Source organism: Novosphingobium sp. SG707, assembly GCF_012275515.1.
Lineage (GTDB): Bacteria > Pseudomonadota > Alphaproteobacteria > Sphingomonadales > Sphingomonadaceae > Novosphingobium.
The window spans coordinates 170,860-255,769 of record NZ_JAAZQL010000007.1; the positions used below are offsets into that span (position 1 = coordinate 170,860).

The window sequence follows — 84,910 nt, forward strand, 5'->3', positions numbered from 1 at the left end:
GAAACCGGAATGCCGCGCACGCCGATGTTGGCATTGCCGCCCGGACCGGCAGTATCCTGCACGTTCAGACCGGGAATGGAGCGCAGCACTTCGGCCTGCGAACGCGGGGTGAAATTGGTGATGGCTTCCTGGCTGAGTTGCGAGACCGAGATCGAGCTGTTCTGCGCAGTCTTGCCAGCGCTGGAAGCGGTAACCACGATGGCCTGCGAGTCATCCGGCTTGTCGCCCGATGCGGCGTCCGCCGCCATGGCAGGGGCCGAAAGGCTGGCCAGACTCAACGCGGCAAACGATACGCACGACTTGAAAACTGATTTCATGATCTGATCCTCCCCCAAGAGGTATGGAACGCCCCCGGGTTCTTCCGGGCAGCTCATAAAAAATCCCTCTAAACCCCAAAACAATCGGTTGCAATAGGTTTTGCAATCGAGTGCATTTGTGGTTCTGACTTTTCCTTTCCTGTGGCAAATCGGCTACACCAACCCCGGCCCTCATCATCCGGGATCGATTTGAAACATGGTTTTACACCCTCACGCGCGCGCGTTAAAGTTACGACAAGGCAAGCTGCGGGTTAGACGCTAATATCTCCGGACAGGATCAGATCGCCCAGTCCGACAGAGCTCTGGCTCCACCCCACCGACACATAAAACAGCCCGCGAATCGGAAAGTGCGGCAAATCTATGCAAACGATTGTTGCACTTCCCCGTGACACAGGCTAAGCCAATGGAGCAAGAACGAGTCAGCCCCATGAAGAGGGCGTCAGGAAAGGATGCCCATGGCCCACGCCGCCCCCGCCGATCTGGTTGCTCACCCGACCCGCACAGACGCCCGAAAGCCCCATCTGTCGCTGCTGCGCATTGTTGAAATGAACCTTGGTTTTCTCGGGCTGCAATTCAGCTTTGGCCTGCAGCAGGGCAATATGGTGCCGATCTATTCGTGGCTGGGCGCCGATGAGGCCAGCCTGCCGATCCTGCAGTTGGCAGGGCCGATGACGGGGCTGCTGATCCAGCCTTTGGTAGGCGCGATGAGCGACCGGACCGACTCGCGTTTTGGCCGCCGCACGCCCTATTTCCTGATCGGCGCGATCCTGTGCAGCCTTGGCCTGTTCCTGATGCCGCATTCCTCCAGCCTGCTGATGGCGGCCAGCCTGCTGTGGCTGCTGGATGCGGGAAATAACACCACAATGGAGCCATATCGCGCCTATGTCTCCGACCGGCTGAACGCCGATCAGCATGAGCTCGGCTTTCTCAGCCAGAGCGCCTTTACCGGCCTTGCGCAATGCATGGCCTTTCTCAGCCCTTCGATCCTGGTCTATTGGTTCGGGGTGGATCGCAATGCGGTGGATGCGCATAATATCCCCACGATCACGCATATTTCCTTCCTGATCGGCGCGGTCCTGTCGATCTGCACGATCCTGTGGTCGGTGCTGCGCGTGCCCGAATTGCCCACCACGCCCGATGAACGCGAACGCATCGCGGCCAGTGAAAAGACCGCCGGGGCCGCCCTGCGCGAGATCGTTCAGGCCATCGTCGAAATGCCCCGCGCGATGCGGCAAATGGCGTGGATGAGCCTGTTTCAATGGTATGGCTTTTCGATCTATTGGTCCTATGCCGCGCTTTCCATCGGCCGCTCGGCCTTTGGCACCGCGGACAAGACCAGCGCCCTGTTCCGCGATGCGGTGCTGACCACCCAGCAACTGGGGGCCTTCTATAATCTGATCGGCTTTGCCGCAGCCTTTGCCATGGTGCCTCTGGCGCGGCGGTTTGGCGCATCGCGGATGCATATGGTGGCGCTGATGCTTTGCGCGCTGTCCTTGCTGATGCTGCCCGGCGTCGGCCCGGGATCGGCCCATGCCCCGGCCATTTTCACCACGCTGGCCATGCCCGAATTGGGCAGCCACCTTGCGCTGATGATCCCGGCGCTGGGCCTCGGCCTTGGCTGGGCCAGCATCATGGGCAACCCCTATGTCATTCTGGCCCGCGCCATCCCGGCCGAAAGGACCGGGGTTTACATGGGCATTTTCAATATGATGATCGTATTGCCCATGCTCATCAACGGGCTGACCTTCGGCTGGATCTATCGCCATGTGCTGAACGCCGATCCGCGCCATGCGATCAGCTTTGCCGCCCTTCTCCTATTCTGCGCGGGCCTGACCATGATCCGCGTCCGTGACATTCCCGAGGGCAATCGCCGTGCCGCCTGAATTCGTCACGCTCCATTCGCCCGCCTGCACGGCCATCTGGGAAGTGCGGCCCGATGAGGCGCCACTCTGGCGCTATTGGGGCCCGCGCCTACCCGATGGCGTGGTGCCGCCCGCCCCCCTGCGCGATACGCGGCCCGAGCCCAGCTTCTCGCTGCATTTCGACCAGCCGCTGTCGATCTTTCCCACCATGGGCATGGGCTGGTTCGGGCAAAGCGCCCTGGTGGCCAGCCGCGCCGGACAGGATTGGGCACAGGCGATCACCGCAATGCGCGTGGAAAAGATCGCCGATGGCGTGATCTTCCACATGGCGGACAATGTGGCGCGGATCGCCGTGGCCATCACCGCCCGCCTCGATCCGGCGACGGACACGCTCACGCTCTCCACCACGCTGACCAATGCGGGCGATGACGTGCTGGAGGTCGGATTTCTGGCCTCGGGCAATCTGCCCCTGCCCGTCGATGCGGACCGCGTGCGATCCTATGGAGGACGGCATAACAGCGAATTTGTCGCCATCGACGATGCGCTGACCCGCAGCCAGTGGCGGCGCGAGAACCGGCGTGGCCTGACCAGCCATGATTGCTTCCCCGGCGCGATCGTTTCCTGCGCGGATGGCGCGGCCTATGGCGCACAACTGGCGTGGAGCGGCAACCACATCCAATCCATCGAGTGGCTGGACGACGGCCGCCATCAATGGACCATGGGCGAGGCGCTGGCGCCGGGCGAAATGCGCCTCGCGCCCGGGCAAAGCGTGACCACGCCAGAGCTTCTGGCGACATGCAGCGCGGATGGTGCCAATGGCGTGTCATGGGCCTTTCACCGCGCGATCCGAACGCGGATGACATGGCCCGATGGTGTGATGAAGCCCCGTCCGGTCCATCTCAACACATGGGAAGGCTTTTATTTCGACCATGATCTCGATGCGCTGAAAGAACTGGCGGATGCCGCCGCGCGCGTGGGGATCGAGCGCTATGTGCTGGACGACGGCTGGTTTAAGGGGCGCGATGATGACACCTCTTCGCTGGGCGACTGGGTGGTCGATGCACGCAAATATCCCGATGGGCTGATGCCTCTGGCGCGCCATGTGGTCGATCTGGGCATGGAATTCGGCCTCTGGGTCGAACCCGAAATGATCAACCCCGACAGCGATCTTTACCGTGCCTATCCCGATTGGGCGCTGCATATCGCGGGCCGCCCCTTGCTGGGCGCGCGCAACCAACTCGTGCTGGATATGAGCCTGCCGCAGGTGCGCGACTATCTGTTTGATGCGGTGGCGCAGCATTTGCGCGAGCTTCCGATTTCCTATCTGAAATGGGATCACAACCGCGACCTGACCCATGCCGGAAACAGAGCGAAGTTCCGCGCCCAAGTGCTTGGAACTTATGAGCTGATGGCGCGCCTGCGCGCGGCCTTCCCCGATGTCGAGATCGAAAGCTGCGCGGGCGGCGGCGGGCGGATCGATACGGGCGTGATCGCCCATACGCATCGTTTCTGGACAAGCGACTGTATCGACGCAATCAGCCGCGTCTCGATCCAGCGCGGCTTTCTGCAATTCATGCCGCCCGAGGTGATGGGCAGCCATGTCGGCGCCTGCCCTGCCCATTCAACGGGGCGGATGCAGTCGATGCCCTTCCGCGCGGGCGTCGCCCTGCCCGGCCATTTCGGGGTCGAGCTTGACCTGCGCAAACTGACCCAGACCGAAACGGACGATCTGGCCGCCACCATCGCCCGCTACAAAGCCCTGCGCGACCGCCTGCACCATGGCCGCGTGTGGCAGGGCGAAGCGGGCGACAGCGTGGTCTGGCAGGCACATGGCGATGAGGACCAGCTGCTGCTGATCGTCACCCGCACCGCGCCGACCACCATGCGCCATCAACCGCATCTGCGCCTCGACATGGTCGATCCTGCACGGCGCTATCGGTTGACGCGCGATGGCACGGCGGCGGTCGACATGGACGGTGCGTGGCTGGCCCGGATGGGTCTGCCTCTGCCCCCGATGAAGGGCGAGGAAGTGCTGGTCTATGAATTGAGCGCGCGCTGATCCAAGCCGCGTGCATAAGAATGCAAACGATTGCTTATTCAGCAATCATCACCTACAAGCCCGAAATGGCCAGATATACCGGGAGAGAATGACCGTGACGCAGCCCAGCGTTCCCCCCTCGATTTCCACGTGGCGCGCGCAGCATGTCAGCGCGATTGTTACGTCCGCGCAAAATACCATTCCGCTGATCGATCCGGCCGATGTTCACCCCATCCTGCCCGGCATTGACCTGTGGGATCTCTGGCCGCTGCAGAATGCCGATGGCAGCACGACCCTGTTTGACGGGGCCAGCCTGTGGTTCGTGCTGTGCGCCCCCGCCCTGCCCGATCCGGAGGCGCGCCATGACATCGTGCGCATCCGCCTGATGACCCATGCCGCCGATGGCACGTGGCGCGACCATGGCCATGCTTTGCCCGACGGGTTCAACCCCGGCAGCCGCGAATGGGCAGGCAGCGCGCTGTGGCATCCGGAAAGCGCAGAAGTCACGCTGTTCTACACGGTCGCGGGCTATCCGGGCGAGGAAACCCGCTCCTTTGCCCAGCGCCTGTTTCAGACCAAAGGAAAGCTCAACACCGATGATTTCACCATCACCGGATGGAGCCCCCCGCATGAGAATATCATTGCCGACAATGTGAACTACGTGCTGGTCAACCAGCGCGAGGGCGCGCCGGGCTTCATCAAGGGTTTCCGCGATCCGGCCCATTTCCGCGATCCCAGGGATGGGGCGACCTATATCGTTTTTACCGGCTCGCTCAAAGCCTCGACCCATGCCTTCAACGGCTGCATCGGCATTGCGCGGGCCACCAATGAGGCGCTGACCGAGTGGGAAATCCTGCCCCCGATCCTGAGCGCCGATGGGCTGAACAATGAGCAGGAGCGCCCGCTCCTCGTCCACCGCGGCGGGCATTATTACCTGTTCTGGTCCACCCAGCGTAAGGTCTTTGCCCCCGATGGCCCCTCCGGCCCCAATGGCGTCTATGGCGCGGTGGCCGATGATGTACTGGGGCCTTGGCGTCCGCTCAACGGCACCGGGCTTGTCGCGGCCAATCCCGATGAAGCGCCGTTCCAGACCTATAGCTGGTGGGTGGATGCCGATCTCGATGTCTGGGGCTTCATCGACTATCCGGCCTGCACCGCGCAAACGAAAGTGGACGATCCGGCATGGCGGCGCGCTCATTTTGGCGGTACGCCTGCACCCACATTCCGCATCGCGCTGGATGGCGATCGGGCATGGATAGATCAGGCTGGGGTAAAGGGGGCATAAGATGGCGCAATATGGCCTGATCGAGGCGGGCGGCACCAAATTCGTGGCGGGCATCGCCGATGAAGAGGGCACGATCTATGCCCGCCACCGCATCCCCACCACCACGCCCGAGGAAACGCTGGGCGCCACCATCGGCTGGTTTCGCGAGCAAGGCCTCAAGCCCGAGGCCATCGGCATCGCCAGCTTTGGCCCGCTCGACCTCAACCGCGCCTCGCCCACATGGGGCCATGTCACCCGCACCCCCAAGCCGCACTGGAGCGGGGCGGACCTGACCGGGCCGTTTGCGCGCGCGTTTGGCTGCCGTGTGGGGCTGGAAACGGACGTCAACGGCGCGGCTCTGGCCGAGGCGCGCTGGGGCGCGGGCAAGGCGGCCGGTTCGCTGCTTTATCTGACCATCGGCACGGGCGTTGGCGGCGGCTTTGTTTCCGACGGGCGGCTGCTGCATGGCCTGTCGCACCCGGAAATGGGGCATATCCGTATGCCCCGCCATCCTCAGGATGTGGATTTTGCCGGGCATTGCCCGTTCCATGGCGATTGCCTCGAAGGTCTGGCCTGCGGCCCGGCGATCATCGCGCGCTGGGGCGTCTCGCTCTCCGAATTGCCCGAGGGCCATCCGGGCGCGGACATCATCGCATGGTATCTGGCGCAGGCCGCCGTCACGTTTCAGGCGATCATGGATCCGGCCCGCATCGTCATGGGCGGCGGGGTCACGGCCACGCCCGGCCTGCTGGACAAAGTCCGCACCATGGCCGCGCAAAGCGGCGCGGGCTATTTCGTGGGCAATCCGGCCGAGGTGATCGTCGCCCCCGCGCTGGGTGACAATTCGGGCCTCTTGGGCGCTTTGGCGGTGGCGCTGGGTATTTAACTCACGCCGAGGCGCGCAGGACCAGTTCCGGCTCCATCACCACGCTTTGCGTGTCCTCGCCCGCGATGCGGCGCACGAGCATGTCCACCAGATGCTCTGCGCCGCGCACCAGATCCTGACAGATCGTAGAAAGCTGCGGCACGGTGTGCTCGCCGATGGTCAGCCCGTCATAGCCCATCACACGCACATCATTCGGCGCCGACAGGCCCATCACCGCCATCGCCCGCAAGGTCTTGAGCGCGATCACATCCGAGGCGGCCACGATGCCGATCGGCCCATCGGCGGCCTGCCCCAGAAAACCGGCGATTTCCGGCCCGAATTCATCATCGGTCAGATGCGCGGGCTCAATATGCGGCTCGCCCATGCCTGCGCGGGCCAGAGCATCGCGCACGCCCTGCAGACGCTGCTCGATCTCGCGCGTTTTGGGATCGCCGAAAAAGGCGATCTTGCGGCAACCCTGCGCGATCAGATGGCTGGCCGCCAGATCGCCGCCCTTGCGGTTGTCGCTGCCCACGCTGCAATGCACCTGATCGGCATCATAGCCGCCCCAGACCACCAGCGGACGGTAATCCTTGGCCACCGCGTCAATCGTGGCGGCCTGATCCGATTGCCCGATCACGATCAAGCCATCGACCCGCCCCGATGTGGCGATCCGGTCCAGCCAAGCGCTGTCGGTAGGGATCACGCGGCTGAGCAGCAGGTCATAGCCGCGCTCGGTCAGCTTGTCGGCCAGCAGGCCCAGCATGGTGATGAAGAAGGGATCGGTCAGATGCTGCGCCGTTTCATGGCCCAGCGGGATCAGCACGCCGATGGTGTTGGTACGCTGAATCCGCAAATTGCGCGCCAGCAGATTGGGCCGAAATCCATGCTCCTTGGCCAGCGCCTGAATCCGTTCGCGCGTCTTGAGGCTGATCAGGGTCGAGCCTGCCAGCGCGCGCGAAACCGTACCTGTCGACACTCCGGCCAGATCGGCCAGTTCCTTGATATTGCGAATTCTGCTCATGCCTGAGGGGCGCTTTCTGGCGAAGGATCGGGCCTTCTCGGGCCACAGGCAAACAATTGCAAGACTAATCTAACAGCCGCGCTTGTCCATATAATCCGATGGTCGGGCATGATCCGCCCTTGGCAGGTCTTGGCCGCGCGCACCTCTGTCTCTACTCTGCTATGCAGACCCCGCCGGAACGGGGCGCAAGAGGATGAGACGGTGATGATGGATCTGAATGCGCAATATCGCGCCCGCCTGACCACCCCGGCCATGGCCGCCGCGAGGATCCCCGACGGGGCGCGGGTTGCGCTGTCCTTGGGCGCAGGGGCGCCGCCGCTATTGCTGCATGCTCTGGCCGATCGAGCGCGGGCGTGCGCGGCGCGCGACATACGCTTTTACTATATGCTCTGCACCGCGATTGCCGGGCGCACCATCTTTGACCCGCAACTGACCGACCGCCTGATCCCGATGAGCTATTTCCACAGCGGCGTCGAACGCATGCTGGATAAAGGGCGCGGGGGCGATGAGTTCCTTGTCGATTACATCCCATCCCATTTCAGCCAGATCCCGCGCTCCATGGTCGAACATGTCGGCGTCGATACGCTGATCGCCACCGTCTCGCCGATGGATGACGAGGGGTTCTTCAGCCTTGGCACCAACACCGATTATGCGCTGGCCGTGGCGCGCAAGCCGGGAGCGAGGATCGTCTTTGAGGTGAACCGCCATATGCCGCGCGTGCGGGGCGATTGCCGCGTGCCTTTGTCGGATGTGGCCGCGCTGCTGGAAAATGACGCGCCGCTGGTCGAAGTGCCGCCCGCGCCTTTGTCTCCGGTCGACATTCGCATTGGCGAAATCATTGCGGGGCTGGTCGATGACGGCGCGTGTTTGCAGATGGGGATCGGCGCGCTGCCCGATGCGGTCTGTGCGGGGCTGCACCACCATCGCCGCCTTGGCATCCATACCGAGCTGATAACCCCCGGCCTTGCCGAACTGGTGCGCCGGGGCGTGGCCGACAATTCGGCCAAGCAGACCCATACCGGCGCCTCCATCTTCACCTTCGCGCTGGGCGACCGGGCGCTTTATGATTTCATTGACGACAATCCCGCCGCGCAGGCCTTTCCGGTCGAATATGTCAACAACCCCGCCGTGATCGCCCGCAATGATCGCGTCGTCTCGGTCAATGCCACCACGCAGGTCGATTTCCACGGCGCATGCAACTCCGAATTCGTGGCCGGGCGGCAATTTTCCGGCACCGGGGGCCAGGTCGATTTCGTGCGCGGCGCCTATATGTCGGCGGGGGGCAAATCGATAATCGCATGCCATTCCACAGCAGCGGGCGGCACGATCTCGCGCATCACGCCGCGCCTGTCCGGGCCGGTGACCACGGGGCGCAATGACACGCATCTGGTGATCACCGAATATGGCGTGGCCGATATGAAGGGCAAGACGCTGGCCGAGCGTGCGCAGGCTCTCATCGCCATCGCCCATCCCGATTTCCGCGAGGACCTGTATCGCGAGGCCCATGCGATGCGATTGACAGGGAATGGCTGATGCAGCGGGCATAAGGGCTTGGCAGACATGGCGCGCGCCGTCTAATCTGGGCAAATGACCAGCCAAGACCTGCGCCGTATCGCGCCTGCCGCCGCGCGCAATCGCGATCCGATCCTCAACGTGCTGCGCGATGCGCTGCCGCCATCGGGCGTGGTGCTGGAACTGGCCAGCGGGTCGGGCGAGCATATCGTGCATTTTGCCCGCGCCCTGCCCGATTTGCATTGGCAGCCCTCTGATCCCTCGCCCGATGCCTGCGCCTCGATTGCGGCATGGACGGCGGCGGAGGGGCTGGACAATGTTGCGCCGCCGCTGGCGCTGGATGCGGCGGGGGAATGGCCGGTGACGCGCGCCGATGCGATCCTATGCATCAACATGATCCATATCAGCCCATGGGCCGCCACGCAGGGGTTGATGCGCGGCGCGGGGGCGATATTGCCTTCGGGCGGATTGCTGTATCTCTATGGTCCCTATCGCCGCGCGGGGGTGGCGCTGGAGCCCAGCAATGCGGCGTTTGATGCGGATCTGCGGGCGCGCAATCCGGAATGGGGCCTGCGCGACCTGGAGGATGTCAGCGCTTGCGCGGCCCGGCACGGGCTGCGGGTCGAGGCGGTTCTGCCCATGCCCGCCAACAATCTCTCGGTCCTGCTGCGCCGCGTTTAGAGGAAGCGCAGCGGCACCGACAGCGCGCCGATTTCGGGCCAGCGGCTCATCGCGATCTCGCCCGCCAGTTCGAAACCGTTGGGAGTGGCGGCAAGGATTTCCTCCAGCGCAACCTTCAATTCCATCCGTCCCAGATGCAGCCCCGGACAATTGTGCGGCCCGCGGCCAAAGGCGAGATGCTCGGCAATGTTGGGGCGGTTGAGGATGAACCGGTCGCCATCGGGGAACACCTCCTCATCGCGGTTGGCCGAGCCGTAGAGCAGGGCCACTGCCTCGCCCGCGCAGATCTTTTCGCCGCGAATTTCAATGTCCTGCACCGCCGTCCGGGCAAAGCCGCGATAGGGCGTATAAAGGCGCAGGAACTCCTCGACCGCCGCCGGGATCTGGTCGGGGTTCGCGCGCAACTGGTCCTGCAACGCGCGGTCGCGGCACAGATGCACCGCCATATTGCCCACCATCACCAGCGGCGCGACAATGCCCACCAACAGAATTTGCCGCACCGACCCCACGATCAGTTCATCGGGCAATCCCTGCCCCTCATGCCGCGCCTCCAGCAGGGCAGTGGTGGGATCGAGCGCCGGATCTTCGGGATGTTCGCGGCGGATGGCAATCAGCGCGCGCGCCATGTCATAAAGGCGCAGGCTGGTTTCCTTCATCTTGTCGGGATCGTTCAAATGCACCGCCAGCACGAATTCGCGCCCCTGCCGGTGGAGCGTTTCGAGCCATTCGCCTGGCATCCGCATCCATTCGCCAAAGATCTGCACCGGCAGATGCGAGGAAAACTCGATGCAGATATCGCCCCCGCCCCGCGCCACCAGGGGGGCCAGCGCGGCGCGGGTCAATTCGCGTGCGCGCGGCTCAAGCGCATCGGACCTTTCGCGCGAAAGCAAGGGGTTAAGCGCCTTGCGATAGGGCGTATGTTCGGGCGGGTCGAGATGCAGCGGAGGCCGCCGCCCGGTAAAGGCCACCTTGGGCACCACATTCTGCACCGTCGTGGTGAAGGCGGCATAATCAGACGCCGCCCGCTTTACATCCTCATATTTGGTCAGCGCCCAAAAACCGCCCAGTTCCGTGGCATGGGCCACCGGGCATTGCGCGCGCAGGCGGGCGTATTCGGCATGCGCGCTGTCAAAATCTTCGGGGGCGGCAGGATCAAAATCGGCGCGAGTCTGTTTCATGGCGTCCATCGATATGGCGCACAGCCCATCTATGCAAGCGCTATCATTACCCCTTGCATAAAGGATTGCATAAACGCATCGATGGTTCGGCTTACTCCTCGCCCGATGGCCGCACGATCATCATGCCGCGCGCGGCGCGCACGTCGCCCGCCTCGATCTGGATCTTCAATCGCTCGCGGTCATTGGCGCGGTACATTTCCTCGGCGCGGTTGATTGCCTCGATGCTTACCCCGCTGTCCTCCAGCGCAAGGCGCGCCATCTTGACCGCTGATTCCATCACCTCGCGCACGATCCGCGAGGCGGGCGATTTCTTCAGCCGGATCACCGCGCGCCGGTCATAGGCGCGCACATAGAGACTGGCCTCGGGGAAAGCGTGATGGACGGCCTCGACCGCATCGGCCGAGAGTTGATCGCCATCCATGCAGAACAGGATCATGCTGGCATCCTCGGCCCCGGCCAGACGCAGGAGGTCGAGCCGCGTGCCGTCGCCAAAATAGACCTTGGCGCCAAAGCTGCTGGCGATGTCGATCATTTCGATATCGGTGTCGATCATGGTCACCGATATGTCGCTGGCGTTCAGCATCTGGGCCACACTTTGCCCAAAGCGGCCATAGCCCACGACGATGGCGGCGGCGCGGTCCGCATTTTCCGGCCCGGCGCGCTCGCCCTGCGCCATGGCGGGCTCTTCGCGCATCCGCTTGGTGGCCTTCATCAGGAAAGGCGTGGTGGCCATCGAGACGGTGACAATCGCGCCGAACAGGCTGGCTGCCTCTGGCGCGATCAACAGCGCATGTTGGGCCTGCGTAAACAGCACGAAGCCGAATTCGCCGCCCTGGCTGAGCAACAGGCCCAGCGCCAGAGCGCCGCGCCACTTCATGCCGAACATCTTGCCGATGGCAAAGATCGCCAGCGTCTTGATGGCCACCAGCCCCAGCGCCATACCGATGACGAAAAACGGCCTTTCGGCAATGGTGTGCAGGTCGAGCATCATGCCCACCGCCAGGAAGAACAGGCCGAGCAGGATCGAGCGGAAAGGCTCGACATCGGCCTCCAGTTCATGCCGATAGGGCGAATCCGCCAGCATCACGCCCGCGATAAACGCCCCCAGCGCCGTGGAAAGCCCCAGCAGTTCCATCACCGCCGCGCTGGCCATCACCGTGAAGAGCGCGGCCACGATGAACATTTCCCGCTCACCCAGATTGCCGATCAGGCGGAACAGCGGACGGATGAGATAGCGCCCGGCAAGGATCAGCCCCGCAATCGCCAGCACCGTATACAGCCCCAATTGCCAGCCCGGAGGCCCATTGGCATCGGCCGGATTGCGGCTCATCGTGGCGATGATGGTGATCATCGGGATAATCGAGAGGTCCTGAAACAGCAGGATGGCAAAGGTGCGCTCGCCAAAGGGGGTGCGCAGACGCCCCGCCGCCTGAAGCATCGGCAGGACCTGCGCGGTGGACGACAGCGCCAACGGCATCCCCAGCGCCAGCGCCGCCGTGGGCGAAAGCATCGTGGCCACATAAATAAAGCCCGCCAGCGCCGCCCCGCAGGCCACCACCTGTATCGCGCCCAGCCCCAGAATATCGCGCCGCATCTTCCACAGGCGCGCCGGGTTCAATTCCAGCCCGACCAGAAACAGCAGCAACGTGATGCCCAGTTCGGCAAAGCCCATCTTCTGCTCGGCCTCGCCCACAAGGCCCAGCACATGCGGCCCCACCACCGCGCCGGCCAGCAGATAGCCCAGCGTGGCCCCCAGCCCCAGCCGCCGGAACACCAGCACAAATACCATGGCAAAACCCAGCAGCAGAAAACCATCGTGCAGCAAGGACGAGCTATTTTCCATGAATTAACCGGGCTTTCTGACTAGAGTATGCCCCCTTGTGGCACATCCGCCCGGCGCCTGCCACCCCGACGGGGATGACAAGCGGTAACGCTTGGGCTAGGCCGATCATGGTTCAGGCATGGGATCGCTCTGACCCGCGGGAGTTGCAGGCAAGGTGACGCAAGACAGCACGGCTCAATCGGAAAACACGGGTCTTTCCAAGCGCCAGTTGACCGCGCTGCGCACGCGCGAGGACATTCTCGAAGTTGCGGGCCATGAATTTTCCGAAAAAGGGCTGGCGGGCGCGCGGATCGACGAGATCGCGGAAAAGACGCAGACCTCCAAGCGGATGATCTATTATCATTTCGGCAGCAAGGACGGGCTGTATCAGGCGGTTTTGCAGCGCGCCTATGAAACGATCCGTAATCAGGAACAGGCGGCGCGGTTTGAGGATCTCTCGCCCGAACAGGCTTTGCGCGCGATCATCGGGCACAATTTCGACTATCACTTCGAACATCCCGATTTCGTGCGTTTGGTCATGAACGAAAACGTCCACAAGGGCGAACATATCGCCCAGATCCCCGGCATGCGCGAACGCAACCGCACGGTGATCGCCGCGCTCGGCGCGATTTTGAAAAAGGGCGTAGATCAGGGCGTGTTTCGCGATGGGATCGATCCGGTCGATCTGCATATGACGATTTCGGCGCTGTCTTTCTACAACGTATCCAACCGGTACACTTTCCGCCAAAACTTCGGCGTCGACTTTGCTGAATCGGCGCAAAAAGCGCGGCGCCGGGTGCAGATCATCGATTGCGTCCTGCGCTGGGTGAAGGCCGGATAAGCAGGGTTTTCCACGCCTGATACAATTTGCGCCACGCGCCCCGTTGCGCCCTTGCGACTGATGTGTACTATCTGGTTCACATAACACAGTCTGAGAGGGCCTCATGAGCAAATATCTTCTTACCCTGGCGCTGGCCATGGCGCTGCCCGGTGCGGTGCATGCCGGGGCTGCCAAGCCCACGCCGCGCGTCTTCCCCGTGGCGGCCCAGCCGGTGCTGGAGGATCACTATCCGGTGCATGTCACCCAGTGGCCGGGCGGCGTGACCAGCCTTGCCGATGTCACCTATTCCACCATCCCCGGCTATCGCCCGATGATCGTCGATATCTATATGCCGCCCAAGAGCGTCGGGCCCAAGCCGCTGGTGCTGTATATCCATGGCGGCGGCTGGGTGGCTGGGCATACGCGCCATTCCGGGGCGCTGGCCGATTTTCCCGCCGCGCTGGCGCGTCTGGCGGGCGAAGGCTTTGTGGTGGCCAGCCTCGAATATCGCCTCGCCGCCGAAGCGCCCTTCCCCGCGCAGGTGCAGGACGCCCGCGCGGCGCTGCGCTTCCTGAAAGGCAATGCGACCCGTTTTGGCATCGACCCCACCCGCACCGGCATCTGGGGCGGATCGGCGGGCGGCCACCTCTCGGCGCTGACGGCGCTGAGCTGCGGCGATACCTCGCTTGACGCCCCCGGCACCAAAGCCGCGCCGGGCAGCGAATGCGTGCAGGCCGCCGCGATCTGGTACGGCGTGTTCGATTTCGCCGCCCTTTCCGCTGGCCGCCCCGGCGGACAGGATGGCGCGGCGGGCAAACTGCTGGGCTGCGATGGCCCCTGCACGGCGGAAAAATTCGCCGCCGCCAGCCCCAACACCTATATCGACGCCAAAGACCCGCCCTTCCTGCTGATCCACGGCGTCGAGGACATGACCGTCCCCGTCGCCCAATCGCATCTGGCCGAGGAGAAGCTGAAAGCTGCGGGCGTGCCGGTGGAAAGCATCTATATCGATGGCGTCGACCACAGCTTCATCGGCAAGACCCCCGAGCAGACTCGCGAGGCAACCCTGCGCGCGATGAACGCCACCTTCGACTTCCTCCACGCCCGCCTCGACAAGAAGAGTCCGGCGAAATGAAGCCTGTATGGATCGCGCTGCCGATTATGGCCGCGCTGCTGGCAGGCGGGCTGAGGGCGCAGGATACCGCGCCCTCCTTCCCCGCAGGCGAAGGTCAGGCCACCGTGCAGACCGCCTGCGCCGCATGCCACCCACCCGCCATCGTCGCCGGCAAACGCTATGATGCCGACAAATGGGCGGAAGTGGTCGATCAGATGATCGGTAAGGGCGCCAAGGTGTCGGACGCCGATTATGATGTGATCGTGGCCTATCTGGCGCGGAATTATGGGGTGGGGAAGTAAGGGTTAAATGCGAGGGTCTAGACCCTCGCGCTCCCATGACTGTCTATGTTGCGCCACGGGTGCGACCTCAAGTGTCGGAAGCACTCTCGCATTTTGAAAGCCTGCGGCGCCGTCAAACAGCGCCGCAGGCTTTTATTCATGGCACATGAGCGCACCGCCGGGAACCCAACGCCACCCCACTAACGGGATTGCAAAGGGCCCCCGCCCTTTGCCCGCCGGAGGCATAAATCCCCCCGCTCACTTCATCCCATGCGGCACCGGCTTCTCCTCCCCATTCACCGCCCACTTCACCGCCTCCAACACCATCGTGCGGATGCGCGGATCGTCCCAACTGGCGTCCGTATGCCCGAGGCCGGAATAGAACACGCGGCCCTGCCCATAGGATTTGATCCACGCCACGGGGAAATCGCCATCTTTGCGGTGAACCATGGGCGCGGCCATGTTGACGCTGGACGTGTCGATGCGGGCCAGCACATCCACCTTGTCGCGCGAATAGGGGTTGGGCAGCATCTGGTAATGCTCGTCCTTCAGCACCATGCCGGTTTTCAACGCCTTCATCGCGGGAAATCCGGGCCGCTCAACGATGATCTTGGCGTCGGCAATCATCCATGGGTGATTGTCAAAAACCCCGCCCAGCATCTCGCCATATTCGGGCCAGTTGGTGGCCGTCGCCGTGGCGGTGTGGATGCCGATAAAGCCCTTTCCGTCCTTGGCCACGTAATCGAGCAGGTCCTGCTTCTGCTGGGGCGAGAGGGTGGTGTCGCCGTTGGTGTAGAACAGCACGGCGTCGAAATAGTCGAGGTTCTTGCCCCTCGCCTGTTTCGGCCCGCCCTTGGCATAGTCGAACTTGCCCCAGGTCTCGCCCTTGGTGATCCAGTCCATGTCGGTGCGGATGAAGGTGACATAGGCCCCGCTCTCGCGCCCGATCTGTTCGATGACCGAGACGGCATGGCTGACGGCCATATGCGCGCTCTGGTTGCCGGTCGAAAGATCGGCAATCACCAGCAGGCGCTTCTTGCCCGCATAGACATCCTGATAGCCGGGCGGCGGCGTGCGCGGCGGGCCATTGGGCGCGGCAGGCGGCGGAGTTTGGCCGGAAAGCATCAGCGCCAAACCGGCGCAGGCAGCAATACGAAGCGCGATTTTCATTGTCCGGCATCCTTGGATTTCAGCGCAAAGGCAGTGATCGTGTCCGATGTCAGCGGGCTGTCGAGGAAGGTGCCCCCCGTGGCCGCGATGGCCACATATTGCCGCCCGTCCCGCCCCGCATAGGTCATGGGCGTGGCATGGGCGGCGGCGTCCAGCTTCACCTCCCACACCATCTTGCCCGTCGCCGTGGCAAAGGCGCGGAAGCGGTTGTCATCGGTGGCGCCCACAAAGGTCAGCCCGCCCGCCGTGGTGATCGCCCCGCCCATATTGGGCCGCCCGGTCAGTTTCTTGCCCTCGGGCGCCTCGTCCGAAACGCCCAGAGGCACCTGCCAGCGGACCTTGCCCGTGGTCATGTCCACGCCCCACAGGCGCCCCCACGGCCCCTTCTGACACAGCAGGCGGGAATTGTCGGGACGAAACCGACCCGAAGGCTGGCCCCGCTCAAACGGCAGAGGCCCCTTGGACGGCACCAGTTTCGTCACCTGCCCCAGATCATGCGTGTTGACCACCAGCAGGCGCTGCGCCGGATCATAGGTCGCCCCGCCCCAATTGCCCCCGCCCAGCAGACCGGGGAAGCTGATCGTCACCTTGTCCAGATGGACCGGTGTATAGATCGGCCCCTCGACCATCTGATTGTCGGCAATCCATTTGGCACATGTATCGTGCAATTCCGGCGTCAGGTCGGTGATGTCATTCTTGATCGAAAAGCTGGTGCGCCCCAGCGCCGGGGTAACCAGCGGGAATGGCTGAGTGGGCGATGGTTTTTCGCCCGGCACATCGCTGCCCGGAACCTTGCGCTCGGCGATGGGAAAGATCGGCTTGCCCGTCTCGCGGTTCAGCACGAAAAGCAGCGCGGATTTCGAGATCACCGCCACGGCGGGCACCGTTTTGCCTTTGACCGTAGCGTCGAACAGCAGGGGTGCGGCTTCTAAGTCACCATCCCAGATGTCATGATGAACCACCTGAAAATGCCAGAGATATTTGCCCGTTTTGGCGTCCGCCGCCACCAAGGATGTGCCGAACAGATTGTCCCCGGCCCGGTCGCCGCCATAGCGGTCGAAGGTGGGCGCGCCAAAGGGCATGTACACAATGCCGCGCTTCTCATCGAGGCTGAGGAAGCCCCATGCATTGACCCCGCTGCGCCCTTCCGCGCTGCCCGGCGCCCATGTGTCATAACCCTTCTCGCCCTTGCGCGGCACGGAATGGAAGGTCCAGACCAGATGGCCATCGCGCGCGTCCCATGCGCGCACATCACCCGCTGCGCCCTTGGCCGGGAATTCCTGCACCGCGCTGCCGGTGATGATCAGGTTGCCATAGACGATGGGCGGACTGGTCATGCCGTAGAAGCGGGCGTCATTGCCGCCCAGGATCTCGGGCGTTTTCATCTCGACCACGCCGGACACGCCAAACCCTTCCGCAAAGGCCCCGGTCGCCGCGTCCAGCGCGATCAAGCGGCCATCGCGCGTGCCGAACACAATGCGCGCGGGCGTTTGCGCATCGCCCGCCCAATATTCGACGCCGCGCAAGCTCGGTTGGCCGGGGCCGGGAATGGTGGTGGCCCAGATTTCCGCGCCCGTATCGGGATTGAGCGCCACCACGCGGCCATAGGGTGTGGACACGAACATCCGCCCGTTCACCACCAGCGGCGTGACCTCGGACCCGGCAAAACGGCTGCGGCGGGCGCGGGGGCCAGCGGGAGCGCCGCCTGCGGTCATATCAGGAAGCCCCTCCGCGCGGCGCTGGGCATCCGCATTGGCGTCCGTGGTGGTCGCGAGCGTGGCCGGGCGCATGTGATAGGTCCATGCCGGAGCCAGATTGCCCGCATTGGCCGGGGTAATCTCCTTTAGCGGCGAGTGGCGCTGCCCGCCCTTGTCATGGCCATAGGTGGCCCAGTCGCCCGGCGCTTGGGCAAAGGCGACACCTGACAAGAGCGCAGTCGCGATTCCGGCGAATCCCCATCGCATCACATTCTCCCACTTTTGATTTATGAACTGGTTCGTACATAATTCTTCCCAAGGCAAGCGCTTTCGATTATGCCGAGGGCAAACAAGGGAGAGACATGCCATGGGTGGCACGATTCTGGTCCTCAACGGGCCCAACCTCAATTTGCTGGGCGAGCGCGAGCCGCATATCTATGGCCATGAAACGCTGGCCGATGTGCAGGAAATGTGTGAGGCCGAAGTGGCCGGAACCGACTATCGAATCGACTTTCGACAAACCAATGCGGAACATGAAGCGGTTGATTGGATCCAGGCCGCGCGCAAGGGCCATGCGGGCATCGTCTTCAACCCCGCCGCCTTCACCTATGCCGCCTATCCGATCCTTGACGCGCTCAAAATGGTCGATTGCCCGGTGGTCGAAGTCCACATCAGCAACATCCACCGCCGCGAGGCCGAATGGCGCAGCCACTCGATCATGACGCAGGTTGTGACGGGCATCATCTCGGGCCTTGGCGTCAATGGCTACCCCCTTGGCGTGCGCCATGTGATGTGGGCGCGGGAGCGCGCGAAATGAAGCCGACGACCAAGCGCCTTACCGTCCTTGCGCTGATCTCCACGGCGACGCTGATCAACTATCTCGACCGTTCGGTAATGGGCGTGGCCAAACCGGAACTGGTCAAGGAACTGCATATCACGCCCGAGGTGATGGGCCTGATTTTCTCTGCTTTCTCATGGACCTATGCGCTGGCGCAGATTCCGGGCGGCTATGTGCTGGACCGCCTCGGCACGCGGCTGACCTATGCGCTCTCGCTGGGCCTGTGGTCGGCGATGACGGCGCTGCACGGGCTGGCGACGGGCGTGGCGGGCCTTGTTTCCGCCCGCCTCGCGCTGGGCCTGGCCGAGGCGCCCTGCTTCCCCGCCAACAGCCGCGTCCTCTCGACATGGTTTCCCCAGAATGAGCGCGCCAAGGCGACCGGGGTTTATACCGTGGGCGAATATATCGGGCTTGGCCTGCTGATCCCGGTGCTGGGCTGGATGTTGGCCCATTATGGCTGGCGCTCGCTGTTTTTCGTGGTGGGCGCGCTGGGCATCGCCTTTGCCATCCTGTTCCACCGCCTCTATCGCGAGCCGCAGGACAGCAATGCCAATCAGGCCGAAATCGACCTGATCGCCGCTGGCGGCGGCTTTTCCGGCGGTACCGCTCCCATCGCTTTCAGCTGGGCCAATGTCCGCCGCCTGGTCACCACGCGCCAGATCGCGGGCGCCTCGATCGGCCAGTTCTGCTCCAATTCCACCCTCGTTTTCTTCCTGACATGGTTCCCGTCCTATCTGGCCGAGGAACGCGGCATGACCTTTATCAAGTCGGGCTGGCTGGTCTCGCTGCCCTATATCGCGGCGGCGGCGGGGGTGATGCTGGGCGGGGTGTTTTCCGACTGGCTGATTCGCGCCACTGGCTCGCCCACGATTGGCCGCAAGGTGCCGATCATCGCGGGCCTGCTGCTGTGCGCCAGCATGGTTTCGGCCAATTATATGGACAGCAACAATGCCGTGATCGCCGTCATGAGTCTGGCCTTTTTCGGTCAGGGCCTGGCCGGGCTTGGCTGGACGCTGCTGTCCGATGTAGCGCCCAAGGAGATGATGGGGCTGACGGCGGGCCTGTTCAACTTTTTCACCAATCTGGCTGGCATCATCACCCCGCTGGTGGTCGGCTTTGCCGTGGGCGCCACGGGCAGCTTTTATGGCGCGCTGGCCTATATCGGCGCGCTGGGGATCATCGGCACGCTGGCCTATCTGATCGTGCTTGGCCCGGTGGAGCGGGTGAAAATCGACTGAGGTCGAAAGGGCGGGTGCGCAGACCTATTGACGCCCGCCTTTCATGTATGTACCAGTTAGTTCACAAACAAGTGACAACGCCCTTGGGAGGGGACAATCATGCAATTCAAGATGCGTTTCATCGCGCAAAGCTCGGTGCTTGCCGTGGCTCTGGCCTGTGCCCATTCGGCCTATGCCCAGGAAGCCAAGCCCGACGCCGAAATCATCGTTACCGGATCGAGTATCAAGGGCGTGGCCCCGGTCGGCTCGAACCTTGTCACCGTGACCCGCACCGATCTGGAGGCGACGGGCGCCCAGACCGTGCAGCAGGTGCTGAAAACCGTCCCCTCGGTCGTCGGTCTGCAGAGCGCCGGGCAGGGCGCCTTCGGTTCGGCTGACGGTTCGGGCACCAATGCGCCCACCATCCACGGCCTTGGCGCTTCGGCCTCGAACTCGACGCTGGTGTTGATCAACGGCCACCGCCTGCCCACCAGCGGCATCAACCACGTGCTGGCCGACCCCAACATTCTGGCCCCGATGGCGCTGGAGCGGGTCGAGGTGCTGGCCGACGGCGCATCCTCGGTTTACGGTTCGGACGCGGTGGCGGGTGTCATCAACTTCATCACCCGCAAGAAGGTCAACGGCTTTGAAGCCAATGTGCAGAAGGGCTTTGCCAGCGGCTACAATTCGCTGACCGCCGGCCTGCTCTGGGGTCAGACCTATGACACGGGCAGCGTGCTGGTTTCGTACAATTATTCCGACCGTTCGAATCTTGCCGCCTCCTCGCGCGGCTATGCCAGCAGCGCTGATCTGCGCAGCCGCGGCGGCACCAATTTCACGCCCACCCGCTGCAATGACGTGACCACGGCCACGGGCTGCGATCCGGTGAAAGCCTGGGATCTGCTGCCTTCGGAAAAGCGCCATAACGTCTATGCCCAGATCACCAAGGATGTGGGCGAGAAGCTGCATCTTTATGCCGACTTCATCTATTCGAACCGCCGCAATCTCCAGAACGTGACGCGCGGCAGCGCCAGCGGCACCGTCTATGGCACCGCCTTCACCGGCACGCTGCCCGCAGGTCGCTCGATCAATCCGTTCTACAGCGGCTCGACCATGACGGCGAACTGGAACGCGGACGGCATGTTCGGCCCCGGCGCAACGATCACCGGCACGGCGGAGGACATCTCGATCCGCGCCGATGCCATCTATGACCTCTCCCCCAAGTGGCAGATCAATCTGGGCGGCGTCTATGGCTCGGACAGCTCGACGCAGGTGAACGTTGGCCAGCTTAACGCCTCGGTCTTCAACCTCGCGCTCAACGGCTTCACTTCGGCCGCGATCAACGGCGTGTCGCAATCGGTGTCGCAGGCGCTGACAACGGCCAATGCCATCGACCTGTGGGCCAATGGCACGTCGGCGGCCACCAAGGCTGCGCTGATCGACAACCGCCAGTTCCAATATGCGCGCCAGCTCATGCGCAATGCCTATCTGAAAGTCTCCGGCGATCTGTTCGACCTGCCCGCAGGCCCGGCCAAGATCGCTGTCGGCGGCGAGCTGATGGGCTATGAGATGGATCAGTACAACATCCGCGCCAACAATCTGGGCATTGCCAGCCAGGCTTCGCAGGCGTTCAACACCCATTACAACCGCAATGTCCAATCGGCCTATGGCGAGTTGTATGTGCCGATCATCAAGGACAGCTTCATCAAGCTGCTCGATCTGAACATCTCGGGCCGTTATGACCATTACAGCGATTTTGGCAGCACGACCAACCCCAAGCTGGCGATGAATTTCGAACCGGTTCGCGGCATCAAGTTCCGCGCCAACTGGGCCAAGAGCTTTGTGGCCCCGGCGCTGACCTCGATCGGGTCGAACGGCACGGGTCTGACGGGCGAATCGGGCTATTCGGGCATCGTGCCCAGCGGCATTCCGGGCGGTTCGCCCACGATCTCCATCGCCAGCTTCCCCTCGATCACTTCGGTTCCGGGCGTGACCTGCTCGGCCACGGCCTGCACCCTCGGCAGCAGCACCAATGGCGTGCTGGTGACGGGCGGCAATGGCAAGCTCCAGCCGCAAAAGGGCACCGCATGGAGCGTGGGCGTTGACCTTACCCCGGTTCAGGTGCCGGGTCTGCGCATCAGCGTGACCTATTGGAAGAACCAGCTTCGCGGCGGCATCACCGCGCCTCAGGCCCCGCTGGCGCTGGGTTCGGCGGATCTGTCCTATCTGCTGCAACTCTATCCCACCGGCGCCACCACGGCCCAGATCGCGGCGCTGGGCGCTGGCCTGCCCCAGACTGGCGTCATCACCAACCCGGTCTATTACAGCTATAATTTCCAGCAGCAGAACGCGCTGAACCTGAACGTGGCGGGTCTGGACGTTTCGGCCAATTACCGCTTCGACACGCCGGTCGGCCGCTTCAACATCGGCGCCGCCTTTACCCGCAAGCTGCAGTTCGAGCAGTATTTCGGCACCAACGGCACCAAGTTCAGCGTGCTGGGCACCTCGGGCTTCAACACCACCTTCCCCAGCGTGAAGATGGAAGGCCGCGCCAATATCGGCTATGACAAGGGCCCGCTCAGCGCCGATGTCTTTGTCAATTATCTGGGCAGCTACACCTATTGGGGCTCCTCGGTGGTCAACCCGATTGTGCGTACCAATGGCGTGCCCACCGGCGGCGGGGACTATGTGAAGCCCTTCACCACGGTCGATCTGCACCTTGCCTATACGTTCAAGAACCTGAGCGTGGTCAAGGAAGCGCAGTTCTATCTGGACGTTAACAACCTGCTCGATCAGGCGCCGCCTTTTGTGAACACCTACACCACCAATGGCGCGGTCGGCTATGATGGCCTCAACGCCAACCCGCTGGGCCGCGTTATCAATATCGGTCTGCGGACCAAATTCTGATCCTCCCCTGCCCCGCCCCGGATCCTTTCCGGGGCGGGTCTTTTTGATAGGAAATACAATGACACAGCCTGCCCCTTCCCTGCATTCTTCCCCGGTCGTGGGCATTGGCAAGGGACGGGTGCTGGCCGGGCTTCTGGGGCGTGGCATTCTGGAAAGCCGCACGCCCTGGATGCAGGAATGCGAAGCGCAGGCGCAGGGCCTGCATATGGTCTATTCCCTGCTGGATTTTTCCGACCGCGGATGGGCCGATGATGAACTGGGCGCCGCGCTCGATGCGGTGCAGCGGGTCGGCTTTGCCGGGGTCAATGTGACCTTCCCCTTCAAACAGGCCGTGGTGCCGTTGCTCGATGAACTTTCGCCGCAAGCCGCCGCGATCGGCGCGGTCAACACGGTGGCGTTTCGCGATGGGCGGCGGATTGGCTATAATACCGATGTCACCGGCTTTGCCCATGCCTTTGGCGACAGGATGGGCGGTGAAAAACTCGACCGCGTGCTGCAACTGGGCTGCGGCGGGGCGGGGTCGGCCACGGCTCATGCGCTGCTCTCCCTCAATGGCGTGGCGCATCTGGTGCTGACCGATACCGATCCAGCGCGGGCCGAGGCCCTGCGCGCTCAATTGACCGCCGCCTATGGCGAGGGACGCGCCAGCGTGGCTCCCGATGCGGCGCAGGCCGCCGCCGGCGTGGATGGGATCGTGAATGCCACCCCCATCGGCATGGCCAAGTTCCCCGGCATGCCCATCGCGGCGGAGGCTCTGCAGCCCCACCACTGGGTTTCCGAAATCATCTATTTCCCGCTCGAGACACAATTGCTGAAAACGGCAAAGGCCCTCGGGTGTCGCACCATGACCGGGCGGGGCATGGCGGTGGGTCAGGCGGTGGATGCTTTCCGCATCTTCACCGGCCTGACCCCCGACCGGCAAAGGATGTGGGACAGTTTCTCCAAATTTGAGCAAGACGCGAATTGAGGGAGGCAAGGCGATGACATTCAAGACTTCTATCGCCACTGTCTCGATCAGCGGGGCTCTCTCCGACAAGCTGCGCGCGATTGCCGAGGCGGGCTATGGCGGGGCGGAGATTTTCGAGAACGATCTGCTCTCGGCTCCCGAAAGCGCGCGGGAAATCGGCGCGTTGATGCGCGAACTGGGGGTGGAATGCACGATGTTCCAGCCCTTCCGCGATCTGGAGGGCCTGCCCGACGATATGCGCGCCCGCGCGTTCGAGCGGATGAAGCGCAAGTTTGAAGTGATGGAGCAATTGGGCACCGATCTGGTGCTGCTCTGTTCCAATTGTTCGCCCCACGCGATGGATGACCGCCAGCGGATGCTCGACGATCTCCACGAACTGGGCGAGATGGCCGCCGCCCATGGCAAGCGCGTGGGTTATGAGGCGCTGGCGTGGGGGCGCCATGTGGCTGATCACCGCGACAGTTGGGCGCTGGTTCGCGATGTGGATCACCCGGCCATCGGTCTTGTGCTGGACGGGTTCCATTCGCTGGCCCGGCGCATCCCTTCGGCCAGCATTGGCGACATCCGGCCCGAAAAGCTGTTCATTGTGCAGGTGGCCGATGCGCCCATGCTGGACATGGATTACCTCAATTGGTCGCGCCATTTCCGCTGTATGCCGGGGCAAGGCGACTTTCCGCTGGCCGAATGGGCCGCCGCGATTGCGCGCACCGGCTATGACGGCTGGTGGAGCCTTGAGATCTTCAACGACCGTTTCCGGGCCGGGTCCGCGCATCAGGTGGCGCGCGACGGGCATCGCTCGCTGCGCCTGCTGGAGGATCAGGCGACCCGTTTGCTCAAACGCCCCTCGCCCATGCCGCCGCGCATTGCGCCCAAGGGCGTGGAATTCATCGAATTTGCGGCCAGCCATGAGGAAGCCGAGGATTTCGCCCGCGTGTTCCGCGCACTGGGCTTTGCGCCCGTGGGCCAGCATCGCAACAAGGACGTGACCCGCTGGGCGCAAGGGCAGATCAACCTTGTCGTCAATTCCGAGCCGGAAGGTCTGGCGCATAGTTTCGATATGGTCCACGGCGGCTCGGTCTGCGCGATCGGTCTGACGGTGCCGGATCAGCAAGCAGCGCTTGACCGCGCGCAGGCCCTGGACATTCCCCGCTTTGCCCAGCCTGTGGGGCCGGAGGAATGGGAAATCCCCTCCCTGCGCGGCGTGGGGGGCAGCCTGCTCTATCTGGTGGATGCCGATACGCGCGAGGCCATGTGGGCCGATGAATTCCCCCGCGCGGTGGAACCGGCCTCCGCCGCGCCCCTGCTGTCCCGCGTCGATCATATTGCCCAGACGATGCAATATGAGGAAATGCTGAGCTGGCTGCTCTACTATCACGCGCTGCTGGACGTGAAGAAAACGCCCCAGCTTGAGATCGCGGACCCGATGGGGCTGGTCTATTCGCAGGCGGTCGAAACCGCCGATGGGGCTTTGCGCTTTACGCTCAATGGCTCGATGGCGGTGCAATCCCTCTCCTCGCGCTTCATTCAAGCCTATTTCGGCGCGGGCGTGCAACATATCGCCTTTGCCAGCGAGGACGTTTTTGCCGCAGCCCAGGCGGCGGCGGACGCGGGCCTGCCGATGCTGGATATCGGTCCCAATTATTACGAGGATCTGGAGGCGAAATACGCCCTCGATCCCGAACTTCTGGCACGAATGGAGCGATTGAACATCCTCTATGACCGCGACGGAGAGGCCGAATATTTCCAGTTCTACACCCGCGCCGTGGCCAAGCGCGTGTTTTTTGAGGTGGTCGAGCGGCGCGGTTATGACGGCTATGGCGCTGTCAACGCCTCGATCCGCCTCAATGCACAGGCCAAATACCGCGACCCGCTCGTCTGAAGCGGGCGCGGCCTTCCCCAATGAGGAGAGAATGTGATGAAGGGCATTGCTTTTGCCGCAAGCATGATAGCGATTGCATCAGGCGCCGCCTTGCAGGCCGCCGACAGGTCGATGCAGCCCATCGCCTCGGACCCGGTGGAAACCAGCAGCGGCCGCGTGGCGGGCACCGCGCTGGCCTCGGGCGTGCACGCTTATCTGGGCGTGCCCTTTGCGCAGGCGCCCACCGGCGATCTGCGCTGGGCGCCGCCCAAGCCTTCGCACTGGACCGGCATTTTCAACGCCGACCGCAAAGGCCCCGCCTGCATTCAGGTGCTGCGCCCGCATGACATCAACCATTATTTCGGCGAGGAAGCGACCGGCGAGGACTGCCTGACGCTCAACCTGTGGACCAATGCCAAGGCGGGCGAAAAACGCCCCGTGGTCGTCTTCATCTATGGCGGCGGCTTTACCATCGGCTCGTCCGGCATGGCCAATTATGATGGCGAGGCCATGGCCAAGGCGGGCGCAGTCTTCGTCAATTTCAACTATCGCGTGGGCGCATTGGGCTTTCTGGCCCACCCCGAACTGACCAAGGAACAGGGCGGCGCATCGGGCAATTATGGCCTGATGGATCAGACGCTTGCCCTGCAATGGGTGCGCGACAATATCGCCAAATTCGGCGGCGACCCGGACAAGGTGGTCATCATGGGTCAGTCGGCGGGCGCAGGATCGGTGGCGGCGCAGGTGCTGGCGCCCGCAGCGCGGGGGCTGTTCCGGGCGGCGGTCATGTCGTCTGGCTGCAACCTGCGCGGGGCGAAACCCACGTTGGCGGATGCGGAAAAGATCGGTCTGGCGTTTCAGGAAAAGCTGGGCGCGAAAAGCTTGAGCGAGATGCGCGCCATGGCGGCGGATCGCATTCTGGCCACGCAATCGGAATCGCAACTGGGCCTGTCGGTGTCGGGCGTGCGGATCAATGGGCCGATCGTCGATGGCCGCGTCCTGCCCCAACAGGCCGCCGATGCTGTGGCCGGCGGCAATTTCGCCAAGGTGCCGATGATCGCCTCGTTCAACGAGGATGACATGGCCTTTGGTTTTGACGCGATCACGGGCGCCAAAACCGTGGCCGACTATCAGGCGGGCGCGCAAAAGCTGTTTGGCGCCGATGCCCCGGCTTTCCTGAAACTCTATCCGGCCAAGACCGACGCCGATGTGCGCAGCGCCGCCCGCCGCGCCGCGCAGGATGCCAATCTGGCCGCCTCGGCCCGCGCCTGCGCGGTCGATACAGCGGCTCAGGGCGTCAATGTCTTTATCGACGAATATGCCCGCCGCCATCCCTATATTCCGGGCGTCAAACTGGCCGATCAGGACACGGCAACCGTGGGCGCCTATCACACCGCCGACATCCCCTATTGGTTCGGCACGCAGGACGCCTATAACTGGCAACGCCCCACCCGCCAGTGGACCGAATGGGACCGCACCCTGTCGAAACAGATGATGGAGGCGCTGCTGGCGCTGGCCAATACCGGATCGCCCGATACGCCCGCCATGCCGTGGAAACCGTGGAGCGCGAAGAATGACACGCTGGTCTGGTTTGGCGACAAGGTGGAGACGGTGAAGCTCAATGTGGCTGGACAGACCTGGCTGGCCGCGCATAAGCCTGCCGCCTCGGCCCAGCCTCCCCGCCTGTCGCGGCCGCGCGACTAAGACGGCGATTAAAGTATAAGGACATGATGGCGATGCGGATTTTGAAAATCGACCATATCAACATCCGCACGCCTCTGTTCGAGGAAACTCTGCGTTTTTACGAGGATTGCCTTGGCATGAAGCGCGGCCCGGCAGGTTCGGTCCATGGGCGGCCGCAAAACCTGTGGCTCTATGCCGATGGCGTGCCTATGATCCATGTGAACGGGCCGACCGGGGATGAGGTGGTGGCCGATATTGGCGTCAAAGGTCGCCTCGATCATTTCGCGCTTTCCTGCACCGGACTGGCGCAATGGCGCGCGCATTTGACCGCGCAGGGCGTGGAATTTCGCGAGGCGCGCCTTCAGGGACGCGAGGTGACGCAGCTCAATCTGCTCGACCCCAATGGGGTGAAGATCGAGCTGCAATTCGCGGAAATTTAGGCGCTTTCCCGCTCGATCAGGCGGAAGCCGACATCGATGCTGCGCGCCAGCGGAGGCGCACCGGTGGCATGGTGGCGGATGGCGGCAATCGCCTCGCGGGCAATGCGCGATCCGTCAATGTCCACCGTGGTGATCGTGGGCCGCATCGCCCCCGCCAGCGCCGAATTGCCAAAGCCCATCACCGCCAATTGATCAGGCACGCGCAGCCCCGCCGCCTGCGCCTCGACAATCAGGCCCTGCGCCAGATAGTCCGAGCCGCAGACCACCACATCGGGCAATTCCGCCATCCGCCGCATATCGGCAAAGATCCGCCGCGCATGGCCAAAGCGCGAGGGAATATCGACCTGTGCCTGCGCCACTTCGCCGCCGCCAAGCGCCTGCCATTCCTCGATAAAACCGTCCGAACGGATACGCGCGCGCGTCCCCTCCGCCGTCACCAGCAAGGGGCGGCGATAGCCCCGCGACTGCAGAAACCGCGCCACATCGCGGCCCACATCGCGGTGTGAGAAACCCACCGCGATCCCCGGCGGATTTTCCGGCAATTCCCAGATCTGGATGAACAGGCCGGGAAAACGCTCGACCAACTCGCGCGTCTGCGGCCCCAGCGGCGCGGTGGAAATGATCGCATCGACCCGCCGCCCCATCGCCGCCAAAATCATCTCATCGGTGCGTTCGGGCGCCACCCCGGTCAGCCCCATCATCACCGTTGTCCCCGCGCCGGCCAGTTCCTCGGCCATGGTCTGGATCGTGTCGTTGAATATCGAATCCGTCAGATGCGGGATCAGCACCGAAACCATCTTGGATTTCGACGAAGCCAGTCCGCCCGCCAGCATATTGGGAATATAGCCGGTCTGGGCAATCGCCTCGCGGATGCGTTCGGCGGTCGCGGCGGCCACCACCTTGGGATTGTTGAGATAGCGGCTGACCGTGGCGGTGGAAACCGATGCCAGCGCGGCAACATCGTCCAGCGTGGGATTGCGGGTGGAAGGCTCGTTCATGCGCTTACACTTAGCCGCGCGCACCGCCTCTCACAAGCAGGCATGATGGGTGCAAAGAGGCTCGACGCGGCACCATGCAAGCGCTATCACATAGAACAAAGCATCTGGGAGAGCACATGAAACAATCCACCAACAGCACGCTGGAACAGACCATCAGCGCCAAGGCCATCGCGCGGCTGGTGGTGCCATGCGCGCTCTATATCCTGATCGGGGCGATCGACCGCACCAATGTCGCCTTTGCCGCGCTGACCATGAACCATGATCTGGGCCTGTCGCCCGCGCAATACGGGTTTGGCGCGGGGGTTTTGTTCATCGGCTATATGCTGGCCAAATATCCCAGCGTGCTGCTTTACGAAGCCATCGGGATGCACCGCTGGCTGGCTGCGATCACGGCGATCTGGGGGATCTGTTCGGCCTCGATGGCGCTGGTCCACACCAATGGCCAGCTTTACGCGCTGCGCATCGCCATCGGTTTTGCCGAAGGGGGCCTGTCCTCCGGCCTAATGCTGTATCTCAGCCTCTGGGCCAGCGAGCGGCATCGCGCGGCCATTCTGGCGATCCCGATCATGTCGATCAATGTGGCGCAGGTGATCGGCGCGCCGGTCTCGGGCCTGCTGCTTGATTGGGCCAATCCATGGGGCATCGCGCCATGGCGGATGATGTTCATCGCCGAGGCAATCCCCGCGCTGGCGCTGGCGGTGTTTGCCTATGTCTGGTTCCCCGACACACCAGATCGCGCGCGCTGGCTGGACAGCGAGCAGCGCGCATGGATCGGCGCCAATGTGCGCGGCGCGCAAAAGGCACCCTCGGGCGGCGAGCGCTGGGCGGTGCTGCGCAGCAAGGTGGGCTGGACTTGCGCCGCCATCTGGTTCTGCATTCTGGCCAGCAATTACGGCATCATGTTCTGGCTGCCCCAGGTGGTCAAAGGCATGGGCGATCTGACCTCGACCGAGACGGGAATCATCGTCGCCCTACCCAATGCGGCCAGCGCGATTGGCCTGATCCTGAACGCCCGCCATTCCGACCGTACGGGGGAGAGGTTCCTGCATGTTGCCATCCCGGCCTTGCTGGGCGGGGTGCTGCTGGTCTGCGCATGGTGGCTGGGCGCGGGGGCGGCGGGGCTTGTGTGCCTGATCCTTGGCGGGGCCTGCACGGGATGCACGGTGGCGGCTTTCTGGGCGATCCCCACGCGGATGCTGGCGCCGCAGAGTCTGGCCATGGGCATTGTCGTCATCAACATGGCGGGCAGTCTGGCGGGCGCGACGGTGCCGCCACTGATGGGCGTTTTGAAGCAGGCGACCGGCTCGTTCCTGCCGCCGACCTTGCTGTTGCTGGGGCTGGCGATTATGTGCGCGGGGCTGGTGATGCTGGCGCGGCGACAGATGGCGCGCGCGGCATGAACGGTACTATGCTGGCGCTGGCCATGGTGGCGGCGCTGGGCTCGATGGCGATCCATATGCTGGTCCCCGCCCTGCCCCAACTGGCCAGTGATTTCGCCACCAATGCCCATGGGGCGCAACTGGCGATCAGCATCTACATGATCGGCCTTGGCGCGGCGCAACTGGTGGCCGGGCCTGCGGTGGACAGGCTGGGACGCAGGCCGATTCTGCTCTGCGGTCTGGCGCTTTATGGGCTGGGGGCGCTGGGCTGCGCGCTGGCGGGGTCCTTGCCGATGCTGCTGGCCGCGCGCGCGGTGCAGGCGGCGGGCGGCGCGGCGGGCGTGGTCACGGCGCGCGTGATGGTGGGCGATCTGTTCGGGCGGGACGAGGCCGCCGCGCGGCAGGCCACGCTGATGACCATCGTGCTGATTTCGCCTGCGCTCGCGCCGGTACTGGGCGGGTTTCTGACCGCGGTGGGCGGATGGAGGACGATACCTATGGTGCTGGCGTTGGTGGCGCTGGGGGTGCTGGCGCTGGTGGGGCCGCGATTGCCGCATGGCGCGCGTGCGGTTTCCGCCGCCAAGGCCGCGCCCGATATGCGGCGTTTGCTGGGCAATGCGCGCTTTACACTCTCCACGCTGGCCATGGCCTCGGCCAGCAGCACTTTGTATATGTTCCTTGCCTCGGCACCTTTTCTGCTGCGCGATGAAGGGCTTGATCCGCGCCAAATCGGGATCGCGCTGCTGGTCGTGGCTGCGGCCTCGATTGGCGGTACGCGGATGGTGCGGCATGTATCGCGCGGGGGCTATGGGCTGGCGATCGGGACGGGGCTGATCTTTGTCGGGGCCTGCGGGGCGGGCCTGCTGGCGGGAATGGGGCTGCATTCGCCCGCCGCGCTGTTCGGGCCGATTGTGCTGGTGGGGCTGGGCGCGGGGGTGGCGGGGCCATCGGCCATGGCCATCATCGTCTTTGCCGAGGAAAGCATGGCGGGCACCGCCACCAGCATCGCGGGCGCCACGCAAATGCTGGCCAGCGCCGGGGCCACGCTGGCGCTGGGGCTGATTGCGCCGATGTCGTCATGGCGTCTGGCGCTGGCGATGCTGACCACGGCGGCAGTCTGCGCGGGGGCGGGCTGGTGCGGATCGCGGGCGGCGAAAGCGTATGAGACAGAACAATCTTGACAGAATGCAAGCCCTTTCATAAATGTCCGGCAAAGAGATAAAGGGAGGATGCCATGATCCAGTTTCGCCGCCGCCACGCGCCCGTGTTTGCGCTTTTGCTGGCCAGCACCGCCACGCCTGTTTTGGCGCAAACCGCGCCCAAGGACACCGGATTGGCCGATATTGTGGTCACCGCCGAAAGGCGTGAGCAAAGCCTGCAACAGGTTCCCATCTCGGCCACGGTGCTGAATGCCGAGGATCTGCAACGCAAGGGCGTGGGCAATCTGGCCGATATTCAGCAGGTTGCGCCCTCGATTGCGATCAACACGGTCAACCGCTCGACCTTCGTCAACATTCGCGGCGTGGGCATTGCACAAAGCGCGCCCACCTCGAACCCCGGCGTGGCCTATTACATCGACGGCCAGTTGATCCCGCATGAGCAATTCATCGGCATGAGCTTCTATGATATCGCTTCCATCGAGGTTCTGCGCGGGCCGCAGGGCACGCTGACCGGCCAGAATTCGACCGGCGGCGCCATCTATGTCCGCACGCCCAAGCCGCAATTTGACTCGCTCTCAGCCATGGCCAATCTGACGGCGGGCAATTACGGCCGCTATCGCGCGGAAACGGCGGCCAATATCGGCGGCGAAAATGTCGCACTGCGTCTGGCCTATGTGCATGAAGAGCGCGACAGCTATACCAAAAACATCGCCGCCAATGCGCAGAGCCAGCCCGGCAATCTGAAGATGGACGCGGTGCGCGGCAATCTGCGCGTGCGCGGGATGGACGGCACGCTGGACCTCAACCTGCGCGCCGAATATTTCAATTCGCGCAGCGACAATATTGCCGTGAAAAACCGCAATGATGCGGTCACCAGCAACCCGTTCCAGATCGAGGAGGACGCACGCTCCTACCTCAACCAGCACGGCTATCGCCTGGCGATGGACGCCCGCGTCGATCTTACCGACAAGGTGCAGTTCCGCACGCTGACCTCTTGGCAGGATGGCAAGACGCTGGACCAGACCGATGGCGACCGCACCGCGACGGCCGCACCGCGCCCGCCCGCCGCCAATGTCGGCCGCGTCAGCCAGTCGAGCACCCAGTTCCAGACCTTCATTCAGGAATTCAACCTGCTCTCGACCGACAAGGGCCCGCTGCAATGGGTGTTGGGCGCGTTCTTCATGGATGAAAAGGTGCCGGTCACGCTGCTGCGCGACAACAATAACGTGCGGGATTTCGTCAGCAGCACCAGCACGATCATCACCACCGCCAAGAACACCACCTATTCCGGCTTTGGCCAGATCAACTATCATTTCAATGACAAGCTCGAACTGGTGGTCGGCGGGCGCTATAGCTGGGACAGCCAGGTCTATACCCGCTTTGCCGTGCCGGGGGCCGGTTTCACCCTGCCCTTCACCTCCTCGATCTCGACCAATCAGCTTACCGGCAAGGTGGGGGTGAATTATCATCTGGGCCGCGACGGACTGCTCTATGTCTCGGCTTCGAAGGGCTACAAGGCGGGTGGCGTCAACCTGACGCCCAACACGCCCAACTTCATGCCGGAGCGCAATTTCGTCTATGAGGCGGGCTTCAAGACCCAGTTCCTCGACCGCCATCTGCGGGTCAATGGCGATGTGTTCTATTCGGTTTACAAGGACATTCAGCTCTCCAGCCTCGTGGGCGGATTGCCCGTCACGCAAAACGCGCTGGGCGGCCATGCCAAGGGGGCCGAACTGGAAGTGACCGGCCAGTTTGGCGCTCTGGGGCTGAATATGGGTGCGGGCATTCTGGACGCGCAATTCAGCAATGCGGCCTGTATTTCCGACACCAACGCGGCCGGAACCGATGCCGGATGCCCCACCAATCTGCGCTTTGTGCCGCAGGGACGCACCCTGCCCTTCTCGCCCAAGCTGACGCTCAATGGCGGCATTCAATATGCCATCCCGCTGGGCGGCGACATCACCGCCACCCCGCGCCTGCAATGGAGCCATGTATCGAGCCAGAACGCCACGCCCTTCCCCAGCATCAACACGCTGGTGCCGGGGCGCGACCTGCTCGATGCGCGCGTGACCTTTGATTTCCACCATGGCTGGCAGGTGGAGGGTTTTGTCCAGAACCTGACGAACAAGCTCTACATCGCCTCACAGATCCAGAATTCGTCCAGCGCGGATGGCGGGATCATCTATGGCGCGCCGCGCACCTGGGGCGTGCGCCTGAAGGCCGTGTTCGGCAAATAAGCAAGAGGAAGCGGGGATCATGCGCAAGATCAGCCTGATGGTGGCCGGTGTCGCGGGGGCGGCGATCTTTGGCCAGTTGGGCGCCGCCGCGCCGGAGCGCCTTCCGGAACGCTGGTGGTCGCCGGGCGAAGGACGCGTGTTCCCCGCCAGCCTCGATTATCCCAACGATCATGGCACCCTGCGCGTGCTGGTCGATGGCGGGCCGGTGGCGACGAAGGGCCATCCTTTCTTCGAGCCGCTGGGCGCCAATGGCCGCGCCTGCGTCACCTGTCATCAGCCTGCCGATGCGATGAGCATTTCGGCGGCCACGGCGGCGGAGCGCTGGAGCAAGACAGGCGGCAAAGACCCGCTTTTCGCCGCCATCGACGGCGCCAATTGCCCCAGCCTGCCGCAGGACAAGCGCGAATCCCATTCGCTGCTGATCGAGCGCGGCCTGTTCCGCATTCAACTGCCCTGGCCGGTGCGGCAATGGAACGGGCGGCCTGTCACGCCCGACTTCACCATTGAGGTGATGCGCGACCCCAATGGTTGCAATTCGGGGCCGAATTATGGGCCGGGGGCGGGCAATATCTCAGTCTATCGGCGGGCGCGGCCGGTGGCGAATATGAAATATCTGCTCGCCGTCGGCTTTCCCTTCGATCCTAAGCAGGGTTTCGCCCTGCCTCGCGATCCTGACGATGGCTCGATGATGTCGGGCAATATCATGGCCGACAATCGCGCGGGCAATCTGCGGATGCAGATGGAGGATGCCGCGCATGGCCATCTGCAATTTGCGCGCGGGCTGAACGCCAAGCAGATCGCCCAGATCCGCGACTTTGAAATGCGCGTCTATACCGCGCAGCAGGTCAGCAAACAGGCAGGCGCTCTCGACAGTATGGGCGCCGAGGGCGGGCCGATGAAGCTGAAGAACTCGCAGCCCGGCGCGCTGGGCAGCATCGGCATCCCGGTGTGGAGCGAGTTCGCCAAATGGGAGAAGATCAGCCCCGAGGACGCCAAGGCGCTGACGCCGGAGCAACTGGCCTTCCGCCAATCAATGGCGCGCGGCGCGCGGGTGTTCCGCGACAAAATGTTCCTCATCACCGATACGGCGGGCATCAATTCGCGCATCGGCTTTGGCAATCCGGTCCGCAATTCCTGCGTTTTCTGCCACAATATGAGCCAGATGGGCAATGACGTGGCCCCCGGGCAAGTCGATCTGGGCACCACCACCATGCCCTTTGCCGACCCGTGGCGCGATCTGCCGCTGTTCCGCATAACCTGCCTCAAGGCCCCGCATCCCCATTATGGCCGCGTGATTTACACGATGGACCCCGGCTTTGCGATGACCACGGGCCGCTGCGCCGATGTGGGCAAAATCACCCTGCAATCCATGCGGGGGCTAGCCGCCCGCGCGCCCTATTTCTCCAATGGGCTGGCCAAGGATCTGCGCGGCATCGTCGATTATTACGACCGCCGCTACAACATCGGCTATACCGAGCAGGAAAAGCAGGATCTCACCAATATGATGAGTGCATTGTGATGTTTCGCTTTTTCCTCACCGCCGCCGCGCTGGTTGCTCCCTTGTCGGCGGCGGCCGCCGAAACGGTCCGCTTCATCGCCTGCCCGATCTATCGCGATGCCGACAGCGGCAAGAAATCGGGCTGCTGGCTCTCCGACGATCCGGCAACGGGCGTGCGCTATGACGTCTCGCTCAGCCCGCACAAGCCGGACTGGAACTATGCGGTGATGGTGGAGGGGATCGTAACCGCCGCCCCGACCACGCCCTGCGGCGGTGTGGTTCTGGACGCGGTGCGCACCAGTCGCTTGTATGACACGCCCTGCACGCGCCATATGCTGCCCGCAGAGGGTTTTCCGGGCCGCCGCTTCGTGCTGCCCAAGCGCAATATCACGCCCTCATCGGTGGCACGCCCGGTCCCGCCCGGTCCCTATGCAGAGCGCGTGTTTCCCGTCTATTTCGAATTCGGCAATGACTTTCTGATCTATCAATACGGCGACTATCTGATTGAACAGGCCGGCAACTGGATCAATGCCGCGCATCCCAAAAAGCTGATCGTCACCGGTTTTGCCGCCATGCAGCCCGAGGTGATTTCCGGGCGCGCCATGGCCGAACCGGCGGAATTGGCCGCCCAGCGCGCCGAGACGATTGCCGAAACGCTGCGCCGCATGATGCCGGGCATGCCGATCGAAACCGCCGCCGACACCAGCGGCAGCGCGACACAGGACAAGGACGCCGACGGCCTTTCCGACCAGTCGCGCCGCCGCGTGGAAATCAGGGCGCTGTTCTAAAACAACGCCCCAACGTCCGCGCATCCCTCCAGCGAAAGAATCGCCCGCGCGAGCCCTTGCGGATCGGCGGGCGGCACTTTCGCCCGCGCCGCGCCGTCGATGAATTTGGCCACCAGCGCCTGCTCTCCCAAGGGCCGCGCAGGACAGCCAAGGGCATCCTCCTGACGCGCGCTGATGCTGCGCCCGTCGTGCAGATGCAGCGTCAGATGTCCGCCAGCGCCATGCCAGTTTGCCTCCTCCAGAACGCGCGGCGACACTTTTGCCGCCATGGCCAGCACCGCCGGATCGGCCAGCGATGCCGCATCGAAATCATCCAGCCCCACATCCCCGCGCACCAAAGCCAGCGCCAGCGTAAAAGGAATGGAGAATTTCGCATCAATCGCCGTGGCGGCGGCCTGTTTGCGCGCCAAGGGCTCGCACAGCATGGCCTGGATCGTATCCACGCCCACCTCGATGCGCGCGATATCGCCGGGCGCGACCTGCATCGCCCGCGCCATCTCGATCATCGCATGGGTGCCCCGGCATGAAGGCCAGCGCTTGAAAGTCAGCGCCTCGATCCAGAACCTCTGCCCTAACCCGCCGAGCAGATCGCCCGCATCATACCGCCCCCCGGCATAGAGCGCATAAAAGCCCCCCTTGCCCTCCAAAGGCTGCTCAAACCCGGCGACACCCTCCCGCGCCAGCAAGGCGGACAGCACTGCCGCCTGCGCCGGAAAACCTTCGCGCACGGCGCGGATCACGGTGCCCTGCGAATGTTTGATCTCACCGGGCATCACGTTCTGACACAGCATCAACGAGAGAGCATCGCGCACTTGGGCCGCCGAAAGGCCCAGCAGGGAAGCCGCCCCCGCCACCGCGCCAAACCCGGCCAGAATCGGCGGTGGATACCAACCGCCCACCTCCATCCTTTGGCGCAACGCCATCGCCATCCGGCACCCGACATCGCAACCCACCGCCAGCGCGGTCAGGAAACGCCGCCCATCGACGCCCCCCTCGGCCTGCGCCAAGGCCAGCAACGCGGGAACAAGGCTGGCATTGGGATGGATCGGCGCGCCGTCCAGCGCATCCTCGTAATCGAGCGCGTGAGCCATCGCTCCATTGGCCAATGCAGCCATCGGCGCGGCAGCAGTCATCCCCGAGCCAAGGATGCGGCAAGGGCCATCCCCCGCCGCCACGCGGACGAAAGGCTCCACCTCGCCCGCCATGCCGCTGGCCCCCAGCATGACGCCCAAAGCATCCAGCAGCACCCAGCGCGCGGAACGCACCGTTGCAGGCGGCAAATCGTCAAACCGGCAATCCGCGACAAAGGCGGAAAGCCGGTCCGACAATGCTTTATCGCACGACATAAAAGTCGATAATCACGGAATCAGGCGTGCGAATGCCCCGCGCGACAAAGGCCGAGCGCGCCAGCCATTCCTGCGGCCCCGCCTTCACATCAAAGCGCGGCGTGGTGCGGAAATAATAGGCGGAAGGGTCCACCTTCTCGCCCTTGGCCAGTTTCTCGGTCACTTCCGGGCTGGCCACGCGCACGCCGGGGTTGGTGATCTCGATCACCGTGCCGTCCGCGCTTTTCATAAAATAGCGCGCCTCGACCTTGGTCAGGCCACCGGGCATGATTGTCTGCCAATCGCCGCCGCCGGGCATGATCGTGCCCTTCAACATCGGCCCATCGACCGTGCCGCCGGTGATGGCGATAAAGCGCTTGCGGCCACCAGCTACCTCGCCCTGTTCAACCGGAGCGGCAAGGGTGATGCGCGCGGTAAACGCATAATCGAGCGTTGGCGCGGGCGCGGCGGGCGCCTGAGCCAGCGCGGGCGAAGCGGCGAGCGCAAGGCCCGCCGCAATCAGACCCTTGCCCATCAGATGGGGAAATGCCCGTCCTGGGTTTCGACGGTGATCCAGCGCGTTTCGGTGAAGCTGTCGATGCCCTGACGTCCGCCGAAGCGGCCATAGCCCGAGGCGCCGACGCCGCCGAAGGGCATCTGCGCCTCGTCATGGACGGTCGCGCCGTTGACGTGGCAGATGCCGCTCTTGATCTGCTTGGCAAGGCGCAGGCCCTTGGCGATGTCCTTGGTGAAGACCGCAGCCGACAGGCCATATTCGGTGTCATTGGCCAGCTCGATCGCATGCGCCTCATCACGCGCGCGGATGAGGCCGACGACGGGACCAAAGCTCTCGTCGCGGAACAGCTTCATGTCCGGCGTCACCTTGTCCACCAGATGCGCGGGCATGACGACGTTGAGCGTGGTTTCCCCGCCGGTCAGCAAGGCTGCGCCCTTGGCCACGGCATCGTCCACCAGCGAAAGGCAATGCGCCACCGTCTTGGCATCAACCACCCCGCCCAGCGGCGTGTTGCCCAGACGCGGATCACCGGCAGTCAAAGTCTTGACCTTGGCGGCGAATTTCTCGGCAAAGGCATCCGCCACGGCATCCACCACGATGATCCGCTCGGTGCTCATGCAGATCTGGCCCTGGTTCATATAGGCCCCGAAAGCGGCCGCCTTGACCGCCTCGTCAAGGTCCGCGTCCGCGCAGATCACCAAAGGCGCCTTGCCGCCCAGTTCGAGCAGGCAGGGCTTGAGATGCTCGGCCGCGCGCTTGGCGATGATGCGGCCAACGGCGGTGCTGCCGGTAAAATTGATACGCTTGACCTCGGGCGCGTCGATCAGCGCGCCCACGACATCGGCGGCGTCCGCAGGCGCATTGGTCACAACATTGACCACGCCTTCGGGGAAACCGGCCTCGGCAAAGGCCTCGATAATCAGCGCATGGGTGCGCGGGCATTGCTCGCTGGCCTTCAGGATCACCGCATTGCCGCAGGCCAAGGGCGTGGCAATCGCGCGCACGCCAAGGATGATCGGCGCATTCCACGGCGCAATGCCCAGGATCACGCCCACCGGTTCGCGCAGCGCCATGGCAAGGCAGCCGGGCTTGTCGGAGGGGATCACTTCGCCCGAAATCTGGGTGGTCAGGCTGGCCGCTTCGCGCACCATGCTGACGGCAAGGCCAAGGTTGAACATCGCCCAACCGGCGGTTGCGCCGATCTCGCCCATCATCGCGGCGACGAACTCATCCTTCTTGGCCGCCAGGGCATCGGCCGCCTTTTGCAGCACCGCGCGGCGGGCATTCGGGCCCATGGCGCCCCAAGCAGGCTGGGCCGCAGCAGCACGCGCCGCGATTCCCGCCATCTCGCCCGCCTGCATCGCCACCGCCGACGAGGCAACTTCGCCCGTCACTGGGTTCAATCTCGTGAATTCCATGCGCTCAGCCTTTCAAAAGCATCCTGACATTCTGCTATTATTGATAGCAATATTATATCTATCCGCGCGGTGCAAGCACCCAGCCGCCATCCAACACGGAAAAAAGTGATTTTGCCATGCAAACCTGGCAATGCAAGCGTTGTCATTGTTTGAAAAATCGGCAAACATCGTCCCGCTATAAAGGAGACAAGGATGCCCTCTTACCGCCTGCCCCTCGCGGCCGCCCTGCTGAGCCTTGCCGGCACCGCCATCGCACAGACACCGCCGCCGTCCCGCGCCCCGGCCCTGACACCCGAGCAGGAAGCCGAACGCATCGCCGCGCGCAATCTGCCCAATGTTCCCGGCTCCGGCCCCTATCCGGCGATCATGGAGGTCAGCCCCAGCCTGCCCAATCACGTGATCTATCGCCCCGCCGCCATGCCTGCCGCAAAACTGGGCGTGCTGGTCTGGGGCAATGGCGGATGTCAGGAAGATGGCGCCAGCGCGCGGCAACACCTGCTGGAAATCGCCAGCCATGGTTATGTGGTGATCGCGCCCGGGCGCATCATGTCCGGCCCCACCGCCACCGAAAAATTGCCCGAACCCGCCCCCGGCGCCCCGCGTCGTCTGGATTCGCCCACGAAAAGCGCCGATGTGCTGGCGGGCCTCGATTGGGCGCTGAAGGAAAATGCGCGGGCGGGCAGCCCGCTCAAGGGCCATATCGATCCGAAGCAAACCGCCGTTGCGGGCCATAGCTGCGGCGGACTGCAGGCGCTCGAAGTGGCCCGCGATCCGCGCATTCATGCCGTGCTGATCCATAACAGCGGCGTCTTTGCCGATGGCAGCAATCCGATTGCCGGGATCAATGTGACCAAGGCGCTGCTGAAGGATATTCACACCCCGATCATCTATATTCTGGGCGGGCCGGGCGATATTGCCTATCCCAACGGCACCGACGATTACGCGCGGATCGAGCATGTTCCCGCCGTGCTGGTCAATCTGCCGGTGGGCCATGGCGGCACTTTCTATAAACCCTATGGCGGCGCGGTGGCGCAGGTTTCGGTCGATTGGCTGGAATGGCAATTGCGCGGGGATAAAAGCGCAGGCCGGACCTTTACCGGCCCGGCCTGTCGCCTTTGCGTTGCGCCCGGATGGAGCATCGAGCGCAAACATATGGATTAATTCACCGACAGCTGCGGCCCCGGATACAGGGCCGCAGCATCGGCGCGGGCGTATGGGCGACAAATCCGGTCGCCGGATTATCCCATACGCCGCTGTCCAGACGCTTTTCCATCTGGCGCAGCGATGCCACCAGCACCTCGCCCGAAAAACCGCAATGGCCCGCCTGCGCCAGCCACATGGCGCTGAACATGCCCGGATTGGTCGCCTCGCCATAGGCGCGCAGCAGCGAGGGCGAGGTTGCCCCGTCCCCCATCGCCTGAACCGAGAGCAGCGGGGCAAAGGGCCGCGCCGTGGGCGTATAATGGGCCATCATGTAATTGACCGCCGTGGGTCTGGCGGCCCCCCGCACGCCCGCATTCAGCCGCGCCAGATCCGCCTTCAGATCCAGCCCCGCCTTGGCATAGGCCGCCTCGACAAAGGCGCGACGGCCCGATTGCGCCAATTGCGCGGTGTAATCCACGCCGGTGTTCCATGAAAACACTCCGCCCGCGCGCTTTTCCTGATCCGCGCGTGGCAGGAAGATGCCCATGGTGAAAGCCGCGCCGATTTCATCGACCTGCGCCTCCATATCGCCATCGGCGGGGCGGGGATGATCGCGGCGGGTCCAGCCCGGAATGCCGCCCAGCACGCCCGCCAGCGCCAGACGCGCCCTGCCCTGCGGCGTGGTCAGCGCGACCTGCACCGCACCTTCCGCCTTTTGGCCATTGGCCATATCATCGGCAATGCCGGTCAATTGCAGGCCCGCATCCCCCGCCGCCAGAGTGCGAAACGCATAGGCCCCGTCCAGCGCCATATTCATCATCCCCACCGCGCCGCCGATCGAGGGACAGAACGCAATCGCGCCATCCACCGCAGACTTGGCCGCCTCGGCCAGAGCGGTGGTGACAAGAGCGCCCATCGAATTGCCCCAGGCGATGGTGCGCTTGGGCCGCCCGTAGGTCTGGGCAAAAGCGGCGATGGCCTGCGTCTGCGCGGGCACCGCCTCGGCCAATGACCAGCCCGCCGCGCCATAATCACTGGCCAGCAAGGCATAGCCCTTTTCCAGCAGCAGCGCCTTGGCATTGGCAGGCGTCAGCTCAGGCGCGCCCAACCGCGCCGAATAGCCCCGGCCCCAAACCAGCAGCGTACCGTTCCAGTTGACCGGAACCTGCGCCGCCCATTTCGCGCCCGATTTCAACGTGCCCTCGGCGGTTTCCGGCTTTGCGCCCCGCCCCGGCCCAAAAGCCTGATCGGCAAAGCGGCGCGCCTCGCGCTTTTCCGCCGCCGCATCGGGGGCCAGCAGCCAATGGCCCGCCACCAAAGCATCCACCCGCGCATCGAACTTGGCCAGATAGTCGGCCCGCCCGCCCGGATAGGTCTGGGCAATCAACGCCGGATCGACGGGCAGGCGCTTCAGATTGCGCCGGGGAATCTTGCCGCCGCAGAATGAAGCAGGCGGCTCGCCATAGCGGACCAGCGGCACATCCAATTGCGCCACGCGCACCCCGCCGATGGGATTGCCAAAGGCGTCGCGGGCGTAATCCTTTCCCGCCACCTGCATCCGTTCGGCATGGGGCGCGGGCGTGCCGGTGGAAACCCAGCGGTCGATATTGACCAGCGCAGCCTGCGCCACATCGCGCATCGGGCTGTCGCTGTCCTCAACCGAGCAGACCGGCACCGGCTCGACCCCGGCATGGCGGCGCGCCAGCAATTGCCATGTCGAGGGGCGCACCTGCCCCGTAACGCCGCTGTCACCATGGCTGACCCCGCCCAGTTCATAGATGCGATAGCCGCCCTTGGCCGCGTCCGTCTGTTCGCGCAGGGGATGGATATTGGTGATCGCCTCCATCTCGCTGGTCAGTTCGATGACGGGGGCGTCGATCATGCGCAACTTCTGCTGATGACGGTCCTTCACCGGATCGGTCGAATTCAGCGGCACATGGCCCGCATCCACCGCGCCCGCCGAAATGCCGATCAGATAGCCGTCGATCACCGGCGAACCATCGGCCCGGCGATAGCGGTCGTGAAAGCCGAAATTGATCCAGCTGCGCCACTGGCTGCCCAGAAAGGACCAGCCTGAGCCATAGACGCGGCGCACCTTCCACCCGGCCAGCGGGCTGCCCTTGGCCGGATCGCGCAGCGCGGCGGCGACTTGGCCGATGATGTCCCAGCGGATGCCGTCATCCTTGGGGATGTCGAAACCGGCGTAACGCTGGGCATCAAACCACTGCGGCAAGTCGGTGGTGGCGATGGGCGTGGCGGGGGTGGATGCCTTGCGGCTGGGCGCGTCGCTGCCGTTGATGGCCATGGCATAGACCGCGCCGGAACGCAGCACGAGGCTGTCGATGCGGCCCCATTGCGTGCCCGCCAGATTGGGATGCTGAAACGCCAGATGGACGATGCCGTTGAAACGCTTGGAATCGCGCGGGCGGATCAGGATGATGCGCGTGGCATAGGGCACATCGCCCTGACGCACCGCCAGAGAGCCGTCCTCCTTTTCGGTATAGATCGCGCCCTTGCCGTTGATGAAATATTCCTCCTGCACATAACCGGCGCGGGCCAGCGCCTCGGCCTCTTTCGTCCCCTTCAGCACAAGCGGCGCGAAGATTTGCGATGTGGAGGTTTCGGGCACCCGCGCGCTCCAGTGCAAAGGGTGGGCGGCGGCGGGCGCGGCCATCACGGCCATGGCGAACAAGGCGTGGCGAAGATGCATGCGGTCTGTTTCCTGACACAAAACGGGGCCGGTTGCCCCGGCCCCGCCGCGACCCGATCAGGGTTTCACGATAGGCAGACTGACGCTGGAAGGATGTCCGGCGTCGCTGATAAGAGTGATCCGCGCGGGTTGCGAATTGGCGCTGCGGGCCCTTTCGCGGTAATCCGATCCGGCAAAGGTGAACTGGATGCGATGCCCCTTAGCCCAGACATGGGAGGTGGGCATAAGGTCGAACTGCATCCGCACCGGCTCGCCCGGTTTCAGCATCTGCGCGTCCTCGGCATAGGCGCGATGCCACGGCAGGCCGGGCAAAGCCCATGGCGCCTTGTCGGTCTTGCGCAGCGACGCCTTGAGGCGGCCTTCGGTCACAACCTTGACGCTGCCATCGGGCGCGACATCCTCAAGCAGGAGGAAGAGGTTGGCATCGGGCGTGTCGGCCGCGATCCAGACATCGGCCAGTCCATGGCCCGTAACCTCGACCGGCGCCGTCAGCGCCTTGCCCGCCACGGAGAAGCCCGCACCCTTGGGATGGCACGGCTGCATCTTGGGGCCGCCGCCCTCACCCACGCAGGGCGTGGCGTAATCGACGGCAAAACTGGTGGAGAGCGGCGCCGGTTTGATGGCATCGGTTTCCAGCCCCTTCGCGGTGATGGCAAAGCTGGTCTGCGGCGCCTGCGGCAGCGGCCATTGCGCGGCGCTGCGCCATTCATCGGCGCCGACGGTGTAATAATGGATCGGCGGATCGCGGTCGATGCCGGTGTCGATGCCCTTCAGGTGGCGGTCAAAGAACCGATGCGCCTCCTCGACAAGGCCAAAGCCGTCATTCTGACAATGCAGCCAGTCCCCGATCAGGATGCGCGTGCCGGGGATGTTGAGGAAGGCGATCAGCCCCTGATCGCGCAATTCATCGCGCCATCCGCCCACGACATACAGCGCCGTTCCCGACCGTCGCATCTGATTGGCATAAGAGGACGCGCTACCCTCGGACCAGAAGGTGCTTTGCACGCTGGGCGCCCAACTGTCGCGATAGAGCAGCGATTTCCAGAGTTCGAACAGAGGTGTGGCGCGCTGATGCTCTTCGGCCGCCTTGCGCAGCAGGACCTTGTTCTCATCGCCATCTATGGGGGTGATGGCCATGTCCTGCTCGATGGTGCGGGTGGGGCCGGTGCCCCATTGAGCGAAGATCCCGCCACGACGCATCGCGTCATATTTGTTCCAACTGAAGCATCCGGCGAACACGGCCTTGAGGTGCGGATTGCCCCCCGTCATCGCATGGACCGCCGCATCGCCGGTGTTTGAACAGCCATATTGGCCGACAATGCCGTTCGACCATGGCTGATCGGCCAGCCAGTCGATCATTTCATAGGCGTCGGCATCCTCGTTGCGCTCGTGATAGCCGCGCATTGTGCCGAAGCTCTGCCCATTGCCGCGCCGGGCAACCTGCACCACGACATAGCCGTAATCGGTCAGGCCCGGTATCGAGCGAAACCCCGCCGCGCGCGGGCCAGTGCCATCGGCGGCCTCCTGCGTGGCGGACAAAGTGTGGTGCCAGATGACGGGGAAACGCCCCTCGGCCGGTTTGCCATCCACCGCCGGGCGCGCCACCGTGACGGCCAGACGCGTCCCGTCGCGCATCCGCACGTAAAAGCTCTGCCTGATCTGCGAATTATAGGCCTTGGGCGGCTGATAGTGCCCAAAGCTGGACGCCGCCGCCGCAGGGGCCAGAGCGGCGGGAGCCTGCGCCCCCGCCACTCCCCCCACAACAGACCCGGCTCCGGCCAGCGCCATGGCGCCGGCAAGGAAGACGGAGCGCATCAGAACTTCTTCCGCGCGCTGACCGCGATCAGACGGCCGATCGGGTCGGATGCGGTGGCGTCATAGCCGCCGCTGCCGTTCGAGCTGGGCGCGATGTTCACATAGGGCGGCTTGATATTGAACACATTGCGGATTTCGAGCCCCAGATTGAACGGGTTCGCCTGATCGCCCACCTTGAAATTGATCACCGCATCAATCGGGGTGTAGCTCTTCACCGCCTGCGGCGTGCTGATCGCATTGTTCGTGTATCCGCCCACATGGGTGGCGCGCAGCAGGATGCTCCAACGCTCCATTTCCCAATTCACACTGGCCCGCGCGCGGAAACGCAACGGCTGGAAGATCAGGTTGAGCTGGCTGATAAAGGGTGCCGCCGGTGCCTGCTGCGTCTTGAAGCCCAGATTGTAGGTTCCGCTGGCGGCCAGCGTGAAGCGACCTGCCTTGTCGGTGTCGATCACATGGCTGGCCGTGAAATCGAGGCCGCGCGTGATCGAACGTCCCAAATTCTGGCTGCGCCCATCGACGAACAGGGTCACATTATTCGGGCTGCCGCCGGGGAAAGCGCCCGAAACGGTCAACCCCTGCGCCACATATTGCGCGGCCAGCGCGCCCGCCGCCGCGCCCTGCGTGATCAGCCCGGTGCCGTCATATTGCGACACGCGGTTGAGCAGCGAGAGGTCCGAAAGCAGCGCGATGACCTGATTTTTGTAATCCACGTTGAAATAGGTCAGCGAGAACTTGGTCCGTCGCGTCGGCTGGAAATCGGCGCCCACCGACCATGTCGTGGCGGTTTCGGGTTTCAGGTTGATATTGCCGCCCGACAGCGCCACCCCGGTGATCGGCGCGCCGCCGGTGGGGTTCTGATAGGATTGCACGAAAAGGCCGTTCGAATTGCCGTAGATCTGCGGCAAGGTCGGCGCGCGGAAGGACGTGCCGTAAGAGCCGCGCAGGGTCAGGCTTTCCACCGGTTTCCAGTTGACGCCGAATTTGGGATTGGTGGTTTGCCCGACATCGGAATATTTGTCGTAACGGACCGCCGCATCGATCTCCAGCTTTTGCAGACCCGGCATCGCATTGTCCGGGCCAAAGACCGGGATCACCACTTCGGCATAAGCCGAATCCACCCGCCGCTCCGGATTGGTCCAGGTATAGGGGACGCCCGGATTGCCGCGCTGGCTGCCCAGCGAGACGTTGAATTCCTGGCCTTCATAACCGGCGGCCAGCTTGACCTGCCCGGCGGGCAGATTGAACAGCGGCCCGTTCACCCGCGCCTCATAGCCGACAAAGCGGCCGATAGTAGGCGCATAGAAGACCTGATTGAAAATGCCCGCCAGGGTGGCGGCCGACGTGCGGCCAAGGCCATAGGGGTCAAAGGCGGTGGCCGGATTGCTGCTGGCCAGCGCGGCATTCAGCGCGCCATTGTTCGTGCCCAGAGTGCTGACCGAAATGTCATAGGTGCGCCCCTTGCCCACCAGCGCCTCGAACTGCCAGTTCTTGGGCAGCTTGATCTTTACCCCCGGCGTGATCTGCCAGCTTTCCGAATGGCCATAGCTGGCATTGCGCGCCACATCGCCCGAGAAATTATAGCCCAGCGTATAGGACGTGCCGGTAAAGCCCGTGGGCCGCACAAAGAAGGCATTGGTCTGTGGCACGGTCAGCGTCGCGCTGCTGTAGGCAGGCAGGCGATAGAAGGAACGATAGGAATAGAAGCCATCGACGAAGAATTCGAGCCAGTCGGTGGCCTTGAAATTGCCGGTCATGTTGGCCGAGTCATACTTCTGGCGCGGGATCAGGTCCTGCCCTTGCAGATCGTCGCAGCGGTTGCTGGTGCCTGCGGTCAATTGCGAGGGGCTGGTGACGCCGCCCGCCGGAATGGCGTAATTGACGCCGCCCGCCGTGATCGTACCGGGGTTGCAGCGCGTGACCGAATAGTCATTGCCGCCAAAGCGCGTTTGGTTCGAGGTGAAGAAGGGGCGGTCCGAACCGTTGAGGTTTGATTTTTCAACATGTTCATAGGCGACCATGAACTGGCCCCGGTCGAACTTGCGGCCATAGGCGGCCCCGGCCATCTTTTCATTATAGGCCCCGTCCGAAGCGATGCCGCCGCGCGCGGTCACTTCAAGCCCGTTGAGGCTGCGGCGCGGGATCAGGTTGACCACGCCCGCCACCGCGTCCGAACCATAAATGGCCGATGCGCCGTCCGCCACCACCTCGATCCGTTCAACGCCCAGCGTCGGCAGGGTGGACGGGTCGATCGAGCGGCTGTTGTTGGTGACGCGGTGGCCATCGACGATGATCAGCGTAGCATTCGGCCCGATCCCGCGCAGGTTGATCGAGTTCGAATAGACGATATTGCCCGCGCCGCCCGATTGCCCGCGCGAATTTTCCGACACGCCAAGGTCAAACACCTGCGGCAGATCGCGGATCGCGCGGTCGATGGTGACGCGGCCCGTGGCGGCGATGTCGGCATTCGACAGGGCTGTAACGGTCGAACCGATGGGGGCCTCGCCGCGGACACGGCTGCCGGTGACGATAATGTCGGCGTTGTTGGCCGCTTCCTGCGCCCCCTGCGCCGATGCCGCGGACGCGGACAGCGCCCCGGCCAGAACCGTGCTGGCGAGCACGGCTGCGCGGAACTTACGATGGTTCATGGCATCCTCCCGAGAATTACAAGCGATTACAGAAATGGCCCGCTGAGCGAGATGGATGCGCTGTGTCGCATGATGCCGGGCACCTTTCCTCTCCTCACAAGCTGGTGGCCGGATTCGGCCTTGCCAGACGGAACTTATGCGTTCTTGAGGATGAAGATGCGTAAATTGGTTGAATTAGTCAACTATATTTTTTTCTGATCAATTTGCCGCGATGCAGCATTCCCTCCCCTCACTCTTCGCGCACGCACACCGCATACATCCGGTCGAGCAATTCGCTGAGCAACATCAATTCGGCAGGAGAAAGCTGGTGCAGCACGGCATTCTCGGTGGTCGAGACAACCGCGAAGATTTCCTCCAGTTCGCGTTCGCCCTCTGGGGTGATATAGAGCGCATGACGCCGCCGGTCCTGGGTCGAACGCTTGCGCGTGGCCCAGCCGCGACGCTCCAGATCATCAAGCAAACTGACCGTCACCGACTTGTCCATCGCGATTTCACGGGACAGCTCGGCCTGCGAAATGCCCGGATTGGCCGAGATCAGCGCGAGCGAGGAAAACAGGCCCGAGCGCAGCCCCCGGTTGGCCGTGGCATTGACGAAATCGCGCGAGAGCTGGTTTTGCACCCGGCGCAGGCGAAAGCCGACATAATCGCCCAGCCGCCCCAGTTTCACGCCCGTTGCCGTCTCTGCCTTACTCATCCGCAAACCCGATCCCATTTAGTTGACATATTCAACGATTGAATTAATCTACCTTCTCGGTGACTCGGCCATTAGACGCCTGACACAGGATGATGTCAACGTGATGCCAATACGGGCCACCGCCGCAAAGATCCGGCCGTTCAAGCAAGCCGGCACCAAGGGAAGAGAGCAAGATGCCCGCACCGCCGCCGCATGGCGATGAAACCAGACCTTCTGTATTGCGCCGCCTTGCCTATGGGCTGGGCGCGGCCGGGCTGGGATTGGCCGCATTGTCCGATTTCATCGCTGTGGCGGGGCGGCATCTGGGGCTGCATCTGCTCGGCTCGATTGAACTGACGCAGACGGGCATCGTCTTTCTGGGCGCCGGGGCGATGCTTTACGCCACGCTTGAGCGCCACCATGCAAGCGTTCACATGGTCACATCCCGCCTGTCCCCTCCCACCGCCGCCCTGCTGCGCCGGATCATGTCGGTGGTCAGCGCGGCGGTGTTTCTGGGCGTGGCCATCGGCACGGCATGGGTGATGGGCGACCTGTGGAACGGGTATGAAATGACCGAATTGCTGCAGATCCCGATCCGCTGGCTGCGCGCCCTCTGGCTGCTGGCCAGTTTCGCCATCGCCGGACTCTTTCTGCTTCAGGCCCTGCGCAATGATGGAGGCGAGGCATGAGCCCCGAACTGATTGGCGGGATCGGCATTGCCTTGCTGCTGGCCATGCTGGCGGGGGGCATTCCCATCGGCATCGGGCTGATGCTGGCGGGGATCGGCGGCATGGCGGTGATGATTTCGCCCGAGGCCGCGCTCATCAAGGCCGGGGTCGTTTCCTATGAGGTGATCTCGAAATACGAACTGGGCGTGCTGCCGCTGTTTTTGCTGATGGCGCATATCTGTTTCGCCGCCGGGGCCAGCCGCGATTTCTTTGCCGTAGCGGCGCGCTTTGTCGGCCATCGGCGGGGCGGGCTGGCTTTGGCCTCGATCGGCGGCTGCGCGGGGTTTGGCGCGATTTCCGGCTCGTCGCTGGCCACAGTCGCGACGATTTCCTCGGTCGCCCTGCCCGAAATGCGCAAGGCGGGGTATAATCCCGGCTTTGCCGCAGGCGCTTTGGCCGCCGGGGGCACGCTGGGTTCGCTGGTCCCGCCCTCGGGCGCGCTGATCGTGTTTGGCATCATCGCCGAACAATCCATCGGCAAACTCTTCGCCGCCTCGCTCGTTCCCGTGGCGACGCAGGCGATCTCCTATCTCGTCACCATCATCATCCTTTGCACGATCAACCCCGCCCTTGGTCCGGCCAGCACGCGCGCCACATGGGGCGAGCGCCTGCGCGCGCTGGGCAAGATCGCCGATATCGTGACGATGATCACCTTCGTTATCGGCGGGCTGATGATCGGCTGGTTCACGCCGACCGAGGCCGCCTCGGTGGGCGTCGTCGCCTCGCTGGCCGTGCTGGCGCTGCGCGGGGGCTTTACGCTTGCCGCGCTGAAACAGGCCGCCCATGCCACCTTGCGCACGGCGGGGATGATCTATGTCATCATCATCGGGGCGATGCTGTTCGCCACCTTCATCTCGATCACCGGCATCACCGAGGCCATGTCCGGCGCGGTCATCGGCCTTCATGCCAGCCCGGTTCTGGCCATCATCGTGATGACGCTGGTGCTGCTTCTGCTGGGCAGTTTCCTTGACGGTGTGGCGCTGATGCTGCTCACCACCCCGATCTTCCTGCCGATTGCCGAGGCGCTGGGCTACAGCCCGATCTGGTTCGGCATCTTCCTTGTCCGCACGATGGAACTGGGCTTTGTCCACCCGCCGCTGGGCCTCAACATCTATGTGCTTCAGGGCGTGGCCAAGGACCTCTCGCTGGGCACGATTTTTCGCGGGGTGATCCCCTTCCTCGTTGCCGATTTTCTGCATCTGGGCGCGATCATTGCCTTTCCGGCCATGGCGCTCTGGCTGCCCAAGATGATGGGGGCCTGATCCCATGCGCAAAACTCTCACTCTGGGGCTTGTGGCCTTATTGACCGCCTGCTCCTCGCCCGCGCCCAAAGCCGAATATACGCTGACCTATGCCAGCCCCTATCCACCCACGCATCCTTTCAGCAAGGCCGACATCACCTGGATGCATCAGGTGGAAAAGGACAGCGGCGGGCGCATCGCCTTCAAGCCCTATTGGTCGGGCGCGCTGATTTCCTCGGACATGAGCATCACCGAAATCCGCCACGGATTGGCTGACATCGGCCTCATCACGCCGATCTACACGCGCGGCGGGGTCCATCTGCAACGCGCGCAGGCGGGCTTTTACGGCGGCGTCAAAACCATGGAGGATCAGGTCAGCATCTATGACTGTCTGGCCGCGCGTTTCCCGCAATTGTCGAATGAATTGCCCGGTCTGCATGTGCTGGCGGTTCAGGGCGGCAATTTCCCCGGCATCATGACGCGCAACCGCCCGGTGCGCACATTGGCAGACCTCAAGGGCCTGCGCCTGCGCGCGCAGACCGACAGCATCGACGTGCTGCGCGCGCTGGGCACCGATCCGGTCAACATGCCGATGGCTGAGGTCTATTCCGCGCTGGCCAAGGGCGTCATCGACGGCGTGGTCGCGCCTGCCGACACGATCAAGAGCCTGCACTTCTCCGAGGTCGCGCATTATTTCACCACGCTGCGCCTCAGCCGTGGCGGATATCCGGCCCGCGCCATGTCCGACATCGCCTGGCGCCGTCTGCCGCCCGATCTGCAAAATGTGCTCAATGCCGCCAAGCCCAAGTGGGAGGCGCAATTGAACGCCAACAATGCCAAGGCGGAAAAGGCCGGGATCGCCTTTGCCAAGGATCACGGGGTGACGATCATCCCCCTGCCCGCCGCCGACCAGACCCGTTTCGATGCGCTGTATAACCGCTTTGCCCTCGATCAGGCCCGCCGCCTTTCGGCCGTCGGCATCGATGGCGAGCCGGTGTTCCGCGCCGCCCAAGCCCTCATTGCCAGCGGCCAGACCCGCTGCACCAAGGATATGCCCCATGACTGACCAGACCCGCCCTCTCGAAGGGCTGACCGTTCTTGATCTCACCCGCGCGCTGGCGGGGCCTTATGCCACGCTGCTGCTGGCCGGGCTTGGGGCCAAGGTCATCAAGATCGAAGAGCCGGTGGGCGGCGACCTTGCCCGCGAAAACAGCCCCTATCTGGGCCGCGACGGCATCATGGTCGAGCGCGCGCATGAGGATGACATTTCCTTGTCTCACCTCACGCGGGCGCGGGGCAAATATGGCGTCTCGCTCAATCTGAAACGCCCCGAAGGCAAGAAGCTGTTCATGGATCTGGTGGCCAAGGCCGATATCGTGGTGGAGAATTTCACCGCGGGCACCGCCGACCGGCTGGGCGTGGGCTATGAAGCCTGCGCGCAGGTCAACCCGCGCATTGTCTTCGCCTCGCTATCCGGCTTTGGCGCGAACGACCGTTCGGGCAAGGCGATGGACGTCATCATCCAGGCATTGTCGGGCGCAATGTTCACCAGTGGCGAGCCGGGCCATCCGCCGGTGCGCATCGGCATTCCGATTGCCGATATGCTGGCGCCGGTCTTCACCGTCATCGGTATCCTTGCCGCCATTGAACAGCGCCACCGCACCGGCGTGGGCCAGCATGTGGACGTTTCCATGCTGGGCGCTTTGACTTCTTTCGTCGCCATCGAAAACTGGTCCGCCATGGCCGCCGCCGGGATGCCCGCGCGTACGGGCCTGACGGTTCAGCGGCTCTCGCCCTTTGGCGTGTTTGAATGCGCCGATGGCTATGTGGCCGTGGTCGCGGTGCATGAGCCCCTTGCCCGGGGCCTGTTCGACGCGATGGGCCAGCGCGAGCTTGGCGATGACCCGCGCTTTGCCAACCGCGACGCGCGCGTGGCCAATGCCGAGGTGCTGGAAGCCACGATCAATGCGTGGAGCCGACAGTTGCCCGTGGCGCAGGTCTGCCGCCTGCTGGAGGAACGCGGCGTTCCAGTCGCCCCGGTGCGCCATCCCGAAGACGCTCTGGTCGACCCGCGCGTGGTCGAGCGCCACGAGACGATGGCTGTCGAACATCCCACCTATGGCTCGAACGTGGATCTGCGCACGGCGGGCATCCCGATCGAGTTCTCCGCCGCCAGCACCGGTTTCGACGATGCGCTGCCGGTCTATATCGGCCAGCATAATGAGGATGTTTACGCGCAATATCTCGGCCTCTCGCCCGACGATGTGGCGCGGCTGAAAAGCGAAGGCGTCATCTAATGCTTGCCTTCTTCCATCAGGTCTATGCCGATCCTTTGAGTGCCCCCACCCGCGCGCCGATCATCCGCACGCTGGGGTTCGATGCGCCGCGCGCCGCGCTGCTGGGCGCCGGGTTTCAGCCTGTGCGTCTGGTCGCCCCGCGCCTTGCCGCCACGCCCCGCGCCGATGCCGTGATGGGCCATGCGGCCATGGGCCATCGCGGCAAATGCCTGCTGGAAGTGCTGCTGTCATGGGATGACACGCCGCTGCTGATCACCGCCGCCGATGGCGAACAGCCGCAGATCTTTGCCGCCCTGCGCGAACTGGGGCGGCAAGGGGAAGCAGTGCCCCGGCACATGCATTTCCTCGATTTGCTGCACCTGCCGCGCGCTGCATCCATGGCCTATAATGAGGCGCGCATGGCGCAGATGGGCGACTGGCTGGCGGATCTTGGCACGGCTCCGGCCGAGGATGCCCAACCGTTGCTCGCCCATCAGGCCCATCTGCTCGACGCGCTGGGCGAGGCGCGGCGGCGGGGCAGGATCAGCGGCACCGATGCGCTGGCCGTGATCGGCGCCTCGGCTATTCTCCACCCGGCGGATTACAACCCCGCGCTCGAAGAATTGCTGGTGGAACTGGTAGCGGCGCCAGAGATCCCCGGCAAACGCCTGTTCATCACCGGCACCCCGCATGAGGGCGTTGAACTCTATCAGGCCATCGAGGCGGAAGGCTGGCTCATCGTGGGCGAGGATCAGGCATGGGGCCAAAGTTTCGCCCATGCCCCCTGCCCGCCGCGCATTGACATGGCGGGGGCAAAACGGATCGCCTCGGCGGCCACGGCCTGCGGCGCGGACGCTGTGCTGCACCTGTCCATCGGCGGCGATGAGGCCGCGCCGTGGCAGGAGGCCGCGGTCCGCCGTGCCCTGCCCGATATGGCCTTTACTGCGCTGCGCTGCGATGCCTTGCCCGACGCGCGTTTCCTGCGGGCTTTGCGTGGGCAAGCCGAACCGCTCCGCGCGCCCAAACCGCCCCGCCCCGCGCCGCCCAAAGGTGAAAAGCGCAGCCGTAAATCCCTTGAATCCGTCGCCAGTTTCAACGCCTATCAGCGCGAATGGTTTGCCGACCTGCGCGCCAAGGTCGCGGCGGGCAGCCCCTTTGCCATGGCCAATGCCAATGCCCCGCAGGAAATCCTGCGTGCGCTCGACATACCCTTTGTCGTCAACCAATGGTGGGCCTCGATCGTGGCGGCCAAACAGCAATCGCGCCGATACCAGGCCCTGCTGCGCGACCACCACTACCCCGCCAATGTCGAGGCCTATTCCGCGCAGGGCATCGCCGCCGCCTTTGATGATGACGCTGAAAACGCGCCTTGGGGCGGGTTGCCCCGGCCCGATTTCGTCCATGCCGTCGCCACCAGCGATCCTACCGCGCGCATCTTTGCCGAATGGGCGCAGGTTACGGGCGCGGCTCCCTTCGTCTATGAAAAGAGCAATGATCCGCGCATGGATCTCTATGGCGACTGGTGGGCGCGCCTGCCCGACCATTGGGAGGAAGCGCTCGAATCCGAACGCATCGACCTGATGACGGCCGAACTGCGCGAGGTGATCGCCGGGATCGAAGCCAAAACCGGCCGCCGATTTGACGAGGCCCGTTTCCGCGCCGTGATGGATCTGGTCAATGAACAGGAGGATTATTACCGCAAGACCCGCGATCTGATCGCGCGGACCGTGCCCGCCCCCATCGGCATCGTCGATTCCATGCCCGCAACGATGGTGCCGCAATGGCATCGCGGCACCGAATGGGCGCGCGATGCGGCGCGGGCCTTTTATGAAGAGGTCAAGGCGCGGGTCGATGCCGGATTGGCCGCCTGCGAAGGCGAAAAGGTCCGCCTGATGTGGGTCGGGCGCGGATTATGGAGCGAGATGGGCTTCTACCAGAAATGGGAGGAGAGCCATGGCGCGGTGTTCGTCTGGTCGATGTATCTGGCGCTGGCCGCCGATGGCTATATCCGCGATATTGAGGGCAAGGATGCTCTGCGCGCGCTGGCCTCGCGCTGCATCACCATGGGCGATGAGTTGCGCATGCCGACATGGGCCGGACCGTGGTATGTGCATGAGGCGCAGACCCATACGATTGACGGCGTTGTGGCGCTGTCGGACGCCGATCCCTTCGTCGTGCGGGCGCTGCGCGAAGCGGGCTTTCCGGTGCTGGAGCTGACCGCCGACAATTTCAACCGCGAGGGCGAGGATGGCGCGGCCATCGAGGCGGCGATCACCGACTTTATCGAGGGCGCGGCGGGCCAAAGGGCGGCGCAAAGATGACTGCTTTAACCGGCCTCAAAGTGGTCGATTTCAGCCGCTTTCTGCCAGCCGCCTATGCGTCATGGGTGGCGGCCGACATGGGCGCGGATGTGGTGCGCATCGAACACCCGCGCGAACTGGCCAAGGCCGAGGCGATGTTCGGCAAGGATGAGGATGAGGCCGCCGCCCTGCGCCGCCGCGCCCGCCCCTCCTATACGCGCGGCAAGCGCAGCCTGAAGATCAACCCCGGCCATGAGGCGGCCCGCCCTGTGCTGGAAAAGCTGATCGCGCGGGCCGATGTGCTGATCGAAGATTACCGCCCCGGAGTGATGGAGGGCATGGGATATGGCGCGGGGCGGATGCTCGCGCTCAATCCAGGCCTTGTCTATCTCTCGGTCAGCTTTGCCGGACAAAGCGGGCCGCTGGCTGGCCGCGCGGGGCATGATCCGCTGGCGCTGGCGCTGGCGGGGGCTTTGTCGCGTATCAACGGCCTACCTACCCCTTCCCTGCCCGGTTTGCAGGTGGCCGATGTGCTGACCGGCGCGCAAGGGACGATTGCCATGCTGCTGGCCCTTACCGCGCGCGATCGCAGCGGGCGGGGCCAGCATGTGGATGTGGCGATGGCGGATTCGTGCCTGCCGCTGCTGGCGGTGTCAATGGGGCGCTATGACGATCCCGAAGCCGCGCCGCCGCCGGGCCAATGGCATCCGAAAGGCGGGGTCTGGGAATGCGCCGATGGGCAATTTCTGTGCACCACGGATATGGAGCCGGCCTATTGGCGGCGCTTTTGCGATTGCATCGGGCGGCCCGATTTCGCCGCCTTGCAGCACCGCGCCGATCAGCATCCGATGATGCAGACGCAAATCGCCGCGATAATGCGAACCCGCCCGCGCGACGAATGGGCCGCGCTTTTGGAACAATCCGATGCTCAAGCCATGCCGGTCTATTCGATGGCCGAGGCGCTTGCCCACCCCCACCACCGCACGCGCGGGCGGATCATCGAGGTGCCCCTGCCCGGACAAGAGCCGGTGACGCAATTGAGCCTGCCCTTTGGCCTATCCGAGACGCGCAGCGTGCCGCCTCGCCCTGCGCGACACGCCGGGGCCGACAATCAGGCGATCCTGACAGAACTGGGCTTTGACCCGGCCATGATTGCCGCCAGCGGCGCGCTGGATGCAGGAGAGAGACAATGATGCCGCTTTCGGGCATTCGCGTGCTGGATTTCACCCATGCCATCGCAGGGCCGACCGCGACCATGACGCTGGCGCAACTGGGCGCCGAGGTCATCAAAATCGAGCCGCCGAAAAAGGGCGACGATTTCCGGCACTATACCGAACATGCAGGATTGCCGGGCATGTCGGTGCCGTTTGCCGCGGTCAATGCGGGCAAGCGCAGTCTGGCGTTGAACCTGAAGGACGCGCGCGGGGTGGCGATTGCGCGCGATCTGGCGGCGCAGGTCGATGTGGTGGTGGAGAATTTCCGGCCCGGCGTGATGGCGCGATTGGGGCTGGGCTATGAGGCTTTGTCGGCGCTCAATCCGCGCCTGATCTGGCTCTCGCTTTCCGGCTTTGGGCAAAGCGGGCCCTTGCAGGATCGCGGCGCCTATGACCATATTGCGCAGGCCACATCGGGCATGGCGATGATGAATGCCACCGCCGATGGTCCCTTGAAAATCGGCATTCCGGTGGTGGACAGTTTCACCGGATACCTTGGCGCGACGGGCGTGCTGGCGGCGCTGCGGCGGCGAGACAGGACCGGCGCGGGCGAGAAGCTGGATGTGGCGATGCTGGATGCCGCGCTCAAGATCATGGGCGCCGCGGCCTCGGTCTGGGATTATACCGGGGCCTCGCCCAAGGGGACGGGTAATCGCGGGTTTCGCCTTGTGGCGACGGCGGAATATTATGCCTGCGGCGATGGCTGGATTGCCCTTGGCGCCAATCATCAGCATCAGATCGAGGCGCTGTTCGCCGCCCTTGGCGCGGGCGAGATGATCCGCGATCCGCGCTTCGCCACCCATGCCGCGAGGGTGGAAAATTACGCCGCGCTCAAGGGCTGGCTGACGCAGGAAATGTTGAGATATTCGGCGCAGGAACTCGATGACCGGTTGACGCAGGCGGGCGTCCCCGCCGCGCGGATCGGCGAAATCGGCGACATTTTGAGCCACCCCCATATGGCGCAGCGCGGGCTGATTTCGCACGCGCAATTGCCGGGGCATGATCGGCCGCTGGCGGTGCTGGGTCTTGGCATGGGGCCGGATTTCTGCGCGCGCGGCGATGCGGGCGCCGTGCCGGTGCTGGGCGCGGATGGCGATGCGGTGCTGGGCGAGATGGGGATGGATGGAGCCACGATTGCGGCCTTACGCGATGCAGGGGTGATCGGATGAGCGCGGTGCGTATATTGCTGCTGGGCGATCTCATCCTCGATGTGGCCGAGCCGGACCATTGGCTGTCGGGCATCGCGCCGATCCTGCGCGGGGGCGATATGGTGATCGGGCATCTGGAGGTACCCTATACGACCTGTCAGGAGGAAGTGCCCGGCGATGTCCCCGCGCCCGGCGCCGATCCGGCGCATCTGGACGCGCTGGCCCGCGCCGGGATCACGGCGGTCAGCATGGCGGGCAACCATATGATGGATTGCGGCCCGGTGGGGCTGGCCGAAACGATGGCGGGGCTGGATCGCAACGGGATAGCCCATGCCGGGGCGGGCGTGGATCTGGACGCGGCGCGCGCGCCGGTGTTCATCGCGGCGCGCGCGCGCCGGATCGCCCTGCTCAGTTATAATTGCGTGGGGCCCGAATTGAGCTGGGCGGGCGAAGGCAAGCCGGGCTGCGCCTATGTCCGCATCACGCCGCAAGATGGCAGCGCAAGCCGCCCGCAGGCCGAACTGGTGCATATCGACCCGGCATCGCAGGCCGCGATGGAGGCCGACATTCGCGCGGCGCGGGCGGCATCCGATCTGGTCATCGTTGCGCTGCATAAAGGGATCACGCATCGTCCCGCCGAACTGGCGCCCTATGAGCGGCCCCTTGCGGCAGCAGCGGTGGCGGCGGGCGCGGGCGTGGTGGTGGGCCATCATGCCCATATCGCGCGCGGGATCGAGGTTATTGATGGCGCGCCTGTGTTTCATGGGCTGGGCAATGGCTGCGTCGTCACCCATGCGCTTTCGCCCGCGCAGGATCATCCGGCCCGCGCCGAATGGGTGGAGCGGCGCAAGAAGCTGTTCGGGTTTGAGCCTGATCCGGCCTACCCCCTCGCCCCGTTTCATCCCGAGGCGGTGAACGGGATGATCGGCGAAGTGGTCTGGCACGAGGATGGCAGGCTGGATTTGCGCGCTATCCCGATCTGGTTCGAGCCGCCGGGGCGGCCGGTTCCGGCGGGCGAGCGGGCGCAGGCGGTGCTGGCCTATATTGAAGCCATTGGGCAGAAAGCAGGATTGCCCCCCACAATTCTGCGTTAAAAGCCAGAGCATCATCATGAAAGAATCCGGCATGCCCTGCCGGGTTCTTTTGTTTTGGGGCATCAGGGCGACTCCGATATTGGAGAAGTTTCACAAAGTGAGATTAACCGCCACATAAAGGCGCAGCGCGAGCGCAGGGATCCGGCGCCGGAGCGATGATTTATCGTTTGATTTCAAAAATTATCGCCCCACCATCAATATTTCGCCTTCCGGCTTGCAAAGTGATTATCTTGGCGATAGGTTCATAATGCGCTCGATAAGTTCATATTGAGCAATATTAAGAATGATAACAGGGAAGGTTGTCCACCATGGCTTCAAAGGCTCACCTTTGGCGATGCTCACCCGCGTCCGCCGCGCTCGTCATCGCGCTCGTTTCTCCCGGCCTGGCCCATGCGCAAAGCGCGCCCGCCCCCGCCACCAACGCCGACATCATCGTCAGCGGCATTCGTCAGAGCCTTGCCAATGCGCTCAACACCAAGCGCAATTCCGATCAGGTGGTCGATGCGATTTCTGCCGAGGACGTGGGCAAGTTCCCGGACAAGAACGTGGGCGAAGCGCTGCAGCGCATCACCGGGGTCCAGATCAGCCGCGCGGGCGGCGAAGGTTCGGCGGTGTCCATTCGCGGCGTGGATCCGGGGCTGATCCGCGTTGAAATCAACGGACAATCCACCCTGTCCACCGCCGCAGGCCCGGCCGCAGGGTCGGCCACCAATCCGGCGGTGGAATTCCGGGACATCCCGGCCGAATTCATCAGCCGCCTCGAAGTCGTCAAATCCGCCACCGCCGATATGACCGAGGGCGGTCTGGGCGGCACGGTGCGCATCATCACCCGCCGACCGTTCGACACGAAAAAGGACTATCTGGCCGGATCGGTTCAGGGGGTTTACGGAACGCTGGGCGACCGGCTCGACCCCAAATTCGCGCTGATCGGCAGCCATCTTTTCGCGCATGACACGCTGGGCGTGCTGCTCTCGGCCACCTATGAAAAGCGCAGCCTGTGGTACGATCAGGCCAAGACGACGGGCTGGCGCCAGATCCGCAAGGTGGGCGCCACGGCCGCGCAATGCAGCCAGACGGTGCAGACCGGTTGCGTTGATCTGAACAATGACGGCACCGGCGATTTCTATCCCGACATCCCGCGCTATGCGATGTATCGCGAACGCACCGAGCGCTATGCTTTCAACGGCATTGTCGAATGGCGCCCGTCGGACAATTTCCGCCTGTTCTTTGACAACACCTATACCCGCGGGCAGCAGACGCTGAACTCGCAGCTTATGCAGATCAACACGTTTTCGGCCCTGACCTCGGCTCTCTCGCTCAGCAATGACACCAGTGTCAACGCGGGCAACGCGGCCAGTTACGTGCAATTCCAGCAAACCCCGGTGGCCAATCCGAACAGCACCAATGCGCTGGGCGTGTCCTATCGCAACATCAACGGCACGATCGACCGCCAGACCTATACCGGCACGCTGGGCAGTGAATGGCATGTCAGCCCCAAGCTGACCTTGCGCGCACGCGGCGGCTATTCCTGGGCGCGGGCCTTCAATGATGAAATCGACGTGGTGGGCACGCAATATGGCCTGACCTCGGTGACGGTGGATTATCGCAATCCGGCGGGCGCCCCCAACATCAGCCTGTCGACCGACCCCACCAATCCGGCGGGCATCAACAATCTGCAGATCCAGCGCAAGCCGCGCCTGAACGTCCAGACCGAACGCAATTTCCAGTTCGACGGCGATTATGACGTCGGCGGCTTCCTGAAACAGATCAAGTTCGGCGTCCAGCGCCGCGTGACCGATCTCAACTCGATCTATCACGACGGCACCGTCACCTATGAAGGCTATACCGCAACGCCGGGCGTGGGCGATATCAAGACGCGCACATGGGTCACGGGCACGGCGGTCGATGCCGTCACCTCGACCGGGACCAATGCCGCGATCCTCTCGCAGATCCAGTCCTATGTAAAATATGCCGATCTTGGCGATCACAACTTCTTTTCGACCGGCAATATCGGCTCAACCAATATTCAGCGCTGGCTGAACATGAACATGGGAATAGCCAATGCGGCGGGTATTCCCACCACCTATACCACCAACAACTGGTCGCCGGGCGACACCTATGATGTGAAGCAGAAGAACTGGGCCGGTTATGTCTCGACCAAATGGGGCTTTACCCCGTTTGACCGCAATCTGGCCGTGGTGGTGGGCGCGCGCGTGATTCGCATGGAAACCATCGCCTCGGGCTATAACATCAACACCAGCGCGGGCACTTTCGCCCCGGTGTCCTTTACCGGCAATCACACCTATGTGCTGCCCAGCGCCAATCTGCGCTATGAGCTGGTGCCCAACAAGCTGATCTTCCGCGCCACGGCCACATCGGTGGCCGCCGCGCCCGATCTGGCCAAGATCGCGCCCTCCATGTCGCTCAACACAATTGCCCAGACCGGATCGCGCGGCAATCCCAAGCTCAGCCCCTATACCGCCCAGCAATATGACCTTGGGCTGGAATGGTATATCTCGCGGGTGAATTATCTGTCGGCCACCTTCTGGCGCAAGGATATTCAGGGCTTCCCCTATAAGGTGGCCACGACCGAGAATTACAACGGCACCGATTTCACCATCTCGACCTATTACAACAGCGCCGCCCCGGTTCAGATCAACGGGTTTGAGGCGGGCCTCGTCTATGGCTTCGACTTCCTGCCAGGCCTGTTCAAGAACATGGGGCTTCAGGCCAATTACACCTATGCCAAGGATCGCGGCTTTACCACGACCGGCTATTACAGCGGTCAGGCGCTGGGCTTCCCCGGCCTGTCGCGCCACAGCTATAACCTGTCCGCCTTTTATGACGATGGCCGTCTGAACGCGCGCATCTCGTACAACTGGCGTTCGCGCTATAATATCGGGCCGGAGCGCGACAATCTCAACGCCTTTGGCCGCCCCTATGGCCAATGGGATTCCTCGATCAGCTATCGCATCGGCGACCATTTCACCGCCTTTGTCGATCTGGTGAACATCACCAATGCCCAGCGCATCGAGGACGAGGAAAGCGCCTATCGCGTTTCCACCGTCGAAACCTATGGCCGCCGGGTCTATTTCGGCATCCGGGCCAAGATGTGACGTCCGGCAGGCGGCGCGTGAGATGTCCTCTCCTGCTCTGCGCCGCCTGTTGTCTGCCGGGCGTGGCCGATGCACGCCCGGCAGACTGGCGTATCGAGGCAGAGGCCCCGGCCCACATTGCCTTCTCGCATGGTGGCATCGAAATCGACACGCCGCAGGGCCTGACACTGTGGTATCGCCGCCGCCTTTCGGGCGCGGTGCGCATCAGTTTTGACGCCATGGCCATCGCCCATGGCGGCCCCAATGACACGGTCAGCGACCTCAACGCCTTCTGGATGGCGCGCGAGAAGGACGGCTCCGATCCAGCCCCCCGTTCCGGCCGGTTCGAGGATTACGACACCCTGCAAACCTATTACGTGGGCATCGGCGGCAATCGCAACACCACCACCCGCCTGCGCCGCTATGTGGCGACGCCGAGGGTGCGCCCGCTGCTGCCCGAGCATGACCGGGGCGATGCGCGCCTTGCGCCGGGCCGCTGGACGCATATCACCCTGATGGCGGACGCGCGCACCATCGCCGTAGACCGCGACGGATCTCGCCTCTTCACCCTGACCGACCCTGCCCCCTACACATCCGGCTGGTTTGGCCTGCGCACCACATGGAGCCACTGGGCCTTCCGCCATATCAGCATAAAGGCTCAACGATGATGATCCGCCGCGATGCCCTCAAACTGGCCAGCCTGATCCCCGCCGCTGCATTGGCCCCGCGCCTTGGCCATGCCGCGCCCGCGCCTTCCCCGGCACCGGCGCATTGGCTGGAGGGTCGTCCGGCCATGGATCTGGGCCATAGTTTCGGCGTGGCATGGCCTCGCGGGGCGGTGTCGCGGCGCTCGGGCTTTACGCTGGCCGCAGGCGGCGCGGCCCTCCCGGCGCAAAGCTGGCCCACCGCCTTCTGGCCCGATGGCTCGATCAAATGGAGCGCCCATGCCCTGCCCGCCAGCATGGGCGATGCCGTGCCCGATGGCATCACCGTGGCCCCCGGCGCGCCCGGCCCCGCCCCCGCCGACCCGATCCGCATGGAACAGGGCGCCGATGGCATACGCGTCACCTGCGCCGGGGTGACATGGGATTTCGCCAAATCGGGCAATGCCCTGATCCGCTCGGCCAGCATCGGCGGGCGCGCGGTGATGGGGCCGGTCTCGCTGGTGGGCCAGATGGGCGGAGCCTTTGCCGCCACGGTCACGCGCCTCAGCCTTGAGCAAAACGGCCCGGTGCGCGCGGTCATCAAGGTCGAGGGCGTCCACCGGCAAGGGCAAAGCGCCACCCTGCCCTTCACCCTGCGTTTCTACGCCTATGCCGGGGCGCGGCATCTGCGCATCGTTCACAGCTTTATCTATGACGGCGATCCGGCGCGCGATGCGATTGCCGCGCTGGGCCTGTCGGTGACGGTGCCGATGCGCGATGCGCCCCATGATCGCCATATCCGCATAGCCAGCGATGGCACCCTGTTTGCCGAGGCCGTCCGCCCGCTGACGGGCCTGCGCCGCGATCCGGGCGCTGCCTTCCGCGCCGCGCAAATCGCGGGCCGCGCCACGCCGCCCATCGCGCAAATGGCCCCGGCGGTGCGTGACAAATTGCAGTACATCCCCACATGGTCCGACTTCTGGCTGGAACAGGCCAATGCCGACGGGTTCCGCATCGAAAAGCGGACCGAGGCGAACATGGCATGGGTGGCCTCGGCATCGGGCCATCGCGCGCCGGGCCTTGCCTATGTCGGCGGGCCGAGCGGCGGCGCGGCCATTGCCCAGCGCTGGTTCTGGCAGACCTGCCCAAGCGCCTTGTCGGTGCGCGATGCCGCCTCTGACACCGCCCATCTCACCGCATGGCTGTGGAGCCCGCGCGCCGAACCGATGGATCTGCGCCCTTGGCGCGGGGTCAACGGGATGGAGTCCTATGACGCGCAAAATCAGGGCCTCGACATCACCTATGAGGATTACGAACCCGGCTGGGGCAGCGCGACCGGCATTGCCAAGACGCATGAGCTGACGCTCTGGGCCTGTGAGGCGACGCCCGAGAATGCTATGATTGAGACAATGGCGGCCGCCAATGCCGCCTCGCCCCGGATGATGGCCGCGCCAGAGCATCTGAACAAGGCGGGCGTGTTTGGTGACTGGTCCCTGCCGGACCGCTCCAGCCGTAACCGCGCGATTGTCGAGGATCAGCTCGAACGCCTCGTCGATTTCTATGCGGGCGAAGTGGACCGGCGCGGCTGGTATGGCTTCTGGAACCATGGCGACATCATGCACACCTATGACGCCGACCGGCATCAGTGGCGCTATGACATCGGCGGCTTTGCATGGGACAACAGCGAGTTATCGCCCGACCTTTGGCTGTGGTATCAGGCTTTGCGCACCGGGGCGGCCCAACCCTTCCGTCTGGCCGAGGCGATGACGCGCCACACCAGCGAGGTCGACACCTATCACCTTGGCCGCTTCAAGGGGCTGGGCACGCGCCACGGGGTGCAGCATTGGGGCGACAGTTCGAAGCAGCCGCGCGTGTCCAATGCCATCTATCGCCGGATCTATTTTTACCTCACCGCCGATGATCGGGTGGGCGATCTGATCGCCGATCTGGTGGACAGCGACCGGACGCTGGACCATGTGGAAATCGGCCGCAAGGTGCCGGGTGCGAAACCCTATGCCGGGCCCAAGGGCACGTTCGAGATGGGTTTCGGCCCCAGTTGGACGGCCGTGGTGGGCGCCTGGCTGACCCAGTGGGAGCGCACTGGCGACACCCAATGGCGCGACCGGATCGCGGCGGGGATGCAGAGTATCGGGGCGATGAAATATGGCTGGCTGGTGGGCGGCGCGCCCTATGATCCGGCGACACATCGCTTTCTGGGCAAAGGCGACACGATCGGCATCAGCCATCTCTCCTCCGTCTTCGGCGCAACCGAGATCAATGCCGAGATCATCAGCCTGATCGACATTCCCGCCTATGCGCAGGCGTGGGTCACGTTCTGCCAATGGTACAATGCGCCCAAGCCCGATTTCCTCGCCAAATTCGGTCCGCCCTTTGGCGCGCGCAATCTGCGTGAGGCCTATTCGCGCATGACCGCCTATGCGGCGCGTGCGCGGCATGACCGAGGCTTGATGGGTCGCGCGGTGGAGGAATTCTTCTCCGGCGATGAAGGGCTTGGCACATGGGATCATGATCCGCGCGTGCATCTGGGCAATCAGGTCGAATGGCCGCGCCTGTCCACCAATGCCGCCGCGCAATGGGGGCTGGCCGCGATCCAGATGCTGGCTCTGGCCGGGCCGGAAATCGACTCTGCCCATATCCCCGCCCATCGCAACAGCCCGCAGGAACCACGCCATTGAGGATCGCGCTGGCTCTGCTGCTCACGGCCTCGCCCGCGATGGCGGCAACCGCGCGGGTGGAGGATGGCGGTGCGCTGGCCGGTGGGCGGCATGTGGCGGCCATCGTGCTGAGCAATGGCGCAGTGTCGGCGCGGATATTGGCCTATGGCGCCACGCTGCAAAGCCTGATCGCGCCGGATCGCCATGGGCGCCGCGCCGATATCGTCTTGGGCCATGACAGCGCCGCCGAATACGAGGCGCATCAGGATTATCTGGGCGCCACCGTGGGCCGCTATGCCAACCGGATCGCCGGAGCGGAATTTGCGCTGGATGGCGTGACCTATCATCTGCGGCGCAATGGCGCGGGGCCGAATTCGGTGCATGGCGGCGGGCTGGGTTTCGATCGGCAGGTGTTCGACGTGGCCGAGGTGCATGACGGCAAGGACGCGATGGTCCGCCTGACCCACACCAGCCCCGATGGCGACAGCGGCTATCCGGGGGAGCTGCGGGTTTCCGTCACCTATCGGCTGGATGCCAAAGGCGCGCTGACCATCCGGTTTGAGGCGGCCACCACCCGGCCCACCATCGTCAACATCACCAACCATGCGCTGTTCAACCTGTCGGGCGAAGGCACGGGGCGGGCGGCCACCATGGCGCGGCTGATGATCCCGGCCAGCCGTATGGTGCCGGTGGCGCAGGGCAATCTGCCCACGGGAGAGTTACGCGATGTGCGCGAGACGGCGTTTGATTTCCGGCACCCGCGTTTGATCGATGCCGCGATCCGCGACGGCCATGATGCGCAAATCGTGCAGGCGCGCGGATATGATCACAGTTTCATGCTGGATGCGGGGCTGACCGCCCTGCCCCATCTGGCCGCGCGTATGACGGATGCCGCATCAGGCCGCTGGCTGGAAATGTGGACCACCCAGCCCTCGGTCCAGCTTTATACTGGCAATTATTTCGACGGCAGCAAACCGGGCAAAGCTGGACATTTGTATCGCATGGGCGACGGTGTGGCACTGGAGCCGGGACTGCCGCCTGATACGCCGCATTTCCCGCAATTCGGGTCGGCCCGCGTTGATCCGGGCCGACCTTATGTGCATGTGATGGTCTATCGCGTGGGCGTCCTGCCCTGACGCAGCAGCGCCAAAGGCACAGCATCGGCCATCGCGGCAAAGCCCTTGTCATTGGGGTGCAGATGGTCGCCTGAACCATACACCGGCTTCATCACCAGCGGATCGACCTTGTCCCGCATCACCGCGTCCAGATCGACCATGCCGTCGCTCCGCTTCTGCTCGCGGATCCATGTGTTGATCTTCTGGCGCTGCGTCTCGCCCCATTCGGACCAATAGCCCGCGCCCTTATAGGGCAGGATCGTGGCGAGGATGATCTTGATCCCATGATCATGCGCGCGGATGATCATCTGACGATAGGCGTTGATCACGGCCTCGGTGTCGAAACTCTCATGCCGCTTTTCGCGCCATGCCGCGCCAATGTCATTGACGCCCTCCAGCACGATCACATGGCTGGCGCCGGGAATGGCCAGCACATCGCGGTCAAACCGGGCCAGCGCATTAAGCCCCGCCCCATCGGCCAGCATCCGGTTGCCCGAAATGCCGACATTGGCCACGCCCATGTTCAGGCCCGATTTTTGCAGACGCGCGGCAAATTGATCGGGCCAGCGCAGATCCGAATCAACCGTGGCCCGCACGCCATCGGTGATCGAATCGCCAAAGGTGACGATGGTGCGCAAAGGCGTCTTGGCCCCCACATCGACGCCGGAAATGACAAAACGCCGCTCGACCGTGGCGGCCTCGGACAATTCGGGCTTTTCCACCTGATCGCCGGGCGCCAGTTGCGTCTTTGCCGCGCCAAAGGAATGGAATGCGCCCAGCACCTGTCCCGGCGCGACATGGAAAGTCACTGCGATCCGGCTCAGAGGTTTGACCGGCATACGCAGCCAGTCGCTGATCATCGGCGCATGGGCCGGGATGGTCACGCCGGGCCGCCCGCCAAAGCTGATGCTGCGGGTACTGCCGGGGATCACCGCTCCGCGCGCATCGACCAGCGCCACGGCGAAATGGTCGATGGTCAAAGCGCTCGCGCTGTCCTGATTGTCCAGCACAAGGCGCAGCCGGTCTCCGCCCGCCGACAGGCGCAGGACCTGGCGCACAGTGGCGTCCGCAATCGAGGGCGGCGCATTGGGTGCGTCCGCCGCCGGGGCCGCCTGCATCGCCACGCCCCAGCTTCGCGCCACGCTCGCATGGGCCGAAGCGCTGGTCAGCAGCGCGGCCAGCAGCAAAGCGCCCTTCACTTGGCGGTTTCCACCGCATAGGTGTGGGTGGTTCCTTCGAAATTCGCGCGGAAAATGATCCATTTGCCATCCGGGGTAAAGGTCATGTTGGGTTCGGTCTTGTAATTGTTGCCGCGCATATCGACCAGCTTTTCCTGATCGAAGGTGCCCGGCACAATCAGCTTGTCCGCGTCGGCGGTCGGGATTTCGGCATCGTCGGGGATCATGCGCGGGGTAAACAGATAGAGATATTTGCCATCGGGCGCATGGGCCACCATCTCGCTGTCTCCGCCATCGCCGGTGAAGAGTTTGAGGTCCGGCGACTGGTTGTAATGCACCGACCACTGGTTGCGTTCCAGATGATACCAGGTCCGTTTGCCGGTCCGCACATTATAGCCCGCCAGCCAGAACACCTGGCCCCGAGGCGTTTGCAGATCGTACCAAATCGTCTCGCCATCGGGGCTGAAGAACTCATGGCCCGCAATCTCATTGTTCATGGTGCGGGTGTGGACCAGTTTTTTGCCGGTGCCATCGGTGCGGATGGTCCAGATCCGGTCCACCTCATGCCAAGGCCCTTCGTGACAATACATGATGAGGCCCGGATCGGTGGGCGAGAATTGCACATGGTTGAGCCAGTCATTGCTGGCCACGATGGTCTTGCGCTCACCGGTGACGAGGTTCTGGGTAAAGACCTCCATCGGGAAACCGGCCTTCAACCGGCGGTGCAGCGAGCGAGTTTTTGCATCGGCATAGGTGTAGGGCGTGCCGTCGGGCCGGTTTTCGGCATAGGTGTTGCCGCCCGGAACCGCATTGTTGCCCTGATCCGCGCGGACCAGCGTGCCGTCCGGGTTCACCTTGGCGGGGGGCAAAGTATATTGGCCCAGCAGCAGTGTTTCATCGGCATTGATCGAGCCGATCGAGCCGCCCGCCACATCGGCCACCTTCTTGGCCTTGCCGGTGTCCACATCCACCGCATAGACCTGAAACGCGCCGCCCGCATCGTCGCGCGCGCGGGTGGCGTAATAGGCGTTGCGGCTGATATGGCCGGTAAAAAGCAGGTTAAGATGCGGCCCGGGCACCAGCAATTTGATCGACCAGTCCGAGAGCGTGACAACGCTGATCCCGTCGGGGGTCTTGATGACCATCTTGTCGCCCTTGGGGGTAAAGGCGCTTTGCGTGAAATAGAGATTGGAGGTTCCGCCCTGAGTGCTGATGCGCACAATGCGGTGGCCGGTGGCGGGGTCGATCCATTCTTTGGCCGGTTTGGCCAGCGCCGGGGTGGCCAGAACAGAAGCAGCCAGCAGACCCGTCAAAAGGCGGAAACGCATCCGAAAATCTCCCATGAATCGGTGCGGCGCTATGATTGCCGCTTGTCGATGCGGTTTTACATAGTATAAACGCAGTCCACAATATGAATAATTGCGCCGCATGGTGATACGCCATTCCGGCCCCAAGGGAAAAGGAAGGCGTGATGGCGCAACCGGCGGCAAGACCGGTCCGTTTGGTCAATTACCTGGCCTATGGCGCGAATGACGTGCTGGGCGCGGGGTCGATGGCGGTGATCTCGGCATGGGTGCTGATCTTCTACACGCGGTTCTGCGGATTATCCGCCGGACAGGCCGCGCTGATCTTTGCCGTGGCGCGTATCCTCGACGCCTTTGTCTCGCCCACGATCGGGCATATTTCGGACCATTTCGACCGGCACGCGCTGGGGCGGCGGTTCGGGCGGCGGCGGTTTTTCGTGCTGGCGGCGATCCCCCTGCTGCCAACATTCGCGCTGATGTGGCTGCCGGGTCAAACCTTCTGGTATTACCTTGTTTCCTATGTGCTTTTCGAACTGACCTATGCGCTGGAGATCATCCCCTATGAAACGCTGGCCGCCGAAATGGCCAGCGACTTTGCCACCAAGGCCAAGTTTGCCGGGGTGCGCATTCTGTTTGCGCAAGGGTCGGCGATTCTCGCCGGTTTCCTGCCGCTCTGGCTGATCAACTGGCTGGGGCGCGACAGTGCGAACACGTTCCTCATCATGGGGGCGATCTTTGCCGCGCTGTTCATGGCGACGGCGGGCTTCCTCTATGCCTTCAGTTGGGAACGCCAGCGCCCCACGCCGCCCAAGCCCGCCGCCGGATCCCCGCTGCTGCATCTGTGGCGCAATCTGTCGTCCACCTTGCGCATTCGGGCGTTCCGGCTGCATCTGGGCATGTATCTGGGCGGATATATCTCGCAGGACATTTTCAACGCGGCTTTCACCTTCTTCGTGATCTTTGCGCTGGCCGGATCGACGCAGGCGGCCTCCGCCCTGCTGGGCACGATGTATATTGTGCAATTGGGCGCGGTGATGCTGGCCATCCGCATGGCGCTGCGCTCCAGCCCCGCGCTGGCCTATCGCATGGCGGCGGCGTGTTTCGCGCTGGGCGTGGCGGCGCTGCTGGCGCTGTGGTGGGCGGGGCTGCCTGCCGCATCGGGGTGGATCTGGATCGGCATGGGGCTGGTGGGCCTCGGGCGCGGGGCGCTCAATTACATCCCGTGGGCCACCTACAATTACATGGCCGATGTGGATGAGATCGTCACCGGTCGCCGCCGCGAAGGCTCCTTTGCGGGCGTGATGACTTTTATCCGCAAGGCCACGCAGGCCGCCGCCGTGGCGCTGGTGGGCCTGTTGATGGATGCGGGCGGTTTCGTGCCCAAGGCGGACGTACAGAGCCATGGCGCGGTGCTGACGCTGGTGCTGGTGATGGGCATCGGCACATGGGCGATGCTGGGCTTTGGCATCGCCGTCTCGCGCCGCTTCCGCCTCAGCCGCGCCACGCATGACGTGCTGATGGGCGAGATCGAACATTTGCGCGGCGGCGGGCGCGAGCCGACCAGTCCCCATGCGCGCGAAGTGGTTCAGGACCTGACAGGCTGGGAATACGAAAGCCTGTGGGGCAACAATCCGGTGGGAGGAAAATTGTGAAGCATCTCTTGCTGCTGGCTGCGGCCAGCCTGTCTGTCGCCGCCACGCCCAAGCCGGCGCCAAAGCCCGAACCGGCGCGCATCCTGATCGCGGGGGATTCCACGGTCCAGACCTATGCGCCCGAACGATACCCTCAAGGCGGCTGGGGCCAATTCCTCGCCTGCGGCCTGTCGGGCGATGCGGTGGTGGTCAATCGCGCCATCGGCGGTCGCTCGACCAAAAGCTTCATCAACGAGGGCCGCTGGGACCGGATGATGGGCGAGATCCGCGCGGGCGACACCGTGCTGATCCAGTTCGGCCATAATGACGCCACCAAGGCCAAGCCGGAGCGCTTTGCCGATCCGGCGATGTATCGCGACAATCTGCTACGCTTCATTTGGGAAACGCGCGGGGCTAGGGCTTTTCCCGTGCTGGTGACGCCGGTGGCGCGGCGGTCGTTTGACGCGGCGGGCAAGGCGCGGGCCGATTTTGCCGAATATTCCGCCGTGATGCGCGAACTGGCCGCCACGACTCAAACGCCGCTGATCGACCTTGAGGGCGCCTCGCGCAATCTGCTCGACCGGATGGGGGCGGATAAGGCGGTGGTCTATTATATGAACCTTGCGCCGGGGGCCTACCCCGCCTTTGCCGCCGGGCTGAAGGATGACACGCATTTTACAGAACTGGGCGCGCGGACCATGGCCGATCTGGTGGCCGAGCAATTGGCGGGCCTGTCCGTGCCCGCCGCGAAAGCCGTGTTGGCGCAGCGGCCCGATCTGGAGCGTGAGACGCCGCTGGGTAAATACGCCTGCCATTGATGGGCCAAACAAAAGGGGCGGCGGGCCAGATCAGGTCCGCCGCCCCTTTTTTTCGTCCGGCTACTTACCGCCGGTGCAGCGCCTCGGCCAAAGCGCAGATCGCGAGGCTTTGCCCATAGGGCATCGAGGTCAGCGCAATATCCTTATAGAACTGCATCGTATCGCCCATCGCCGTGCCGAAAGACACCTGCGTCAATTCGCCATCCGCGTTGATATGGTCGATCACACCCTGCACCGCTTTAAGGCCCACCGCCTCATAGCTTTCGTCCAGCAGACCCATGCGCACAGCCTTGAGGATACCATAGGCAAAGCCCGCCGTGGCCGAGGCTTCCAGATAGGAGGTCGGGTCCATCACCAGCGTATGCCACAGACCATTCTCCGCCTGCGTCGCGGCCAAAGTCTTGACCTGTGCGGCCAGCGTATCGACGAGGAAGGTGCGGAAAGCATCGCCTTCGGGCAGCCCAAGCAATTCGATGATTTCGGGAATGGCAATCGTGATCCAGCAATTGCCCCGCGCCCACAGCGCGCCCGCGAAATTGTGCCGCCCGTTGAAATCCCAGCCGTGGAACCACAGGCCGGTCTTGGTATCGAAGAGATATTTGATATGCACGAGGAACTGGCGCTTGGCCTCCTCGACATAATCGGGGCGATCCAGCAGCAGGCCAAAACGCGCCAGCGGCAGAACCGACATCATCAGCGTGTCATCCCACATCTCGCCGGGGTTTTCGTCATTATAGACGATGTGCTGAAAACCGCCCTCCTCGGTCTTGGGCAGGCCGTCGGGCGCCATCAGCCAGTCGGCCCATTCCTGAATCTGGGCCAGCCAGTCGGCATTCGGCTCGCGCTCATAAAGGTAGGAGAGCGTAAGGAAGGGCGAGACGGTGTTGATGTTCTTGGTCGTGCCGCGCGGCAATTGGTCGGCAAACCACTGGCGGATGATGGTCAGCGCCTTGTCATCGCCGGTCTGCTGATAATAGCGCCACATGCCGAACAGGCCGATGCCATGGGTCCATTCCCAACCGTTCCAGCCCTTGGTGTCGATCACGCGGCCATCCTCGAGCCGCAGCAGGAATTCGCCGGTTTCATCATGGATCGAAACCAGATTGTCCATCAGACGATGGATCAGCCCGATCAGATCGGAACGTGCAGGAAGAGTTGCGGACACACTATTCTCCATGGATCAACGGATGGGCGCAAGGCCGGCGGGGGCGGCAACCTGCGCCACCTCCAGCCCGCCGCGGCGATTTTGCATTGTGACGAGGCGCACATTCTCGAGCGCATTGGCCGGTGCGCCGTCGCTGGTGACGGCAAGGGCGATGCTGTTGGCCCCGTGATGGTTGAGGATGCCCTCGGGGATCGGGAAGATCCGCTGCGGCCCGACATGGGCGATGAATTGCCCCATGTTCCAGCCATTGACGAAGATCAGCACCCGGTACTGGGCCGATGAACGCGGCCGCGCGGTATCGCCAAAGGCCAGGCCGATGGTGGCGTCCTGTCCGCGCGGAACATTGAGCGTGACATGGGTGCGATACCAGTTCGTGCCCGCCGATCCCTGCGGCAGAGCGGCCCCGGTGGCGCGCCACGCATGATCGTCAAAACCGGGCAGATGCCAGCCCATGCGCTCGCCATATTGGCCGCCATTGTTGGGCGTGCCGCGCGCGCGGTCGGTGAAATCCTCGCCGCCGCTGCGGCCCTGTATCCGCCAGTTGAGCGGCACGGCAAAGGCAGGCCCCGTCAGCGGTTCGAGCGAGGCGGCGATCAGGCCCCGCCCCTCCTTATGCTCGTCCATCGCGGTCAGGTCCCAGTTATGGCCATTGTTGCGCACCATGACGGACAGGACATGATCGCCGGGCGTCCGCGACGCATCGGGCATCGCAATCGTGATATTGCCCGTGGTGATCGGGCGCGGCATGGCGGCGGGCAGGTCCTGCTGGCCGATCAGGCGGCTATCGAGGAACACCTGCACCATCCCCGCCCCGCCCGCGCCATAGGTCAGGCTGAGACGCTGGGCCTGCGGATCGCCGCTGAAATGGGCGCGATACCAGACATCGCCCTCGTGGAAACCATAGGGGTCCATGGTCAGCGTGGGCTGGCCTGCGGGCTTTTGGCTTTGCGTGGCATCGGCGCGGCGGTCGATGGTCTGCCATGCGCTGTCGTCGAAAGCGGGGCTGGCCTCGGGCGTGCCCTCGGCCATGCGCCAGTCGGTCAGCGCGGGCAGCGCGATGGGGGCCGGGCCGGGAAGAGGCGCGATGGATTCAAACGATCCGCCCGCCGCAGGCCGCATGGCCACCGGGGCGCCATTCCAGGTGATGCGCGATTGCCGGGTCCATACGCGCAAAGAAGCGGGAGCGGCAGTATCGCCGGTCAGCGCCAGCGCACCGCCCTTGGCCCGCGCATGGCGCACCAGCGCAGGCCCGCAGGCCAGTACGCCATCGGCATCCCAGCAAGCCCCGCCCGCCGCATCATCGCCCAGCAGCAGGCTCAGCGCAGGCCGCCCGCCCCCGCTGATCTCGACCGTGGAGAGCGCGCCATGGGTGTAATCCAGCGTCAGATCGCCGCGCGCCGCATCCCAAGAGACGGCGACCCCATCAGGCGCCTTGATCGTGGGCTTGGCGCTGTAGCGCAGCACGGTCCGTCCGCCCTCACCCGCGCGGCCGATTAGCAGCAGCAGGCCGTTCTGCGCGGTCTGGATCTGGCTGGTCGTGTAAACCAACCGCTGCCCCGCGACATTAGCCCCGGCCACGATCCATTTCGCATCATAGCCGTTCAGCCGGATCTGAGGCATCTGATAATGCCCGTCGGGCAGATCGGCGGCAAAGGTAAAGCTGGTGTCCTGCGTCAGATGCCCCGGCTGATGCGCGGCCAGGATCAGGCGCGCGTCCGTCTCCGGGCTGCGGTTGTGATAGAGCCGGATGGCGTCCGAAGATGGCGTCAATTTGTCCGCCGGGACCATCGCGGCAATCTCGGGCAAGGCCGCAAGAGTGCCGCCGATGGGCTTCAAGGCCAAGGCTTTTTCGCGCAGGGATCGGTCCTCGGCAATGGCTGCGCCATAGTCATAGGAGGTGAACACCACCGGCGCGGGCAGCCAGCCCCATGAGGTGCCGCCATAGCCCATATAGATGCTTTGCAACCCGATGCCGTTGACGAAATTCGTGCCGTAAAACAGGCGGCCATAGCCCGGCCCCGTCTGTCCCGCATTGCAGGCATAGATCCCGTCCGAACCCCAATAGTCGAACCAGCCCCCGCCGATTTCCGCCATAAAGCCCGGTGTGTCGGGCGAGGCCGACGCCCCGCCCTTGGCCCCGCCAATGCCGTAATAGCCCCAATCGGGCGCGCCATTGGCGCGCGCAATCTTGCCCTGCGCGGTGCAGGTGCCGCCCGGATAGCCATCGAAGGCATACATATCGACCGGGCCATGGACCACGCCCGGCACGGGCGATCCATCGGGCGCCCAATTACCATTGCGGCCCGGATCATTGTGGAAAATCGGCACGGTGATGCCGTGGCTGCGCGTCACGGCATAGAGATGGTCCATATAGCGGCGATGGGCCGGGCTGGTCTGCGAAAGTTCGTTTTCGATCTGATGCAGGATGACGGGGCCTTTGCCATCATTGATCTGATGGCGCGCAACAATGCCGTCGATGGCCGCCAGCCATTCATCCGCCGCCTTCAGATATTCCGGATCATCGGTCCGCGCCCTCGCCCGTTGGTTGTTCAGCCAGCCGGGAAAGCCGCCCCGCGCCAGCTCCGCGTTCACATAGGGGCCAACGCGGGTGATGACATAAAGCCCCTCCTCGCCGGCCATGGTGATGGCGCGTTCCATGTCGCGGATGCCGGTGAAATCCAGCTCACCTTGCTTGGGGCTGTGATAACCCCAGTCGAAATAGAAGGTGACGGTGTTGAACCCGCTGGCCTTGATCTTTTGCAGGACATCGCGCCACAGATCGGGGCTGGGCAGGCGATAGGGGTGAAATTCGGCGGCCCAGATCGGTGTGCGTTGCCCATCGATCATCAGCGAGCGGCCATCGAAGGATACGCGACCGAAGGTCTTGACCGGAGCCTTGAGATTGACCGTCGGACGCGCTTCCTGCGCGAGAGCGGGGGCCGCGATCAGAGCCGCGCCAACCAATAAAAGAGAACGCATCGCCACCCCCATCAGGCCATGTGAAACATTGGCACGAGCGGCCATTCGCGCGGGCGATTGTCGGGCTCGACCTCCATCAGCGGCGCCATCGCGGCCCACCACAGTTTCATCACCGGCTCATTGGGCAGGCTCTCGCGCCTGTTCTCCTCGGCAAGCCTCAGCACCGCAAAGAGCGCCAGCGTGTCCTCATCCAGAAAGATCGAATAGTCGCTGATCCCGGCCTGGCGCAGCAGATCGACCAGCTCGGGCCAGATCTCGTCATGGCGGCGGCGATATTCATCGACCATGCCGGGTTTCAATTGCATCCGGAATGCGAACCTTTGCACTGGCCTCTCCAAAATCCCGCATTATGCACGTTTGTTGCTTATTGTGATACACGCAGGACGGATCGCCGTCAATCGCCCAAATGGGTCAGGCGGGCGGCCAATGCGGCATTTCCCGCAGATTCAGGCCCTGCGCATCACGCAAGATCACCGGGGGTCGCGCATCATCCCCGGCATGGCGCGCGGCGAAACGCTCGACGGTCACATCCTGAACATCGCGCATCCACAGCGCCCAAGCGGGCAGCACGCCAAACATGCTGGGTTCGGGATAGGCATCGGGCACCAGCGGAGGCTGGCGGGCGGCATCCTGCGCCGTACCGCCACCATCGAAACTCAGGTCCATGTCGCGCAAAGCCACCTGCTGCACCGGATGACCGGGCAGGCCCGCGATGATCACAGGAAATTCATGGGCGATCCCGGTGGCGCGAATATCGCTGATCTCCACCCGGCGCAGCGCCCCGATCCGCGTCCCCTCCGGCCCGCGCAGCCGCGCGCCCAGACGCAGGAAGATCGGGGCAGTAGTCACCTCGCGCATGGTCAGGCGGTGGGCGGTAATGTCCTCGACCGTGGCGCCGTCAACGCATTCGATGGCCAATCCCCGGCTGCGTTCGAAATGGCAATCCTCGATGGTCACGCGGCGAATATCGCCATTGGTTTCGGTGCCGATCTTGATGCGGCCCGTCACCCGGTCGCGGTCGGGGGCGAATTGCTGCGTCCGCCCGAGTGTGCCATCCAGCATCGTGCCAAGGTCATAGCCCGAGACCGTGCAATGGCGGATCGCAATATCCTCCGATGGCGCCAGCCGCCCAAGACCGAGGCTGGTTTTCACCACGATGGCGTCATCATTGGGGCTGTTCACCCGGCAATGTTCGACCACGCAGCGGCGCACGCAATCGAGGTCGATCCCGTCCCGCTCGGTGTCGATGGACAGGTGGCGGATCGCCATGTCCTCGCACCCGGTGGCGAGGATGGCGAAATGCCCGCCCCCCGCAATGGTAAAGCCCGAAAGTTCGACATTGCGGCATTCGCGAAAGGCCATCGCCTTGTTGCCCAGCCCGCGCATCGCGGCATGGCTCTGCTCAAGCGCGCCGACTTCGGCCTCGCTCATCGCCGCCATGGAGAGCGGCCTTTCGCCCGCCTGCGCGCGCCAGAGCGAGCCGGGGCCGTTGCGGGTCAGGCCCCGCCCTTCGATCCGGCCGGGGCCGGTGATGGCGATATCCTGCGCGCCGATGGCCCAGATCAGGCTGTTGCGCCAATGGCTGTGGCCGAAATCCTGATAGAGTTGCGGGCCATTGTCCTCGGGCAGGTCATAGGCGCCGCCGTGGCGCGCCGGGTCCGCCGCCTCGATCACTGCGCCCTGCCCCAGATGCAGCCGGACGCCGGAAAGCAGACGGATCGAGAAGCATAGGAAGCGCCCGACGGGCAATTCCACCACCCCGCCGCCACGCTGATGCGCGGCGGCGATGGCGGCATTGATCGCGCCATGGGCAAGGCTGCGCCCATCGGCAAAAGCGCCCAGATCCGCGATCACGGCAGGTCCAGCACGACCAGCGATTTGGCGGGCAGATCGACCAGCAACTTGCCCTCACGCAGGCTCGCCCCGGTAAACGCCACCGGATGCACCCGCGCGCCATTGGCAAAATCATTCACATCCTGAACCCGGTCCGAAGTCAGGATGCGGCCCGTCACGCTAGTAGATTTGATGCCCGAGAGCGCGATTTCGAGATGCTGCGGCTTGCCCGGATCAATGTTGACGAGGGCCACATGCACAGTGCCGTCCTTGCCCCGAGCCGCCGCGCCATGCAGCGCGGGCGACACCCATTCATCGCGCCCGTACCACAGTTTGGGCAGATCAAGCGGCAGAGCGGTTGCATCCTGAAAACCGCGATACATGTCGAACACATGATAGGTGGGCGTCAGCACCATCTGCGCATCCTTGGTCAGGATCATCGACTGGAGGACGTTCACCATCTGGGCGATATTGGTCATGCGCACGCGGTCGGCATGGCGGATGAACAGGTTGATGTTCACCCCCGCCAGCAAGGCATCGCGCAGGCTGTTCTGCTGATAGAGGAAACCCGGATTGGTGCCCGGCTCCACATCGGTCCAGATGCCCCATTCATCCACGGCCAGATTGACGCGCTTGGCCGGGTCATATTTGTCCATGACGGCGGAGTGCCTGGTCAGCAGTTCCTCCATCTTCCACGTCTTGGCCATGGTGCGGGCATAGTCGGTTTCGTTGAAATCCGTGGCCGATCCCTTGCCCTTCCAATCCCCCGGCACGGTGTAATAATGCAGGCCGATGCCGTTGATCAGGCCCCCCGCCTCGCGCATCATCACCTCGGTCCAGTTGTAATCGGGACCATTGGCGCCGCTGGCGATCTTCTGGATCTTGGTGCCAAAAGGCACTTTGACGAAAGTGGCATAACGGCGCGTGACATCGGCGGCATAGTCGGCCTTCATATTGCCGCCGCAGCCCCAGAGTTCATTGCCGATGCCGAAATAGGGCAGCTTCCACGGCTCCTTGCGCCCATTACGCGCGCGTTCATCGGCCAGAGTGCCTTGCGGAGCGGTGATATATTGCACCCACTCCTCCATCTCCCCGGCGGGCGCGCTGCCCACATTGCCCGAGACATAGGCTTCGGCCCCGATCAGCTCGGCAAAGTCCATGAATTCATGCGTGCCGAATGTGTTGGGCTCGGTCACGCCGCCCCAATGGGTGTTGATCTTGACCGGGCGCTTGGCGCGCGGACCGATCCCGTCGCGCCAATGATATTCGTCAGCAAAGCACCCGCCCGGCCAGCGCACCAGCGGCACATGCAGCGCCCGCAGCGCCTCGACCACATCGCGGCGATAGCCCTTGATATTGGGAATTTTCGATTCCGGCCCAACCCAAATGCCGCCATAAATGCCATAGCCAAGATGTTCGGCAAACTGGCTGAAAATGCGCGGATCAATGGTGGCCCCCGGCGCTTCGCCATGCAGGGCGGCAGGGGTTTGCGCGTGAAGCAGGGGCGCGGCGCAAAGCGACAAGGCGGCGGATGCCAGAAGTTGGCTCAATCGACGAATCATGGTCTCTCCCTGACCTTTATGCTACGTACATTGTGAGAATAGATTTCACATATAGAAAATCAAGATGGGTTAGGAGATGTTTGTTCCATGGCACGTTTATCCCTGCTTCTGGCTGCAATGGGCGCCAGCGCGATGACCCCTGTGGCTCACGCGCAAACCGCGCGCGTATGGCGTCTCGATGGTCCGGCACACAGCGGGGAAAGCACGATTGCGCCCGGCGCGCCCTATGCCCCCGGTGTTGGCGGCTATGAGAGCGATGGCGCCCTCTCCCTGCCTCTGCCCGAGGGCAATTGGCGCATCACGCTCGATCTGGGCAGCGACAAAAGCGCAGGCCAAACGACGGTTAAGGCCGAGAACCGCCGCCTGATGGTGCTGAACGCCGCAACCGCGCGGGGGCAAAGCGCGACGCGGCGCTTTATTGTCCATGTTCACAATGCGGGCCTTGGCGCGGTGCCCGAAAATGCGCCGGGAGGCGACCACGTCCGCCTGCGCCCCGATCAGGCATCTCAGCGCAATTGGGATGACCGGCTGACGCTGGAATTCCTCGGCACGCCCGCCGTGCGATCCGTCACGGTTGAACCCGCGCAGGGGCCGACCATCTTCCTCGTCGGCGATTCCATGGTGGCCGACCATCCGCGTGAACCCACGGCCAGTTGGGGCCAGATCCTGCCGCTGATGCTGGATGATAGGGTGGCGGTGGCCAATTATGCCGAGAGCGGGGCGACGCTCAAATCCTTCCTCGCCGACCTGCGGCTGGACAAGGTGCTGAGTCTCATTAAACCGGGCGATTATCTGTTCATCCAGTTTGGCCATAATGACCAGAAGGTCCAATGGCCCCAGACCTATGCCGAGGCGGGCACGACCTATCGCGCCTACCTCGACGCCTATATCGCCGAGGCGCGGCGGCGCGGGGCGACGCCCGTTCTGGTCACCAGTCCGGAGCGGCGCAATTTCGATGCGCGCGGGCGGATCGTCCCTTCGCTGGGCGATTATCCGGCGGTGATGCGGGAGATGGCGGCGCAGATGCACATCCCCCTGATCGACCTCAACCGCGCCAGCGTCACCCTCTATGAAGCGCTGGGGCCGGATCGCGCTCCGGCCATGTTCAATGACCAGGGCCGCGACAAAACGCATTATAACGCCTGGGGCGCCTGGATGAGCGCGCGCATCATCGCCGATGGCATCCGCGCCGCCATTCCTGCTCTGGCCCCGCATATCACATCGGCCCCTTTCGATCCGGCCCGCCCGGAAAATGTCGTCATCCCGCCCAGTCCGCTGGTTTCTTCGCAACGCCCGCTGGGGAACTAAAAAAAGGGGCCGCCGGATGCCTCGTCCGGCGGCCCTGAAACACGCGGGGGAGCGTGTAGGGAGGAACTGTTAGAACTTGGCGTTGACGCCCACGGTGATCGTGCGGCCGGTGCGGGTGTTGAACAAAGGATCCTGACGGCCGCTGTCGATATAAAGCGTGTTATGCTCGTCGGTCAGGTTCTGGCCTTCGATGGTGAACTTTATGTCCTTCATCAGATTGTAGCTGAACGAAGCGTCCACAAAGGTGGTCGCGCTGTTGCCCAGAATGTCGCTGTCATTCGCGCCCGAGGGGATCTGGCGGATAAAGGGGCCGCGATAGTTGATCGTGCCGCGAATGCTGAACTTGCGGTTTTCATAATAGAGCGTCCCGCTGGCCGTATCGGGCGACATGTTGACCAGATTGGCCGTGGTCGACAGCGTGGCCGCGCCGCCGCTCGATTGCAGCACGTAATTCACCTTGGACGAGACATGGGTGTAATTGGCCAGCAGGCCAAAGTCCTTGGCAAAGCCGCGCAGGAAGGTGAAGGGCAGTTGCAGATTGACCTCGACCCCATTGAGCGGTCCGCCCTTGGTGTTGACCGAGCGCGTCACAGTGAACAGATCGGTCGGTTGCGTGCCCGCCGCGGTCAGCAGCGAATTGGGCAGGCCCAGCGTGTTATAGGGCACAAGGCTGCTGACCGACTGGATATAGGTGCTGATATCCTTGTGGAAATAGGCAACCGAGAGCAGCGAACCGGGGCGGAAATACCATTCCAGCGCAGCGTCATAGGTGCTCGCGCGGATCGGATCGAGATAGGGGTTGCCGATGGTGGCCGTGCGCGTGACGGCATTGACCGACCCGCCAGAGGGCAGCACGCCCAGTTCGGGGCGGCTCATCACCTTGGCGGCGGAAAGGCGGCCCAGCAGGTGCGGCGTGAATTCCAGCACCAGATTGGCCGAGGGCAGCCAGTCGCTGTACGAACGATCGACAATCGCCGGGATCGCCACCGTGGGATAGGCCGATCCAGCCGCAGCGGTGGTGGGAATATAGCCGACCGTGTGCTGGGACGTGTTGACGAAGCGCACGCCCACGTCGCCCCGGATTGGGATCGGCAGCGTGTCGGGCAGGTTGAACTGGCCCATCAGGAAGGCCGACTTTTCCTCTTCGCGCACTTCGGGCGAGCCATTGCCGCATTCCACGCCGCAGAAGGTGAAATTGTTGAAGCCGACCGTCTGCTTCCACTTGTCGATATCGGTGGCAAGGAAGCTGGGCAGCGCACCGGGGATCAGCAGATTGTTGAGGCCCGTGATCTGATAGGTGAAATCGGCCACCGAGGCCCCGGCGGGCAGCGCCGTGGTCGCCTGATTGGCCGGGGCCACGCCCAGCACGCGGTTCCTGAACGCGCTCTGGCGATATTGCAGCCCGCCCTTGATCTTGAAGGCGTCGCTGAATTCATAGGTGGAATTGGCTTCGAACGTATAATTGTCGGTCGTCACCTTCCAGTTGCGCGTGTTGAAATTGCCCAGCACGGTGCCGTCGGCGCGGCCGGGCGCATAATTGAAATTGGCAGGGTTCGCCACGTCGATGCCATATTTCATGACCGGGATCGAACCGCCGCCACGGAAATCAATGCCAAATCCGGGCGTGTCGATCGCATCCAGATTGACCGTCAGGCGCTCTGGGTTGTCAAAGATCGACTTGGAATAGCCCGCCATAATGTCGATGGTCAGATGGTCGGTGAACTTGTGGTGGATATTCAGATTGGCCTGACCGAAAGTGGTGGTGAATTTGTCGCGCAGGCTTTCCGAGCGCAGGTCCACCCCGTTGAACAGGCCATAGAGCAGCGAACCATTGGGCTTGACCGACAGATCGACCACCGAGGTCATCGGCTGCCCATTGTTGCTGGCATTGCGGGCAAAGGAGAGCGCATCGATGTAATTGTCCCAACGCGTGACCTTATAACGCGAGAACAGCGCGTCGAAGGTGATTTCGGTATTGTCGTCGGGCTTCCATTGCAGGGCCAGCGAGCCACCCATGCGCTCGGCATCCTGGCGCGAATTGAGATAGCGCGGGATGCGCGGCAGGAACACGCCGCCGCCCGCCTGACCCGAGGGGCCGGTCATCGACTGGATCAGATTATAGGCCGCCGTGCTGCCTGTGCGGGGATTGCCAGTCGAACAATTGGCCGCATCCGTGCCCTTGGCCGCATTGGTGGCCGGGTTCTGCGGGGCATAGCCGATGGGCGAACAGAAGCCGCCATTCACATAGGTGGGCAGAATGTTGACTGCCGAATAGCCCACTTCGCGGATGTTGCGATGGCTGTAGCTGGCCGTGGCGAGCACGCCGAAAGTGCCCTCCTCATTCTGCTTGGACAACAGCACCGATATGCGCGGATCAAGCTTTTTGCTCACCTCGTTCCACACGCCCTTGGCCGAAATGGTGGCGACAAAGCTCTTCTTGAAATCCAGCGGATGCGGGGCCTTCAGGTCCACCGTAGCGCCCAGCGAGCCTTCCTCGACATCGGCCGAGGGCGTCTTGCGCACGGCCAGTTCGGAGAAGATTTCGGTCGGGAAGACGTTGAAGTCAAAGCTGCGGCCCGTGTTGCCCGCGCCGTAAATGTCGGAGGAGCCGGTTTGCGCGGTGCCTTCCATGCCGTTCAGGCGGACGCGGGTGAAGCCCGGCCCGAGGCCGCGCACCGAGATGTTCTTGCCCTCGCCGCCATCGCCGCGGGCCAGTGCGATGCCCGGCACGCGCTGCATGGATTCGGCAAGGTTTGAGTCGGGAAACTTGCCGACGTCCTCCGCCTTGATGGTGTCGATGGCGGCGGCCGACGCGCGCTTTTCATTCAGTGCGGCGGCCAGCGAGGTACGGAACCCGGTGACGATGATCGTCTGCTCGTCGCCCTTGGCAGGCGCGGGCGTCGCGGGTGCCTGAGCCTGCGCCCCGGCGGCAAGCCCCGCCACGATGATCGCCAGCCCCGAAGCCGCCAGACGCAATTGTGCTGCTGAAATCTGCCCCAAAGTTCCCTCCATAATCCCATTTGCGGGCCTTGCCTCGGCTTGCCGCTGATGCAGCGCCGGGCTTCCCGTTAGGGCGATGGATAAGTCCGATATATGGGCACGTCAATGCATATGTTGCACGATAATTTCACATTGCGGGATTATTGCGTGAATTCTCACGGAAATCCGCCCCTGTTGTATTTTGCACACACCGCGCCGGCGTTTCACATTGCGCACACATCCATTGCTTTCGCGGCAAAAGGATCTAAAAGCAGTCCATGGCCGACGATGACACCCAGGAAACCACCCCGGACAGCAACACCGTAAAGGGCGCGCAAACGCTGATGCGCGCGCTCGACATTCTGGACGAGGTGATCGACGGGCCGATCCGCGCGGTCGATCTGGCGCGCAAGCTGGGCATGAACCGCACCACCGCGCATCGTCTGGCCCATGCGCTGCGCACGCGCGACTATCTGGCCGTGACGCCCGACGGCTTTGCGCTGGGGCCCAAACTGCTGCAACTGGGCGTGCTGGCCAGCGAGCAGACCGATTATGTCCGCATCGCCCGCCCCCGCATGGAGGCGCTTTCGGCCCAGACCGGCTTTTGCGTCTTCATCGGCAATCGCGAGGGCAACTGGTCGCGCCATCTCGAACGCGTGACCGGGCGTCAGCGGCTGCGCGTGGCCACCGCGCCGGGCGACCGCCGCCCGATCGCCGAGACCGGCCTTGGCAAGGCGCTGATGCTGGATGACAGCGAGGCGAGCTGGAAAAAGCTTTGGAAACAGGCCCATTCCGACAGCGGCACCGAGGCCGATCTGGACGATTTCCTGAAGCGGATGCGCGGATACAAGGAAGAAGGCCTTGTGCGCCATGACAGCGAATTGGGCGACGGCGTGCGCTCCATCGCCGCCCCGGTGCGCAATGCGCGCGGCGCGATTTGCGTTGCCATCAGCATCGCCAGCGCCGCCCATTATCTGACCGATGACATCGCCGGAGAGCTGGCCGACAAGGTCAAGCAATGCGCCGACGATGTCAGCGCGGCGATTGGCTGGCGGCCCTAACCATCGGAAAAACCGGCAACATTGTCGAGCGTGGTCCCGGCCGCGCCGCCAATGGCAATGTCGGACAGCGTAACATCGCGCACCGGCGCCTCGCGCTCGGCCTTGATGTTCACGCGAAAGCCAGCGCTCGCCACCTTGACCCCCGAAACATGCACGCCCTCAATCGGCGTCAACCGGCGCTGATAGGTGGGCAGCAGCGTGCGCCACTGATAAAGCACATCGGTCTCGATCGAGAGCACCCCGCCCTTGATCGGCCCGGCGGCAATATTCGTCATATGGATCCCGCGCACAAATCCGCCGCGCCGCTCATTGGTCTTGATATAGAGCAGGTTGTTGAAATCGCTGTTGGTTTCGCCCCGTGCCTCCTGAAACACGCGGCATTGATCGACCCAGACATTCTCCACCCCGCCCGATAATTCGCTGCCGATGGCCATCAACTGATGCCCATTGCGCACATGGCATCGCCGCACGACAATGTTGCGCGCAGGCGTAGCCAGGCGCCACGCATCATCCTCCCGCCCCGATTTGACCGAGACGGCATCGTCGCCCTGATCGAAGCGGCAATCCTCGATCAACACGTTCTGGCTCATTTCGGGGTCGCAGCCGTCATTGTTATGCCCCCGCGCGCGGATATTGGCGCGGCGCAGCACGACATCGCGCGAGAGATAGAGATGGACGGTCCAGAAAGGACTGTTTTCAATCGAAACATCCTCGATCAACGCATGACGGCAGCGGTTGAACTGGATGAATTGCGGGCGCAGATGGGCCTCGCCCTTGGTCATGTCGCGCTGATTGGTCGGAATGCCCGCGCGCGCCATCTGGTAAAGCGCGATCAACGCGTCGAGATGCGCCTTGGGCCGCCCCGCCCATTGCTGCCACACATCCATGCGTGCCTGCACCTTGCCGTGCCCGGAAATGGCAATGTTTTCGCAGTCATAGGCATAGATCAGCGGGGCGTGATTCATGCATTCCACCCCCTCCCAACTGCTGGACACCGGGGGCAGATAATCGGCCGGATCGGGTGAAAAGAGCAGCACGGCCCCCTCCTCCAGATGCAGATCGACATGGCTGAGCAGGCGGATGCCGCCCACATCCCACGTCCCGGCGGGAACGACAACGCGCCCGCCCCGCGCCTTGCTGGCCGCCGCAATGGCATGGGCTATGGCCCGTGTGTTGCGGCGGCGATCCTCTGGCCGTGCGCCGAAACGGGTGATCGGAAAGCGGGGCGCCGACGTGAAATCCGGCACCGCAATCGGCTCCATCGGAAACGGCGCCTTGATGCTCACCTGCTCCATGCGCAGCGCGGGGGCCGCAGCCCCGGTCAGCAAAGGCGCCAAGGCCAGCCCCGCGATGGCTTCACGCCGGTTGGGATGCGTCACAAATCCTCCGATATATGAAATTATTATCCATATATCGTACAATCACCCCACCCAAATGCAACGCTCAACTGGTAGCTTTGGTATATCGATCCCTGCGCGCTTGAGATGCGCGGCGTGCTTCGGCGATGGCCTTTTCCTCGGTGGCGAAGAGGAGGCTGTCGAGGACGGAGGCGAGATGGGTGCGCATGGCCGTGCGGGCGGCGGCGGGATCGCGGGCGCGCAGCGCTTCGAGCACGGCGGTGTGCTCTTCGACCACGGGCTTGATGTTGGCGCTGCGGGCCTTTTCGTGCAGCAGCGCGCTTTCGGGCGAATCCGCGCG

62 protein-coding genes (1 of these 62 cut by a window edge) are annotated in these 84,910 nt (G+C 63.9%); 38 read left to right on the plus strand and 24 right to left on the minus strand.

Translation table 11 applies throughout. The features are described 5' to 3' along the window. Positions 1-317, minus strand: partial view of a TonB-dependent receptor gene (locus tag FHW92_RS19095; RefSeq protein WP_168604869.1) — the beginning only. The gene continues 2,176 nt to the left of window position 1, outside the view; the window shows 317 of its 2,493 coding nt (coding positions 1-317); the start codon lies at positions 315-317; its stop codon lies off the left edge, out of view. Positions 318-772: 455 nt separating this feature from the next. Here FHW92_RS19095 and FHW92_RS19100 point away from each other — a divergent pair, with 455 nt between their 5' ends. The 4 genes from FHW92_RS19100 (at position 773) to FHW92_RS19115 (ending at position 6,367) form a co-directional block, all read left to right on the plus strand. Next, positions 773-2,200 (plus strand): MFS transporter, encoded by a 1,428-nt coding sequence (locus FHW92_RS19100; protein ID WP_246870279.1) that lies wholly within the window; start codon positions 773-775, stop codon positions 2,198-2,200. Then, a complete protein-coding gene (locus tag FHW92_RS26250; protein WP_349237713.1) occupies positions 2,166-4,238 on the plus strand; it encodes an alpha-galactosidase in 2,073 nt (690 codons plus the stop codon). Before FHW92_RS19100 ends, FHW92_RS26250 begins: the two co-directional genes overlap by 35 nt. 88 nt (positions 4,239-4,326) lie before the next feature. Further along, the gene (locus tag FHW92_RS19110; protein ID WP_210428596.1) at positions 4,327-5,502 is read left to right on the plus strand and encodes a glycoside hydrolase family 68 protein; all 1,176 of its coding nucleotides are present in this window, start codon (positions 4,327-4,329) and stop codon (positions 5,500-5,502) included. Between the two features lies 1 nt (position 5,503). Further along, positions 5,504-6,367 (plus strand): ROK family protein, encoded by an 864-nt coding sequence (locus FHW92_RS19115; protein WP_168604870.1) that lies wholly within the window; start codon positions 5,504-5,506, stop codon positions 6,365-6,367. Position 6,368: 1 nt separating this feature from the next. Here FHW92_RS19115 and FHW92_RS19120 read toward each other — a convergent pair whose 3' ends face one another. Then, positions 6,369-7,370 carry a LacI family DNA-binding transcriptional regulator gene (locus FHW92_RS19120; protein WP_168604871.1) on the minus strand — a complete coding sequence of 334 codons (1,002 nt, stop codon included), beginning with the start codon at positions 7,368-7,370 and terminating at the stop codon, positions 6,369-6,371. Between the two features lie 204 nt (positions 7,371-7,574). Between FHW92_RS19120 and FHW92_RS19125 the strand changes: the two genes are divergently transcribed. Both FHW92_RS19125 and FHW92_RS19130 read left to right on the plus strand, forming a co-directional pair. Then, the gene (locus FHW92_RS19125) at positions 7,575-8,903 is read left to right on the plus strand and encodes an acetyl-CoA hydrolase/transferase family protein (protein ID WP_168604872.1); all 1,329 of its coding nucleotides are present in this window, start codon (positions 7,575-7,577) and stop codon (positions 8,901-8,903) included. Between the two features lie 54 nt (positions 8,904-8,957). Next, positions 8,958-9,563 (plus strand): DUF938 domain-containing protein, encoded by a 606-nt coding sequence (locus tag FHW92_RS19130; protein WP_168604873.1) that lies wholly within the window; start codon positions 8,958-8,960, stop codon positions 9,561-9,563. Here the strand turns inward: FHW92_RS19130 and FHW92_RS19135 are convergent. Together FHW92_RS19135 and FHW92_RS19140 are read right to left on the minus strand one after the other, a co-directional pair. Next, positions 9,560-10,741, minus strand: a complete 1,182-nt coding sequence (locus tag FHW92_RS19135) for a cytochrome P450 (RefSeq protein ID WP_168604874.1) — start codon at positions 10,739-10,741, stop codon at positions 9,560-9,562. The two genes, FHW92_RS19130 and FHW92_RS19135, sit on opposite strands and share 4 nt — an antisense overlap. A gap of 91 nt (positions 10,742-10,832) precedes the next feature. Further along, a complete protein-coding gene (locus FHW92_RS19140; protein WP_168604875.1) occupies positions 10,833-12,584 on the minus strand; it encodes a cation:proton antiporter in 1,752 nt (583 codons plus the stop codon). 154 nt (positions 12,585-12,738) lie between these two features. On the opposite strand from FHW92_RS19140, the gene FHW92_RS19145 reads away from it, so the two are divergent. From FHW92_RS19145 to FHW92_RS19155, 3 genes are all read left to right on the plus strand, one after another. Beyond that, entirely contained in the window at positions 12,739-13,404 is a 666-nt protein-coding gene (locus FHW92_RS19145; RefSeq protein WP_349237714.1) for a TetR/AcrR family transcriptional regulator, read from the plus strand. Between the two features lie 103 nt (positions 13,405-13,507). Then, positions 13,508-14,518, plus strand: coding sequence for an alpha/beta hydrolase (locus tag FHW92_RS19150; protein WP_246870280.1), 1,011 nt, complete (start codon positions 13,508-13,510; stop codon positions 14,516-14,518). Continuing rightward, a complete protein-coding gene (locus FHW92_RS19155) occupies positions 14,515-14,799 on the plus strand; it encodes a cytochrome c (RefSeq protein ID WP_168604876.1) in 285 nt (94 codons plus the stop codon). The genes FHW92_RS19150 and FHW92_RS19155 overlap by 4 nt, the downstream gene beginning before the upstream one ends. Before the next feature lie 237 nt (positions 14,800-15,036). Here FHW92_RS19155 and FHW92_RS19160 read toward each other — a convergent pair whose 3' ends face one another. Continuing rightward, positions 15,037-15,948, minus strand: coding sequence for a ThuA domain-containing protein (locus FHW92_RS19160; RefSeq protein ID WP_168604877.1), 912 nt, complete (start codon positions 15,946-15,948; stop codon positions 15,037-15,039). After that, the gene (locus FHW92_RS19165) at positions 15,945-17,912 is read right to left on the minus strand and encodes a pyrroloquinoline quinone-dependent dehydrogenase (protein WP_168604878.1); all 1,968 of its coding nucleotides are present in this window, start codon (positions 17,910-17,912) and stop codon (positions 15,945-15,947) included. Before FHW92_RS19165 ends, FHW92_RS19160 begins: the two co-directional genes overlap by 4 nt. A gap of 100 nt (positions 17,913-18,012) precedes the next feature. Here FHW92_RS19165 and FHW92_RS19170 point away from each other — a divergent pair, with 100 nt between their 5' ends. From FHW92_RS19170 to FHW92_RS19200, 7 genes are all read left to right on the plus strand, one after another. Beyond that, the gene (locus tag FHW92_RS19170) at positions 18,013-18,462 is read left to right on the plus strand and encodes a type II 3-dehydroquinate dehydratase (protein ID WP_168604879.1); all 450 of its coding nucleotides are present in this window, start codon (positions 18,013-18,015) and stop codon (positions 18,460-18,462) included. Next, positions 18,459-19,721 (plus strand): MFS transporter, encoded by a 1,263-nt coding sequence (locus FHW92_RS19175; protein WP_168604880.1) that lies wholly within the window; start codon positions 18,459-18,461, stop codon positions 19,719-19,721. The genes FHW92_RS19170 and FHW92_RS19175 overlap by 4 nt, the downstream gene beginning before the upstream one ends. A gap of 99 nt (positions 19,722-19,820) precedes the next feature. Next, the gene (locus FHW92_RS19180) at positions 19,821-22,607 is read left to right on the plus strand and encodes a TonB-dependent receptor (protein WP_168604881.1); all 2,787 of its coding nucleotides are present in this window, start codon (positions 19,821-19,823) and stop codon (positions 22,605-22,607) included. Positions 22,608-22,665: 58 nt separating this feature from the next. Continuing rightward, on the plus strand, positions 22,666-23,574 hold the full coding sequence (locus FHW92_RS19185) for a shikimate dehydrogenase (RefSeq protein ID WP_168604882.1): 909 nt from the start codon (positions 22,666-22,668) through the stop codon (positions 23,572-23,574). Between the two features lie 13 nt (positions 23,575-23,587). Further along, positions 23,588-25,453 carry a sugar phosphate isomerase/epimerase and 4-hydroxyphenylpyruvate domain-containing protein gene (locus FHW92_RS19190; RefSeq protein ID WP_168604883.1) on the plus strand — a complete coding sequence of 622 codons (1,866 nt, stop codon included), beginning with the start codon at positions 23,588-23,590 and terminating at the stop codon, positions 25,451-25,453. 36 nt (positions 25,454-25,489) lie between these two features. Beyond that, positions 25,490-27,136 carry a carboxylesterase family protein gene (locus FHW92_RS19195; protein ID WP_168604884.1) on the plus strand — a complete coding sequence of 549 codons (1,647 nt, stop codon included), beginning with the start codon at positions 25,490-25,492 and terminating at the stop codon, positions 27,134-27,136. Between the two features lie 32 nt (positions 27,137-27,168). Continuing rightward, on the plus strand, positions 27,169-27,555 hold the full coding sequence (locus FHW92_RS19200) for a VOC family protein (RefSeq protein WP_168604885.1): 387 nt from the start codon (positions 27,169-27,171) through the stop codon (positions 27,553-27,555). On the opposite strand, the gene FHW92_RS19205 is transcribed toward FHW92_RS19200, so the two are convergent. Beyond that, a complete protein-coding gene (locus FHW92_RS19205; protein ID WP_168604886.1) occupies positions 27,552-28,553 on the minus strand; it encodes a LacI family DNA-binding transcriptional regulator in 1,002 nt (333 codons plus the stop codon). The genes FHW92_RS19200 and FHW92_RS19205 overlap by 4 nt on opposite strands. 116 nt (positions 28,554-28,669) lie before the next feature. Here FHW92_RS19205 and FHW92_RS19210 point away from each other — a divergent pair, with 116 nt between their 5' ends. Genes FHW92_RS19210 through FHW92_RS19230 form a run of 5 tightly spaced genes read left to right on the plus strand, consistent with a single transcriptional unit; the run spans position 28,670 to position 35,615 of the window. Beyond that, entirely contained in the window at positions 28,670-29,953 is a 1,284-nt protein-coding gene (locus tag FHW92_RS19210; protein WP_168604887.1) for an MFS transporter, read from the plus strand. Beyond that, a complete protein-coding gene (locus FHW92_RS19215; RefSeq protein ID WP_168604888.1) occupies positions 29,950-31,113 on the plus strand; it encodes an MFS transporter in 1,164 nt (387 codons plus the stop codon). The genes FHW92_RS19210 and FHW92_RS19215 overlap by 4 nt, the downstream gene beginning before the upstream one ends. A 53-nt stretch (positions 31,114-31,166) precedes the next feature. Further along, positions 31,167-33,329, plus strand: coding sequence for a TonB-dependent receptor (locus FHW92_RS19220; protein WP_168604889.1), 2,163 nt, complete (start codon positions 31,167-31,169; stop codon positions 33,327-33,329). A 19-nt stretch (positions 33,330-33,348) separates the two neighbouring features. After that, positions 33,349-34,848 carry a hypothetical protein gene (locus FHW92_RS19225; RefSeq protein ID WP_246870281.1) on the plus strand — a complete coding sequence of 500 codons (1,500 nt, stop codon included), beginning with the start codon at positions 33,349-33,351 and terminating at the stop codon, positions 34,846-34,848. Then, positions 34,848-35,615, plus strand: a complete 768-nt coding sequence (locus FHW92_RS19230) for a hypothetical protein (RefSeq protein ID WP_168604890.1) — start codon at positions 34,848-34,850, stop codon at positions 35,613-35,615. The genes FHW92_RS19225 and FHW92_RS19230 overlap by 1 nt, the downstream gene beginning before the upstream one ends. Here the strand turns inward: FHW92_RS19230 and FHW92_RS19235 are convergent. From FHW92_RS19235 to FHW92_RS19245, 3 genes are read right to left on the minus strand one after another with little or no spacing between them, the layout of a single operon-like run. Next, positions 35,612-36,961 (minus strand): MmgE/PrpD family protein, encoded by a 1,350-nt coding sequence (locus FHW92_RS19235; RefSeq protein WP_168604891.1) that lies wholly within the window; start codon positions 36,959-36,961, stop codon positions 35,612-35,614. The two genes, FHW92_RS19230 and FHW92_RS19235, sit on opposite strands and share 4 nt — an antisense overlap. Then, positions 36,948-37,475: a DUF3237 domain-containing protein gene (locus FHW92_RS19240; protein WP_168604892.1), complete on the minus strand. Its 528-nt coding sequence runs from the start codon at positions 37,473-37,475 to the stop codon at positions 36,948-36,950. Before FHW92_RS19240 ends, FHW92_RS19235 begins: the two co-directional genes overlap by 14 nt. Beyond that, positions 37,475-38,875 (minus strand): aldehyde dehydrogenase, encoded by a 1,401-nt coding sequence (locus FHW92_RS19245; RefSeq protein WP_168604893.1) that lies wholly within the window; start codon positions 38,873-38,875, stop codon positions 37,475-37,477. Before FHW92_RS19245 ends, FHW92_RS19240 begins: the two co-directional genes overlap by 1 nt. A 192-nt stretch (positions 38,876-39,067) precedes the next feature. Between FHW92_RS19245 and FHW92_RS19250 the strand changes: the two genes are divergently transcribed. Further along, positions 39,068-40,036 (plus strand): hypothetical protein, encoded by a 969-nt coding sequence (locus tag FHW92_RS19250; protein ID WP_168604894.1) that lies wholly within the window; start codon positions 39,068-39,070, stop codon positions 40,034-40,036. 1 nt (position 40,037) lies between these two features. Here the strand turns inward: FHW92_RS19250 and FHW92_RS19255 are convergent, their stop codons facing one another. From FHW92_RS19255 to FHW92_RS19270, 4 genes are all read right to left on the minus strand, one after another. After that, positions 40,038-42,728 carry an alpha/beta hydrolase domain-containing protein gene (locus FHW92_RS19255; RefSeq protein WP_168604895.1) on the minus strand — a complete coding sequence of 897 codons (2,691 nt, stop codon included), beginning with the start codon at positions 42,726-42,728 and terminating at the stop codon, positions 40,038-40,040. Positions 42,729-42,785: 57 nt separating this feature from the next. Next, positions 42,786-44,543 carry a CocE/NonD family hydrolase gene (locus FHW92_RS19260; RefSeq protein WP_246870282.1) on the minus strand — a complete coding sequence of 586 codons (1,758 nt, stop codon included), beginning with the start codon at positions 44,541-44,543 and terminating at the stop codon, positions 42,786-42,788. Next, positions 44,543-47,191 (minus strand): TonB-dependent receptor, encoded by a 2,649-nt coding sequence (locus tag FHW92_RS19265; protein ID WP_168604896.1) that lies wholly within the window; start codon positions 47,189-47,191, stop codon positions 44,543-44,545. The genes FHW92_RS19260 and FHW92_RS19265 overlap by 1 nt, the downstream gene beginning before the upstream one ends. 229 nt (positions 47,192-47,420) lie before the next feature. Continuing rightward, positions 47,421-47,885, minus strand: coding sequence for a MarR family transcriptional regulator (locus tag FHW92_RS19270; protein ID WP_168604897.1), 465 nt, complete (start codon positions 47,883-47,885; stop codon positions 47,421-47,423). A 173-nt stretch (positions 47,886-48,058) separates the two neighbouring features. Here FHW92_RS19270 and FHW92_RS19275 point away from each other — a divergent pair, with 173 nt between their 5' ends. The 12 genes from FHW92_RS19275 to FHW92_RS19330 all read left to right on the plus strand — a co-directional run bounded on the left by FHW92_RS19275 (position 48,059) and on the right by FHW92_RS19330 (position 65,415). Continuing rightward, positions 48,059-48,553 (plus strand): TRAP transporter small permease, encoded by a 495-nt coding sequence (locus FHW92_RS19275; protein ID WP_168604898.1) that lies wholly within the window; start codon positions 48,059-48,061, stop codon positions 48,551-48,553. After that, the gene (locus FHW92_RS19280) at positions 48,550-49,854 is read left to right on the plus strand and encodes a TRAP transporter large permease (RefSeq protein ID WP_246870283.1); all 1,305 of its coding nucleotides are present in this window, start codon (positions 48,550-48,552) and stop codon (positions 49,852-49,854) included. The genes FHW92_RS19275 and FHW92_RS19280 overlap by 4 nt, the downstream gene beginning before the upstream one ends. 4 nt (positions 49,855-49,858) lie before the next feature. Then, positions 49,859-50,899 (plus strand): TRAP transporter substrate-binding protein DctP, encoded by a 1,041-nt coding sequence (gene dctP / locus FHW92_RS19285; RefSeq protein ID WP_168604899.1) that lies wholly within the window; start codon positions 49,859-49,861, stop codon positions 50,897-50,899. Continuing rightward, positions 50,892-52,130 (plus strand): CaiB/BaiF CoA-transferase family protein, encoded by a 1,239-nt coding sequence (locus FHW92_RS19290; RefSeq protein WP_168604900.1) that lies wholly within the window; start codon positions 50,892-50,894, stop codon positions 52,128-52,130. Before dctP ends, FHW92_RS19290 begins: the two co-directional genes overlap by 8 nt. Beyond that, positions 52,130-54,430 (plus strand): 2-hydroxyacyl-CoA dehydratase family protein, encoded by a 2,301-nt coding sequence (locus FHW92_RS19295; protein ID WP_168604901.1) that lies wholly within the window; start codon positions 52,130-52,132, stop codon positions 54,428-54,430. The genes FHW92_RS19290 and FHW92_RS19295 overlap by 1 nt, the downstream gene beginning before the upstream one ends. Beyond that, positions 54,427-55,602: a CoA transferase gene (locus FHW92_RS19300; RefSeq protein WP_168604902.1), complete on the plus strand. Its 1,176-nt coding sequence runs from the start codon at positions 54,427-54,429 to the stop codon at positions 55,600-55,602. Before FHW92_RS19295 ends, FHW92_RS19300 begins: the two co-directional genes overlap by 4 nt. Further along, positions 55,599-56,792 carry a CoA transferase gene (locus tag FHW92_RS19305; protein WP_168604903.1) on the plus strand — a complete coding sequence of 398 codons (1,194 nt, stop codon included), beginning with the start codon at positions 55,599-55,601 and terminating at the stop codon, positions 56,790-56,792. The genes FHW92_RS19300 and FHW92_RS19305 overlap by 4 nt, the downstream gene beginning before the upstream one ends. Further along, the gene (locus FHW92_RS19310) at positions 56,789-57,865 is read left to right on the plus strand and encodes a CapA family protein (RefSeq protein ID WP_168604904.1); all 1,077 of its coding nucleotides are present in this window, start codon (positions 56,789-56,791) and stop codon (positions 57,863-57,865) included. Before FHW92_RS19305 ends, FHW92_RS19310 begins: the two co-directional genes overlap by 4 nt. A 308-nt stretch (positions 57,866-58,173) precedes the next feature. Then, positions 58,174-60,981, plus strand: a complete 2,808-nt coding sequence (locus FHW92_RS19315; protein ID WP_168604905.1) for a TonB-dependent receptor — start codon at positions 58,174-58,176, stop codon at positions 60,979-60,981. A gap of 17 nt (positions 60,982-60,998) precedes the next feature. After that, positions 60,999-61,628, plus strand: a complete 630-nt coding sequence (locus FHW92_RS19320) for a DUF6250 domain-containing protein (RefSeq protein ID WP_168604906.1) — start codon at positions 60,999-61,001, stop codon at positions 61,626-61,628. Beyond that, positions 61,625-64,300, plus strand: a complete 2,676-nt coding sequence (locus FHW92_RS19325; RefSeq protein WP_210428597.1) for a Tat pathway signal sequence domain protein — start codon at positions 61,625-61,627, stop codon at positions 64,298-64,300. Before FHW92_RS19320 ends, FHW92_RS19325 begins: the two co-directional genes overlap by 4 nt. Positions 64,301-64,338: 38 nt before the next feature. Beyond that, positions 64,339-65,415, plus strand: a complete 1,077-nt coding sequence (locus FHW92_RS19330) for an aldose epimerase family protein (protein ID WP_246870297.1) — start codon at positions 64,339-64,341, stop codon at positions 65,413-65,415. Here FHW92_RS19330 and FHW92_RS19335 read toward each other — a convergent pair. Together FHW92_RS19335 and FHW92_RS19340 are read right to left on the minus strand one after the other, a co-directional pair. Further along, positions 65,391-66,593, minus strand: a complete 1,203-nt coding sequence (locus FHW92_RS19335; protein WP_349237715.1) for an SGNH/GDSL hydrolase family protein — start codon at positions 66,591-66,593, stop codon at positions 65,391-65,393. The two genes, FHW92_RS19330 and FHW92_RS19335, sit on opposite strands and share 25 nt — an antisense overlap. Further along, positions 66,590-67,900: an oligogalacturonate lyase family protein gene (locus FHW92_RS19340; protein ID WP_168604910.1), complete on the minus strand. Its 1,311-nt coding sequence runs from the start codon at positions 67,898-67,900 to the stop codon at positions 66,590-66,592. Before FHW92_RS19340 ends, FHW92_RS19335 begins: the two co-directional genes overlap by 4 nt. Before the next feature lie 143 nt (positions 67,901-68,043). Here FHW92_RS19340 and FHW92_RS19345 point away from each other — a divergent pair, with 143 nt between their 5' ends. Together FHW92_RS19345 and FHW92_RS19350 are read left to right on the plus strand one after the other, a co-directional pair. After that, complete coding sequence (locus FHW92_RS19345; protein ID WP_168604911.1) at positions 68,044-69,528, plus strand: MFS transporter; 1,485 nt, start codon at positions 68,044-68,046, stop codon at positions 69,526-69,528. Beyond that, positions 69,525-70,325, plus strand: a complete 801-nt coding sequence (locus FHW92_RS19350; protein ID WP_349237716.1) for a rhamnogalacturonan acetylesterase — start codon at positions 69,525-69,527, stop codon at positions 70,323-70,325. The genes FHW92_RS19345 and FHW92_RS19350 overlap by 4 nt, the downstream gene beginning before the upstream one ends. Before the next feature lie 64 nt (positions 70,326-70,389). Here the strand turns inward: FHW92_RS19350 and FHW92_RS19355 are convergent, their stop codons facing one another. The 5 genes from FHW92_RS19355 to FHW92_RS19375 form a co-directional block, all read right to left on the minus strand. Then, positions 70,390-71,436, minus strand: coding sequence for a glycoside hydrolase family 88 protein (locus FHW92_RS19355; RefSeq protein ID WP_349237718.1), 1,047 nt, complete (start codon positions 71,434-71,436; stop codon positions 70,390-70,392). Positions 71,437-71,505: 69 nt separating this feature from the next. Then, entirely contained in the window at positions 71,506-74,469 is a 2,964-nt protein-coding gene (locus FHW92_RS19360) for a beta-galactosidase (RefSeq protein ID WP_168604913.1), read from the minus strand. An 11-nt stretch (positions 74,470-74,480) separates the two neighbouring features. Beyond that, positions 74,481-74,795: an L-rhamnose mutarotase gene (locus FHW92_RS19365; RefSeq protein WP_168604914.1), complete on the minus strand. Its 315-nt coding sequence runs from the start codon at positions 74,793-74,795 to the stop codon at positions 74,481-74,483. Positions 74,796-74,880: 85 nt separating this feature from the next. Next, positions 74,881-76,323, minus strand: coding sequence for a glycoside hydrolase family 28 protein (locus FHW92_RS19370; RefSeq protein WP_168604915.1), 1,443 nt, complete (start codon positions 76,321-76,323; stop codon positions 74,881-74,883). Then, positions 76,320-77,864, minus strand: coding sequence for an alpha-L-arabinofuranosidase C-terminal domain-containing protein (locus tag FHW92_RS19375; RefSeq protein ID WP_168604916.1), 1,545 nt, complete (start codon positions 77,862-77,864; stop codon positions 76,320-76,322). Before FHW92_RS19375 ends, FHW92_RS19370 begins: the two co-directional genes overlap by 4 nt. A gap of 87 nt (positions 77,865-77,951) precedes the next feature. Between FHW92_RS19375 and FHW92_RS19380 the strand changes: the two genes are divergently transcribed. Next, positions 77,952-79,172 (plus strand): rhamnogalacturonan acetylesterase, encoded by a 1,221-nt coding sequence (locus FHW92_RS19380; protein ID WP_246870284.1) that lies wholly within the window; start codon positions 77,952-77,954, stop codon positions 79,170-79,172. A 69-nt stretch (positions 79,173-79,241) separates the two neighbouring features. Here the strand turns inward: FHW92_RS19380 and FHW92_RS19385 are convergent, their stop codons facing one another. Beyond that, entirely contained in the window at positions 79,242-82,172 is a 2,931-nt protein-coding gene (locus FHW92_RS19385) for a TonB-dependent receptor (protein WP_246870285.1), read from the minus strand. A 257-nt stretch (positions 82,173-82,429) separates the two neighbouring features. Here FHW92_RS19385 and FHW92_RS19390 point away from each other — a divergent pair, with 257 nt between their 5' ends. Next, positions 82,430-83,212 (plus strand): IclR family transcriptional regulator, encoded by a 783-nt coding sequence (locus FHW92_RS19390; RefSeq protein WP_246870286.1) that lies wholly within the window; start codon positions 82,430-82,432, stop codon positions 83,210-83,212. Here FHW92_RS19390 and FHW92_RS26255 read toward each other — a convergent pair. Together FHW92_RS26255 and FHW92_RS19400 are read right to left on the minus strand one after the other, a co-directional pair. Then, a complete protein-coding gene (locus tag FHW92_RS26255) occupies positions 83,209-84,591 on the minus strand; it encodes a glycoside hydrolase family 28 protein (protein ID WP_210428599.1) in 1,383 nt (460 codons plus the stop codon). The genes FHW92_RS19390 and FHW92_RS26255 overlap by 4 nt on opposite strands. 64 nt (positions 84,592-84,655) lie before the next feature. Next, on the minus strand, positions 84,656-84,910 hold a 255-nt coding region (locus tag FHW92_RS19400; RefSeq protein WP_168604918.1), incomplete at its 5' end, for an FCD domain-containing protein.

Bases quoted from the DNA above. Each gene is read 5' to 3' on its own strand.
- FHW92_RS19100 (WP_246870279.1), top strand. From the start codon at position 773: ATGGCCCACGCCGCCCCCGCCGATCTGGTTGCTCACCCGACCCGCACA.
- FHW92_RS19110 (WP_210428596.1), top strand. From the start codon at position 4,327: ATGACCGTGACGCAGCCCAGCGTTCCCCCCTCGATTTCCACGTGGCGC.
- FHW92_RS19115 (WP_168604870.1), top strand. From the start codon at position 5,504: ATGGCGCAATATGGCCTGATCGAGGCGGGCGGCACCAAATTCGTGGCG.
- FHW92_RS19120 (WP_168604871.1), bottom strand. From the start codon at position 7,370: ATGAGCAGAATTCGCAATATCAAGGAACTGGCCGATCTGGCCGGAGTG.
- FHW92_RS19125 (WP_168604872.1), top strand. From the start codon at position 7,575: ATGATGGATCTGAATGCGCAATATCGCGCCCGCCTGACCACCCCGGCC.
- FHW92_RS19130 (WP_168604873.1), top strand. From the start codon at position 8,958: ATGACCAGCCAAGACCTGCGCCGTATCGCGCCTGCCGCCGCGCGCAAT.
- FHW92_RS19135 (WP_168604874.1), bottom strand. From the start codon at position 10,741: ATGAAACAGACTCGCGCCGATTTTGATCCTGCCGCCCCCGAAGATTTT.
- FHW92_RS19140 (WP_168604875.1), bottom strand. From the start codon at position 12,584: ATGGAAAATAGCTCGTCCTTGCTGCACGATGGTTTTCTGCTGCTGGGT.
- FHW92_RS19150 (WP_246870280.1), top strand. From the start codon at position 13,508: ATGAGCAAATATCTTCTTACCCTGGCGCTGGCCATGGCGCTGCCCGGT.
- FHW92_RS19155 (WP_168604876.1), top strand. From the start codon at position 14,515: ATGAAGCCTGTATGGATCGCGCTGCCGATTATGGCCGCGCTGCTGGCA.
- FHW92_RS19160 (WP_168604877.1), bottom strand. From the start codon at position 15,948: ATGAAAATCGCGCTTCGTATTGCTGCCTGCGCCGGTTTGGCGCTGATG.
- FHW92_RS19165 (WP_168604878.1), bottom strand. From the start codon at position 17,912: ATGCGATGGGGATTCGCCGGAATCGCGACTGCGCTCTTGTCAGGTGTC.
- FHW92_RS19170 (WP_168604879.1), top strand. From the start codon at position 18,013: ATGGGTGGCACGATTCTGGTCCTCAACGGGCCCAACCTCAATTTGCTG.
- FHW92_RS19175 (WP_168604880.1), top strand. From the start codon at position 18,459: ATGAAGCCGACGACCAAGCGCCTTACCGTCCTTGCGCTGATCTCCACG.
- FHW92_RS19180 (WP_168604881.1), top strand. From the start codon at position 19,821: ATGCAATTCAAGATGCGTTTCATCGCGCAAAGCTCGGTGCTTGCCGTG.
- FHW92_RS19185 (WP_168604882.1), top strand. From the start codon at position 22,666: ATGACACAGCCTGCCCCTTCCCTGCATTCTTCCCCGGTCGTGGGCATT.
- FHW92_RS19190 (WP_168604883.1), top strand. From the start codon at position 23,588: ATGACATTCAAGACTTCTATCGCCACTGTCTCGATCAGCGGGGCTCTC.
- FHW92_RS19195 (WP_168604884.1), top strand. From the start codon at position 25,490: ATGAAGGGCATTGCTTTTGCCGCAAGCATGATAGCGATTGCATCAGGC.
- FHW92_RS19200 (WP_168604885.1), top strand. From the start codon at position 27,169: ATGCGGATTTTGAAAATCGACCATATCAACATCCGCACGCCTCTGTTC.
- FHW92_RS19205 (WP_168604886.1), bottom strand. From the start codon at position 28,553: ATGAACGAGCCTTCCACCCGCAATCCCACGCTGGACGATGTTGCCGCG.
- FHW92_RS19210 (WP_168604887.1), top strand. From the start codon at position 28,670: ATGAAACAATCCACCAACAGCACGCTGGAACAGACCATCAGCGCCAAG.
- FHW92_RS19215 (WP_168604888.1), top strand. From the start codon at position 29,950: ATGAACGGTACTATGCTGGCGCTGGCCATGGTGGCGGCGCTGGGCTCG.
- FHW92_RS19220 (WP_168604889.1), top strand. From the start codon at position 31,167: ATGATCCAGTTTCGCCGCCGCCACGCGCCCGTGTTTGCGCTTTTGCTG.
- FHW92_RS19225 (WP_246870281.1), top strand. From the start codon at position 33,349: ATGCGCAAGATCAGCCTGATGGTGGCCGGTGTCGCGGGGGCGGCGATC.
- FHW92_RS19230 (WP_168604890.1), top strand. From the start codon at position 34,848: ATGTTTCGCTTTTTCCTCACCGCCGCCGCGCTGGTTGCTCCCTTGTCG.
- FHW92_RS19235 (WP_168604891.1), bottom strand. From the start codon at position 36,961: ATGTCGTGCGATAAAGCATTGTCGGACCGGCTTTCCGCCTTTGTCGCG.
- FHW92_RS19240 (WP_168604892.1), bottom strand. From the start codon at position 37,475: ATGGGCAAGGGTCTGATTGCGGCGGGCCTTGCGCTCGCCGCTTCGCCC.
- FHW92_RS19245 (WP_168604893.1), bottom strand. From the start codon at position 38,875: ATGGAATTCACGAGATTGAACCCAGTGACGGGCGAAGTTGCCTCGTCG.
- FHW92_RS19250 (WP_168604894.1), top strand. From the start codon at position 39,068: ATGCCCTCTTACCGCCTGCCCCTCGCGGCCGCCCTGCTGAGCCTTGCC.
- FHW92_RS19255 (WP_168604895.1), bottom strand. From the start codon at position 42,728: ATGCATCTTCGCCACGCCTTGTTCGCCATGGCCGTGATGGCCGCGCCC.
- FHW92_RS19260 (WP_246870282.1), bottom strand. From the start codon at position 44,543: ATGCGCTCCGTCTTCCTTGCCGGCGCCATGGCGCTGGCCGGAGCCGGG.
- FHW92_RS19265 (WP_168604896.1), bottom strand. From the start codon at position 47,191: ATGAACCATCGTAAGTTCCGCGCAGCCGTGCTCGCCAGCACGGTTCTG.
- FHW92_RS19270 (WP_168604897.1), bottom strand. From the start codon at position 47,885: ATGAGTAAGGCAGAGACGGCAACGGGCGTGAAACTGGGGCGGCTGGGC.
- FHW92_RS19275 (WP_168604898.1), top strand. From the start codon at position 48,059: ATGCCCGCACCGCCGCCGCATGGCGATGAAACCAGACCTTCTGTATTG.
- FHW92_RS19280 (WP_246870283.1), top strand. From the start codon at position 48,550: ATGAGCCCCGAACTGATTGGCGGGATCGGCATTGCCTTGCTGCTGGCC.
- dctP (WP_168604899.1), top strand. From the start codon at position 49,859: ATGCGCAAAACTCTCACTCTGGGGCTTGTGGCCTTATTGACCGCCTGC.
- FHW92_RS19290 (WP_168604900.1), top strand. From the start codon at position 50,892: ATGACTGACCAGACCCGCCCTCTCGAAGGGCTGACCGTTCTTGATCTC.
- FHW92_RS19295 (WP_168604901.1), top strand. From the start codon at position 52,130: ATGCTTGCCTTCTTCCATCAGGTCTATGCCGATCCTTTGAGTGCCCCC.
- FHW92_RS19300 (WP_168604902.1), top strand. From the start codon at position 54,427: ATGACTGCTTTAACCGGCCTCAAAGTGGTCGATTTCAGCCGCTTTCTG.
- FHW92_RS19305 (WP_168604903.1), top strand. From the start codon at position 55,599: ATGATGCCGCTTTCGGGCATTCGCGTGCTGGATTTCACCCATGCCATC.
- FHW92_RS19310 (WP_168604904.1), top strand. From the start codon at position 56,789: ATGAGCGCGGTGCGTATATTGCTGCTGGGCGATCTCATCCTCGATGTG.
- FHW92_RS19315 (WP_168604905.1), top strand. From the start codon at position 58,174: ATGGCTTCAAAGGCTCACCTTTGGCGATGCTCACCCGCGTCCGCCGCG.
- FHW92_RS19325 (WP_210428597.1), top strand. From the start codon at position 61,625: ATGATGATCCGCCGCGATGCCCTCAAACTGGCCAGCCTGATCCCCGCC.
- FHW92_RS19330 (WP_246870297.1), top strand. From the start codon at position 64,339: ATGGCGGCAACCGCGCGGGTGGAGGATGGCGGTGCGCTGGCCGGTGGG.
- FHW92_RS19340 (WP_168604910.1), bottom strand. From the start codon at position 67,900: ATGCGTTTCCGCCTTTTGACGGGTCTGCTGGCTGCTTCTGTTCTGGCC.
- FHW92_RS19345 (WP_168604911.1), top strand. From the start codon at position 68,044: ATGGCGCAACCGGCGGCAAGACCGGTCCGTTTGGTCAATTACCTGGCC.
- FHW92_RS19355 (WP_349237718.1), bottom strand. From the start codon at position 71,436: ATGGACAATCTGGTTTCGATCCATGATGAAACCGGCGAATTCCTGCTG.
- FHW92_RS19360 (WP_168604913.1), bottom strand. From the start codon at position 74,469: ATGCGTTCTCTTTTATTGGTTGGCGCGGCTCTGATCGCGGCCCCCGCT.
- FHW92_RS19375 (WP_168604916.1), bottom strand. From the start codon at position 77,864: ATGATTCGTCGATTGAGCCAACTTCTGGCATCCGCCGCCTTGTCGCTT.
- FHW92_RS19380 (WP_246870284.1), top strand. From the start codon at position 77,952: ATGGCACGTTTATCCCTGCTTCTGGCTGCAATGGGCGCCAGCGCGATG.
- FHW92_RS19390 (WP_246870286.1), top strand. From the start codon at position 82,430: ATGGCCGACGATGACACCCAGGAAACCACCCCGGACAGCAACACCGTA.